Genomic DNA, 115343 nt, shown 5'->3' with positions numbered 1-115343 from the left:
GATGCTGTGAAAGTAAAGGCTTTTTGGCTCTTAGCCGGAAGCTTCTTTATATGTGGTCTCTCGACAAGTGGATTGATAGGCACACACTTCATTTCGTATTGTATGAGCTTTGGTATTTCTGTCGTGACGTCAGCAGCTCTACTCTCATTCATGGGCGTATTCGATTTGATCGGTACAACGTTGTCTGGGTGGTTGTCAGACCGATTTGATAATAGATGGCTCTTATTCTGGTATTATTCGCTTAGAGGCGTGTCACTATTAATCTTGCCATCCGCCCTGATCGAGGGCTCAGTCACACTGCTCGTCATTTTCTCCGTTTTCTACGGATTAGATTGGATTGCAACTGTCCCACCGACGATTAACATTTCGAGGCAAATCTTCGGAATAGAAAAGAGCGGGATGATCTATGGATGGATTTTTGCGTCTCATCAAGCTGGGGCTGCAGTTGCTGCATACGGAGGAGGCCTAATCTATAACGTATTCTTTTCCTATACGTGGGCGTTTTTGTATGCCGGAATGTTCTGTTTGCTTGCGAGCTTATTTGTCATCGTGATAAAGAAAGACCACGCCATAACGAGTATAGACCGATTGAATGAATCTATTTGAAAGAGTAATAGAAAAGGAGACGGGATTTCCCGTCTCCTTTTCTATATTGATATGACCTGTCAGCCTGTATTTTGAAGGAGATCTTTAATTCGAGCAAAGGCTCTCGTTCTTTTAACAGGTGGTCGATTAATAAGAGTGACAAGTTGGATTAACAACAACGGAACAAATGACTTTTTGTGTCCAATATATTTAGGTTCAAAAGAATCTGTGAACTTTCCTTTGAATTCCCTTAGTCCTTTGAAATTATAGAGATGGTTTCCATGATGGTAGGCCTGGCGCATGATGCGCTCACACATCTGTGAATCTTTGTGATTTCCAACGTTTGAGAGTGGTGCCATCCCAAGGCTGCACGTTTCATATTGCTGTTCTTTCAACCACTTAAATATATTGATGAACAATACATCCATCGTTCCATGTGGACTAGTTGCCGTCTTTCTCATCAAGTCGATACATGTACTTTTGGAACTAGAAATGGCGATGGTAGCAAAAGCAATTATCCTACTTTCAGAATCCTTCAACAGTGCGATCGGGAAGGATGAAACATAGTCTTCGCTGAACGAGACGACAGAAAAGCCCTTTTCCTTTTGAGAACCAAGCCACGATTTGGAGACCTCTGCTACTTCTCCGAGAAGTCGAGTAGAGTAAGGAGGCTGCAGGACGGTAAAGGTGAATCCATTTCGATTAAATTTATTGCATCTCGTACGGAGCTTCGCCCATTGCTTGCCAGCAAAGGTAAGATCCTGCAAGTTCACGATCGCTTCTTCACCGACCTTCGTAAATCGGTATCCATGTTCATGGTAATGGTGCATGTAGTGTGATGAAACCTGGTAAAAGATTGGTGTCAATCCGAGTTCTTCACCGTAGTTACAAAATTCATCGATAGCATCCTTTAGTCTTGATTCCTCACCAATTGGATCCCCAAGTACCATTAATTTATTTCCTGTTCGTCGATAAGCGATTAGGACTTTGTTTTCTTGAGCCCAGAAAACCTGCTTATCTTGTAATAAAATCAGGTGTGATAAGTGATGGCCGCCATATTCCTTTAGAAACGAGACAACCTGATCCATATCAACATCGAGTTCATTATCAAACATGTACGCTCTTCCTCCTGCGTGTTTTGCATCTATATAAAGATAACATATGTTGATCGATGACGTTGCAGTTATTTTTTGAACGGTTAACGAAATTTTCGTAACGGTTTCTATAAAAGTGAGGTTGTAGCTCATGAGTTTGTATACGTTCACCCTCAAATCCAATCAATAAAACAATATTTGATATAAACATTTTATTCGAGTTGGTGGTTCACTTATTACGCAGTAATGGTAAAAGAGACACATAATCGTTTGAGATGAGCCAAAAGGCACAGTAAAGGTCTCAATCCTAGTGTAAGACAGATAATGGTCGTATACATTACGAAATTGCAAAAGGGTGATTAGAATAGGTCAAAAGATACCGCCCATAATCAGGATGAATGGTATATACAAATTTAGGAATAAAAATACTAAAATTAGGAGTGTTGCTAGTAAACTGAATAGGGAGGTACCGCATGAAACATCACATTATTACAGGAATCACAGCGCTTGGGTTATTAGCTGCACCGATGGCTGGTTCAGCAAACACGCATAAGAGTCACCAGGTTCACTCGAATGAAACCTATCAAGAGGAAGATGGTAGTCTTTTTAATAGTGAAAACTATGATTTTGTTAAGTATTCTAAGATCGGGGATAAGCTTCAAGAAATTGAACAACGTAGTAATCGCATGAAGGTAGAGACAACTTCTAAATCTGTAGATGGTCGTGATCTCTACGTGGTAACCATTTCTGACCCCGATACGAATGGAAAGTACGGGCATCAGAAAGCGTTAAGAAAGAAAATGTTCAAAAACCCTGAGAAAGCGCAGAAGTTTATTGAAAAGCACCCTGATTTTAAGGTCCCCGTCATGATTAATGGATCTATTCATGGGACAGAATTTGTTGGAACGGATGCCTCTCTTCAGTTGATCGAACGATTCGCAACTGCAGATGATGCGAAAACGAAAGAGTTACTTGAAAATCATATCCTTATTTTCAACGTTGTTCAGAATCCTGATGGACGAATCGATGCGACGCGCTTTAACGGAAATGGCTTCGATTTAAATCGTGACTTCATCACACAATCACAGCCTGAAACAAAACATACGGTCGATTTGATCAAAGAATGGCATCCAATGATGTTTCTTGATCTTCACGGCTATGTGAAATCGTTTGGTGGACCGGATCATCCCGGCTTGATCGAACCGTGTACGCCACCACATAATCCAAACTATGAATATGATCTTTATTCAAAGTGGGCATTGGATCAAGCTGAAGCGATGGAAGGTAGTATAGTAGATAATCGTGAAGAGTACGAGAACGCAAACATCGAGAAATCAAATGTTGATTATCAATCGATGACAGGTACATATATTCCACAGCGCGATGATGAAGCAGGTTGGGATGATTATCCTCCTATCTTCACCCCGATGTATGCCATGTATCACGGTGCATATGGCTATACGCTTGAAGCGCCAACAAATGATTGGGACGGCGTAAAATGGCACTATGATGCAGTAATGGGGGCGCTTGAATTCTCAAACGAGAATAAAGAAAGCATGATCAAAGACCAAATCGAAGTGTTCAAGAGAGGTATTCAATTTGATCATCCCTACCATAACGAAGGATTCTTCCCGAAAGCATATATACTACCTGTAGACGAGAAGGACCCTACCGCTACTGAAAAGGCAGTAAAGCATCTTGAATTTAACGATATCACCGTATCAGAGGCGAAGAAGGACTTTGAATACGATGGACAAAGCTATCCAGCAGGTACGTATGTTGTTGACATGAGTCAGGCGAAAGCAGGACTTGCGAACACGATGCTGTGGGATGGAGAAGATATTACTGACATAACACCTGCCATGTATGATATTTCAGCATGGAACCTCCCTGAACTTTGGGGCTTTGAAGCGATTGAGGTGGAAGCTGAGAGTGAGTTTGATGTGAAGTTAAAAGACACCAAGAAGATTGATACCACTGGCGACCTCATTGGAGACGGACCTTATGTGATTCCAAACTCATCAGTAAAAGCTGTTAATCTAGCAAACACTCTAATACAAGCTGGGTATGATGTGAAGAGAGGGAAGGATGGCGAATATTCTATCCAATCTGAGGCAACTCCAGAGCTGAAGAAACTTGTAAAAGAATCAGGCATTGGAGTTGTTAGTAGTGAAGAAATCCAGGGAGATAAACTGACTACTCAGAATGTAACTATTTTAAAAGATGGTGGGATAAGTAAAGCACAATCTCATGCTGGAACGCTAACAGCGCTCGAACGATTAGGATTTAACGTAGACGAAATCACACCTAAACAGCTTGCTGAAGAAGGATTGAGCGAAGGAACAGATGTATTTATCTATAGTGGTACATCTAGACTGTTGTCTTATGATCTTTCAAAAGCGAATGCAGAATTCGGACTTGAGAATGAGGGGCAGTTTGAGGCTTTTAAAGCGAACATCAATGAGTTTGTTGATACAGGTGGAAAATACATTGCGGTTGGTGCCGGGGCATCACAATCTACGAAAAAGCTAGGTCTAACGGATGTAACCGTAAATACAGGGGGATACAACAGCAATGGTATTGTCCGTGTTGACTATAGCTCTTCTCCATTAACAGCAGGCTATGATGCTACTGACTACGGTTTTGTTTATCAACCAGTCTGGTACACAGACGTTGATAGCGTAGAAATTCATGCTTCATTCGATAACAACAAGGAGTTCTTTGTTGCGGGTCACTGGGAAGACCGTGAGCCTGCCGAGGGCAAACCGGTACTTATTAAAGAGAAGGATGAAGATGTGACGTTGATTGGAATTGAAGCAGGTTTCCGAGATCATACGGATTATCTATACCGATTGCTTTCGAATGCGATTTATAGTGAATAAGTAATAAGAAGAAGCTGACCTATTTTGGTCAGCTTTTTTCTGAGAAAAAGTTCCTAGTAAAAGTGTTTGATAACGAACCATGAACATCGATAGTCCTAATGGGGAAATAAAAGCAGTAGGATAAAGTAATTATTTTCCACTAAAAACCTTTTAATGGAAATCAACCGTGATATTATTTAAAATGTCAAATAATTTTGAAAATGGAGGTTGTTCGATTGAATACTAGGTACATAGTTAATACGGCATTATCTGGTGTGCTAGCTTTTTCAATTATTCTTCCAGGCCAGGTACTTGCTCACGATGAGCTCGGTGATGTGAATATAGAGAAAGGTGAGGAAGCGAATTATCAGGACGTTGCGGTACCCGTAATGGAAGGAAGTAAAAATTTAAACCTTTTAAAAGAAGTTGCGGCACCTGAAATGGATATCGTTCGGGAAGATGGGAAGCAGAATTCTTTTGCTGATGTTTATGCGCACAAAGGATACGCCTATATGGGGACACATACAAAGAATGGTGGAAACGGTGGAGTTCGTGTTTTCGATATGAAAGACCCGGCAAATCCTGAAGAAGTAGCTGTGTTTGCAAATGACGATATTCCAGGAACATGGCAGGAGAAAGTAATCGTAAAAACAATTAACACGCCTGATTTTAAAGGTGATTTAGCGGTTGTTTCTGTTCAGCAGCTTGATAAAAAGAACCCTGATTCTAAAGGCGGTTTCTTGCTTTATGATGTTACTAACCCAGAGAACCCTAAAAAGCTAGGTTTCTGGGAAGTGACGAAGAAAACGCGCGGTACTCATGAATTATACTTAACTACACAGCAAAACCGTGCTGTGGTTGTAGCTGCAAACCCTTATGCGGATTATTTCAGTCATGGTGAAGAAAGGGATTTTCAAATCGTTGATGTAACCGACCCAACAAATCCTGAAACGCTCTGGCAGTTTGATCCAAGAACACTTCCTGATGTTGCAGAAGATTTCGATGGGTATTTTTGGAATTCTCCAGATGGAAAAACGCGCCCAGTTTTCAACCATAGTACAATGGTGGACGAAACTGGAAAGTATGCGTATGTGTCTATGTGGGATCTTGGAACGCTAATGTTTGATATCTCAAACCCTTCTGATCCTGAATATCTTGGCAGAACTGACTTCGCATCTGAGCAACAAGGGTCTGCTCACTCTGCTACACTTGCGAAAGGCGGTACGATCTTAATTGAAACACGCGAAGTGTATGATCCTGTAAAAGAAGGCTATGAAGAAGCATATGGTTATACACGAATTTTCGATATTAAAGATAAAACGAATCCAAAGCTTTTAAGTGAGTTCAAAACAGAATTAACGAATGATATTTCAGAAGAAAATAACGTAACGTTCGCAAAGACGGTTCATGATCCAAAAGTACGTGGCAATACCCTTTATCTTTCTTACTATGCAGGGGGAGTGATTTCGGTAGACATCACAAATCCATCTGAACCGAAAGAGATCGCTCGTTATACGCCAGAACAATCGTATGTCTGGGGAGTGTATGTAGATCGAAACTACGTTCTAGCATCAGACATGGGAAGCGGATTAAAAGTGCTACAGAAAAAAGGAAATGATAAAGAGGGTCAAGCAGTGCCACAATCTTAAATTGGTTTACAAAGAAGTAAGGGAACTTCCTTAATTTAAGGAAGTTCCCTTTTAATGCTCTTAGAATGGATTCGTCGCCCACTGTAGGGACTGCTTGATAAAAATACGAGGATGCAACTTTAACTGGCCAACCATGTACTCAGCAAGATCCTCTGGCTGCATGTACTTCTCTTTATCATTCTTTTCAGGATTATCTCCAAACGCAAGCTCAGTTGCTACAAGACTTGGATTTAATGTGAAAACGCGAATGTTGTTACGTCTTACTTCCTGCATGAGTGCTTCTGTCATGCCTTGAATGGCAAACTTCGATGCATTATATGCGCTAGCACCTGCCGTTCCCTTTAGACCACTACTAGATGAAATGTTGATGATGTCTCCTGCATCCTTTTCAATCATCTGTGGTAGGACTGCTCGGGTTACGTGGTAAGTTCCGTATACGTTCACCTCGATTGCGCGTTTCCATTCATCTGGTTCTAGTTCTAGGAATGAGCCGTACACACCTATTCCGGCATTGTTGATCAGGATGTCAGTAAAGCCTAATTCGTCATGTAATTTCTTTACTGCGTATTCAACTTCCTCAAGATTTGCGATATCAGCAGGTGAAACAACTGCTTTTACCCCAAATTCTTCAACTTCCTTAGCTACTTCGTTAAGCTTGCTTTCAGTTCGCGCGATCAATCCAACGTTAACGCCTTCTTTTGCGAGTTCAAGTGCAGTCGAACGACCGATTCCGCTTCCTGCACCGGTTACGATCGCCGTTTTACCTTTGATTTCTTGTCCCATTTCACATCATCCTCTCAAAGTTTTCCTATCTTTTAGTGTAGTGTTAGTCGAGGAGAGAAGCAAAGAAAAGGGTTTTACGGCTTGAAAAAACATCACCATGTTTGAACTTTGCTCTGAGCGGAAACAGTCATGGTGTAAACAGAAAAGCAAAAAACTGGAAATGTAACGTTCCAAATCTGATTGACTAAAGGAGTTTTTTACATCATGCGTAACCATCTAAAACATTACATTAACGGTGAATGGATTGAATCTACTGGTTCAGAAACACATGAGGTGATTAATCCTGCTACTGAAGAAGTCATCGGAAAGATTAGCTTAGGAACAAAAGAAGATTTAGATAAAGCGGTAGCTGCCGCACGAGCTGCATTTCCGTCATTCTCACAGACAAGTAGAGAAGAACGCGTAGAGATGCTAGAGAAAATCGCAGAAGAATATGCGAATCGTAAAGAAGAAATTATCGACGTAATCACAGAGGAGCTTGGCTCTCCACGTAAGATTTCAGAAAACGTTCACTACAACATGGGCTATAACCACTTTTCTGAAGCGGCGAAAGTCCTTAAAGACTTCACGTTCTCCGAAGATCGTGGCGATCACACTGTTGTAAAAGAACCTGTCGGTGTTAGCGGACTTATTACGCCGTGGAACTTCCCAACGAATCAAACGTCAACGAAAATCGCGAGTGCATTCGCTGCAGGAAGCCCGGTTGTACTGAAGCCAGCAGAATTAACGCCGTTTGCAGCGATCATCTTGACTGAAATTTTTGATAAAGTCGGTGTCCCGAAAGGCGTGTTCAACCTAGTAAATGGTACTGGTGAAACAATCGGGGATGGCATAAGTTCTCACCCTGATATCGACTTCGTATCCTTTACAGGTTCAGCAGCAGTAGGTGAAAAGGTAATGAAGAACGCATCTGAAACGATTAAGAACGTTGCGCTTGAACTTGGAGGAAAATCGCCACTTGTCGTTCTAGAAGATGCTGATGTAGAGAAAGCAGCAAAAGCAGCTGTCAGTCACATCGCGACGAATACCGGCCAGGTGTGTTCCGCAGCGACAAGAACGCTCATCCCAGCTTCAATGAAGGAAGAATTTGAAGAAGCGCTTAAAAATGTATTACCGAAGTTCCCGGTAGGTGATCCTCAAGGGAAGAATTACGTCGGACCACTCGTTTCAGAGAAACAGTGGAATACGGTTCAATCGTATATCCAAAAAGGAATCGATGAAGGTGCGACACTCCTCGCTGGTGGCACAGGTAAGCCAGAGGGTCTCGATAAAGGTTATTACGCGAAACCAACCATCTTCACTGATGTGAAGAATGATATGGTTATTGCACAGGAAGAAATCTTCGGTCCAGTGATGTGCGTCCTGACGTATGAAACGATCGATGAAGCGATCGAAATCGCTAACGACACTGTATATGGTTTAGCAGGCTATGTATTCGGTAATGACGGAGATACGCTACGTAAAGTGGCAACTAGTATCCGTGCAGGCCGAATCAAGGTGAACAATGCAGAACTCGACCCTGCGGCACCATTCGGAGGCTACAAACAGTCCGGAATCGGCCGTGAGTGGGGCGATTATGGTATAGAAGAATATCTAGAGAAAAAAGCTATTCTCGGGTACCCAGCTTAATAAAGAGATTGATAGTGAGGTCAGCTACTTTTAGTAGCTGATCTTTTTTATTAGGGAGAGAGGGGGTATAGGGGCTTATATCGGCGGAAATGGCGATTTATCAGCGGGATTTTGAGTATATCAGCGGAAAAAAGCGGTTTATCAGCGGGATTTTGAATATATCGGCGGAAATAGCGATTTATCAGCGCTATTCTGAGTATATCAGCGAAAAAGGCACGGTTATCAGCGAAATTTCATTTTTATCAGCGATACAGTAATAGAAGGTTAATCGCTTTCAAAAGGAATACACGGTTGCGATATGGAAGAGTATGACTATCATTATCTATGGTAGGTGATTTCATGAGCAATTCTTCAAAAGAGTTCCCATTTCCATTTACAAAAGATAGCTATGCTTATTCTAATAATTCCATACTGCTAGATCCAGCAAGATCAGTAGCTGTTTCAAGTCATTACATAGAAGAAGTGAAATTGAAACGGAATCTGCTAAACCAAAATCATGAACGTTGCTTTCGCGCGTTACCTCTTTCTCTTGAAGCGCAGTGGGAAGTTCTTTTGCTTGTATTCAAAGAGTTATCAACATGCGAACCACAGTATTTCACTCTCGAACAGCGAGGGAATGCATATCAATTTACGAACCATTTGCTTCGGGAAGTTGAATCGTTCTCCTTTAAAGATTCATCTTCGATAGAAGTAGAGCCTCTCGATCTAGCAGGTCGGCATGTTCAGGAAGATTTGATCATCATGGGAGATCGGCACGATGGACTGTTCTTAGAAGCGGGACAGCTATGCTTTCCTTCAAATTGGTCGTTAACGTTTGTCCTTGGTATGGAGTTTAAGGCGATTCATACGCCAGTTCCCGGGATAACGGACAATCGCTTTATTGAAAAAGTAGAGCGATTCATCACGAGGATTCGTCCAAACTCAGCTTGGGAACGAAAAAATTGGTCTGTTACCATAACAAATAAGCTGGATACCCCACTTGAGACTTATTCAGACTGGGGGAAGCTTCGGTATAACGTAACAGAAGCGAATGCTGGTGAATTGGTAAATTTACGCGTTGAAGTTCAGAGGTTATATCGATTGCCAGTGACGAACGACATTCTCTTTTCGATTCATACCTATTTGCTCCCACTTAACGAATTAATTTCAAATGATGAATGGCTCAAGAAGTTTTACACGAACGTAAAAACTCTGCCTAAAGAGATAGCTGACTATAAGGGAATTTCCTTGTATAAGCGTGAGTTGATGACTTTTCTTGAAAGAGCATTAACGCAAAGGAAGATTGAAAGATGAAGGAAGGCCTCGAGAAGTATCGTCACGTGCTGGTTATTACAGATAAAAAGCATGAAGAGAAAGCATTACGCATGCAACGTGAGTTACAAAATAGAGGGAAAAGTGTTCAGCTTGAGGTAATGGCTAGTCTTGATGTCCTGATTGGAAAAGAGTTGGTATCAAATCAACCTATAGGAAGGGGACTCATTATCTTCGGAGAAGGAACGCTTGGAATCGAACGTGTAGCCGTTTCGGCAGGGTACTCGAGAGATGATATTTTCATAGATTCCTCTCAAGAAAGTAGGGCTTTTTGCTCGCAGTGTCATCACATTACTATCATAGGGAGCGATGAGAGCTTCATTTGTGAAAACTGCCTTCAACAGCTAGAGCCTTCAGAGCATTATTCAACTTATCATAGAGCGAGTCTCGCTTATCCTGTATTCAAAGAAACTGATGGTAAAGGGTGAAAAAAATGAATGATCGATATGTAGTACGAGTAGAGAAGATGGAACAAGTGACACCTACGATTAAGGCATTCACACTCTCTTCTAACACAGCTACCCTCGAACAGTTTGGGGCTGGAGCGCATCTCACGCTTCATCTCCCTATGGGAAATCGACAGTACTCTCTTATCAATAATCCTCTCGATATGAAAAATGAATATAAGATTGCTGTGAAAAATCTAGGTTCTGAGCAGGGCGGTTCGCGTTATCTTCATGAACAGCTTGAGGTTGGTGACATCATTGAGGTTTCTGGTCCAGATAATTACTTTCCCGTTCATCTTGAAGCACAGCACTACCTCTTTTTCGCTGCTGGAATCGGAATCACCCCATTTTTGTCGATGATGTCTTACTTATCCACACTGGGGAAAACGTTTGAACTTCATTATGCCGCTCCACATGTGGAAAACTGTCCGTTTCATGAAGAAATTACGAATAAGTACTCGAAACAGGCGTACGTTTACCTTGGGTCTCGCGAAGAAAAGAGGAAGAAGCTAAAAGAAGCGTTACGGAATAGGAAGGTAGGTACACATGTGTATATGTGTGGCCCTAAGTCGTTTATGGAGATGTTAAACGATTCAACGAAGGAGCTGCATTTTCCTCAACGTGTCGTACATGAAGAGCGATTTAGACCAGCACTTGTAATTCGAGATCCGAAGCCTTTTTGTGTATCGGTTAATGGAAAAGACCTTGTATTTGTAAAAGAAAATGAAAGCTTATTAGAGAGGTTACGAAACGAAGGGTATTCCATTCCTTATGCCTGCAGAATGGGGATATGTGGATCATGCGAAGTCACTCTTTGCGAAGGTGAGGTGCTCCACAGCGATTCTTTTTTAACGGAACAAGAGAAGAAGAGTAAGATGCTTTCGTGTGTATCGAGAGGAGTCGGGGACATCGCGATTGATGTGGAACAGGATGGTAGCGAAAAGTAAAAGTATTCCATGTAAATTGTTTACATGTGAATGTTAGTTCGTTATAATAATGATTGATTAATCAATCAATTAAAAGTAATCACTAGAAATAAGGAGGGGGATCACATGGCTTTACCGAAGTCGGAAGAAAAGCGAGCACGTATACTAGAAGCTGCGATTCAGATGTTTTCTCAAAACGGTTACTCGAAGGCTACGATTAAAGACATCGCAAATGAAGCTGGTGTTAGTTTTGGAACGGTTTTTACGTATTTTGAGAATAAAGACGAGCTTTTCAAAGCTGCGGTGCTTGAACCGTTAGAAGAGATTAAACGAGTAATGCTGGCTTCACCAGAGCCAACAGAAGAGCCGGTGGCACAGCTAAGAGAGCTTATATCCGCTCATTTTCAATTCTTTGCTCAACAGGCGACATATTCGCGAATGATTCAGTACGTAATCGGACAGCCAGATCGGTTTCACGAACTGTTCATCGAATTAGATCAGTTTTCTTTACAGCTCAGAGATGCGCTTCGACCTCTTATTTTAAAAGGTCAAGAAGTGGGAGATCTCATTGAACTACATCCGGATGATGTTACAGACACATATCTTGCATTCATTAACGGTGTTCGGTTAACACGTATCGATAGCTATGAAGAGAGAAGCCGATGGGATATGTATATTCGACACGCGTTATTGTTATTTGGCCCAAAACAGTGAGGGGGTGAGGAAATTGGCTTTTAAAGATTTGCATTATAATATCAAAATTCGGATCATCACTCAGTTTTTCACCACGTTTGCTACGATGATGGTCATGCCGTTTTTGACCGTTTATTTTGCGCAAAAAGTAGGACAGACCGTGACAGGCTTCATGCTCGTAAGCCTCGTTTTTATCGGTGTTGCGGGTGGAATGATCGGGGGGTTTTTCTCGGATCGCATCGGTCGAAAACAATTGATGGTGGGCTCGGAACTTGGAACGGGAGTTGCGTTTTTTATCATCGCATTCTTAAACTCCCCGTGGCTTGATGCTCCTTATTTGACGTACGTTGTGTTCATTTTCTCAATGTTTTTCGGTGGTGTGCTCGGACCGGTATCACAAGCGATGGTCCTCGATGTGACGAATTCAGAAAATCGCCGGTATGTGTTTACACTATTATATTGGATAGGAAATATGTCTTCAGGTATCGCTGGTATTATCGGTGCGATCTTCTTCTATGAATACTTGTTTCAGCTATTCCTTGTGATTGCGACCGTTTCATTCCTCTCAGCAGTCATCACACAACTCTTCATCACAGAATCTTACATAATCGAACCATCTAAATCGGACAAAACGAAGAATGAAAAAGGTTCGATCTGGAACAACTATAAAGTTGTTTTCCGGGATCGTGTATTCATGATGTTTCTTTTCGCTGGTATTCTCATTCTATCTTTAGAAGAACAGCTTACGAATTTTCTCGCGATTCACTTTGCTGAAGAAATCACCTCTCAATCTCTTATTTCCTTTAGACAGTGGGAGATTGATGTGGATGGCGTCCTGATGCTCGGAATCTTGCGTTCAGAGAATACGTTCCTAGTGGTATTCGCAGCTGGTTTAATCACTTGGCTCGTGAAGCGATGGAGCAATAAAACAGTGCTATTGGTCGGGTTATCGATTTACACGATCGGTTATGCGCTCTTTACGATGTTTCAACTACCATGGGTGTTGATCGCTGTTATGGTGGTCGTCACAATTGGTGAACTCATGTACATCCCTGTTCGCCAGGCGATGTTAGGAGACTTAACGCCAGATCATGCGAGGAGTTCTTATCTTGCAATTCATCAAATGGTGTTCTACATCGCGATGCTGGTCGCAGCGATCGATATTATTATCGGTGGATTTGTGCCGGCCTGGGTGATGGGACTGAAATACGTTCTCTTTGGTGGTGTAGGCTTACTGTTGTTTTTGAAGGTGGATAAGCGGATACAGGAGAAGAAGGTGGAGGCAAAGAGGGTTGATGATGAAGAGAAAAGGAAGTATGTATTGAACTAGTCAGCCTCCAGAGTTGAAACGTTCAAGGCTTAACAAACGTACGTATACCGATGACCAAAGTTCTTGGAGGGCGATCATGTTAGGAATTAGGGTAAAAGAAACAAATGAGAATGTAATAATTAAATGGCTCTTTTCTACAGTGACCATTCCTAAATCAGAGCTCGTTGAAGTTTATTTTGAGGATACCTATGAGGAGGAGAGCGAGTATGGGTATAGAATCGGTTACCCTTTTGCTCTTCCTGAACGAATTATAGTGAAAACAAGAAAGGATACGTATATTTTGTATACGAACCAACGTGCTATTATAGAGAAGATAGAGGCAATGATCCGGAGTTAAACTTTAAAAATTGAATTAGCCAGATTACTAACTTAATAGCAAAAGGAGAAATGTTATGGCCAACTTTTTTATTGTGAACGTTGAAGCAGCCATATACCATGAAGGAAACTATCTCATTATCAGACGAAGTGAAAAGGAAGAACACGCTGGAGGATTATACTCCTTAGTCGGCGGTAAGGTTGATTTCGATGAAAGCTCCCTAAGTGTATTAGAGGAAAATATCAAAAGAGAAGTGTTAGAGGAGATCGGGATTGAGCTTAGTGGTGAATTGAAATATGTTCATAGTACAACATTTAGAGTGGAAGATGTCCAAGTGCTAGATATTGTTTTTCTCAGTACAGACTTTGTAGGTACCCCATACATAAAAAGCACAGAGGAAATATCAGAGATCAAGTGGATGAGCTTTGAGGAGATTCAGGCATCCGAAAAGATCCCACCTTGGACGAAGAAAAGTATTGAAATGACGGATAAGTTACTTGGAAAAGTGATGAGCTAAATAAAGTGATGCTGCTATTTTCCAGGCAGCATCTTTTTATTGGGGAGGAAATAGAAATTACATTAATTTACCACCGTGTATTCGATTACTGAAAAGGTGAGGTGTGATACCGTTTTAGATGGTGTGTTCTAGCACGAATACGTTACATAAAGGGGGAAAAACACTATGAAACCATCATTTCTAATCGGTGCTGGGATCTTCTTCTTTTTACTAGTACCACTCGGCATCTTTACGAATATCTTCCCGTTGTACGGTATCGGATTGTCTGGTGCGGGCTTATGTTTTGTTATTTTCAGTATTATCGTTAAGAAAGACTGGAAAGGGTTCAATCGATTTAAACGGGTTCCATATCTCAGTGCAATCGTAATAGGGATGTATCGCGTATTCTTACTTGGAATAGGGTTGCTTGCATTATACGGAGCGTCTGCATTCTGGCAGGATCTACCCGCATATATGTCTGAAGACTACCCAACCCTTGAAGGAGTTCCGGAGGATGTTATGAAAGAGGAAGGTTCTGATGGACTAATTATCCTCACAATGGACGGAAAGAAACTTCCTCTGCCACCAGAATCAGGAACGAGCGTTGAAGACTTCAAAGGAGAGCGTGTTGAAGTGAGTTATCTTGAGAATACGGAGTGGATTATGGATTATAAGGTGAAGTAGGGTGTTGATTTGCTGGTTAGGAGCCGGATATCAGCGGAAATTCACAGATATCGGCGAAAATGAGAATATATCAGCGAAATTTCGTACTTTATCAGCGAAAAAACAAATATATCGGCGAAATACGAGATATATCAGCGAAAACGGTATTTTGCACTATGATAAGGTCGCTCCTCATCAACAGAGCGACCCTTTTTATTACCATTTTTCCCACTCATCCAACGCTACCATTTCAAACTCCTCATCAACATCGATCCGGAGCGGTGCAATCAGCTCCAGCGAATTTCCATCTAGGTCGTTAAAATAGATCGCTGCATGCGCCTGCGGATTATTAGGAAGTACGAGCGGTTGGCGATCCGGAGTGAAGCCAAATGCTTCTCTCACCTGAATATCTCTGCTCTCAAGCCATGCCTTTGCATGGGTGAAATCTTCACGGTCGACATGAAATGCAACATGCCTTATAGATGGATGATAAGGAAGGTCGACTTGTTCTGAGTCCCATAACCCGAGCCAGCTTTCTCCCTTAACAATCCACATAAAAGACACGCGCTCTCCTTTGTGAGCTAGCTCCAACCCGAGCTTCTCATAAAACGTAATCGATTCTTCCATATCGCTCACAGGAAGATGAGCCTCGTATAATCCTTTTATCATAGAAATGCCTCCTTTTCTACATTGTAAGCAAGCTAGGAGGTCATGCCATCGTTATTCATACGGAGGCTACGCTACAACTTTAGACTGATAACGATGATGTTATTTCTTGTCTGCTTCATAGGAAAGGAAACTAAAGCTATACCGTTTCGCGTGTGATGAGGAACTCTGGCGCTTATTAATCAGCTCAATGATTTCTTCGTTTAATTCCTGCCACTCCTCAAGTGTTAAGGACGCGGTCGCTTGTCGATACGTTGCGCTCGAGTGATCAGGAGTTGGATCAGCTTCTAAATCTTTGCGTAACACCTCGACTCCTCGTTGGATGGAAGTCATGACTTGGGTGAGGAGGAACTCTTTGTTTTCTCTTGCGAATTCGCCTTCCATACTCATGTTCTGATCAACCAGGTGATTGGATGTGTAATACTTCTCAATTAAATTTCCAATCGTCTCTTCACGTTCTACTTTTAATAATTCTAATTTCATTAATTTCTGTATTGGATAATAGAGTCTCGATGGTTTCTCGTTTAGTTCTGCAGCCATTTCTTTCACCGTTTTGGACTCGGTCTCAACGCATTTTATCAAGCTATTTAGCTTAGGGTCGAAGAGTGCTTTGGCTACTTCTACGCTATTGATCATTATGATCACCTCTCTTACTAGTTTACCAAAAAAACATTTACCGTTCAAAAAAAATTTAATGGTGTGAACCCGTGGTATATAAGCATCTAGAACTTGGACAGGAATTCCAAACTCTTTACAAAAAAACCGCTTACGATTAAATTATTTATATCGATAAAAATAATTTTAATGGAGGCGTTTCTCTTGATCGGTTTACTAAAGAACCCTGCGTACTTGAAACTGTGGGTGGCGCAAGTAGTGTCAGAACTTGGAGATGGTATTACTCATATCGTCGTTATTTTTCTAGTTTCACAGCTTTCAGATAATGCGCTTGTGTTCAGCTTTGTGCTGATGGCGAGATACATACCGAGTCTGTTGTTTGGAGTTTTTGTTGGCCCAATTATTGATCGCTATTCGAAAAAGGTTATCATGGTGATCGCTGACCTTTATCGACTCATCATTTTACTCCTCATGATTCCTGCACATGATTCTTTAACTGGAATACTGGTTTTGATTTTTCTACAAGGAATCGGGACAGTATTCTTTGAGCCAGCGAAAACAGCAACCATTCCTCAAATTATCAAGAAGGAAAAAATTCCTGAGGCGGTAGGATTATCGCAGTCCACTTTTATGACGATGAATATTATTGCCCCTTCTATTGGGGGAGCTCTTCTACTAGTAAATAGTGTCTCGTTGATTTTTGTACTCGATGCTTCCACATTCCTCATCTCTGCTTTGCTTATCGGCATGATTGTGATAAAACGAGAAACGTCAGAGGAACATACTTCTGAAAAAGGATACATCGCGTCTATGAAAGAAGGACTATCCGCGATGAAGAACGACAGGTTTTTGAAGGGGTTTACTTGGTTATTAGTCGTTTCGGCCTTTGTGATGAGTGTGGTCGGAGCAAATATGTATCACATTATTTTAAATGTCTTTGAAATAAAAGAGTTTCAATTTGGATTATTAGAATCTACTGAAGGGGTGTTCGGAGTATTAGGAGCGTTGCTTATCCCGTTCATCATGAAGAGAGTCAGATCAAACAGGCTTATTTTAGTAACTCTCGGCTTTTCCGGATTAATATGTACAACCATTTTGCCTGTCAGCTTGTTGCTTGAAACATACCCGATTACGCCAATTTTCATTTGGATGAGCTTTCTAGGTCTATCAAATCCATTTATCAATGTGCCATTGAATAGCTTGTTCATGCAATCGGTAGATGAAACGATCCTTGGAAGAGTAGGTGGCATCATCAATGCGATCTTGCATGCAAGTTTACTTGGAGGATTGCTGATCGGAGGCTGGATTGGAACGGTAATGGGTGGTATCCCCACTGTTGTCGGTGGGGGAATACTACTCCTATTGGTCAGTCTGATTTTTCCACTTACAAAGCATTATAAGGACCTAGAAGTGAAGCAACCCCAAGAAGAGCGTGCGACCGCATAAGAGCGTATTCTACATGACCTAACGATTTATAGTAAACTAAATGAAGAAAGTTAAGCTGAACGGAGGTGAAGGACCCTGTATACCGTATTGATTGTCGACCGCGATAAGCAAGAACTCGATGGTCTAGAATGGCTGATTTCGAAATACTCGTTCCCCATTTCAAGCGTTGGACTTGTCGATCAACTCTCAGATATGTTGGGAAGCCTCGAGAATGAGTTACCAGATGTACTCTGCCTAGAGCTTGATATGATTCCCGATGAAAAATGGCTGATGGTGAAAAAGTTCATTGATCGGTATGTGGGGGAAGTGATCGCTGTTACGGCTGAACCGACGTTTGAAAAAGCAACACAGGCGATCGAAATGGGCGCAGTCGACCTGTGGGTAAAGCCGCTGTCACCTTCGAGAGTAAAGAACTCCCTTCAGCTAGCGTTCAGAAAGTTGACCGAAAAAGGGAGACAAGGTCATGAAGAAGAATCAAAACAGTCTGTGTGGTATGAGTCTCTTTTTATTGATGAGCACATTCCTTATCGTTATCCTGTCTACTTACTGAAAACGGAGGCCAGTAATGATTTAAGTGATTTACGAACGTTTATCGAGCAGTTCGACTTTTACCTTAAGCCCCTTGTTTTCTCTACGAGTGATCGAATTGCCCTTATCTTTGAAGAGCAATTTCCAGAACCGATTGCAAAAGCACAGCGATTTCTAGAAGAATGGGAACGAGCGACGGGTAAAGCTCTAGTCATCGCAGTTGATCGTGGAGGAGGGGAAGCGTCTCTACATGGCATGTACAAAAAGCTACGGAAAGTGATGGAGATAACTTTTTTTACAGGCTATCAACAGGTGCTCTGTTCAGACGATCAGAGCGAGTGGCGGGATATGGATCCCTTCTTAACGTTAACGGAACAGCGGGATTGGGTGGTCATGTTAGATGAAGGTCGATCGAACGACATCAAAACATGGCTGTACGACCAATTTTATAATATTGAATCTCCCTACCCTGATCCTGGATTATTACGAACAAGGTTAACGAGTATCCTCGCGCAAGTCCGTAGATTCATGATTCGAAAGGGCATGACTGATTACGAAGAAAAGTATAAAAGGATTTTCGATACAATTCTTTACAGTCCGGTTTTGTATCGGATTGTTCAGGATTTCATTCTCTTCATTAATGATTTGTTGCACTCGATTGAAGAAGCGAAACATGGAAAAGTCAATGTCGTCGAAGAAGCAATCGCTTATGTAGAAGAGCACTTCCATGAACCTGAGCTTTCTCTAAAACGTGTTGCTTCACATGTTAACAGGAACCCATCCTACTTGAGTCATACGTTATCAACGAAGTATGGTCAGTCGTTTCGAGAAGTTGTGAACGCCATCCGGATTCAAAAAGCGAAGGAGATGCTGACAGGGACAAAGGATACCATTCAAGCGATCGCTCATGCGACAGGATTTACGAATGCGAATTATTTTAGTCGAGTCTTTAAAGAAGTATCAGGTGAAACGCCAGGAGAATATCGAAAGCTTCATTGAGGGTACGTTTGTAACGTAGCCTTTTTGTTTTGTCTAATATTATTATAGAAAACAAAATTTATGCTATTAATTACTCAAACAATACATAACTAGGTTATCAGTATATAAAATAATTCCTGTATTTCGAAAGTGTGTTATCTATTTTCTGAACTTTTTGAATGCTAGCATAAAAGTATCAAAGAAGTTTAGAGGAGTGGATGAGATGTCAGAAACGAAAACAGGCAAGGTTGAGCAGTATAGAGGATCGACATTGAATACGAAGGGATGGATTCAAGAAGCGGCACTGCGTATGCTTAACAACAATTTGCATCCTGATGTAGCGGAAAATCCTGATGAGCTTGTGGTATACGGAGGAATTGGGAAAGCGGCGCGTAACTGGGAGTGCTATGAAGCGATTGTTGATTCACTGAAGAAGCTTGAAGAAGATGAAACGCTGATGATTCAGTCGGGTAAACCTGTCGCAGTGTTCAAGTCACATAAGGATGCGCCAAAAGTATTAATCGCGAATTCAAACCTTGTTCCTGCATGGGCAAACTGGGAGCATTTTCAGGAGCTCGATCGAAAAGGTCTCATGATGTATGGGCAGATGACAGCCGGAAGCTGGATCTACATCGGTAGTCAGGGAATCGTACAAGGAACGTATGAAACGTTTGGTGAGCTTGCGAAGCAGCATTATAACGGTAGCTTGAAAGGAACGATCACCCTAACTGCTGGACTTGGTGGAATGGGTGGTGCGCAGCCTCTAGCTGTGACGTTGAATGGTGGGGTTTGTATTGCGATCGAAATCGATCAGCATCGTATTCAGCGACGCTTAGATACGAAGTACCTTGATACTTCTACGGATAATCTTGATGAAGCGATCAAGCTTGCGGAAGAAGCACGTGATGAAGGAAAAGCACTTTCGATTGGACTTCTTGGAAATGCAGCGGAACTTTTACCAGAGATGATCAAGAGAGGGTTTAATCCAGATGTTCTGACAGATCAAACGTCAGCTCACGATCCGCTGAATGGGTATGTACCAATCGGAATGAATCTTGAAGAAGCTAACGCACTTCGTAAGGAGAACGCTGAAAACTACACGAAGCTTGCTAAGAAAGGAATCGCGGTTCATGTTCAGGCGATGCTTGATATGCAGAAAAAGGGAGCGATCACCTTTGATTATGGAAACAATATTCGCCAGGTTGCAAAGGATGAGGGAATTAAAAATGCCTTTGACTTTCCAGGATTCGTCCCTGCGTATATCCGTCCACAGTTCTGTGAAGGGAAAGGGCCTTTCCGCTGGGTAGCACTTTCTGGAGACCCTGAAGATATTTATAAAACGGATGAAGTCATTCTAAAAGAATTCAGCGACAATGAGCACTTATGCAATTGGATTCGCATGGCACGTGAAAAGATTAGCTTCCAGGGACTGCCTTCACGTATTTGCTGGCTCGGATATGGTGAGCGAGCTCGGTTCGGAAAAATCATCAACGATATGGTAGCGAGCGGTGAATTAAGTGCACCGATCGTGATTGGGCGAGACCACCTAGATTCTGGCTCTGTTGCTTCACCAAACCGAGAAACAGAGTCAATGAAAGATGGTAGTGACGCTGTTGCAGATTGGCCGATTCTCAATGCGATGATCAACAGTGTAGGCGGTGCTAGCTGGGTCAGCGTCCATCACGGGGGTGGCGTAGGAATGGGTTATTCCTTGCATGCTGGAATGGTGATCGTTGCCGACGGAACGAAAGATGCAGAAGCTCGGCTAGAGCGTGTCCTCACATCAGATCCTGGAATGGGCGTAGCTCGACACGTTGATGCAGGCTATGAAATTGCAGAAAAAACAGCTCAAGATAAAAATATCAACATTCCAATGTTGAAGAAGCAATAGGAGGGAGCGACTATGACACAAAAATTATTAATCACAGGTGCATCACAACTGATTACGATGGCAGGACATTCAGAGAAGCCAGCTGTAAAGGATGCGATGTCAGACCTTCAAATACTCGAAAACGGTGCGCTTTACATGGAAGATGGCAGAATTGTAGAAGTAGGATCAACCGAGGAACTACAAGGAAAGTACGATGTCAGTTCTGAAGAACATATCGATGCGACTGGTAAAGTGGTGGCGCCAGGATTAATCGATCCACACACGCATCTCGTTCATGCTGGTACACGCGAGAACGAATATGCGATGCGTCTAAAAGGCAGGACTTACATGGATATCATGGAAGCGGGCGGTGGTATTCATGCGACGACTCGTGCAACACAGGAAGCAAGTCATGAAGAGCTTTATGAGCAGTCGATCAAGCGTCTTAATAAATTTTTGCTTCACGGTGTCACAACAGTAGAAGCGAAGAGCGGATACGGTCTTACTCTTGAACATGAGTTAAAGCAGCTAGAAGTAGCTCAGAAGCTTGGAAACGATCATCCAATCGACCTTGTTTCTACCTTCATGGGTGCGCATGCAATTCCAATGCACGAAAAAGAAACGCCAGAGGTCTTTGTTGATCGTGTGATTAACGAGATGATTCCGGAAGTTGCGAAGCGCAACCTTGCTACGTTTAACGATGTGTTCTGTGAGCGAGGCGTATTTACACCAGACCAATCAAGACGCATTTTAGAAGCAGGAAAAGAGCATGGCTTGATTCCGAAAATCCATGCTGATGAAATTGAACCCTATGCTGGAGCTGAGTTAGCGGCATCCGTTGGCGCAATTTCAGCCGATCACCTGCTTCGCGCTTCTGAGCAGGGCATTAAGGATATGGCTGAAGCTGGCGTCGTTGGCGTGTTGCTTCCTGGAACAGCGTTCTTCCTCATGGCGGAATTCGCACAAGCTAGAAAAATGATCGATGCAGGGGTAGCCGTTGCACTATCGACGGATGCGAATCCTGGCTCTTCTCCGACGATCTCACTTCCGTTCATTATGAACTTGGGCTGTTTGAACATGGGGATGACGCCTGAAGAAGTACTAACTGCTACGACGATCAATGCTGCCCATGCAATTGGCTGTGCAGAAGAAGCAGGTAGTCTTGAAAAAGGTAAAAAAGCGGATGTCACGATATTCGATATCCCAAATTATCTTTTCCTATCGTATCAGTACGGCATGAATCACGTTGATACGGTTATAAAAGCAGGCATGCCACGCGTTGTCGGAGGACAGTTAGTATGACCTATCCGTATCCGATGTTAGACCGTCCGAGCATGGTGTGGACAAAACAAACGGAGAAAACGCGTGATTTAAAAGTACACGAGTGGATTGAAACGATCGGTGATACAGAACCGAATTGGGATAACGTTGATGTGACGATTCTTGGAGTTCCGCTCTCCAAGTCGTCGATCTCAACTTCAGCTGCAAGCGAAAATCCAGATGCGATGCGCGGGGTTTGGAAGTCGTTCGGTACGTATAACCTTGATGAAGATGTTGATCTTGCTTCGTTAAAAGCGATCGATTTAGGTAACGTGAAACAACACATAACGGATATCGCACAAACGCATCAAAACATCGAGGAGGCGATGGTGGCAATGAAACGTCACCATCCTCACACGATGCAAGTAACGATGGGTGGCGATCATTCTATCACAGCCATGCTTGTAAAAGGCTTAAAGCGTGCGAACCCCAGTGAGACGATCGGTATTTTACAGCTCGATACGCATTTCGACTTACGCGACCTCACGGAAATCGGACCTGCGAACGGGACACCGATTCGAAACTTACTTGAAAGTGGGACGATTGAGGGGAATCATGTTCATAACATCGGCCTTCACGGCTTTTTCAATGCGCTGGAACTGAAGGAGTATGCTGATGAGCATGGCGTGAACTATACAACGATGAAGCAGGCGAGAAAGAAGGGAATCGATTCTGTTATTGCTGAAGCACTAGAGGAGCTGAACAAGACGGTCGATACGATCTACTTAACTGTCGATATGGATGTGCTCGATATCACGCACAATCCAGCTGCCCCTGCAGCGACACCTGGTGGAATGTACACTGAAGAACTGTTCGATGCTGTTCAGCTTGCGGGTGAGCATCCGAAGGTAAAGGCGATGGATATCGTGTGTCTTGATCCTCGAAAAGATGTAGGTGGAATGGCTGTGAAGAGTGCTGTTCATGTCATGCTGTCATTTTTGACTGGCTATTGTAAACGGTAGAGGGAGTAAGATCCCTCTTCACTTTAAAATGTCAGACTATTCGTTTAATTGGAGGGTTTAGATGGAAACAGCGAAACAACAGACGAACGTACAACCTTCAACACCGTCTTTTTTACAATTACTAAAGTTTTTCGGGTTTAGTTTGATCGGAATCTTCACGTTTTTTGTTCCAATCACGGTTAATGGCAAATCATCTATTCCGCTCGATCATATCGTGACCTATTTCTTAACCACGTTTACAACGTTTGTTCCTTACTATGCACTCCTTGTGATTATCATTGGGGCTGTTTATCCGTTTATTAACAAAACGTGGAATGTGAATGCTGTTAACGTAGGCTTATCACTTTTTAAAGTGCTGGGTGTACTTGTTGGTTTGATGCTGATCTTCGAATTCGGACCGGCTTGGTTATTTAGTCCTGGAATGGGTCCGTTTCTATTTGAAAAGCTCGTGATTCCTGTTGGGTTACTCGTTCCGATCGGTTCGGTTTTTCTTGCGCTACTCGTTGGCTATGGGTTACTAGAGTTCATTGGCGTGATCCTTCAACCTGTCATGAGACCGATCTGGAAAACGCCTGGTCGTTCTGCAATCGATGCGGTCGCTTCGTTCGTTGGGAGCTATTCGATCGGATTGTTGATTACAAACCGTGTGTTTAAAGAAGGAAAATACACGATTAAGGAAGCGACGATCATCGCGACTGGATTCTCTACGGTCTCTGCTACGTTCATGATCGTTGTGGCAAAAACGCTCGGACTGATGGAAGTGTGGAACATTTACTTCTGGCTCACGCTCTTTACTACATTTCTTGTAACCGCTATCACAGTGCGCATATGGCCGTTGAACAAAATAAGTAATCAGTATTACGACGGTGAAGGTAGTCCAGAAGAAGTCATCAAGGAAAATCGAGTGAAAGCAGCATGGGGACAGGCGATGGCTGCTGCAGCAAAGTCTCCATCACTCAGTAAGAATGTATGGATGAACTTGAAGGACGGGTTCATCATGACAGCTGCTATCCTTCCATCGATTTTGTCGGTAGGCTTACTTGGTCTTGTGCTAGCAGAGTTCACGCCAGTATTTGATATTCTAGGATATATTTTTTATCCATTTACTTGGATCATGCAAGTTCCTGAGCCACTTCTCGCTGCAAAAGCGTCAGCGATGGAAATCGCAGAAATGTTCTTGCCAGCACTACTCGTTGTGGATGCTCCATTGATCACGAAGTTTGTGATCGGTACGGTATCAGTTTCAGCGATTTTGTTCTTCTCAGCTCTCATTCCGTGTATCTTATCAACTGATATCCCGGTTAGTATCCCGAAGCTACTCGTGATTTGGGTAGAGCGTACAATTTTGACGATTATTATTGTTACACCGCTAGCGTATTTGTTGTTGTAATCATGGAGTTGTAAAAGATCTTTCATTAACTTCTAACACCAGAGCCTGGATTTTCAGGTTCTTTTTTTGTTTTATGAAGATCTCGGCAGCTTCCAAGTGCCTTGTTTAGTAAGAATTGAATGGAAAACCCTTTCAGCTTGCGTTATGTTTTTTGCATTTCCGGGTAATGAAATTTTGAGAGAAATTAGGATGTAGATAGAGAGGGATAGTATGAGTTCGGATAAGTTAATCGATTACAAAATTTTTGTTCCATCTGTACTGATCATGATTGCAATCAGTATACCTTTTGCGATGTATGAATCAGAGTCTTTAAATCTACTTAACTCCATTTTTGATTACATAGTCGATGTCTTTAGTTGGGGATACCTATGGTACGGAATTCTACTCGTAGTAGCAGGTTTGTACTTCGCTTTCTCAAGGTACGGGCAAGTCGTCTTAGGAGATCCTAAGGAAAAGCCCCGTTTCACCTTATTTGAGTATGCTTCAATTTTGATCGCGATGGGTGTTGGTTCTACAATCATGCGGACTGGGATGCTGCAGTGGACGTCAGTCGCGAACGACCCTCCAGCAGTTGTAAGTGTAGGATCAGCAGAAGCTCTTCTATGGGGAAATGCATATAGTATGTTCTTATGGGGATTTCAAGTCTTCGCTATTTTCGTCATGAGTGCTCCAGCTATGGGCTATATCCTGCATGTGAAAAAGCGCCCATTGATGAGAATCTCAGAAGCTTGCCGGGTACTGTTTGGAGATAGATTTACGGATGGTTGGGGAGGAAGAGCTCTCGATATCTTATTCCTTATCAGTATATTAGCAGGTGCTTCTGTCACACTAGGTCTCGGAGCTCCCATCATCACTCATAATTTATCAAACTTACTAAACATGGAAGTGACGTTTAGTATGACGATCCTCGTTACGATCGTTTGGGTGTTTTTATTTTCATTGAGCGCTTACTTAGGAATCGAAAAAGGAATCAAACGCTTAAGTACGATGAATATGTATTTAGCAGGACTATTTGCCATATTCGTCCTTATCGCTGGACCAGGAGTGTTCATATTAAACTACTTCTCTGATAGCGTTGCGTTCTTATTATCAAACTACCTTGATTTTTCATTAAACACAGAGTCCGTCTATGAAGGCAAGGCTTCTCATATTCAAAGTAACACAGTATTCTGGTTTGCATACAGCGCAACTTGGGCGATGCTTCATAGTGTGTTCGCTGCAAAGATTTCAAGAGGGCGGAACGATCAAAGAAATGATCCTTACTTACCTCCTTGCGCCAACGATGATCTCATGGATCGCGACAGGCGTATTGGGTGGACTTGGTGTGCATCGCTATCTTGATGGAGATCTTTCAGTATTAAAACTCGTTAAGGAAAATGAACGGATGGCGGCTATACCTGAAATCTTACAAACGCTTCCTCTAGGTGAAGTATCGGTCGTGATCTTTATAATTGTGGCTCTGATCTTCTTAACGACTACGCTTGATTCAACGACATATACTGTCGCTGCTTACACGAGTACAAGAGATATGAGTAAGAATGAACCGCCGCGAACACTTCGCATCATCATTGCGATGATCATCACTAGTTTCGCACTCATTCTGATGCGTATTGGAGGATTACCGCCACTATCAGTTGTCTCAGGACTGATGGGTCTACCGATCATCGTCATCCAGTTCATTTTAATCTATGCGGCCAAAAGGATGATGGATATCGACTTAGCATGGAATACGAATATACGAAAATCTTAATCGAGTAGCGCAACAAGGGAGCATCCACTTCGAATTGGGTGCTCTCTTTATTGGAAACTTTTCTTTGAGAGAATTTTTATGAAATGTTAGTAGTCGTAGGGGTTAGCTGTTAATGGGGATCATGTTGTTCCTGAATTCTGTAAAATAAAAAAGGAAGGTGCCCCACTTAGGGCACCCTCCGTGCTGTCTTAGCTCTTACTTCTTATTTACAGAAGCATCATAAATCGTATCTACAGCGTCTTGCAATGCTGCGTTAAACTCTTCATCAGTTTGATTAGCGTTTAAGTCAGCTGCTAGCGCTCTTGAAAAGCTCGCGATTAGACCGTCGTTCTCTTTCAAGATCTTGTTTGCTTCATCTCTAGAATAACCGCCAGATAGAGCAACAACGCGAACGACGCGTGGATGTTCGATCAACTCTTTATATGCATTCGCATTTGTAGGAATGGAAAGCTTCAGCATGACATTTTCATTTTCAGGAAGGTCATTCAAGTGCTTCATGATTTCATCACGTAAAATCTCTTCAGATTGTGCTTTGTCTTCACTGTTAATGTTCACTTCTGGCTCGATGATCGGAACGAGGTTAGAGTTAATAATTCGTTTACCGACTTCGAACTGCTGGTCAACGACGGCTTTGATGCCGCTTGTATTTGCTTCATGAATAACGGAACGCATCTTCGTACCGAAGATCTTTCTTTCGTTAGCGCGTCTTAGCGTCTCATCTAGATCATGAATCGGCTTCATAAGCTGTACGCCGTTTTCTTTTTCTGCAAGCCCTTTATCGACCTTTAGGAAAGGCACGACGCCTTTGTCTGCAAGGTAGTCAGCCGTGAACTTACCTTCGATTTCACGATCCATTGTTTGTTCAAAAAGGATAGCACCTAGAATTTTATCACCGTTAAATGCAGGGGACGTGATGATTCTAGTACGCATTTGGTGTACACGATCAAACATTTCATCTTCGTTGGAATAAGCATCTTCAGGTACGCCGTACTCTGCTAGTGCCTTCGGTGTACTACCACCACTTTGGTCTAGCGCTGCGATAAATCCTTTTCCGTTCTTGATTTTTTCGAATTGACTGTTGTTCATGTTATCCACTCCTTCATGTTCTAGTTTTCAGTATAACCACATATACTGTTTCCCTAATTTCATCATACTTAACACAAAACCGTTTTTCAAAAATAATGGGTGATGGATTGTGAAAAGAGCCTGGAATCTCCAGGCTCTTAGTTACATTACATTGCAGTTTTTTTCTTTTCCTTATTTTCCTCATCTTCATCTTCCCAAGCTTCAGTACCTTCGATTCCAAGTTTGGTAGGGTTGAACGTTGGGTTTTTGCCTGCTTTACGTTGTGTCTCATAGTCTTTCAATACTTTGGCCGCTACTTTACCTAGCATTGCAATCGCGATTAAGTTGATGATCGTCATGAGGGCCATGAAGAGGTCTGCCATTTTCCATACAAGACTTAGGCTTGAGACAGAGCCGATCAATACGAACGCCATCGTTGCGATACGGAAAATAAATAGCGCTGTCTTACTTTCTTTAATAAATTCAATGTTCGTTTCTCCATAGTAATAAGATCCAATGATCGAACTGAAAGCAAAGAGTAGGATCGAAATAGAGATGAAGATACCAGCCCAACCACCGATATGCGCGTTAAGTGAATTCTGAAGTAATTCAATTCCTGAAACGTCACCTGATTGAAATACAGGCGCTAGCAAGATGATGAATGCTGTAGCTGAACAAACTAGAATCGTATCAACGAAAACCCCAAGTGACTGAATAAGACCTTGTTTTGCGGGGTGAGATGTCGTTGATGTTGCTGCTGCGTTCGGGGCACTACCCATACCGGCTTCGTTAGAGAACAATCCACGTTTTACACCGTTCATGATTGCGGCACCAATCGCACCACCGAATGCCTGCTCAAGTCCAAAAGCATGTCCGACGATAAGAGAAATAACAGCTGGAAGTTCTCCAATGTTGATAATCAATACGATAAAGGCAATCACGATATATAGAATTGCCATCACCGGTACAATAACACTCGATAGGTTTGCGATTCGGTGTACACCACCAAAAATGACTAAACCAGTAAGCGCCGTAATAATTAAGCCCATCGCTAAACGGTTCATTCCGAAAGCGTTTTCAAACGCTAATGCAATGGTATTACTTTGAACCGAATTGAATATAAGTCCGAATGTGATTGTGATGATGACGGCAAAAAGAACGCCTAACCATCTTTTCTTTAGTCCTTTTTCGATATAGTAAGCAGGTCCGCCGCGGTAGGCTTTTGTATCTTTTATCTTGTAGACCTGAGCTAACGTACTTTCAATAAATGCAGTTGCACCTCCAAGGAGTGCTACAATCCACATCCAGAATACGGCTCCTGGCCCACCTAGCGTAATCGCCACAGCTACACCTGCAAGGTTACCGGTACCGATTCGGGTTGCAGCTCCTACACAAAACGATTTGAAGGGTGAAATGTTTTTCTTTCCATCTTTGAAATCAGGTTTTTCTCCAAGTACACGGATCATTTCTCCAAAAAAACGAAATTGTACAAAACGGGAGGTAATTGTGAAATAGATACCCAGCCCGAGTAATCCTGCAATCAGAACATATCCCCAGAGGATATTGTTTGAAGCATCAATGATGCTCGATAAAAAACTTTCCATGTGAGACGCTCCTCTTTTGGTTTATTTAAATATTTCTGACAATTTATTCACAACTTTTATTATACAAGTAACTGTATATATTTCAACACTATTCGACAAATTACAAATTTTATCAAGTTACTGGTAAAGGTTTACAACGACTACAAAAAAGACCTAAAACCCCTTTACTACGCTAGTAAACTAGCATGATAATAGGGTAAAATTTACCTAGATTCTATTGACATATGATTCTGAAAACACATACAATTTAATAAGATAATAGTGATTAGTAGTCGGATACTGGATAGGTGACGTAGATGGCACAGAAAATCAAGATTGGAAAGTTAGCGATGTTGGTAGCAACATTGGCACCAGAGGAATTAGAGCCTTTTGCAGGACAGTTAAAAGACGTAGAGTACTGTCAGGGTAAAGCGGGTTCGATGAATATGGAAAAAGTGATCTCAGCAGTTGAAACAGCTGCGAAACGAAATAGCATCATTTCTGAAGAGCTGTATCGAGAAACGCACGCACTCTACCACGCTATTTTAGAAGCGTTAGAAGGTGTGATGCGAGGGCAAATTGGCGCAGGAAACATGATGCGCACAGTAGGATTACGGTTCGCAATCGTGCGAGGCACGCCTTATGAACATTTTGACGAGGGAGAATGGATCGCGGTTGCCTTTTATGGAACGATTGGCGCACCAGTAAAGGGTCTCGAACATGAAACGTTCGGACTCGGAATTAATCATATAGGATGAAAAACTGTCTATAGTGATGAGATATCAGGAGACGGTGATGGTACGTGATGTGCCATTGTCGTCTCCTTTTTGTATGGATTTATCAACGAAAGGGGAAATGGACGATGATACTACTAACGGGATCTGATTTAACGTTAAAAGATATGAAGAACATACTATATGGTGATGAGGATGTTTCGATTCATCCATCGAGTATGGAGAAGGTAAAAAAGAGTCGAAAAGCGGTTGAGAAGATCGTAGCAACAGGAAAGACTGTATATGGAATCAATACAGGTTTCGGGAAGTTTAGTGACGTGCTTATTCCAGATAAGAATGTCGATGAGCTCCAGCTTCATCTGATTCGTTCGCATGCATGCGGCGTTGGAGAGAACTTTCCGGTTGAGGTGAGCAAAGCGATGGTCGTTCTCAGACTAAATGCGTTGATCAAAGGATTTTCTGGTGTGCGACCATGCGTGGTCGAGCGACTTCGTGACCTTGCGAATGAAGGAATGATTCCGGTAATCCCGAGTCAAGGTTCGCTCGGTGCTTCTGGCGATCTTGCACCACTATCACACCTTGCTCTCGTGTTAGTTGGAGAAGGAGAGGTTCACTACAAAGGGAAGATTCGACCAACGAGTGAGGTTTATGATGAACTTGGCTACAAACCTTTGACTTTGAAAGCGAAGGAAGGTCTTGCCCTCATCAATGGAACACAGGCGATGACAGCGATGGGTGTCATTAATTATATCGAAGCGGAACGCCTTTTCGATCAAAGTGATTGGATCGCTACGATGACGCTCGAAGCGCTTGAAGGAATCATCGACGCATTCCATCCAGCTATTCATGAAGCGAGGGGATACCGCGAGCAAATAGACGTGGCGAAACGAATTCGTACGTTAACGAACGACAGTAAACTCATCACTCATCAGGGTGAGAAGCGTGTGCAAGATGCGTATTCGCTCCGTTGCATCCCACAGGTTCATGGCGCATCAAGACAAAGTCTTTCATATGTAAAAGATAAGCTTGAGATCGAGATGAATGCTGCGACAGATAATCCGTTGATTTTCGATGATGGCGAGACGATCGTCTCAGGAGGGAATTTCCACGGTCAGCCGATTGCTCTAGCAATGGACTTTTTGAAAATTGCAGTTGCTGAAATGGCAAACATCTCAGAGCGACGCATCGAGAGGTTAGTGAACCCGCAGCTGAATGATCTCCCTGGATTCTTAAGTCCGAATCCTGGTCTTCAATCAGGTGCGATGATCATGCAATACGCTGCGGCATCTCTCGTATCCGAAAACAAAACGCTCGCACATCCAGCAAGTGTCGATAGCATTCCTTCGTCAGCGAATCAGGAAGATCATGTGAGCATGGGTACGATCGGTGCTCGTCATGCGTATCAAATCGTTCTGAACGCTCAAAAGGTCGTTGCTATCGAACTTATTTGTGCCATGCAGGCGCTTGAATACCGAGAGCTTAAGAATGCTTCGTCCTCGATTCAGAAGCTTCATTCAGAAGGACGAGAAATCGTTCCACCTATTAAAGAAGATCGCGTTTTCTCAAAAGATATCGAAGCGCTTTGGCAGTGGTTGAAGAGCGATGAATTCGATTGGTCAGTGCAAGAGGAAACAACAGCGGTCTAACTTCAAGCAGTGGCATAGTGCTGCTGCTTTTACTTATGGTACAGTAGAAGAGGTAGTCGAAACGAATATGAGAAGTGGCGGTGAATGGTAATGGAACGAATTTATATGCTACATGGTTTTATGGGAACAGGAGACCTTCATTTTCAAACGCAAAAGGAATTTTTCTCAAAGCATTACGAAGTGGTTTGTCCGGATCTACCAGGACACGGTGTTTCATCGATCGAAGCGAACAAAGAGTATGTTGAGACAGCTGTTGAGTGGTTAGTGGAAGACCTAGAAGCGAATGGCCCGGCATATTTACTTGGTCTTTCTTTAGGAGCGACCTTATCGATACATACTGCGCTCAAACGTCCTGATTTAGTAAAAGGAATGGTGTTAACAGGTTATACGCCATTTGTTCCGGATCACTTGAAAGGGAAGTTAGATGAGCAGCATAAGCATTTCTCTAATTTAGAGGAAACGGATCCTGACACAGCAGACTACTTCAAAGACATTCACGGAACGAAGTGGTACGATACGTTAACGAAGGTGAACGATCTGATGACGTTTGACTATCCTGCTATTGATGAAGAAACACTTGCATCACTCAAAACGCCTACATTGTTATTAAACGGCGGGAACGAGCTATATGAAGTAGAAGCAGCGGCCTATGTAAAAAGTAAGAATGACAGCATAAACATCGGTCTTCTTCCTGGAGCAGGTCACATTGCAAACATCGAGAATCCTCATCTCTATAATGAGATGGTGTTGGACTTCCTTAGAAGCCAGATGGTAGAGAAATAGAAGAAAGCGACCCTTGTGGTCGCTTTCTTAGTTTAATGGTAGCCACTTAACAACAGCTGCTTGAAACAGCTTCCTCAGTTTCCTCGCTATCTTGCTTTGTGAAGAAATACTCCCACTCGTTGCCATCGGGATCTGTTACCCAGAATTTATCTTGAAGGGCATAGCAGCAGTTCGTATCCATTTCCTCGCGTGCGAAAAACCCTAGTTTCTCAAGTCTTTCTTTATGACGCATGACTTCATCATGGCTTTCGACCTGTAGGCCAAAGTGTCCCACTTGGTTGCCTTTTACGTCATCTTTCAGGTTGAGAGTAAAGTTAACAGAAGGTTCTTCAGGTAAAAACTTCGCATAATCGTCTTTTACTTTTACTGGTTTACTATTAAACACCTTCGTGTAAAAATCGATTGAAGCCTTAATGTCTGTCACGTTTAGTCCGATATGTGTTCTCATTCTGAATCCTCTCCTTGATCAATTTTTTTTGATGTATTGGGTAAACATTAACATCCGTCATTTGTGCGGAATAGACAACAAAGTTCTTCTGATAATAAATGATTCACTTCTTTTTTGTTCAATTTATAGTAACTCCATGTACCACGGAGTTCTTTCGTAATCAACTCTGCATCAACGAGTATCTTAAGGTGATAGGAAAGCTTTGATTGTGGAAGGTATAACTTGTCAGTTAGATCGCATACGCACAGCACACCAGCCTGGGTAAGTTCATACATAATGTGAAGTCTCTTCTGATCTGAAAGTGCTTTAAATTTCTTTTCGTACAAAGAAAACGTCGTGTTGAGCTGTTCATTATGGATAGGAAAATCTAGTGCCATTGTGGTCACCTCTATTCATCAAATTTTTTTGATTAAGTATAGTGTAAGCGATAACATTTCAGATTGCAACATATTAATCAATTTTTTTTGATTAAAAGAAATTAGGTGTACTATGACTCAAGTCTCTTGAAGGAAGTTGGATGCAATGTGGAATAGAGACTAAAGAACGCCTAGGTAAAAAAGTGGTATAGGAAGATGGATGCAATTCCCATCTGTAAGGTTTAACACCTTCTTGTGTGTGTAAAGATGGTTATAACATGTTCTTAGGAGGGAGAAGTTCGTATGAAAAAGTGGTATTACTTAATGATGATGCTAGCTTTAGCTCTTGTACTTACTGCATGTGGAGGAAATTCTTCGAACCAGGAGGAGTCTGGCTCAGAAAATAATTCTACGATGGAAAACACTGAAGAGGACGCAACAAACGAAGGTACAGCAGATGAAGGTACAAAAGAAGAGGAAGCTGCTGAAATGGCAATGGTGACGTTGAAGGATGCAGAAGGCAATGAAGTTGGGACAGCTGAAATTACGGAGGAAAACAAAGGTGTAACGATTAATCTTCAAACTTCTGATCTTCCAGAAGGTACACACGGCTTCCATATTCATGAGACCGGTAAGTGTGAAGCTCCTGACTTCAAGTCTGCCGGAGGACACTTCAACCCAGCTGATGTAAGCCACGGAACTGAAACAGAAGATGGCCCACACGCTGGTGATATGGAGAACCTTGAAGTAAGTGCAGATGGCACGGTTGATAAAGAAATCATGAACGAAAAAGTAACGCTAGCTGAAGGAGAAGATAACTCTCTTCTTAAAGAAGGCGGCACAGCACTTGTCATTCATGCTGGAGCAGACGACATGGAGTCACAACCTTCAGGCGATGCTGGTGATCGAATCGCTTGTGGTGTGATTGAGAAATAAAAAGTGAAAAGACGTAGCTTTGGCTACCTTAGCGTTTTAAAAAGCACTGCTTGTTTGCAGTGCTTTTTGTATACAATCCACCATTAGTGACGCTTTCGCTTAAATAGGTAAATCACTTACCTTTATGACGGCGGTGATTTAATGGTTTTGTTTTTTTCCTGAACCTCTTTGTTAAGTTCTAGCTTTCTCTTTTCTAGGTCTATTCTTTTCTCTTCTAGCTCTAATTCCTTTCTCTTTAAATCATACTTAATGACAAAATATAAAAAAATAAAAGACATACCAACGATTACTGTAATAAAGATAAACAGGTCCAACCTAATCCCCCCTAGTTAAAAGAATCAAACGTGTACCTACGTTAGGCTTTACACCTATTGTATCTCTTTAGTTTATTATGCGTATAAATTTTCCATGAATAATAAATTCACAAATCAGAAAAAAGTACAGCGTATATTAAAAACGACTACAAATTGGATTGCAATTGTAGTCGTTTTTAATGTTTGCGGGATAGGAGGGAGGGGACTTAATCAATCGTAGCCCACATCTCTTCCGGGTTTAGTTCATAAATATTGTTTTCGCGGTACATAAAATGATTGATGATAAATTCTCTACGTATTGTCGCGAAATCAGGATGGAACTTTTTAATATACTCATTAATCTCTTTCTCAGGGTACTTTTTGCCTCGTTCTAACCCTTTAATCAAGTGCTTGAGAATAATGATTTTCTTCTTACGCTGAGAGGGGAGGTGCGTTAACGTCCCGTCTTTTGCGATAAAGTTATTGACCACAGCTTGTGTTTTCATTGAATCGTCCTCCTTATCGTGCTCAGGTTGGTAAAGCATGTTGGATAAAGCTTCAGAATAAGAGCGGAATTTCTTTTCGTCTATGTAATAGTAGATCGTGTTTTTATCTCTTCGTTGATAGACGATGCCAGTATCTCGCAATTTCGTCATATGATGCGTGATGGTAGGTGCTTTTAATCCAAGCTTGCCAGCGATCGCTTGGCCGTGAAGTGGCCCCGTCGCGAGTAACGTAAGTATCCGTATTCGAGTGGGATCACCGAGGGTTTTATGAAAATTAACGAGTCTATTTAACTGCAATTTTTATCCTCCTTTCTTATTAGTTAGATCACTATCTAATTAGATGATAGTCTAATTGATTTGGGTAGTCAATAGAATAGGAATAATAAGGGTGTGTAGGAAGGCTGTATGATAAGCTACTAATAAATGATTAATTGGTAAGAGGTGGATACAAGTGAGTAGAAATATTGAGAGAGCGATTGAATATCGACAAGAAGGAAAACACCAAGAGGCGAATGAGATGTTCGTTAAGCTTGTAATAGAAAATCCGTATGATGCATCGGTCCATTACCAGTGTGCTTGGAGCTTTGACGTTTTAGGAAAAGAGTCTGAAGCTGTTCCACTTTATGAAAAGGCAATAGAGCTAGGACTCCCTTCCTCTGAGCTTGAGGGAGCATTGCTCGGGTTAGGCAGTACATACAGAACACTAGGAAAATATGAGAAATCGAAAGGTGTCTTTTTAAAAGGATTGGAGCAATTTCCGAACAACCGAGCGATTCAGGTGTTCTATGCGATGACGTTGTATAACCTCGGAGAGAACGGTAAGGCGATGGAATATCTACTTACTAATTTAGTAGAAACGACGAGTGATGAATCGATCTTGAGTTATAGGAAAGCGATCGAATTCTATAGTGACAAGTTGGATGAGGTTTGGGAGTAGATGAATTGGTATACAGTTGGGGAAATCCTCATTATCGTTGTGGTGATTCTATTCGTGATAAGGATGATCCGTCGATCGATCACAAAACGTAATCGATTACCAAGCTCAGCAGGGTATACGCCTCATGATGAAATTTATGGAGGCTCTTCTGGTGGGGGCGGGAAGGGTCCTGAATCGATGGAGAGGTATGAAATAGTAGAAGAATCTCGGAAAAAGAGAAGTGGAAGTGACTGAAAGAGTGGTTTTCTGAGGTGCTGTTGGGTCTTCGGGTGCTGTTATTGTCCAAAAATCCATTTTATTAGCTAAAAAGTAGATTAATTGTCTAACTAGAGTAATCCTAATCTAGTAAAAAGAGAAAAACGCCAGCGGTGCAGGGCATCGCTGGCGTTTTGCATAGTTGGGATAGTGGGACGGGAGCTGGATATCGGCGATAAATTAAATATATCGGCGAAAACAAGATTTTATCAGCGATATTCTCATTATATCAGCGAAAATAGAGATATATCAGCGATAAACCAAATATATCAGCGAAAACGAGATTATATCAGCGAAACGCTCCAACCTACCCCAACGAGCCGCCCCCACGGCCTACAACGACTCCAAATACTCGACGACCGTCTCGATTCCCTTCGTGAAGTTCTCCAAGTGAAAGTGCTCGTTCGGTGCGTGTAGGTTTTCAGATGGAAGGCCGAAGCCCATGAGAACGACGGGTGCGTCGAGCACCCGTGCGAAGACTTCGACGATCGGGATCGATCCGCCTTCTTTCGGGAAGAGTGCGCGCGTGCCGTACACGCTTTCGTAAGCGTCGGCTGCTTTTTGGATCATTGGATTACGTGAATCAAGAGCAACAGGTTTTGCCTGGATGAACTGTTTTACAGAGAGCGTAGTGCCTACTGGGCAGTGAGCCTCTAAGTGTTTTTCAATCAATTCATAAATGTGCTGCGGGTCTTGATCGCCGACTAGGCGACAGCTAATTTTTCCACTTGCTTCGGATGGGACGATCGTTTTGATGCCGTCTCCTTGATAGCCACCTGTGATGCCGTTGATTTCAAGCGTTGGTCGGATGCCAGTACGCTCTTTGAATGAGAAGCCTTCTTCGCCAAACAGCGCAGATAATCCAAGCTCTTTCTTCATCGCTTCCTCATCGGACGGAATCTCTGCGACTTCTTTTCGAAGCGCATCAGTTAGTTCTGGAACTCCATCATAGAAACCTTCGACCGAAATGGTACCAGCTTCATCGTGAAGCGAATCGAGAAGGCGAACGAGCGAGTGAACCGCATTCGGGACACCGCCACCGTACACGCCTGAGTGAAGATCTGTGTTTGCTGTTTTGACGTTCACTTCCATTGCAAGAGCGCCACGAAGCGAAGTGCAGATCGCTGGTACACCTTTTTCGATAAATGACGTATCTGAAATAAGTACGGCGTCACAGCTAAGCCTTTCTGCTTGTTCATTAATGAAAGGGTCAAGATTCGGACTCGCAATTTCCTCTTCCCCTTCGATACAGAACTTCACATTAACAGGAAGCTTGCCATGTTCTTTCATCAAAAGCTCCATCGCTTTGATATGGATGAAGAGCTGCCCTTTATCATCAGTTGCGCCGCGAGCGAATATTTTTTCATCACGAATCACTGGTTCGAATGGAGGAGTTTCCCACAGTTCAAGAGGGTCTGCCGGTTGAACGTCGTAATGACCATAGACGAGAACAGTTGGTTTACCTTCTGCATGAAGCCAGTCAGCGTATACGACCGGATGCCCTTCAGTCTCGATGACATCGACGTTTTCCATGCCTGCTTTTGTGAGTGCATCTGCCACGAAATGAGCACCTTTTTGAACGTCTTGCTTGTGGGAGGGATCAGCAGAGATGCTTGGGATCTTTAGAAATTCCTGTAGTTCCTCAAGAAATGTTTCTTTATGTAGTGCGATGGTTTGTTTCATTAGTAGAACCTCCTTAGGGCTGTCAGTGCTTCTATTATAATAGCTGCGTATGGGTTATACAAAGATGGTGGGTGCTAGATTCGTAGGGAGCGAAATATGGCGTATATCTGTGAAAATAAAACTAAGGGCTAGATATTCTGGATAAATCAATGAAATTAAAAGAATATCGCGAAAAATAAATGATAAAGACGAAAACTATTTTACAGAAAAAGGTTTCTATTCATCAAGAAGAGGGAACAAAATGCTATCTTAAACTAATTGGGGGATGTGCGAGTATGAAGACTTCATATTCAAATCATGATCAAGAACAGTTTGCGAGAAGTTTGCAAACGTTGTCAGGCGGTTCAAATCAGGCGCTAGTAGATGAGACTCTTAGAAATGCGGCGGTTTTGATCGACAAGGAAATGTTTGATGAGCTGTATGAGCTAGTGGAGGATTACGAGCGGGCGGGTATTTTTCAAGATGGTCCGTGGGAGAATCCACGTAAGCTTCAGCCGAAGCTCGTAGCTGGTTCATTTAAAATAGAAGGCAATTATTCTGTGTTCGAAGTATTGAGTGAGCTGAGGTTGCTCGCGATTGCGAAGGGCGACTATCAGCATGACACGATCAAGGCTCTAGAAGCAAAAGATCTGTTGACAACGATCATGGCGTTGAACTTAGAGATGATTTTTCCACCAGAAACAGAGGAAGCTCGAATTAGTCAAACTCAGGAACAGAAGCGTGGCATCCTATTGTTTCAATATCTTGCAAACAAACTGTCGTTAGCATCACTTGCCCCCACATTCGTAAATGAAATCGATCGCCTAACGTCTCAGCGTCCTATCATGGTGAACCGTATCGTTGAAATGATCGGTTACGCGAGAAACTTGCTCACAGATAGCGACCTTTCTCCAGAAGGAAGAGCGAGTATTGAGCGCTATATCGATAGCATGAGTGGACCTACGGCGTTAAGTAAAAGATACATCAAAACAGAAGACTACTTAACTCAGTTTCAAGCATTGTCTCAAGCTGAGAAAGTTTTAGAAGCGGATGAGTTTGCAAACATCATGCGTGATACTGGTATCGTCTCCCCGATTCATGCGGAGCTCGTTAGGGATTTAGCGAATAAAGAAGAGACTGAGCTACTAACGATTGCACTTGATTTAACGGAAAAAGGCGAAGCGAATTTAAATGAGCATTTCCCAATCGTGAAAGAGATTATTACGCTTGCGATCCACCCTTCTACATGTCAGTCGCTGTATGGACTTGCGCGTATGCTTGAGCGAGGAGTTCTATCCTCACCACCTGTCATTCCAGGGCTTGAAAGGATTACAGAACTGGAGCTTCTTCCGGAAGTGGAGTCAGATCTATTAGCATCGCGTAAGGATTCGAATGATGTTACAGCAATAGGACTTTTACTGTCTGGCATCATTAGCGTACTCGGTCAGCCACTTGGAATCGGACAGGGATTGAATCCAACGTGTCAGTCAGCGCGAGGGATCAGCCTTTGGTCGCAGCATGACCCGGGTTATTTACTAGAGCTTCTTGCGAGAGCGTGTCGTGATGGTGAAGTGGATATGATGTTTGAAGGAATCGAGATCAACTCGTCGCTTCTTTCAGGAGGACTTGCCCCAGATCTTCATACTGAGCTCGACCCTGTTTCACTCGTGTTGGTGCCACATTTAGATCGTATTTATGATGATATGATGAAGCGCTGTGCTCTTCGAGGGGAAGATGGTCACAAGTGGGTGAACCCTTCATTCTATGGCCAGTGGATTTCAAAAGAGTTTTCATCTTGTATCCAGCCAGTTACTGGAGCGGTGGGAGATTATGAGGAGTTTGCAAAGCTATTCTATGCGACACATCATCCTGATTATAACGGTGGGCATCAGCTTATCTATCCGAACCCTGTCGGAATCTTTGTTACAACAGCGAATGCGGATTTACTTGGGCTGCATGCGATTTCGATTCAGCGTATCGCTGCTGATCCGTCTGGCGAGATGAGGGTGTACTTTTATAATCCGAACAACGATAGCGGCCAAAACTGGGGCCAGGGGATTCGGTCGACGGTACGTAACAATGGAGAGGAAGAGGGAGAAGCATCTCTTCCGTTCGATCAATTCCTTTCTCGTGTCTATGCGTTTCACTACAATCCGAACGAAATGGGTAGTTTGGGTGAAGTTGATGGGAGCCTTGTTGAGCGGGTCACTGATCTTGCCAAGAACAGCTGGGGACAAACGTATCAATGGGTTGATTTAAAGAATCCATTTCTACTATAGAAAAGTGGGTACATTCCAGAAGTGGAGTGTACCCATTTTTATTTTGAAGAAATATACTGCAATAATGATTAGTCGAAAGGATTTTGTTCTCTTATACCGAAATGTTGTTACGTACTGTTTGTTTTCTGAAAATTATTATAATTAATTCGTTTCGTCTGATAGAGCTACAAAACAAACAAAAGTTAAGGAATAGGAGGCTAACCATGCAAGGAATTATCGCATATGAAGTATACCTTCCACATCATCGCATTTCGAAAAAAGAAGTTGCTGGTTTTCATGGCGGCTATGCTGGTAAAGGCACAAAGTCCGTCGCTCATTATGATGAAGACAGTCTTACGATGGCAGTGAATGCATCGAATTCATTAGGGGATGCTTTGGAAAAATACCAGCCAGGTGCGGTTTATTTTGCATCTACAACGTCTCCTTATCAAGAGAAGTTAGGTAGCGTGACGCTCGCAAAGGCGCTTCACCTTCCTGCTAATACAGGAACAATTGATTACGGCAATAGTCTCCGAGCTGCATCAAACGCGATTAGGGCTGGTATGAATGCAGTCGAGTCAGGAAAGGGCTCTGTTCTTGTAAGTCTCTCAGATCGAAGACTCGCAAGACCGAAGAGTCCCCTTGAGGCAGAGATGGGTGCGGGAGCCGTTTCCTTTCTCCTAGGAGAGGGGGACGATGTGTTGGCTGAGTTAATCGGGTCTTCAAACGTTGCTGGAGAACAGGTAAGCCAGTGGCGAACAGCGCAGGATCAGTTTTTGCGACAGTGGGAAGATCGGTTCATCGCTCATTCCGTTTCAGAGGCAGTGCTTCAATGTGTGCATGATCTTCTGACCAAAACGAACAGGTCTCTCGAAAATATCGACACCGTAATCCTGGCAGGACCTACCGAGAAGCTATCCCTCACACTCGCAAGGTTAATCGGTGCGAACGAAGAGCAAGTTACATCGATGAGGGATGGAAGCATCGGCCATCTCGGTACGGCGAATGGACCCTACATGTTTACGAAAGCTCTTTCAGAAAGTATTCCAGGGCAAACGATCCTTTGGCTTCAGGCAGGAGATGGATGTGAAGCCATGTTATTTCAGACGACAGAGGCCATTTCTTCTTACAAACAAAAGAAACCGCTTTCACATTTTGAAGAGAATTCTAATGAGAATGTAACTTACAGCGATTATTTACGATGGTATGAGTTGTTAGAGGTTGACGAGGGGAGGCGACCAGGAGCTTCTACGCCTTCCGCACCAGCATTGAAGCGGAACTCCGATCAAATCCTAGGTCTATTCGGGTCAGAGTGTATGAGCTGCGGACAGAGCTATTATCCTAAGCAGCGTGTGTGTGTGAAATGTCACGTGAAAGATGAGATGAAACCTTTCTCGCTTCAAGGTAAAAAGGCGAAGGTAGCGACATATACGGTTGATTACCTTGCGACTTCCGTTTCACCTCCGACCATTTTTGCAGTGGTGGATATCGAAGGAGGAAGCAGAATGCTTGCACAGGCAACAGATTGCACTCCTGATGAAATTTCGATCGGAACCGAAGTGGAATTCAGTTTCCGCAAGCTTTATGAAGCAGGCGGGGTTCATAATTACTTTTGGAAAGTTGTTCCAAAGAGGGGTGTTCAGCATGAGTCGTAAAGGGATACACGATAAGGTGTCGGTTGTCGGGATGGGATGCACGAAGTTTTCGGAGCACTGGGATAAAAGCACGGACGATTTAATCATTGAAGCAGCGCATGAAGCACTGAATGATGCTGGAATCGAACTGAAGGATGTTGAAGCTGCGTGGATTGGAACGATGGACTCCGGCTACGCTGGAATGACGCTTTCAGGTCCGCTGAAAAGTGATTATATTCCTGTGACGAGGGTTGAAAATATGTGTGCAACAGGTTCTGAAGCGTTTCGAAATGCGTGCTATGCGGTAGCGGCTGGAGCTTATGATATTGCACTCGTTGTTGGTGTTGAGAAGCTAAAGGACTCCGGTTACAGCGGGCTCGTCATGAATTCGTCTCCTGGAGATGGGACGTCACCGAATATTACAGCCCCAGCTTCGTTTTCCTTACTCGCACCTGCTTACTTTAATCGATACGGGCTTGATCCAAAGCAAGGAAAAGAAGTGCTCGCTCGTATCGCATGGAAAAACCATGCGAATGGAGCGTTGAACAAGAAAGCTCAGTACCAAAAAGAAATACCGATGGACCGGATCATCAATTCGCCGATGATCGCTGCACCACTAGGTGTGTTGGATTGTTCTGGAGTCGCAGACGGAGCGGCTGCTGCTGTTATTGTTCGAACAGAAGATAGCAAGAAATATCGAAATGATCCTATGCTCGTGAAAGCGTTAAGCATCGCGGCAGGTCCTGGGGAGGGGATGCTGACTCAGGATTTTGATTTTACGAGCATACAAGAAAACGTGCGTGCTGCTGAAGACGCGTATAAGCAGGCGGGGATCAAGAATCCAAGGAAAGAAATCGATATGGCTGAAGTGCACGATTGCTTTACACCGACTGAACTCGTTATTTACGAAGATCTAGGCTTTAGTGAGAGAGGAGAAGGATGGAAGGATGTTCAGAACGGGCGTTTCGATTTAAAAGGAGATCTTCCAGTCAACCCAGATGGTGGGCTGAAATCGTTCGGTCATCCAATCGGTGCGAGTGGACTTCGGATGTTATATGAAATGTATCTCCAGTTCCAAGGGAAAGCGGATAAGCGGCAGCTTGATGATCCAAAGATCGGCTTAACGCACAACCTTGGGGGCTATCCGTGGCAATGTGTATCGTTCATTTCAATCGTCGGGAAAAACCTGTCTTAAGAAGGAGCTGTAAGCATGAAACATCCATATTTAACGAAAGAGCACGATACGTTTCGAAAGTCACTACGAAAATTTCTCGCTAAGGAAGCAGCGCCGTTTTACGAAAAGTGGGAAGAAGACCGTCTGATCCCGCGAAGCTTCTGGGAAAAGCTAGCGGCACAAGGATATCTGTGTCCAACGCTCCCTGAAGAATATGGCGGATTCGAAGCGGATTGGGGATATGCGGTGATCATCAATGAAGAGCTAGAGCGTATCGGTTCTGGGCTCGTTGGGGTTGGGCTTCATAATGACATCGTGATTCCATACATCGAGGCTTACGGAACGGAAGAGCAGAAGAAAAGGTGGCTGCCAAAGTGCGTGTCGAGTGAAATCATTACTGCGATTGCCATGACAGAGCCTGGCGCAGGGTCTGATCTTGCAAACATCAAAACGACCGCTGTGTTAGAAGGTGATCACTATGTCGTGAATGGGTCAAAGACGTTCATCACCAACGGCATTCACAGTGATCTTGTCATCGTAGCTGTGAAAACAGACCCTAACGCAAAGCCTGCTTATAAAGGCGTGAGCTTGATTGCAGTTGAGCGCCATCACCCTGGGTTTTCTAGGGGGCGAAAGCTTAATAAAGTAGGGCTTCATTGTCAGGATACCGCAGAGTTGTTTTTTGAAGACTGCCGTGTTCCGAAAGAAAATCTCATAGGTGATGAAGGCAAAGGGTTTCTCTACCTGATGGAAAAGCTTCAGCAAGAACGCTTGCTAGTCGCAATTGCAGCTCAGGTGGCAGCAGAAGATATGTTCGAAATGACGATGGATTATATTCAAGAGCGCAAGGCGTTCGGTCAAAGCATTTCAAAGTTTCAACATATCCAGTTTGAGATGGTTGAGATGAAAACGGAGATCGAGATCGGCAGGACATTTTTGGATTCGTTGATCGCTGAACATATGGAGGGAGAAGATATCGTCACGAAGGTGTCGATGTCGAAATACTGGCACACCGATATGGCAAAAAGCGTTTCACAGCGCTGCCTTCAGTTACACGGTGGCTATGGCTACATGGAAGAATACAAGATTGCGAGAAGGTTCAGAGACATTCCAGTTTCGGCGATCTATGCGGGCACAAACGAGATTATGAAAACCATCATTGCGAAAAATATAGGCTTGTAGAAAAGAGGGATGAGATGGGTGCGATTCAGAACAAAGTTGGCATCGAAACGAAGCCTTTTACATTCACGGTCGAAAGAGGCAAGGTGAGGGAGTTTGCGAACGCGATAGGGGATGATAACCCAATCTACCACGATGTCGCGTTCGCTAAGAAAAATGGCTACGGTGATCTTCCGGTGCCTCCGACTTTTGCGACAGTAATCGATATGTGGGGTGGGGCGAGCTTCGAAGATCTTATCGAGCTGTTAGAGGTCGATCCACTCAAAGTGTTACACGGCGAACAAAGCTATGAGTATATGAAACCGATCTATGCTGGCGACACGATCACGGCGTTGATGAAGGTTGTGGATCAAAAAGAAAAAGGCAGTCTCACACTCTTTACACTCGAAACGCTCTACCGAAATGAGCGGAACGAAAACGTTCTGCTTGCGAGATCCGTTGTAATCGAACGATAGGAGGGATAATGTGTCAGCACTAAAACCGTTAACGAAGAAGCCAATCACCCATTCTCAGCTCGTGAAATATGCGGGAGCTTCTGGTGACTTTAATCCAATTCATACCGTTGTCCCTGTTGCAAAGGAAGCAGGATTACCTGATGTGATCGCACATGGCATGCTCGTCATGGGCATGGCGGGTCAAGCGTTAACAACGTGGTTTAGACCTGAGCAGCTAAAGTCATTTCATGTGAGGTTTAAAAAAATGACCCTTCCAGGTGAGTCGCTGACCGTGAAGGGCTTTATAACAGAGGAAACAGATGAGAACGTCTTGATCGGTGAGGTCGTTGTTGTGAATGAAAAAGATGAAAAAAAGCTATCGGGTACTTTTCACATACAGATGTAGGAGGAAATGTTTATGCTAAAGGATCAAATTGCAATCATTACAGGCTCAGGCCGAGGTGTTGGTCGCGCCGTTGCGTTAAAGATGGCAGAAGCAGGGGCGAAAGTTGTGGTGTCAGATAAGGACGAAGCTCCAACAATGGATGTTGTAAATGAAATAAAAGAACTCGGCGGGACAGCGATGGGCTTTGCGGGCGATGTAACAGAAGGAGAGTTTGCTACTTCAATCATGGAGAAAGCCGCATCGGAGTTTGGTGGCGTTGATATTCTCGTCAATAACGCCGGATATACGTGGGATGGCTTTATCCACAAGATGACCGATGAGCAGTTTCAGGCGATGCTTGACATTCACCTTATCGCACCTTTCAAGCTGACGCGGGCAGCGGCACCCTATATGCGAGAAGCAGCGAAGAAAGAAATGGAAACGGGTGAAGCGAAGTATCGGAAGATCGTGAACGTGTCGTCAGTAGCAGGCGTGATGGGGAATGTTGGGCAGGCGAATTATTCATCGGCAAAAGCAGGCATGATCGGATTGACGAAAACCGTCGCTCGTGAATGGGGAGCTTTTAACATCAACTGTAATGCTGTGGCGTTCGGGCTCATCGATACGCGCTTAACGCAGTCAAAGGAAAAAGGTGAAACGGTGAACGGGGTGCCGGTCGGGATTCCAGATAAGGTGAAGAAAATGTTCGAACAGTCGATTCCACAGCAGCGAGCAGGAACGGCGGAAGAGGCAGCGGAGGGAATCTTCTATTTGGCTTCCCCTCTATCAAACTATACGAACGGACAAGTTCTTCACATTAATGGCGGCTGGTATACGTGATGCTAGAAGGTGTGCGAGTACTGGATTTCACTCAGTACTTACCTGGTCCTTTTGCAACGCAGCGTTTAGCTGACCTAGGAGCAGAGGTGATCAAGGTTGAGCCCCCCAATGGAGATCTTGCAAGACATATGGCAGATGGGCTTGTCTATGAAGCTAACAATCGATCGAAAGAAAGCATCGCGATTAATTTGAAAGATGCCACGAAAGGTAACGCTTTGTGCGAGCTTATGAAGACGGTAGATGTTGTCATCGAAAGCTTTCGTCCGGGTGTGATGAAGCGAATCGGCCTTCATTACGAAAAGGTTAAGGAGCTGAAGAGTGATATCATCTACTGCTCTCTTACAGGCTTTGGGCAAGCAGGCACACATGCTCATCTAGGTAGCCATGATTTGAATTATCAAGGACTAGGAGGGCTGCTTTCTCAGTACAGCGATGAGAACGGAAAACCAGTTCAGCCTACGTTTACGACTGTTGATTATGGCGGTGGGGTCGTCGCATCCGAAAGAATTTCGGCTGCTCTTTTTCAAAAAGAGCGAACGGGAAAAGGCTGTTACATCGACCTAGCATTGAACGATGTGATGCTAAGCATGCTAGGGACTCATGCTGCCTATCAAGCGAAGAAGGGGAAACACAATGGTCCTGACTTTATTGATGGAAGTGTCGTCTGCTATGGACTCTATGAAACGAAGGATGATCGATTCGTAACACTCGCTGCACTAGAGCCTCATTTCTGGAAGAACTTTTGTCAGGGAGTTGGAAAGCTAGATTGGTTGCCACACGCTTTTTCGAAAAAGGGTGATGATACTCATAAAGGAATTACAGCACTGTTCAAGGAGCGTTCATTGGCAGAGTGGACTTCTTTTGGAGAACAGCATGATTGCTGTTTGTTTCCTGTGTTACATATTGAGGAGGTAATCAATCACTCGTATGGGAGTTCTCGAGGTCTTGTTATGAAGAAAGATGGACAGGTACATATGTTGACGAGTCCATATGGTTCTTTGAAGGCTTCACCACTTCTCGGAGCTCATAATGACCGGTTAGGCACAATTAAGTAGGAGCGTGATTAAAAGTCTTGAACGAATAAAGATAGGTCCTTTGTTCCGTTTTAGGGCGTGAACATCTTAATAAGTACGGTTAGTAAAGTCTGATTCCACTACATAATCAGACTTTTTCCTATTATAACTGGTACAAAAGGCCAGTTTATATATTGTTAGAACATTGCTAAAATTTAAATAATACATAGAAACGCAACGAAAACTGTCTGTTCTAATCGACTCCACAAACTCAAAGTGGAGCGGTTCGTTAGAACGATACCAGTTTTATGCTAAGTGACAGGTATGTTCAAAATACTAGTCGGGTGCATAGGACTGGTTTTTTTAATGAAAGGAGGTCGTGTATTAGATGAAAAACGGAGAAAAACGGAGCAGTAAATGACGGAAAAATTGTGTACATAGAAGATGCAGAGAATCATGCTTCTTTCTCAAATCGAATTTGAACAACTGCTAGAAATTGAGTTTGAGTTTTTGAAGGTAGGATGATTTATAGCAAGAAGACGCAGAAGGAAGGTGAACCTATTGTTTAGTAGCCAGGAAGAAACGATTTTGATTACGATTATTGCCGTATATTTTGTGTTTCTATTTGGCCTTTCATTATTTGTGAACAGGAATGTCAAAACGTATGAAGATTACAATGTAGCAGGTCGCTCAACGAAATTGATGCCACTTGTTCTTACGTTTGTTGGGACAGCGATCGGGGGCTCGATCCTACTTGGTTATATGACGAAAGGATATCTTTTTGGAATGGGTCAGCAGTGGCTCGCGATCGGATTTACGTTAACATCGATCGTAATAGCAGCGTTTATGTTGAAACGCATCCGTTTTCTAGGTAAGAAATATAATATGGTTACGATGGGAGATTTCACAGCACTACGTTTTGGGGAAGGGGCGAGAATCCCAACCGTGCTCAGCGTGCTTTGCGCGTATGCTGCTATCACTGGCATGCAGTTCGTTGCGATCGCTACCATTTTGAAGTTAACGATTGGACTTAGCATGACAACTGGTATCATCATTAGTTGGGTACTATTGACGTTGAAAACGTACTTTGGCGGTCTCAAGTCCGTTATGATTCAGGATGCGATACATGGAACAATTCAAACAGCGGGTATTTTCTTCTTACTGATCGTCATCATGTTTCTTGTTGGTGACTGGGGAGCACTTGCTGATCAAGCAAGAAATGCGGAAGGCGGGAATGCGTTAAGCATCTTTAATATTAGTCCTTCTGAATTCTTTGTCTATATGCTCACGATCGGCGCATATCAGTTCGTTAGACAAGATTTGTGGCAACGGTTCTGGGCAGCGAATGACGACAAGACAGCTAGTACGGGATTCTGGTCCGCGATTGTGCTAGGATTTTTGACAGCTGCTGTTACGATATTCATAGGGTTTCTCGGTAAGTTCGGTCTCAATATGACGAATATCGATCCTTCTTTGATCTATTATGAAATTATTGGACAAGTACTACCATTTTCATTAGTGGTCGTCATGTTGATCGCATTACTTGCGACTGTTATTTCCTGTGCCGATTCTTTTTTCCTTGCAGCGGCATCTTCGATCGTTAATGATGTTGTCAAACCAAGGATAGGCAATGTTGGGGATAAAAAAATGCTGACGTACAGCAGGATGTCAGTCGTTCTCGTTTCTGTTATTTCTTTATTGCTAGCACTTTATATCCCGCAGCTGGTCACGCTTTGGATCACCGGAACGGCGATGCTTGTATCTGGACTTCTAGCACCGGTTTTATTCGGAATATTTTGGAGTCGCACAACTAAATTTGCAGGGCTCACTGCTATGTGGGCAGGACTAATCGTTGCGGTACTTTGGCAGATCGCAGGCCATCCTTTTGGACTCCACCCTGTTTTTATCGGGTTGCCTCTTTCCGTGATCACATTGGTGACGTTATCGTTAGGCTCAAAAGCGGAAAAGGAAGATACCGTGTTTTCGGATTTGAAAAAGATCGGTTGATTCTTACGTGGAAAGATGAATACTCCTGGGCTTCTAGCCTGGGGGTTTTTCTATGTCTAGTCATTGAAATGAACTTCTTCTTCTGAAGGTAAAATGAAAGCTATCGCAAGGTAACATAGTATAGTAGCTTCGGGTTTTGAAACGGTAAGGATGAAGAAAACAAATCGCATCGGTCCTGACGGAATGTTCAGGGCAGCACTTAATCCACCAATTACACCTAAAGCTAATTTATCGGATGTTGATTTATATAATTTCTTCATCGTTCTCCTCCTCTAATACTTTGTTATCTTCTTATACGTATCCTTGATGAAGAAGTTTCAATAAAAAGGAATTTACATCCATCTGTAGAAGGTAAGGGGAGGGACGGGAAAGGGGCAGTCATTATGAAAAAAGTACATAATCTCAGTATGATTGAAGACATTGAGGGTTTCTCATCAGAAGTTTCGAGGCTCGTGTCGATGATGAATTACACAAGACATACGACTGAGGAAGCGATCCGAGGTCTTACGACCGAGCAGCTCGACTTTCACATAGACAACGAGAGTAACTCCATAGCGATGTTGTTACAACACATCGTGTCTCTTGAAAAAGCATTTCAAATCATGACGTTTGAACAGCGCGAGCTGACGGATGCTGAATGGGAGAAGCTTGGAGTCGCAATCGAGTTAGGGGAGCGCGCAAAAGATAAGATACGTGGTCGTGACCTTGACTACTACTGGAGTGAAATGAGTCTTGTGCGTGAAAACACGCTTCAAGAATTACAGAAGAAAGACGATGATTGGCTTGACGTAATCACACCATATGGGTGGGATGAGAAAGCGAACCATTACTTTAAGTGGTTTCATGTGATGGAAGATGAGTTGAGTCATCGTGGGCAGATTCGGATGATTCGAAAGAGGATTGATGCCTAAGCGATGATGGACAGCTGTAAAACTGAACGTATTACTAAAGAATATACAAGCGAGAGAGGAACAGACACCATGTTTACATACGAAGTGAATGAAGACCTTTATTTAAGAATGTACACAGTAGATGATGCAGAAGAGCTTTACAATCTGATCGAAGAGTCGAAGGATTATTTACGAGAGTGGCTCGCATGGGTAGATTACAATACGGATGTCGAAGGATCCAAAGCGTTTATTGAAGGAACGATAAAAAGCCTCGTAGATACGGGGGGCTTCCCAAAGACGCTAGCTATGATCTATAAAGGGGAATTAGCTGGTACGATCGGATTCAATGAAATCAATCGTACTCATGACTATGCGACGATCGGGTACTGGCTTAGCGAAAAGCATCAGAAGAAAGGAATCGTGACGGAGGCATGTAGGGCGATTCTCGACTATGGATTTGATACGATCCGTCTTAACCGGATCGAGATCCGAGCGGCTTCTCGGAATAAGAAAAGTCAAGGTGTTCCTGAACGACTTGGTTTCACTAAGGAAGGCATAATCCGACAGGTGGAGAAGGTGAACGGAGAGTACGTTGACCATGTCGTGTATGGCATGCTGAAAAATGAATGGAAGAATGGGAGATCATAATGGAAATAAGAAGAATGAGAGCAGATGAAGCAAAAGACTATTGGGAGCTACGACTTGAAGCGCTACAGAACAATCCTGAAGCGTTCGCGTCGAGTTATGAAGAAGCGGTTGAAAGAAAAAATCCACTCGAAGGTGTTGCGGCAAACTTAGAAAGAGCCGTGACGTTAGGAGCTTACGAGGAAGATAAATTGATCGGAGTCATTACGTTCGTTCGTGGAAGTGGATTGAAAACGAAGCACAAAGGTGACTTTTTTGCAGTTTATGTGACGCCATCAGCTAGAGGAAAAGGTGCTGGAAAAGCACTGTTGGAAGAAGCGATCGACCTTGTCAAAGATGTTGAGGGACTTGTTAAGATCAACATTTCAGTGGCCTCTGTTAACAAGACTGCAAAGCACCTGTACCACAGTATGGGGTTCAAAACATACGCTTATGAAGAAAAATCTCTTTTTGTGAACGGCGAGTTTTTTGATGAAGATCACATGGTCTTGTTCTTATAAAAAAAGACATCCGCTAGGACGTCTGGTTTACGTTGAATTCATCATTGTATAGTGCAACACGATATGGAAATAGCTCTGCTGTCATGATACCTTCACGTACAGCAGGGTCTTTTTTCATGATTGCTGTTGCTTCTTCTTCAGAGTTTGTCTGGATCACGACGATTCCGAACGCTGATTCATCACCGTTCATCGTTCTCCCAGCCATGATCAGCGTGTTTTCTTTTAAAAGTTGTTGGAGAGCGTTGAAATGCTCAGAAACGATGTTGTTTTCTTTTTTAGTCCAGTTTTTTTCATCTAAGAGTTCAGGAATGAGTTTAAGCTTATATAAAAAGTGATTCATAAGAAACCTCCATTTATCGTTGTATGTTATCATTTCGCTTCAATCGATGTAGATTCCTTTTTAGCAGAACGAAGATCATATAGTTCCTTTTTTAGACGAAGTCGCAAAACAGCGGCTCTTTTTTATTGAGATTTTAAGAATTGTACGTCCATATCATTGATTATAATAGAAAGGTCGATAGTCCCTGTTTTCATACAATAAACCCCATTAAAAGAGCTCGAATACTAAAACGATAGTAACATTGTCAAAAAGGAAGTTGACATTGAGAATCAATATCAATTAATCTAAGTAAGTGATAACTGATAATGATTTTCAATAAACCATGTAGTATGTAACAGGAGGAATGATTTTTGAAGTCCACACTGAGTGAGAACGATATAGAGAATAACTATGAAATCCAAGTGTTTCAACATATGAAAAATAATTACGAATCTCTCATAGGAAAGTTCAGTGAGAACCTCGCTGTTGCACGGAAAACAATTCTTCATCAATTGATTCAGGGGATCTTACGTGAAATGATCCTCCCAATCGATTGGAGTAAGGATCTTGAGTCAAATGGTATAACAGCTTGTATTCACTTATCGAAAAAGGAACAGGTTTACGTAAATGTAAACAAGCAATACACACTAGGTCAAATTGATATTGATGGAGACATTTTGCATCGTGATAAGAACGGGCAGAACCATATAATCAAGAACGCCGATCACTTGCTTTCGATTCTAACGAACAGTGGTGCTGAGATCGTTAGCGATAACCTGGAACAGTTTTGTGATGAGATCACGAATAGTGCGTTAAACTATGGTTTAGCACTTACTGCTGCTGAACAGCGAAAGCACTTTGTGCAAGAAGAAGCTGATCAAATGAAAACCAAAGATTCGTTTTCATATGCAGATCGTAAGAAGGTAGATTCAATCTTCAGTCCACTCACATTCTTTGAGCAGTGGGTTATTCAAGGTCATACGATTCATCCTTGCTCGCGAACACGACTAGGGCTTTCACCAATGGATGTATCCCTTTATGCCCCAGAGTGGGGAGGACAACCGGATGTGATACCGGTTGCCATTCATAAGAAGTACTGTCGACTGACGAATATGGGAAGTAGTGCGACACAGATTTTGATGGAAGAGTACCCAGAGCTTGTGGACGATTTACATTCAATTGCGGGAGAAAAAGGAGTCGAACCAACGGATTATGAGCTGATCCCAGTTCACCCATGGCAATTCGAGCACACGATCACAAAACACTACAAGGACCTGATCGAAGATGATGTCATTTTTCCATTGAATAGCAAGATTAAGACTGCGGCACTCGTCTCGTTTCGTTCCCTAGCTCCGGTGGATCGGACGAAGCATCACATTAAAACAGCGATCAATGTGCAGATGACAAGTGCGGTTCGCACTGTCTCTGCCGCTTCCACACATAACGGACCGGTGATCTCTTCGGTGCTTAAGACCATTGAAGCACGTGATCCGTTTATTTCAAAAACGCTACGTTTTATGGGAGAAGATGCTGGAATTCATTTTGAACCTTCGAACGCAAAAGGTGATGAACGACATTTTCTTCAAAAGAATTTGGCTGCGATTATTCGTGAAAATCCTGAGTCAGCTCTCGGTAAGGATGAAATTGCGATACCGGCAGCTGCGCTTATCGCAGAATCACCTGTATCAGGAAAGTTGATTCTTGAAGAACTCGTAGAGAATTACAAAGAAAAGATGAAGATCGAGTCTGTCCAAGTTGCTGCTGAAGGATTCATGAAGCGTTACAATGAAGTGCTACTTCCTGGAATCATGAGCCTGATTGTTAAATACGGCATCAGTCTTGAAGCGCATCTTCAGAACAGTGTGGTCGTGATTAAGCATGGGTTACCTGAGCGCGTGATTCTTCGTGATAATGGAGGAATTCGCATTATTACAGAACGTCTCACAAAGTTTGTAGAATTAGATGATCTTGATAACAGCACGAACTTACTCACGACAAAGCCTGAAGAGCTACACGATATCTTTTTCCATGCGATCATCCATAACCATCTCGGCGAAATGAACATCGCACTTTCGCGTAGACTTGAACTTGATGAAGGGCGTCTTTGGAACCCTGTGCGGGAAGTCGTTCGGAATGTCTACGAGGATTTGCGAAAAGACTCTAACGTGTTAGAACACGATCAAGCACTACTGAAAACAAAGTTGTCGAGTATGAAAGCACTCGTGAAAATGCGACTTACAGACAAGTACACAGAGAATATGTATGTAGGTATCGTTAATCCTTTACACAATGAGGTGTTTGAGAAATGACAATACAAATGATCAAGAGACCAAATCATGATGTTAGTAAAGGATTCATGCTTGAAGCTGAAGTAGATTGCATGCGATTTATTATGAAACAAATGCCGTCGTACCTTAATTATTTTATAGCAAATCTAGAAAAGGGTCGAAAAGGAATCCTTCATAAATTGGCTTCGTCGATCTTAAGGGAGAATATTAACGATCTTTATAAGGAAGCGATCGACTTAAAGAAAGTCGGCTCCGTCTTTGTGGTGAAAAGTGAAAAGAAAAACGAGTTATCAAAAGCATTTTATTCTCATCTTCAAAAGACATTGATCCGAGAAGAGCTGACGTATAAAGTTGTTCAGGTGAAAAAGGGCGTACTGATTTTTCCGATTAAGCATCAATATGCGTTTCAGCGAATTGAAACGACGGATAATATTCTTTTCATCGATGATAACGGGGTTTCTGAAATCAAGGTAGCCTCTGAACTTATTCAACTCTTGTTTGAACCAGGAGAGCAGGTTGAATTGTTCATCACTGAACTCGATAACGGGACGGCGAATCTCGCATTAGCTTATATGTTCGATAATCTTTGGAGGAAAGAAATTCAGGATGATGCGAAGGAACTTCAAGCGACTTCAACACTTGATTACCTTGACAAAATGAGTGGAAACGTTTCTTCTTCATTATTCTTTGAACAGCTCATCATAGAAGGACATCATTTGCACCCAGGAGCAAAGACGAAGATCGGTTTATCACAGAGTGATGTGTTTCGCTTCTCTCCAGAGTTTCACCAATCATTTGGCGTTCGCTTTGTAGCCGTTGACCGTGAGCATGTTGTCACGACTGCTAAAGTGAAAAGGATGCTTGAAGAACATTATCAAGAGGAATGGGAGCTTTGTTGTGCAGAGCTTGAGCAAAAAGGATTAGATCCTAACAAGTATGATGTTATTCCTGTTCATGAGTGGCAATACGAACATGCGATTCCTGTTGTGTACGAAAAAGAACTTAGCGAAGGGACTGTCATCTTAATCGAGGGTGTAACGCTTGAGGCACAGGCTACTTCCTCTTTCAGAACCGTCTATGCGAAGAACAAAATGGCACCTTCATTAAAACTTGCGGTCAACAGTCAAATGACTTCTACCGTTCGTTCGATTTCAACACAGACTGCGATGAATTCAACGCTTTTCACGAACATGATGACTAAAATTATGAAACAAGAACAGCAGCTTAAGGACTTTGTCCCTTTGAATGAAATAGCGGGGATGGCGTTTAAATCAGACGAAGAATTAAAAAGTCGTAACTTAACGATGCTGCTGCGAGAAAGTATCGACGGAAAGCTTACAGAAGGCGAAGTGGCTATTGCAGGGCCAGCTCTATATTCTCGTTCGCCACTAAGTGATCAGACGATTCTTGCTGAACTTGTAAATCAATTCGCGAAGGCCAATAACTTAACGAAGAGTCATGCCGCTTTTCCATTCTTCGATGAGTATATTGGGAAGGTCCTTCCAGGATACCTGACGCTTATGGTGAAGTATGGCATCGCACTTGAAGGTCACCTGCAAAATAGCATTCCTGTTTTTAAGAATGGCAGGCTTTCACGCTTCTTTTTCAGAGACTGGGGAGGATCACGTATTTACCAAGCACGTCTTGACCAACAAGGGATTGCGGTATCATTCACCCCTGGATCGGTTTCGGTAACAGACAATGTGTCAGATATGCATAACAAATTGTATTACACGGTGTTCCAAAACCATCTCGGTGAAGTAATCAAGCAGCTTGTTCAATATTCCGGAATAAGTGAAGAAGCATTCTGGAAGCGTGTGAAGAAAGTATGTGATCATACATTCGACGTATTGTCAGCTGACAGCGAAGAGAACGTATCGTTAGACAGAAGCTTTATGTACCAATCAACGGTTATGCATAAATCCCTCACGAAAATGAGACTATCGAGTAAAAAAGGTGATTCGTACTGTGAGGTTTCAAACCCACTAGCTCATCTGGTTGAGGATAATGGGTAAGCTAAAAAGAGGGTTCAACGAGCAATCTGCACTAACGTCACGTTCATTTAGAAAATTTCTATATAGCAGCTTTGTTGTTCGAACGTCAGATTGGATGGATTTGACGGTATTAAACTGGCTTGTGTATGAATTGACTGGATCACCGATGGCACTAGGGATTTTGAATGCTTGCAGATTACTGCCGATCCTCTTTTTCAGTCTTCATGCAGGGGTGCTTGCTGATCGTTATGATCGTAAGAAAGTTCTAGCTTGGAGCTATTCGGGGATGTTAATCGGTACAATCGTGCTCGCTTACCTCGTGTTTCAAAATTACGCCGTGTATTGGATTTATGTAGCCGTATTTATACGATCGCTCTTTATGACGATTGAAGTGCCGGTAAGAAATGCGTTTCTATCATCCATTGTGGTTAACATGCGCTTACCTAGTGCGATTTCAATTCAAACGATGGTCATCAATCTGGCAAGGATGGTTGGTCCCGCACTTGCAGGTGTATTGCTTCTCAAAGTGAGTCCTGCGATGCTCTTTCTTATCATGGCAGCGGGAACTTCTGCAATGCTGTTTATCTTACCGAGCATTCAGCTTACGTCTGAAAAGAACGATTTCGATCAGATGAAAGGGAATAATAAAGAAGATTTGAAAGAAACGTTTCAGTATATAAAAGAGAACCATATGATTGTATCGATCTTACTGATCGCGATTGCACCGATGATTTTTGGGTTTCCGTATACGACGATGTTACCCTTGTTTGCAGAAGATTTGATGGGAATGGGTCCAGATGGATTTGGGCTCTTGCTATCGGTATCTTCCATCGGGGCAATCCTTGCTACACTCGTATTGTCGATGAAGCAGCCACGACAGCAAGGAAAAGTGCTCGTCCTATCTGCGCTCGGTTTTGGACTGTTTCTTGGATTCTTTATTCTGTTTAACGGTAATTATCTCGTATCGCTCTTACTTATGTTGAGCGTTGGTTTCACAAGTCAATTGTATCGAACAACAAGCAGAATCACCCTGCAAATGCAAGTGACACATGCATTACGTGGAAGAGTGTTAGGCATTGCGCTTATGGATCGTGCATACATTCCGTTAGGGGCATTACTGATTGGCGCAATAGCTGCCCAATTTGGGGCGCTTGCTGCAGGGTTGTTCATGGGTTTCGGCTGTTTCTTTACGACGCTTCTTATTGTCTGGAAACGTCCGGATCTATGGCATACATAAGTTGGAGGGAATACCATGATTACAATCAATAAAAGCGCAGTAGAAACATACCTTGAGCAGAATAACGAAAGTGAGCCAGTTTGTGCGTACGTGTATGACCTTGATCACTTAAAGCAGCATGCGCAAACGATAAAAAATAGCCTGCCGGATTTTTGTGAATTGTACTATGCAGTAAAAGCAAATCCTGCTGAACAAATACTCCAAACGTTAGAACCGATCGTGGATGGGTTTGAAGTGGCATCGATCGGTGAGATCAATAAAGTCGACGAGTTATCAGAAAAGCCAATGCTGTTTGGGGGACCTGGTAAAAAAGATCATGAGATCATTGAAGCGATGGAGCGAAATGTTGATTATCTTAACGTTGAAAGCGTGCATGAATTGAACCGAATGGCTTATTTAGCCGAGCAGGCACAGGTGAAAATCCCCGTCCTTCTTCGCGTAAACTTGAGTACGAACGTGTCTGATAGTCACATTCGTATGTCAGGGGTGCCAACTCAGTTTGGAATCGATGAGCGGGATATCCCTGACGTAATCGTGAAAGCTCTCACGTACGAGCAAATCGAGATAAAAGGATTCCATTTTCATGCGATGTCGAATAACTTAGATGCTGACGCTCACCTTCGTTTTGTTGAGATGGTGATTGAAAAGGCACTAGCATGGCGAGAGCACTATGATCTCGAAGCTCCGATTATCGATATTGGTGGTGGAATCGGGATTAACTATTGGGATACGAGTAACCCATTCGATTGGGATATGCTCGCTAAAGGACTATCAACGTTTCAAGCTAAATACAACAATAAAAATCTCACACTGTTTTTAGAAATCGGACGATACATGACGGCAGGATGTGGCTCGTACGTTTCTGAAGTTCTCGATGTTAAATCGAATCACGGTGAACACTTTGCGGTCCTTCGCGGCGGCTCGCATCACTTGCGCTTACCAGCAGCATGGAAGATGAGCCATCCGTTCAGAATCCATTCAGTTGAAGAATGGCGTTACCCGTTTGAACGTCCAGGGATTCTTAACACAGAAGTGACGGTAGCGGGTGAACTCTGTACACCAAACGATGTTCTTGTTCGGAAGGAATACGTTGATAGGCTCAGAGCTGGTGACATCATGGTGTTCGAATATGCCGGTGCGTATGGATGGACGATCTCACATCATGACTTCCTCAGTCATCCACATCCTGAGCATGTATTTGTGATGAATAACGAAATCAATAAAGTGTAAAGAAAGGCGCTACAATGAGTAGTGCCTTTTTCTTTGTTCTATTGTTTGCATAAACGAAACATGCAAAGCAAGAAGCCAATTCCGAGTGAACTTTTCTAGCATGAGTTGATAGAGGAAACAAGCGTCTATACAGTATGTAAAAATCTATCATATATTGATATAAATGCTAAAAAGGAGAGGTGGGAATGAATCACCCATTCCATAATAAAGGCTCATGTATTTGTGATGTTTTTAAATGTATTGAGACAGGCACCCCTGTAAATGTAATCGTAAAAGGGGCATCAGATCCGATCGGATTCTTTTTTATCAGTTACGATGAGAAGACGAAGTGTGTTAAAGGTAGGAGAGTAGATGAGAGTATCATTATTTTATCATGTGACTCTATTTATGCTGTAAACAATGGTACGTTAACCATTCAGAAGGTTTTGGCTTATATTACTAACACGAATACAGGTCAAGTAGAAGTATTCGATACAGAAACGAACACTGTGACTGCGTCAATACCTGTTCAATCAACACCTCAAGGAGTTGCGCTTTCTCCTGATGGAAGACGAGCGTACGTTACGAATACAGGAAGCGGTACTGTATCGGTTATCAATACGTTCTCCAATTCCCTGATTACTAATATCCCAGTTGGGCCAGGTCCATTTGGAGTTACGGTTTCACCAAATGGGAAGCGCGTGTATGTTTCCAACAACCAAAGTAATACCGTTTCTATAATTAGAACAGATACAAACACTGTTATTGATACCATTACTGTTCAGAGTGGACCGCTTGGACTAGCTGTTACGCCAGATGGACAAAAATTATACGTTGCGAATAATAATAGCAGTACAGTAAGTGTTATCAATACGAATACGAATACAGTTACCACGACTTTTGGAGTAGGAGGAAGACCGGTAGACATTGCCATTAGACCTGATGGACAAAGAGCTTTTGTCTCACGATTTAATGTGAGTTCACTTGTGGTAATCAATACTTCGACCAATGCAATTGTAGGAACGATCAATTCAGGGAACGGTTCTCAAGGTGTCGCGTTAACTCCAGATGGGACAAGGGGATATGTTGTTAATACATTTAATAACAATGCTAGAGCTTTTGATCCAATCAACGAGACTGCTCTAGGAACGGTTGGAGTTGGCTCAAATCCTACTTTCGTTGCGATTACACCTAACGGGGAAAAATCCTACGTTACAAACTTTAGCACTGATAATGTCACAATTATTGATGTTGCCACAAACACATCTGATGGTAATGTTTCTGTTGGAGATGGTCCTCAAGGAATTGCGATTGGGAAAGTATCGGTACCGTTCAACTCATAGAAAAAAGTAAGCCACACTAAGAAGCTTAGTGTGGCTCAATTTATGTGTCCATATAGTAGGTGATAAAAAGCCATCACCCCAGGCTTATGCTTTTCTCTGCCTTCGTTGACGCCACAGCATGAGTTCAAGTGCCATGATACAGATCAGTAGCCAGGCTAACCCGAGCGTGAGACCTGCCAATATGTCAGTGAGGTAATGAACACCGATGAAGATTCGGCTGAGTGCGACCGTTAAGGTTAGCATGCCGAGAATGGTATTGATTATGATCTTCCATCTTTTATTAAGATTACTAATCACAATCAAGTAAAAGAGGAAGCCATAAAAGGTGATCGCACCTGTCGAGTGACCGCTCGGGAAGCTGAATCCGGTACCGTCAAACTGCTCGAGTACGTCTGGTCTTTGTCGTTCGAATAATAGTTTCAACCCTTTTGTAAGTCCGCTGATGCCAAGCATATTGACGAGGAGGAAAAATGAAAACCATTTGCTTTTATCTGACATAAAGAATAAGTAAACGAGGACTAAAACGGTTCCGGTCGCAATCCATGGGACGGATCCCGCTTCCGTTATTTTCCCCATGATCCCGCTTAATGTTGGGTTATCGATCGAACTGATTAGACGCGTTGCCATTTTATCGATCATGAACTGTTCATTCTCAACAACATCTTCTGCTAATGAGAAGAAAAAGAAGAACGCTGTTCCGATCGTGATAAACCCACCTAGTATAAGAGCGATCGATACTTTTGAGTAGTTTGATGGATGAATGTTCTTAAAAATCACGATGATTGCTCCTTTAATTAAAGTGTTGGTACGTATCATTACCCTACTCTTAGAACCATTCAAACAGTTAAAGTGTGGATAAAAGCCTCAATGATATAAAAACATATTGTGCTTGTAAGATGCGTTTGAAATAATTGGTAAGGGAAAACAGGGAGGTTAGGAGGGATGAGTTTGAAAAGAATCGTTATTATCGGCTCAGGTGGATCGGGTAAATCAACGCTCGCAAGACAGTTAGGTGAACGCCTAAACATCGGAGTCTATCATCTTGATGCGTTGTTTTGGAAGCCTAACTGGGTAGGTGTGCCAAAAGAAGAACAAATAGCGATCCAAAAGCGACTCGTTTTAGAAGACGAGTGGATTTGCGATGGTAATTACGGCGGGACGATGGATATACGACTGCATGCTGCTGATACGATCATCTTTCTTAACTTACCAAGAACCCTTTGTATGTATCGTGTCTTAAAACGGGCGGTTCAATACCGTAATCGTACAAGGCCAGATATGGGAGAAGGGTGTGAGGAAAGGGTTTCGTTTCAGTTCTTAAAGTGGGTTTGGGAGTATCCGAAAAAGAAGCGACCAGGCATTTTGAGAAAGCTAGATCACCTCTCTCTGGATAAGAAGATTTATCACTTATCTTCTAAGAAAGAGATCGACACTTTCTTGTCTAACATAGGAGGAGACGAACGTGTTCAATAAGACATTTGGAATCGAGAAGCCTGATGGGGCTACAATGAACGATCGCGAAGCCGTTCGAGCGGTTATTATAAGAGGTAATCGTATCCTTCTCGTTCATTCTAATTTAGGAGATTATAAGTTTCCTGGGGGCGGGGTTGAAGAGAGTGAGACTCATGTTGATGCACTATTGCGTGAGATTGCCGAGGAAACTGGATATGTAAATGGCGTGATAGGAGAAAAAGTAGGTATAGTCGTTGAAAGAAGCATCGACATTTATGATGAAGGTGCTATTTTCGAAATGAATTCACACTACTATTTCTGCGAAGTAACAGATGAAACGGCCTCGCAGCAATTGGATGATTATGAATTAGAACAAGAATTCACACCAAAATGGGTTACCTTAGGTGAAGCGATCGATCAGAATCATGTTGCGTTGGAGAGAAACAGTCGTAACAGCTGGATACATAGAGAGAATGCTGTACTAGTAGAATTAAAGAGGATGAACAACATAACGTCGTAAGGAGCTGCCGAATCGGTAGTTCTTTTTTGAGGCTTTTTTCTCAAAGATTCTTGCTTTAGAAAGAATTTTTTGTATAAAGAACCACACTTAGCATCCTGGAGCGGAAATCACCCCCACTCTTATAGCAACAATGTTTATGAAAAGATCCTATTTATGAAAAGATGAACTCCCAACCCTCATGAAGCACATACTGTTGGATATTCATGGGAAAATAAGGAGGTCATGGTTCATGTTCGTGATTTTGTATATAATGAAGCCTGGACTTGGTTGGCGGTTCATTGTGAAAGGAAAGGAGGGTTTTGATGGATGAGCTCCTGTATTTAGGTGTATTTCTCATTTATACGATCGCGATCTTAATTCTTGGGAAACATGGATTTGATAAAACGGATGAGCTACGAGGTTACTTTCTTGCCGGGAGAAACCTTTCATTATTTCCAAGTGTCGCATCCTTTTGTGCGACTTGGTTTAGTGCAGCGTCACTTCTAGGATTACCAGGATTGATCTATGAAGGCGGCGTATCTGTTATTTGGACGACAGCGGTTGCGTGGTTGCTCGGAATCATTGGGCTATTATTTATTTCATCAAAACTTTATACATATAACGTTGTGACGGTGCCGGAGTTTTTCCTCGTTCGGTATGATTCGAAGCTTCTACAAGTTTGGGTCGGACTCATCTTGAGCGTGAGCTATTTATTGTACGTTGTGATCCAGATTCGAGGGTTCGGGATCGTCGTTAGTGAAATGCTTGAAATCCCCTACATTGTGAGCGTGTTTCTTATCTATCTGTTTGTGCTCTATACCACGTTTGGTGGATTACATTCTGTTGCTCGGACGGATATCTTTCACTTTTCTTTAATCATTATCGGAACGATACTAGGCTCGCTTTTTGTGGTGAACGAGATCGGTGGGTTTGAGGTTTTTACGAACGATTTAGTAGTGAGGGTAAATAGAGGAGATTCTTATTTAGCGCTGTTTCCTGAAGAAGGGTTACCGTTTTGGACGCTTCTTAGTGCATTTTTTGCATTAGGGATAGGCGTTGCGGCGAATCCACAGTATGCCGTTCGTATATTATCAGCTCGTTCGAAAGCAATAGCGTGGAAAATGATTGCTACGAGTACGATTTTTCTCGTCATCATCTATTTCGCAATCTTTGTGATCGGTATTGGATCAAGGATGATCGACCCTCAAGTGATCTTTGATAGTACAGATGAAATCTATCCATACGTGATTACATACTTGCTTCAAACACCGTGGAAGGGGATATTGTTGATCAGCGTTGTGGCAGCAGCAATTTCAACTGCTAACTCTCAGCTACTAATTATGGCGAGTAGCTTTGTTTATGATATCACGCTCCCCTTACGGAAGAAGAAGAGTGTGGATCAACAAGTCATTTCATGGACGCGTTGGGTGATCTTCATGTTCGCTACGTTTTCATTATTGATTGCGTTTCAACCGCCTGAAGGAATCGTACCCTTTAGTGGACACGTCTGGGGAATCATAGCAGTCTCCATGTTCTTTCCGTTGTACGGAGGTCTTTATACGGCTAGATCAAAAAAGAATGCTGTTCTCTCAACGTTTGGTGGAATCCTTACGTATATAATCGCATTTTTCCTTATTCCATATGATGCACATACCGTTTATCATCCTGTCTTACCATCTATCGTGATCGCTGGCATCCTTTATTTTTGGAAGGGAGGTAGGCGTGATGAGAAACTCGATTGAACGAAAGATCCTTATTCCTTTTCTGATTATCGTACTACTTCCTAGTTTCATTATCGGTGCAGTATCGATGTGGGCAAGTTATCAGTCAGAGAAACAGCTGAAGCAGGCAACAGTTAGTGAAACCTTAACGAGCATCGATCGTTACGCTTTCATCTTTGATGAACGAGTAGAGAATGGTGAAATGAGTGAACGTGATGCAAAGTCATTGATAATGGATATGATCAATGAAAAAGTTGGTTTGTATGTGGAAGATGAAGATGGCGTCTTTTATTCAGGTGGAAGGGAGTTTCAAGCTGAGAAACTAGAGTGGTTAAATGGGGACGCGAACCGATCAAGCTTCGTTATAGAAAAAACGGTGATAACAGAAGAGCTAGAACGATGGGGATGGAAGCTTTATTACCCAATCGAGTTCTCATTTTATTCTGGTTCCCTTCCTGATATCCAAAAATATACGCTGCTCATCATTATCTTCATGGGTGTGATTGCAGTGCAGTTTACAATCATCTTTTCGTATCATCTCTCAAAGCCTATTAAAAACCTGGCAGCTTATTGTAAGCGCATTGCAATGGGGGACAGAGGGAAAGAGCCAGATATTAAAACAAATCGAAAAGATGAAATTGGTGTTCTCTCTCATTCACTAAAAGACATGGTCCAAACACTTGATAAACGAAACGGACAGATTGAGAAGATAAAAAAGCTGAATGAAACGATATTGAATAGTGTTCATGTGGGAATGGTTCTTCTTGTTGAAGGATCAGATTCAGTTTATAACGAGGCGGCACAGCGGATGATGGACGAGGATCCTTCATTGGAAGAGCGGTTAAGACGTTTGACTGTTCATGAGACGACGAAAAGAAAAGAAGAAATATGGAATCATAAATATAATGAAGAAAAGGTGTTTTATGCGGTAAACTATAGAGTGATAAAAGGAACTGAGCGAAATCGCTCGATCATCACGTTTGAAGATATTACGCACCGTAGAAAGCTCGAGCAGCGGGTAGAGCGGATGTCTCGGTTGGCTTCTTTGGGTGAGATGGCATCCGGAATCGCACATGAGATTCGGAATCCACTAGCAGGGATCAGGACAACGACGCAGCTTCTCATCCGTAGGTTGGATCTTGGCAAAGATGAGCTGGCACTAACAGAAAACATGCTGACAGACATTGACCGCGTGAACAAGATCATAACGAATATTCTTCAGTTTTCTAAACCACTCGATTCGAAACCATCCGTCATAAAGGTAGATGAAACGATGCGCTCACTCGTGTTGTTGATGGAGGGAATCGCAAGTGAGAAAAACGTAACACTGCACCATTTCGAAAACGGTTATGACATTCTTGTTGATCGTGATCACCTTCGTCAAATCCTTCTGAACTTAATCATCAACGGAATTAATGCGATGCCACAAGGAGGAGAATTAACACTTTCTAGTAGAAAAACTGGAGATAAGCGGACGATTTACGTTTCAGATACTGGAGTTGGCATGGAGGATAGCTTGTTGGATAAGATTTTTGATCCATTTTATACAACTCGTTCTGAAGGAACTGGACTAGGGTTATCCATCGTACACCAGCTTGTTGTACAAAACAATGGCGAAATAGATGTAAGAAGTACACCAGGGAAAGGGACAACATTTTCTATTACATTTCCTACAAGGAAGGAGGAAGAGTAAATGGCTGTGAAAATTGGAATCGTAGATGACGAAACAACGCTGAGGTTGACGCTCCAAATGTTTCTTGAAGATGAAGGATATGAAGTCAGATCAGCATCCTCACTTGAAGAAGGCTGGAACCTGATGGAAGCGTTCAACCCGCAGGTGCTGCTGTTAGATATTCGCTTGCCTGATGGAAACGGACTGGACGCCCTGAATGAATTTAAAGAGCGGTATCCTCTTATGGCTGTCATGATGCTCACTGCATACGGTGATGCCAAAACGGCGGTAAGAGCGATAAAAGAAGGCGCGTTCGATTACTTAACGAAGCCGTTTGAGTTAGAAGAATTAAAGATCACGCTAGAAAAGTGGAGTAAACAGCAGCATCTCCAAAAAGAAGTCGAGCGATATCGCGAAGAAGAACGGCGTACTAAGCTCGTTCAAATGATCGGTGAGAGCGATCAGATGAATGAGCTGAAAGGGAAGATCTCGTTAATTTCAGAGAGCAACGATACGACTGTTTTAATAAGAGGTGAGACGGGAACGGGAAAAGAACTCGTCGCCCGGAGTATCCATCAGCAAAGTAAACGCAACGATGGTCCTTTCGTCGCGGTGAACTGTGCGAGTATTCCTGCAGACCTTATCGAGATCGAGCTTTTTGGTCGTGAAGAAAACACTGTAAGAGACCAATCGAATGGAAAGGTCGGATTAGTAGAATGGGCTGACGGCGGCACGCTATTTCTTGATGAAATCGGTGACTTATCGCTTGATATACAAGTGAAGCTTCTACGTTTTCTTGAAGATAAACGAATTAAGCGGGTCGGTAGTGTGCATGACCTTGAGGTAGACGTGCGCATTATTGCAGCTACGAATCGTTCTCTCGAAGATATGATTCAAGAGAAGGCGTTTCGTTCGGATCTTTATTATCGGTTAAACGTGGTACCGATCAAGTTATCTCCACTTCGTGAGCGAAATGAGGATATTATCATGCTAACAGAGCATTTCCTGGATGAGTTCTGTCAGCAGATGAGAAAAGATACTCCTACGTTACGTGCAGATGCAAAAAAAAGGTTGTTAAACTACGATTGGCCTGGTAATGTGAGAGAGCTTAAGAATACAATCGAACGGATTGCGATTTTACACCAGGAGAAAGAGCTTGCTGCAACACACTTCGATTTCCTAAACCCTGTTGAAGGTCACGTTGAAGGATCGAAATCGATCGATAATGTTGTGTTTGAAGACTCCTTTTCACTTGAGGAACATATCGAGAGCATCGAAAAGAAATATATCGAAAAAGCAATTCAGGATTCAAAATGGAACATCACGCAAGCAGCGAAACTCCTTGGAATTAGCCGTTATGCACTTCAACGGCGTATTGAAAAATATGATATCACATGAGCGAAACCGCCCACATTGGGCGGTTTTTTTGTGCGGAATCTTATAAAAATATCAGAAAATTACGTGATAAGGTAGAGATAAGAGAACGAAAGTAGCGATTCACCATATAAATGATTCGTTATTTTTTTAGGAGGTTATTCGATGGGAATTAAAAAGGAAAAGCCACTTGAAACAGTTGACTTAGAACAAAATCGTCCAACGAAAAGTAAGTGGGGAGTCATCCTAGGAGCCGCATTCCTGATGGGTTCATCTGCAATCGGCCCAGGATTTCTAACTCAGACAGCTGTTTTTACTGAACAGCTACTCGCAAGCTTTGGTTTCGTTATTTTGATGTCGATTATCCTTGATATCGGTGTACAGGCAAACATCTGGAGAATCATTGCCGTTTCAAAGAAAAAAGGACAGGACATCGCGAACATGGTCTTCCCTGGACTCGGGTACTTTCTAGCATTCGCAGTCGCGCTAGGTGGACTAGCTTTTAATATCGGTAACGTTGGTGGGGCAGGACTCGGAATGAACGTCTTGTTCGGAATCGACCCTCGTATCGGTGCAGCTATAACAGGTGTCATCACGATCGGAATCTTCTTATCGAAAGAAGCAGGTATCGCGATGGATAAGATTGCACGCCTCCTTGGTGGGGTTATGATTTTGCTTACGCTATATGTTGCATTCCAAAGTAATCCACCAGTTGGGGACGCAGTCGTTCATACGTTTGCTCCGTCGACGATCGACATCTTTGCGATCATTACACTAGTAGGTGGAACGGTTGGTGGTTATATCACGTTCGCTGGTGGTCATAGACTACTCGATGCAGGAATCTCAGGTAAAGAAAACCTTCACCAAGTAACGAAAAGCTCGGTGTCTGGAATTTTGATCGCATCGATCATGCGTGTCTTTCTATTCCTCGCTGTGCTTGGTGTTGTAACGACAGGATTTACACTTGATCCAGCGAACCCACCTGCTTCTGTCTTCCAACAGGCAGCGGGTGCAATCGGATATAAGATGTTTGGAATCGTCCTTTGGGCAGCAGGTATCACATCAGTCGTCGGTGCAGCCTACACGTCTGTTTCATTCTTAAGAACACTTTCGAAAAAAGTTGATAAGCACCATTCTGGTGTAACGATCGGATTTATCGCCGTTTCAACAATCGTCTTCGCATTCATCGGTAAACCAGTCCTACTGCTTATTCTTGCAGGTGCGTTCAACGGATTGATTTTACCTGTAGCACTAGGAACGTTGCTTATCGCAGCATATAAGAAGTCAATCGTCGGTGACTACAAGCATCCACTATGGTTAACGATCTTTGGAGGTTTTGTCTTCTTGATTACAGCGTATTTAGCCATTGTGACGCTCATTAATAAAGTACCTCAGTTGTTTGCTTAATTGTTAGGAGGAACATGCGTGAAACTTGACTATCATGCTTTAGGAGATACAGGAATTCAGCTTGTATTCGGAACTGAAATTACAGAAGAAACGAATCAGAAGATAAGAATGTTTGCGGATTATCTAAACGATCATCCGATCGATGGTGTTGTCGAATGGGTACCAGCTTACACGACATTAACAATATATTATCTTCCTAGAAAACTATCCTTCGTATCATTACGAAAGAAGCTTGAAGAGGTTAACGAAAAACAACAAGGAAGAGAAGCAGCGTCTGCTTCTCTTGTTTATATCATCCCAACCTATTACGGAGATGATGCTGGGTCAGATCTACCTTTTGTCGCAGAGCATAATGGATTGACAAAGGAAGAGGTGATCGCTACTCATTCTGAAAAGGACTATCTCATTTACATGATGGGGTTTGTACCGGGCTTTCCATATTTAGGAGGCATGCCAGAAGAAATCGCAACGCCAAGAAGAGAAAACCCTCGTGCTGAAATTGCGCCAGGTTCCGTTGGAATTGCTGGAGCGCAGACAGGTGTTTATCCGCTTGAATCACCAGGAGGTTGGCAGATCATTGGACGAACCCCTGTAAAACTATATGATCCTGATAGTGATTATCCGATTTTACTAGAATCTGGTCATTATTTGCGATTTGTTTCTGTTAGTAAAGAGGAATACGAGAAAATTGAAGACGCAGTAAAGTGTGGAGAATATGTGGTAGAAACAGAGGAGAAAAAGGTGGGATTACGTCATGAAGTCGGTTGATTTAAATAGTGATATCGGAGAAAGCTTTGGTGCTTATACCATTGGAAACGATGAAAATGTATTGAAGTTTATCTCTTCAGCGAACATCGCATGTGGGTATCACGCTGGGGATCATAACGTTATGATGAGAACCGTTGAATTAGCTCATATCCTTGAGGTAGGAATCGGCGCACACCCTGGCTTCCCTGACCTTGGTGGTTTTGGTCGTCGCGACATGAACATGTCTCCTGATGAGGTGTTCAACCTTGTCGCTTACCAGGTAGGTGCCATTCAAGGTATAGCGAATGTACATGGTGCACGTGTTCAGCACGTAAAACCACACGGTGCCCTCTATAATAAAGCGGGCAAAGACACTTCCATCGCCAAAGCGATTGCAAACGCTGTCAAGTCTGTGAACCCAGAGCTCGTTCTATTTGGATTAGCAGGCAGCGAGCTTGCTAGCGCAGGAAAAGAAGCTGGATTGACGGTTGCACAAGAGGTGTTCGCTGATCGCACATATCAGCCTGATGGCTCGTTAACACCACGATCAGAACCGAACGCTATGATTCACGATGCAGATCTAGCTGTTAAGCGTGTGATTCGCATGGTGAAGGAACAAAAAGTAGAGGCTGTTAACGGCGAAGACATTTCGATTGAGGCAGATACGATCTGTGTACATGGTGATGAGCCAGAAGCGCTTCGTTTTGTCCAGAAGTTGAGAGAACGATTAGAAAGCGAAGGGATTACGATACAACCCGTTGGAGTGAGTGTTGATGTCTAATGACTTGTTTAAAGTGAAAAAGCCAGGCCTTTTAACGACAATTCAAGATCATGGTCGTGTAGGTTACCAGCAGTACGGTATCGTAGTAGCTGGCGCGATGGATTCATTTTCGATGAATATCTCTAATTTTCTCGTTGGAAACAAGGGTGATGAAGCTGTCCTAGAAGTGACGGTTATGGGACCGAAACTAGAAGTGCTTGGAGACGCCATAATCGCTATTTGCGGTGGAAACCTTTCACCAACCGTAAACGGTAAGAATGTACCGATGTGGAAGAGCTTTGAAGTGAATGCAGGAGACAGACTTGAGTTTGGACAGCCTGTAGAAGGTGCGCGGTCGTATATTAGCGTTGCAGGTGGATTTGATATTCCGATCGTGATGGGAAGTAAATCTACTTACCTAAAAGCAGGTATCGGTGGATTTGAAGGACGAGCGCTTGAGAGAGGAGACGTTCTTAAAAGTGCTAGAAACGCCAAGGGAAAAAGAGGGCGTGCACTGCATTACGATGAAGTTCCAACTTATGAAAAAGAAATAACGATTCGAGTCGTGATGGGACCACATCTTCATGCGTTTACGGACGAGGCAGTCGAAACCTTTCTGTCCTCAACGTATGAGGTCACTCCGAAGTCAGACAGAATGGGTTACCGTGTGACGGGGCCGACACTCGAGCATGAAACGTCTGCTGACATCATCTCAGAGGCGATTCCTCTAGGCGGTATTCAAGTACCTGCGAACGGCGAACCGATCATACTCATGTCTGACCGTCAGACGACAGGAGGATATACGAGAATTGCGACCGTTATTTCGAACGATATTTCGTCCCTCGCTCAGGCGATGCCAGGGTGTAAGATTCGTTTTCAGGAAGTGTCGGTTGAGGAAGCTCAAGAAATCTATGAACGTAACGACAGGTTTATTCGAACATTAGAAAAGGTGTCAGGATAGCGCATCGATCGAAAAGGAGAATGCTAGATGTTACAGTCAAAAGAAATTATCGATATCATCAAGAACATGGACGGGACAACAGTCGATGAAGTGCACTATGAGCAAGATGGTCTCGTTGTGAAAGTGAAGAATCAAAATCCTAATGGAACACAGGACAACGCGGTGAACGATAAGGTCGGAGAGCGTGAAGTACAGACGAGTAAATCAGAAGGTTCTTCAGAATCTCAGAAAGAGAAAGAAGAACAACCAACACCAAGTAAGTCAGATAGCGACGTGCAAACGGTGAAGGCTCCTATGGTCGGAATGTTCTATACGTCTCCTTCTCCAGAAGAAGAGGTATTTGTACAAGTAGGAGATGCAGTGGAAGAAGATACAGTTGTGTGCGTGTTAGAAGCGATGAAGATGTTCAACGATGTGCATGCTGATGTTAATGGAGAAATCGTTGAGCTTCTTGCTAACAATGGTGATCTAGTGGAATTCGGACAACCACTATTCAAAGTGAAACCAGAATAGGAGAGGGTCATATGGGGATTAAAAAAGTGTTAGTCGCAAATCGTGGAGAAATTGCCGTTCGCATTATCAGAGCATGTCACGAACTTGACCTAAAAGCAGTTGCGGTTTATTCAGAAGCTGATCGTGACGCTCTTCATGTGGAATTAGCAGATGAAAGCTATTGTATAGGACCAACGTATTCGAAAGATAGCTATTTGAATATGACCAACATCATGACAGCTGCAGTCAATGGTGGTGTGGACGCTATTCATCCTGGTTACGGATTTCTATCAGAGAATGCGGAGTTCGCTGAAATCTGTGAGGACTGTAACATCACGTTTATCGGACCTAGTAGTACAGCTATTAACAGGATGGGAACGAAAGATGTAGCGCGAGAAACGATGAAAGAAGCCGGTGTTCCTGTCGTACCAGGCTCAAATGGCATTATCGAATACAACCAGCATGCCGTTGAACTTGCAGCTGAGATGGGCTATCCGGTCATTATAAAAGCAACAGCTGGTGGTGGCGGTAAGGGAATTCGTGTAGTAAAAGAAGAACAGGAATTAATCAAAGCCATCAATGTTACCCAACAGGAAGCAGCAAAGGCGTTTGGAAATCCAGGTGTCTACATAGAAAAGTTCATAGAAAACTTCCGTCATATTGAAATTCAAGTTCTTGCAGATAACTACGGGAATGTCGTTCATCTAGGTGAGCGTGATTGTTCAATCCAAAGGCGTATGCAGAAGCTAGTGGAAGAGACACCTTCACCAGCGCTTGACGAATCCATTCGAAATGAAATGGGTGAAGCGGCAGTTCGCGCTGCAAAGGCAGTGAACTATTCAGGTGCAGGTACCGTTGAATTCATCTATGATGAAGACGGTCATTATTACTTTATGGAAATGAATACACGTATTCAGGTTGAGCATCCTGTAACGGAAATGGTGACGGGAGTGGATTTGATCAAAGAAATGATCAAGGTTGCGAACGGTGAGGAGTTACCCATTACGCAGGATGACATTGCGCTTAAAGGCTGGTCGATGGAGTGTCGGATCAATGCGGAAGACCCTGATCAAAACTTCATGCCTTCTGCAGGAAAAGTGGAGACCTATTTGCCACCGGGAGGTTTTGGAGTCCGAGTTGACTCAGCTATGTATCCTGGCTATGTGATACCACCTTTTTATGATTCGATGGTAGCCAAACTCATCACTTATGGTGCGACACGTGAAGAAGCGATGCAACGGATGAAGCGTGCACTAAGTGAGTTCAAGATCAAAGGAATCAAGACAACGATTCCATTTCATCAAAAGCTTGTAAAGCACGAAAAGTTTGCGGAAGGTGACTTTAATACAAAGTTTCTTGAGATTTATGAGCTTTAAAAGGAGGCGAGTGTGATGTTGCAACCTAGCGAGCAGCGTCTACGATTCAGAGATCAAACCGACAAGGGAACGACTTCAGGCATGTGTGATGGGTATCTGCAGGCAAACATGATTACACTTCCAAAAGAGTACGCAGCGGATTTCCTTTTGTTTTGTGAACGGAATCCAAAACCATGTCCATTAGTAGATGTCATTGAAGCGGGTGAGGTAAAACCGAATGTGGCAGATGCAGATATTCGAACAGACCTCCCTAAATATCGGATTTATCAGCATGGTATCTTAAAAGAAGAGACGCACGATTTGAAAGGCTACTGGCGTGATGATTTCGTAACCTTTTTACTCGGGTGTAGCTTCACCTTTGAGAAGGCGCTCGCAGACGCCGGCATCAGTCTTCTGCATCAAGAAATGAACAGAGTTGTCCCCATGTATCAAACATCGATCGCATGTGATGATGCAGGCCGTTTTTCAGGAGAAATGGTCGTAAGTATGAGAGCGATCAAGAAAGAAGAGCTCGACGAGGCCGTCCGGATTACGGCAGATTTTCCTAACGCACACGGCGCTCCTGTTCATATTGGTGATCCTTCAGAAATCGGTATACATGATCTAGAGCAACCCGACTACGGAGAGTACACGCCGTTTGATTCAGAAGAGCGTATTCCTGTTTTCTGGGCTTGTGGTGTCACGCCGCAGTTTGTTGGATTGAACGCAAAGCCTGAGATCATGATCACGCATGCCCCGGGGCATATGCTGATCACAGATGAAAAAGGATGAGCAGTTTGGCGTTTTATAAAAATTTTATGCAAAAACGGGACTCTATCTTAAGTAGTCCCGTTTTTTGTCTTTAATTATCTAGATGAGCTGATAAAAGGGAAACCTTCCAAATAGAGTAAGAAATTTGTCTTATGATTTTGAAGGCAGTTTACCAGCGCTGGGGTGGCTCAGCGCAATAAATTTATTATTATAGTTTTAAATTAAATGTTTAACTTTTCACGTTAACTGGTAATAGTACTTATGAAAATGATTTAAAAAGGATTGTATTAGGATGGTCGTTTTTTTCCTTCTTCAATCCGTTTGACAAAATACCCTGTGGGGTATACCATAACACTGTAGTTAACAAAACAAATCACATTTTTTTATTCGCCCTTATACCCACGCGGGTACTTATGGAATGGAGCAATTAGGGGAATAAGTAATACTCAAGGAGGTAATGAACATGAAGGAAATTAAACCAGAAGAAGTAGCAAAGAAAGTAAAGAATAATGAAGATGTAAGTATTATTGATGTGCGTGAGGACGAAGAGGTAGCAGAGGGTAAGATTTCAGGTGCAACGCATATTCCTTTAGGAGAATTGCCAGAGAGATTAGATGAAATCGATCAATCAAGAGAACACATCATGGTATGCCGTTCAGGTGGGCGAAGTGGAAAAGCTTATCAATTGTTAGATGAAAAAGGCTACAACGTACGTAATATGACAGGCGGCATGCTTGAATGGAAAGATGATGTAGAGAAATAAATGTTAAGTGATGGGAGTCAGTTGCAATATGACTCCCTATAAATGAAGGCCTTAACAAAGACAAACACAAACAAACTCTTTAGTAAGCGGAGGAATTATTAATGGCAGATACAAAGGTAGCAATTATCGCAGCAAACGGAAGTCTTTTTGATGCGTATAAAGTATTGAACGTAGCGACAGCTGCAGCTGCTTCTGATGCAGAAGTGGGTATCTTCTTTACATTTGAAGGTCTCAATTTAATTCATAAAGAAGGTCACAAGAACCTACCGATTCCTGAAGGGAAAGAGCACTTCCAGGAAGGTTTTGAAAAAACAAACGTACCATCTGTTGAAGAATTGATCGAGGTGGCGCAGGATTTAGGTATTAAATTAATCGCTTGTCAGATGACAATGGACGTTATGAATCTTGAAAAGGAAGACTTCGTGGATGGGATCGAAGTAGGCGGTGCAGCCACTTATATCGATTATGCGAAGGATGCTAACATTACGCTATCATTCTAAAATTAAGGAGGATTCTATCATGGAATCAACTAAAGTATTAGACGCAAAAGGTCTGGCATGCCCTATGCCAATCGTGAAGACGAAGAAATCTATTCAAGATTTGAACTCAGGCGAAGTACTTGAAGTACACGCAACTGATAAAGGTGCAAAAAGTGACATCGCAGCTTGGGTAAAATCTGGTGGTCACGAACTTCTTCAAGATACAGAAGAAGATGGGGTACTAAAATTCTGGATAAAAAAAGCATAAATAAAAAATAAGGGCCCACGGGGTCCTTATTTAAATGACAAGAAGGTGAAAACATGGAAATGGATTATAGTATTTATTTCTTAGCCGTCATCTTTCTCATCGGGTTCGTTGGTTCCTTCGTATCAGGTATGGTCGGAATTGGTGGATCGATTATCAAATACCCAATGCTTCTTTATATCCCAGCACTTTTAGGGCTTTCAGCTTTCACTGCCCATGAAGTGGCAGGTATTAGTGCAGTGCAAGTCCTATTCGCTACGATCGGTGGTGTATGGGCATATCGAAAAGGCGGTTATTTAAACAAAAAACTAATACTCTATATGGGTATTAGCATTTTGATCGGTAGCTTTATCGGTGGATTTGGCTCCAAATTTATGACTGATGGTGGCGTGAATCTCGTATACGGGATACTTGCGACAATAGCTGCAATCATGATGTTTATTCCGAAAAAAAATATTGATGATGTACCGATGGATCAAGTAACCTTTAACAAATGGTTAGCAGCTTCCTTTGCTTTCCTAGTAGGAATTGGAGCAGGAATCGTTGGTGCAGCAGGTGCATTTATCCTTGTACCAATCATGCTGTTAGTATTGAAAATCCCAACACGTATGACGATTGCGTCATCCCTTGCGATTACATTTATTTCTTCCATAGGTTCGACAGCAGGTAAGGTATTTACTGGACAGGTATTGTTCATCCCTGCAGTTGTGATGATCGTCGCTAGCTTAATCGCATCACCTCTTGGCGCGAACTTTGGAAAGAAAGTAAATACGAAGATTCTCCAAATTATTTTAGCGCTATTGATACTAGGTACAGCTATTAAAATTTGGATAGAGCTTTTAGGATAATATTTAACAAAATACTCAAACCGCTACCCTTTCTTTTTAAAAAAGGTAGCGGTTTTTAGTAACAATTGCGCTTGGAATAAATTGTTTTTTTCTCTTTTTACGAAAATGCATGAAATCTGCAAAAAGTACGGGGATAGTCTTATTAATAAGTTGCAGAGGTGAGTTGATATGAGTGATTACAAAGAAAATAGTCTTTCCTTAATTGGAGCAATTGGCTTAGGTACTGGTGTGATGATCAGTGCTGGTATATTTGCGTTACTTGGTCAAGTTGCTGAACTTGCTGGTATGTGGTTTCCACTAATCTTTATCGCAGGAGGAATTGTGACAGGGTTCAGCGCTTATTCTTATGTAAAGATGAGTAACGAGTACCCTTCTGCAGGTGGAATCGGAATGTTTCTCGTTAAAGCCTACGGAAAAGGAACGTTAACTGCATCAGCTGCTATGCTGATGGCTGTTTCTATGGTTATCAATCAAAGCCTTGTGGCACGTACATTTGGTACGTATACGCTGCAAATTTTTAACGTTGAACAATCAAGTTATCTTGTTCCATTGTTAGGTGTCGGTTTATTGCTTTTCGCTTTCCTTGTGAACATTTCAGGGAATAGCTTTATTCAAACATTTACCTCGATCGTTTCTCTACTTAAGATAATTGGTTTAGTTATCTTTGCTATGGGAGGCCTGTGGGTCGCAGGATTTTCCATTACTCCAGCGGAGGGTGGAGCTAGCACACCTGAGTCTACAATCGCTAGCAACATCGCTGCCGTTGCATTAACGATTCTATCTTTTAAGGGATTTACAACCATTACTAATAGTGGGTCTGAAATCGTAAAGCCAAAGAAAAACGTGGGACGAGCGATCATCGCTTCCATTTTAATCAGTTTACTAGTGTATCTTCTCATTGCATGGGCGGTATCGAGTAACCTTCCGTTAAGTGAAATTATTAAAGCGAAAGATTATTCCTTAGCAGAAGCAGCAAGACCAGCATTCGGGGAGTATGGTGTTTGGTTTACTGTAGCGATCGCCATTATTGCAACGATTTCTGGTATTATCGCAAGCGTTTTTGCAGTTTCTCGAATGCTTGCGATGTTAACAGACATGAAGCTTATTCCACATAAGCATTTCGGAATGCCAGGGCGTATTCAAAAACATACCCTTGTCTACACCGTCGTACTTGCAATGGTGTTAGCAGTTGTATTTGATCTTAGTAGAATTGCTTCAGTCGGAGCCATTCTTTACCTCGTGATGGATATGATTGTGCACTGGGGAGTCTTTAAGCACCTCCGTGAAAAGGTAAATGCGAAATCAGGGATCGTATTGACTGCCCTGACACTAGATGCCATTGTATTGCTCGCTTTCATGTGGGTTAAAGCAACAACAGACTGGGTGATTGTAGCCGTATCGGTTATTTTTATTGTCTTTATTTTTGTTGGAGAACATTTTTTCTTGAAGTACAAACAAGAAGAGTAATTGTGCAATACAAACATTAAAGGAGTGAATAATCATGATGAACGGTGGCGGAATGGGAGGAATGGGAGGGGGGTTCTTTGGTTTCGGATTCCTCTTTATTCTTATCATCATAGCAATTATCATTGTTGTTTTCTGGATGAGGAAACCGAACAGTCATAAATCAAGTAAAGGTTCGACGGAAATCTTAAAGGAACGCTTAGCAAAAGGTGAAATTACAGAAGAAGAGTACGAGCAGTTAAAAAAGAAACTGAATAGTTAATTTGTAGAATGAGTTTGGTGGAGTTCATTCAGTAACGAGTGAGCTCCATATTTTACGCTTTTCTTTATTGTTGTGATCAAGAAAGATAACTGAATAAGAGGTGAATCTGAATGAAACGAAAAGTAATTGGTTCAATCGCAATTGTAATTCTATTACTTATTGGGGGAGTCGTTTTCTTAAATTCTCCCTTTAATAGTAGTGGTGACAAAACTTTACCAGAAGGTGTGAAACAGGGTGATTTGAGTATTCTTGAAGTGAATGCGCAGGAACCAAAAGAGCGTCCTGTAAAGACATTTAATTTAACTGCCGAAGAGTCTGAATGGGAGATTAGTGAGGGGAAGAAAGTAAATGCTTGGACGTATAATGGCACGGTCCCAGGAGAACCACTGCGTGTTACAGAAGGGGATTACATAAAAATAAATTTAAAAAATGAATTAGATGTGCCAGTCACTATCCATTGGCATGGAATGCTGCTTCCAAATAAAATGGATGGCGTTCCAGGGCTTACTCAGAATGCTGTGCAGCCTGGAAAATCATTCACATATGAATTCATTGCGAATGATGCGGGAACGTACTGGTATCATTCCCATCAACATAGCTCTAAGCAAGTAGATAAAGGGCTATACGGCTCACTTGTTATTGAAGAGAAGGAAAAAGAATATAAAAAAGAGCAATCTTTCATCCTTGATGAATGGGCGGTCTATCAAGAAAAGAGAGATATCACCAATATGGGTGGCATGATGAAGGGTGCAATGAATGGGAACGGAGAAGCTGATACAGAACAAATGTATGATACGTTCACAGTGAATGGTAAATCGGGAGATGCGGTCGAACCATTTATTATAAAAGAAGGCGAAACAGCAAGATTGAGATTTGTTAACGCTGGTTACCAGCAACACTTATTGGCCTTTCCAAAGGATGCAATGAGAGTGATCGAAATTGATGGTGAAAAGGTTAAGAATCCGGATGGTACATCGAATGTACTTGAGATTGCTCCAGGAGAACGAATTGATGTCGCATACACTAGACAAAGTGGTGAACCTACGGTAATCAGAGAAACCGGTGGAGAAAATGCAGATGGTGCTTTGATACCAGTTGTATCTAGTGAAGGTGAAAATCCTGTAGAAAGCAAGCAATCGACGTCATCAACTAGCTCTGATGTTGCAACAGGAACGTCATTTGGAAGTGAAGAAGTAATCTTTAACGAAGAACCTGAACCCGATGTAACCTACGATATGGAACTGAATATGGGCATGGATATGGGAGAAGGAGTAGCCTTCCAAATTAATGACCAGGTTTTCCCTAATACCCCTCCTATCGATGTGAAAGAGGGAGACATCGTTAAGGTGAATATTACAAATTCAGGAAACATGAACCACCCGATGCATTTGCATGGCCATCGTTTTCAGGTAGCCTCAATAAATGGGAAGAAATATGATTCGCCAATCGTTAAGGATTTAATACACGTTAAGCCAGGAGAAGCATACACGATCTACTTCAAAGCTGACAACAAAGGTGAATGGTTGTTTCACTGTCATGATAATAACCATGCTGATCGAGGAATGGTAACAATCATTGATTACAAAGGTGTCTACTCACCATTTTCACTAGGTGGAGAGTACAATAATCAGCCAAATTAATGAGGACTGTAATAGAAGACGCCGGTTCAAATCCGGCGTCTTCTTCTCTTTTTTATAAAAGTCCTATTTGTTTCGTAGAACAGTTATAAAACCATTCAATATATCATGGCTGATCATAAAGCCTTTTCGTTGATAGAATTCTAGCGCGTTGTCATTCCCATTTGAGACGAAGATAAAATAATCCTCAACAACTTTAAATGTCTTCAACCACTCCATAGACATGTTGAAAAGCTTAGAGCCAATTCCATACTGTCGATAGCCATGGCTTATATAAAATTGAGATAAACATCCTACATCATCTCCATGAACAGTAGATAAATCGAAGAAAGTAGCAAATTCATTAGAATAGGCACCTTTAGGAGAAATATTCGAATACACGTAAGCAATGACGTCATCTCCATCTTTTACAACTACGGTATTGTTGTGCGTTGCTTTGCGTACGGAAGGAAGCAGCCGTGTTTCAAAGTTCATGTCATCGAAAAGCTCGGGAGTAATAGTTGCTTTGGCCTTTTGGTAAGTCATAAGTTCATTGCATATTTCTCTGCAGCATTCAATCTGATCTGATCATCAGGTACAACTTCATATGTAAGGTTCATTTCTATTTTCTCCAATCGATATCTAGTATTCTTTCATTTTACTATTGTTAGCCTTAAATGAAACGATAATGAACGAGTTTCGTAGAATACAGTTAAGAGTCTACGAAAGTGTGGTAGGAAACTGAATGAGTAAGGAATGATACTATGAAAAGATCTCAAGCAATTATTGGCATACCATCAAGTCTCCTCTTGTTGATATCGATGCTGGTAAGCTATGAACCAGGATTGATTTTCGGTTTGAGTGGTTGCTTTGTCGCACTCGTTTTACGTCAAATCCGTTTACATAGATATTCTTATCGTTTAGGCCATCCTGACCGCCATAGTGATGAGTATGGATACGGGGTTTCGGATGACCTATTGGATGAAGCCGAAATGTATGAACGAGATGAAAAAAGAGGTAGATGACTAAGGTGACTTGAAGTAAATGTAGGGTGTACCTAATAAGGGGGGAAACGAATGATAGCTCCAAAACCGATTATCGACGTATGGAGAAGGTTTGATGATTTTCCGATGGAGACGCTTACGAAAGCTTGGTATTTTAATAAAGCAGAAGGTAATAAACAAAGGCATGTTCCGCTGATGAAAGAACACCATGAGCAATTTGGAATCACAGGCAATTGCTTTGATCTTGCTCTTTGGTTGCTTGATGTGTTCAAAAGAGAAGGAATTGAAGCATATCCAATCGGTCACGACTTACATACAGAAGATGCTCATGTAGCAGTGGTTGTTAAGGATGAAAGCGGCAAGCGGTATCTTTGTGATCTTGGGGATCAATGGCTGAATCCGGTTTTAATCGATTCAGAATGTGAGGATTATTCAAATGAGTTGCTAGATGGCTATTTTCCTGCTGCCCGTGTTCAGGTACTTCCTCAGCATCATTATTTGAAAGTCATTTACCATCGGCCAAATGAGAAATGGTCAGAGCAGGTATATGACACCCGAGCGGTTGTGATGGAGGAGTTCCTGTCAGCTGCTGAACATTCGCAGAACGTGATGAATAAAGCACCGTTACTAGAGTGCAGAATCCCTTATAAAAAGGAGATCGCTCATTGGGAATTTTACAATTGGGAGAGCGTTGTGAGCACGACTGAAGGATTACACCTTCAATCCAAAGTCGATGGAGTCGAGGAATGGGCTACTAAAATTCATGAAGTTTCTGGGTATGATAGAGAATTTTTAATAGAAGCGCTTGAAATCTACAAGAAACGAGGGTTAGTTGAAAGGGGATGATGGTGTGGGAATGGGGCTTTCTAGTATCGTTCTAATCGGCTTACTACCTGTATTAGGACTCGCGGTGCTTTGTATTCTATTACTAAGATACGTTAAGAAACAGAGGTGACTTCCTAATGTAAGGGAGTCATTTTTTTATGATGAAAATGAAACAATCTCTTCGTGAGATTCGTCAAATACCCGGATACATACTTCATCGATAGAGAGGAGTTAAAATGGAAGACTCACAAAAGGACTTAATGCTAGAGAATGCTATGGTTCAATACGGTGAAGAGCTTACGAGATTAGCTTATACATACGTGAAAGATACATACACTGCAAAAGACATCGTGCAAAATTCGTTTATCAAATACTATGAAAAAATCCATACGTTTCGAGAAGAGGCTACATTAAAGACATGGCTTTATCGCATCACCATCAATGAATGTAAAGATTACTTGAAGAGCTGGAGTCACCGGAAGCTACAAGTTTTCAGCTTCATTCAAGAAACAGCAAGAGGCACTGAGACATCGGTTGAAAATAGTGTCATTCAGCAATCAACGAATGAAGAGATTAAAGAGATTGTATTGAATCTCCCGACAAAATATAAGGAAGTTATTTTTCTGTATTTCTATCATTCATTGAAGATTGAAGAAATTGCAGAAGTTACGTCACTTACATCCAACACAGTCAAAACCAGGTTGAGGAGAGGAAAGCAGAAATTGAAAACATTGATGGAGGAGGCAGAGATGTATGGATGATAAGCAGTTGAGAGAAGCCCTCCAGGAAATAGAAAATGATGTGGCGTTTACAGAGCACGATCGAAGAAAGGTCTTCAGAAAAATTTCTAATCATGAAGCTAGAAATCAAAATCAAAAGAGGAAAGGGAGTAAGAAGCACCTGTTACCAGTTTTAGCGTCTGCTGTAGTTCTAACGTTGTTATTTATAGTTTTCCTCCCGTCACTGACGACCAATCAAAACGATTTTCTTTCCTCAGATAAGGTTGGAACTAATGAAGACATTACTTCAATCGTCGTGATGGTAAGAAACTCGAATGGTCGAACGGATGCTAACTTATTGGCTACTTTTGATAAGGAGACAGGCAAAATAAATGTTATCTCCATTCCACGAAGCTTGAAAGTCCCAATTCTAATGCCTAACGGGGAGAAGTTAATGGAAGATAAATTCACCCATGCTTACGCATATGGCGATGGTGCAAAGTCTGCAAGCAAGACAATAGGCGAACTTTTTGATACTGAAGTCGATTACTATGTAGCCATCGACCGAAACGATATTAAGAAACTACTAGAACCAAGTGACGCTATTACTGCTGATGGAGTTGAAGAAGCATTTACAATACCTTCTCATGATGGAGGAGAACTTAAATTATTGGAAAGTATGAATCGGTTTACTCCTGATGAAATTATTACGCTGTTAGGCTCAGATGAACGGAATGAAGTAATAAGCGATATAATTGATGAAATCGTGAAAAAGTTCGTCTATGGATTGACCGAAGATAATCTTGAATACCTTTCAAAGGAAGCGACCTCGAACATTCAATCAGTTGATTTCTCAAGCGTAAAAGATGCTTCTTATCAGTATGATGTGAAAACCATTCCAGTTGCGGAAGGAATGATATCAAATAGGGTAGATGGAATTTTTTATATTGAGTTTGATAATGGGTTTCTTAATGATTTAAAAAGGGAGTTGTACGATTTTAAAAAATAGTGAACAGCGGTAATCACCTATTTGGGTGGTTGCCGCTTTTTTGCGTAAATTTGTTTGTTCACCGGCATAGAGTGAGTTTTTTACTATACAACTTAATGGTTTCCTTCTGAGAGAGGTTGTGTCATATCAAACGTTAGCGTATTCTTGAAAAGGTTAATAGTTTGTATCGGAGGGTTATGATGGGATTGTTTCAAAAGAAAGAGAAAGACGTGAAGTTTAACGATCTTGATGAAGAAACTCGTGAAGAAGTTCTCGAATTCGCAGGGAAAAGGGCTCATGTTTATGAAAAGAAGTGGAGCAAGTTATCAAACAAGAAATCACCACTTTCATGGAACTGGGCAACATTTTTCATAAACTTATTTTGGTTCGCATTTCGTAAAATGAATGGTTACGCCTATTCCATACTTGGGGCTATCGCAGTAATTGATGTGGTTGCCATCATCACGCTAAAACAAGCCCTTCCAACGTCTAGTGTTGGCCCGGCGTTTATCGTGTTAACCTTACTATCCAACAAAATCTATTTCGATTTTGCCCTGAAAAAGGTAACGAAATTACAAGAACAATATCCGGATCGTGAAGAGAGATTAGCCGTTATTAGAAAGCGTGGAGGCGTTAGTTGGTGGCGCGCCATTCTATTGATCGTTGTGTTTTTCATATATTCATTCTCGATTTTGTTCTTAGAAGAAAAAGTATATTACTCATATATGACGCCTAAATTCGTTGAAGCAGTTGAACTACAAGAAGATGGACAACTTGATGAAGCGCTAGAGATATACAAAAAGATTGAAAATGATAATATTCCAGTTTCATCTATACACCTAAATAAAATGTATATTTATGTGCAAAAAGACGAAGATGAGAAAGCATTGGACGAAGTTAATGCATACTTAGAAATTGAGCCAGAAGACCAAGATATGATCGAAATTAAAGAGAGCATTCTAAATAAAATAGAAGAGGAAAAGTAGACCTGTCTGTCTATCATTTCCAAATAAACGAACATTAATTAATTATTATAATTTAATGTTCGTTTTTATGTTGATTAATTTTCACCGCTTTGATATATTGTCACTGTAAATAATTTAATAACATAACTCGTATATCCTCAGTAATACGGTCTGAGTGTCTCTACCTGGTTCCCATCGAAAGAACTAGACTACGAGTTGAAGTATATAGCTGTTCGGCAATTGCTGTCTCTTTTTACTATGATTTTGCATGATAGTAGTCTTTGCTTAATTGTAAATACTTTGACTCCGTAGGTCTAGAAGGTAGATATTATTCTACATTTCTAGACCTTTTTCTGTTGGATCTTGCGTGTATTAATCATCTTAGAGGGGAGCAGAGTAGATAGTAGCGGTGCATCATATTTTTACTTACAAAGGGGAAATTCAAATGACAACTAGAATGTTCGAAAAGTTTACGACGTTAACACTAATTTCTGTACTAGTAGTATCTGTATTTGCTGGTTGTAGTTCTTCAACAGAAAGTGGAGCTGAAGCAGCAAAAGAAAAAAAACAACAACCGATCATCGTTCAAGGACCTATGCCGATCGAAGCTGAAGAATTTGCTGGTAAGCTAGATGATGTAAAAGAAGAAAAATCAGGCTCATTTGTATTTTACAAAGGGACATTAGACGGATATCCAGTAATCGTCACTAAGACTGGTAAGGGAATGGAAAACACAGCGGCTGCGACAGCTGTCGCGATTGAGAAGTATGATCCGATCGCGATTATTAATCAAGGAACATCAGGCGGACATGATCCAGAGCTTCACGTATTTGATATCGTTTTAGGGGAACGAACAGTTAACCTTGGCTCGTTAAAAACACCGAATAAAGAAAAAGGTGAAGGAATTCATCCAACAGAGTGGATCCCGATGGATTTGATGGCTTCTGAAGGAAGTGCAGGAGAAGATCCTGATGCCGAGAACATTCGTTATTTCGAGGGTGATAAGGATTTACTAGCTGCCGCACATGCAGTGAAAGATACGTACACGAAAGGTAAGATTGTAAATGGAACAATAGGATCTGCTGACGTTTGGAACAATGAAGTGGATCGCATCAATTGGTTCCATAAGAACTTCGGATCTTCTGTTGAGGAAATGGAAGGAGCTGCAGGCGCACAAATCGCGAAGGCTTATGATGTACCGTTCCTTGGCATTCGCGTTCTATCTAACAATAAAGTAAACGATGGGGAGTACAATCCTGACACAGCTGAAGCAAACCAGGAATACGTATACGAAGTCGTGAAGCAATATATCTCAATGACAACAGAAAAATAGTGAATGAGCGTGGGCGAGGTCCACGCTCTTTTTTTATTCTCGGCAGTAAGAAAAGAGTGGGAGGAAACATGATCTAGTTATCGAAAGAGTTGAGTACACAAATTTTCGGTAGTGAGGAAGATGCATCATGATACGATATCCAATTCTAAATGAAGGCACTAAGATTGGAGTAACAGCTCCTTCTTCTGGCATTCCAGAAAGCCTACATAGCATGTTTCGTGAAGCGTGTGACCGTGTCGAAGCGAAAGGATATGAGCTAATTTGCGGGAACACCGTATGGACACAGGAAAAGGCAAAATCAGCTTCTGCTAAAACACGTGCAGAAGAGTTGAAAAGGTTTTTGCAAGATGAGGAGATCGACCTCGTTATCCCACCATGGGGAGGGGAGCTATTGATCGAAATCCTCGAACATCTTGATTTTGAAAGCATCAAACCAAAGTGGATTCTCGGTTATTCCGATGTGAGTGCATTATTGTTTTCAATTACAGTAAAGACGGGGATTGCCACAGCTCACGGGACGAATTTAGTGGATTTACGAGGAGAGTATCAAGATGCGACAACTGCAATGTGGGAGTCGGTGTTAAAGACTCGTAAAGGTGATTCAGTTTTACAAATTTCTTCTGAGTACTACCAGAAGGAATGGCATCATGATAATCCTTCACCCTGTGTATTTCATTTGACCGAACGTACCGAATGGAAAACTACAGCTCAAGGTGACGTTTCTATAGAAGGTCGTTTACTCGGTGGTTGCCTCGACATCCTCACCCATTTAGTTGGCACTCCGTTTGGAGAAGTGGCTTCGTATAGGAAGAACGTTCTCTCAGATGAACCGATTCTCTGGTATTTCGAAAACTGTGAAATGAGCGTAACAAGCGTGAGACGAGCGTTAGTACAGATGAAACTAGCAGGATGGTTCGATCAGTGTTCTGGTGTTTTGTTTGGAAGAAGTAAAGCCAATCGACCAGTAGATGAGTATGTGATTGAGGACGTGTATCAACAGCTGTCGGAAGAGCTTGGTGTGCCAGTGGTATTCGATATTGATTGTGGTCATGTACCGCCTCAAATAACGTTCATTAATGGAGCACATGCGAAAGTCACCACAAAGCATGGAAAAGGCCAGGTGGTTCAAACATTTATCTGAGTTCTGTTTTCATAATTCTGGTAAATTAGAGGAGTTTCGTAAAAAAAGAGTGAGTTTCTTGTAGAAAAAAAGGATTTTAACGACTGAAGAAGAAAGAGTTTGGTATACATTTTGAGCATTGAGGTAGGGGAAGCATTGTAGGAAGCCAAAACCAAAGCAGACTGTAGCCATTGTCGTTCGTGACATCTTTTAGGAGAAGGGGAATGATGGAACAACAACCTGCTATTGGAAATTTAACAGGTAATGAGAAGGCACACGTCTTTAAGCAAAGCCTTGAGTACTCGAACGAAGCGATTGTGATTCATTCTAACCATGAAATCCTTTTTATTAATCAATCTGGTGCAGACTTTCTTGATGGCACAAAAGATCACATTATTGGTTTAGATGTTCTTGATTTATTTAAAAGTGACCAAAGAGATTATGTTAAGGCACGCATTGAGAAAATGATGACAGAGAGGCAGATCGGTAAAATTTTTGAAACAGAGATGTTTAATTTAGATGGTTCGCTGATCGAGGTGGAATGGTACTGCCATGCGGTTGTGTTCGGTAATGTCCCTGCAATCCAATCGATCATTCGAGATATTACCTCACGAAAAAATAGTGATCGAAAGCTTAAAGAAGTGTTGGACGAAATTGGTTTACCTATCGTGCCTGTGTTCGATGGAATTGCCGTTTTCCCACTGATTGGTATGCTAGATGATGAGCGAATCGAACACGTGTTAGACAACATACCGAGAAAGGTTCATGAGAAGAAGTTGCAGCACTTGATTGTCGATGTATCAGGAATTTATACAATTAACGACGGGGTGGCTCTGTTTCTTTTCAAGATGAAGGCAGTGCTAGAGTTGCTAGGAGTATCGACAATATATACTGGATTTCGACCAGAGCTTGTTCAAAAAGCTGTTCAGGCAGGATTAGATATAGGTAGCCTAAGGACAGTGGCAAGTGTTCAGCACGCTCTAAAAGGTTTGAATAGTACGTGAGGCGAACCGTTGTACACATCAGATTGAAGAGATGTGTGCTTTTTTGTTCTATCTAATACCCGTCTATGTTACGTTTAAACCATAAATTATAAAAAATAGAAAAATATTCTACTTGAGTTAGAGGTGAAAGAATTGGAGTATGCCATATCCGTAACCGACACATCGAAGGTTAATGACATTGAGAAACATGGATTGAAAGTGATTGAGGTGTTAGAGGATTATACGAACTCACTAAAAAAACTCACATCATTTGAAGCGCCTAGAGGTATTGTTTTTCACGACTTGAAATCTGCAACAGAGCTATATTCTGACATTCCTATACCAGCCTATACGTCACGCGATCTCATCCATATGAGTCCAGATCCTTCAGTTTGGAAGGAGTTATTCTTGTCTACTGTAGATGGGGAGATGGAAAGGGTTAAGACGTATTATGCCTCAACTGATATTCTTGATGTTGCTGCTATTGCGGCACATGAACTAACGCATCATGCTGACTTTTTTCATGATGATTTTGAAGGTGACGATGTGAATATGTGGTTTGAAGAAGGGCTTTGTGAATACATCCCACGGAAGCTATTGTTTTCTGAGGAAAAGTTTAACGATACGGTTGAAGTTGAGAAAATGTTAATACAGCATTATAAAGACCAATTCGGCGAGTACTGTTTAAGCGAATTTGGTAAAGCAGGGTATCGGTATGGTGAAGAAAATGGTTTGTCAGGGGCTTTTTATGACTATTGGAGAAGCAAAAAAATTGTAAAAGTGTTAGTAGAAGATTACTTCGATGATCAACTTTCAAGCTTGATCGCATGCTATAAGCAGTGGGATCAATCGATGCCATTACATAAGTATTTTACCGAAGTACTCGCGTTATCTACAGATGAAGCAAAAAAGCTATGGTTAACATAAAAACCCGAGCTCACATCTCCAGTGAGAGCCCGGGATTGCTGAACCATCCTTAGATGGTAACACTCTATTCTTACTGTAACGTGCTAGACGTTACGTCATCAACTTACTTGTTTGTTTCGTCAGTTAGCTTAACGAGTACATGAGCGATGTGCTTACGTTCTTCTTCGTTAGCCACATTCCATAGCTCGTTTAATACTTTTTGTTCACGGTTGCGTGGATCTTCATGTTTTGCTAAGTAGTCGCCTACGCGCTTAGCACCTTTTGTTAATCCTTCTTCACCAAGTCCGAGTTTCTCACCTTTATGAACTTGGTCGCCTAGATAATCTTTGAATTGCTGAAAGTTCTCTAGAATATCATCTTTCTTATCTTGATTCATTTCTGCTGCTGCGCTTTTTGGATCTTTACTCATTATATAACCTCTCCTTTAACGTGTCTTCATGTTCTATGTTCCACGTATGGAAGGTATAGAAACATGAGAATGTTTTCCGATGTGCTGATGAAATCATTATGAAATCTTAACTACACAAGGTATATAACCGAATGTAATCATACGTAAACTTAGATGTTGAGAAAGGGTATGATTTTACTACGGTATGAACTTGTGTAACAAAAAAAGGAGATCGATAATGGAAGCCTACTATAAAGATCAAATCAATACTGTTTACCCGGAATTGAACATAACGAGTATCAAGCAAAATACGATCGGACAAAACAACGATGTAGTCATTGTAAACGAATCGCTCGTATTCAGATTTCCAAAGTATGAAGAAGGAATCGAAGCGTTACGAAAAGAAACGGACGTCCTGAATCACGTTAGAAAGCATGTTTCGCTCCCAATCCCTTCTCCTACTTATCAATCATTTGACCCATATGAGGCTGGTAAGGTTTTCGCTGGGTATGAAATGATAGAAGGGGAGCCTTTGTGGAGAGAGAACTTCCATAGGTTTACAAAGGAAGAAGACAAAGAGCGAATCGCGAGACAGCTCGTCACATTTCTCACCGAGCTACATGCTACTTCATCAGGTGATCAAAGCAGCGAGGATATCCATCGTGAAGTTGAGGATCTGTATGTAAGGATTCAGAAGAAGTTATTTTCTTATATGAGGCAAGATGCTAAGTGGGAAGTTTCTAATCTGTTCGAATCATTCTTAAGGAATGAGAAACATGCCGGTGTTAATAAGAAACGAATTCATGGTGATTTCGGAGCATCCAATATTTTGTGGGACCCTGAAAGATATGAAATAACTGGGATAATTGATTTTGGAGAAACCGAGATTGGTGATTCAGCCTATGATTTCGCAGGGCTATTCGCAAGCTATGGAGAGAATTTCATACGTCGGTGTCTCTCGTTATACCCTGACGGACAAGACATACTAGAACGCGTCATGTTTTACAAAGAAACGTTCGCGTTGCAAGAAGCTCTTCATGGAATTGAACATAACGATGCTAGGGCATTTGAAAATGGAATCAGAGAATATCGATAATAAGGTGTATGGTTATGTTCGTTTAGTCACCTCAAAGTAAATAACCAAGATTGATTGAAAGAACAAGTAGATAGGCACAGACCAATACATCGAGTAGCCTTTATTGAAATGATATAGGCCTATTTTTGTTCCAATCCATTCCATTAAAAGGGAAGCAGCAGTCCAAATCACGATGTAGAGGATCGTATAGGGGCCTTTAATGTTCAATCTTACATAGAAGTAAACAAAGAAATAGCTGTATGGACAATACATAAGGTAGCTTAAGAAATCCGTTACCTGATAGGCTGCCGTGTCATTCACATCATAGAAATCCCAAGGAGCTATGCTAAGTGTCTGATCGCTAAACATCCCGATGAATAAGCCGAACAAACAGTACCCGATCGTTTCTAGTAATGAGAAGAGCTTTGGCAATACAAAAAGCAAAGTGAATAAGACAAAGATACTTATAATAACGAACCACTCATTTTGATTGAACGATTGATCATAGACCTCCATAGTTCTGAGTCTCCTTCGTTTTGAGAAACACTACGAAATGGAGAGTAACAACGCCAATAGTTAGCACGATGAAATCCATCATCGATGCAAGGAGTAAGTTCCATTCTTTATAATTCTCAACATCGAAATAAACAGATCCAAAATTGAAGAGATACATGATGAGCAAGGTACTTGCCAGTAACCCCACCTTCACAAGGACGCCTTTCTGTTTTCGAAATGTATTGGCGAAAAGGACTATGAGAAGTGGTGTGATAAGATTTCGATGAAGGAGAAACGAAACGAACAAAGAATCATCAGTTGATACCGCAATGAATTCCTTGTTCCACGCAATGATTGTTAAGTAATTCATAATGAAGATGGATACGACAAAAAAAACGATTGAGTTATCAAGAAATGAGTGCTTGCTGTGTTGAAAAATAGAGAGGTGTAAAAGGATTATTGAAATGGTAATCGCTATAGATAGGGCCATTGTTCTCCTCCTTAGCTATCTCCACTCGCTTACAGGAACATTGTAAACGATGAGCAGGATGATAATGATTGGAACAGAGATTACATAAGCAAGAAGCGGTCTTTTGAAATGCAAATAGAGCATCGAGAACATGATGTAGTCAAAGACAAAAGAGCTAAACAGTGTCCAACCGTTGTGATAGTGGAATAGATCAATAAGTGAGAACAGCCACTCACAAAAAACATAGAATCCTACCCAAGCCGAAATATAGAGAAACTTGGAGAATGGTTTTCTGAGCTTTTCTAAATAAGGGAGATAAATCAATATCGTACAAGGATAGATAATAAACATAACCATTAAATTTATTGTAGTGTGGTTAGGTAGAAAATTACTTTCAGTATACTCCCATAGTGGATAATGGGAAGTTATGAAGTTATAGAGAAGATCAGATACTATAAAATAAAGTATGGTATGGTGATACTTCTCCCAATGGCGCCAGTCTCCGAATAGTCTAGCCGCAATCACCCAACATAGAGTTCCTACTATGTACATAGTTCATTGCCCCTTTTTATCTGCACATCTTATAGCTTTTTCAAAGAGGGAAGGAATATTCGTTTGTTTTGCTGTTAATTATGTTGAGAAGTAATATTGTTTCGTGGAAGGGAGCTTGACTCGGTTGAAACGATCTTTAAGATCGCTTTAACCTAAGCCATAGTGAGGCCAAATATTTGAATGATTCAAATACAAGCTTCTACAAAACAACCTTAACGAAACTTAATTGGGAATTACATGTACACGCCACTGAGCATCAACGAAAAGTCCAATAACTTCCACTGGTAGACACCACGACTTAACGGTTTGGACAGAATTATTAATATCATCTAAATGCTGAAAATCACTTACTGGGTTGGCGGCACAATCATAGTGACCTACGACTGCGATGACGTGAGAGTTATGAGCATCAATTGAAACGATTGCATTTCTTCTGATCTTGTCAATTTCATGCCAAGACCCATGTGATAAGACGCGGTCCATTCCAGGTTCGGTAATTAAGTCCACAAAGTCCACCCCAACATGGTTGATTATCCATTCTGTGACAGGGATTTGAGTCCTACCATCGATACAGTTTAGTGCCGTTGCATACCTGTATTTCATTTTTACACCTTCGATTCGTTTTTGTTACTCTATGAGAGGTATACGGTTTGTGTAAGATGTCCTAACTTTTAATCAAGTCAGCTAAAATAACTGAATAAATAGAAATCGATATTTAAAAAGGTATTGATCCTCGATAACTAGAAGTTGATGTGAAGGTTAGGGAACTATAATTTATATATTTAAGGATGATACATAATGAAAATAATCAGCGGAAATCGGAGCTTCGATCTTGATGAATTTATGAAGAAGCCATTATTTGCACATCTCTCGACGATGGCAGATGAGGGTCCGAGGGAGTCTCCCGTTTGGTTTTATTGGGAAGATCAGTGCATATGGATTATAGGTACACCACCTTCAGATACATTTCCGAAAAGAATAGAGGAAAATTCGAAATGCGCGATTGGAATCGTAGATTTTGATCGTCGCACTGGTAAAGTATTGCATGCAGGATTTAGAGGATCAGCTACCGTAGAGAAGTTTGATAAAGGAATAGCGACGCGACTTCTGACAAGGTATTTGGGACCGAATGAAGAAGAATGGTCACCTAATTTTCAGGGATTAGGAGACAGTAATGTTTTAATTAAATTTGTACCAGAAACCGTAGTCGTACGAGACCAGTCATATGCTCCGAGTGGAGAGTAATGATGAATTATTGGAGGAACGCATGAAAGAGTTGACATATACACAATTACTGAATAAAACGATCGAAAGATATGAGAACGATGGAAGCTTAGAAGCTTTTCGCTATATTGAGCAGCATGCTGACGAGGTCGATGGAAATCGAACACAGATCTACAATTTTCAATATGCGCTTGCTGCAGCTTCAGATTTGAAAGAAGAAGCATTAGGATTGATGAGGGAAGCTGTTATCGATCACGGTTACTGGTATTCGTATGACTACTTGATGGCAGATGAAGACCTTGATTCGATCAAAGATACAAGCGAGTTCCAAGAACTAGCACAGATTTGTAAGAAGAGAGAAGAAAAAGCGAAAGCGGCGGCAAAGCCTGAATTAAAGATTATTTCGGATTCTGAAGACGGTGTGGAAAAACGATTGCTTATCGCATTGCACGGCGATCAGGAGAACATCGCGTTAACGGAAGAGTATTGGAAGTCCGTCGTGTCAGACGGAATCACACTCGCACTTCCACAGTCTTCTCAAATTCAGTTCTCTGATGCTTACGAATGGGACGATCTCGAAAAAGGATCCGATGAGCTTGTAACTCATATCCAACAATGGCGTGAGGGGTATGATGACATTACAATCGGAGGCTTTTCTGCTGGGTGTCGCGTTGCACTTCATGCTATGGTGAAGAAGGAATTACCAGTTAAAGGGTTTATCTTTGTTGCTCCGTGGTTACCAGAAGTAGAAGAGTGGGAAGAATTGCTCGATAACCTTGATAAGGATATGAAGGGCTACATCATCTGCGGTGAGCAAGATGAGGATTGCTTTGAAGGTGCAAACAGGTTTGGAGAGCTTTTAGTGAAGCGAAACATTCAGCATAAGGTTAAGATTGTATCAGATTTAGATCATGAGTATCCAGTAAACTTTCAAGATATGTTGAAGGAAGCGCTGGATTACATCGGCTAAGGAGGAAACAAAATGATCTCTACTAATTTCATGTGTGTCCCGTGGTTTGCTTAAGTAAACCTGGGCAGTGAGACGAATGATCATCATTTGCGTACAGGTTTACTTTTTGAGGGTAGATATTTATAAGTAAAACACTGCAAATGAGGAGATTAGCTTATGATTACATTGAGAGAAATGACTCAGAAAGACTTTGAAGATTATCTTGCATTTATGATTCCTGATTATTCAAGGGATATTTCAACTAACTTTAATGTTCCACCCAAAAAAGCGTTAGAAGAGTCTCAAACGTTCTTTGAAGAAACCTTTCCAGATGGTGTTGCGACGAAAGGTCACTACTTGTATCTTGTTCATGATGCTATTACTGAATCAAGGGTAGGATTGTTGTGGTTCAATGTGAATGAGGAAACAAGGCATGCGTACCTTTATCATATTTACATCGATGAACAATTTAGAGGTAAAGGATATGGCTCGAAGACGTTAATGAAGTGTGAAGAAGTCGTGAGGGAGATGGGGATCTCTTCTCTCGGTTTAAGTGTTTTTGGGAATAATGATCGAGCGATCCAGCTTTATCAGAAGAATGGCTATCAACCTTCTTCGATTTCGATGAAGAAGAATTTATGAAGAATAAGATGAAGCTGCTTGAGCAGCTTCATTTTCCTTTAATCTTGAACATCTAAAGGGGTGAAGCGATGAACACGCCAAATGCTTGGACGGAATATATTCATCTTGTTCCAGCTCTGAAGAATGCCGTTGTTTGGAAGTCTTTGCGACAGTGGTCACTATCAGAAGTTTGGAGAGTAACGATGCCAGGTGGAAACACGATGATTGCGAAGAAAGGAATGGGAGAAAATTCGCGTGAGGCATCCGTTTACGAACATCTACTTCGTCCGTTAAAAGTCGACTCACCTATCATTTACAACGCGATTTCAGAAGGTTCTGTAGGAATCTTATTGATGGAAGATGTAAAAGGGAAAAGTGTTGAGGAGCATCCTGAAGAGCTTTATTTTATTGAAGCAGCCAGAAAGTTAGCTGCTATGAGATCCGAGGTTCGATCAAGACTTGCGAATAAGGGTTCTACGATCAAAGATGTCTTTTATTTGAAAAAGGATAAATTGATCAACGATTTATTCTATATCAAGAAGCAACATCATGTATTAGAAATTAACCAGGACGTCATTCTTCAACATGCCTTAGACATTCTTCCAAAGCAGTTGGAAGAGCTGTATAAACGCTTCCCAGTCACGATTACTCACAATGATTTCTATCCAAAAAACATGGTGAGAGTCAATAAGCAGGTAACGATCATCGACTGGGCGAATGCGAACCTGAGTCCACACCTTGGAGATTTGTATTGTCTCATTTCTTCTGCTGAAGACTATGGTGTGAGCGCGAAAAAGCTGACAGATGCGTATCGAAATGAGGTTGAAGAAGAGCTCTCGGTTGATTTAGAATGGCAAATTACGATGGGCGGAATTTGCTGGACGATCTACATGGTTCGGTGGCTAATCGATCATGGTGCAGAAGCTATTCCGGAATCGAAAGAATGGATTCCAGGTATGGTAACTGAACTGGATCGTTTGCTGCATTCATTATAGTGACGGCTTGGAGGTACTTATGAAATTATACGGAGACTTTGAAAAAGCGGATTGGTTGGAAGCGATGAACATCAAGGCGGAAGATGTGCCATATGCCTTTATCCTTCACGGCGAATGGGAACATGAATGGAATCTATCAAGTTGGAAAGAGCTTCTTCAACAAGAGCAGTGGCTACCAGACTGGAATTCAATCGTTGGCACATACCGTGATTGGCGGATAGGATTCGCAAATGTGTTTGGAGGACCTATTGCGGCTTCAGTTGCACATCGATTTGCTGTTTTAGGAACACACTCATTCATCCAAACGGGTTACTTTGGTGGGTTGTCTCACAATGTCAGCTACGGCGATATCTTTATTGCAACGTCAGCCGTGATGGAAGATGGGGTTTCACACTGGTATTTGCCTAATCAGCAAACGGTCGAAGCGGATGAAGGTCTCGTACAAGAAGCGATTCGGTACTGTGAAGAAAAGAACTACTCTTATGTAACAGGAAGCATCTTTACTACGGGAGCGATCCACGCGGAAACAAGCGAGCTTGTAGAGGAGTGGTCTGACGAAGGTCACATCGGTGTGGATATGGAAACTGCAACAACGTTTGCGGTCGCGAAGAAATTCAACCGGAAAGCGATCAGTCTCCTTAATCTATCGGATCATATTATCAAGGGAGATACATTTTATACAGATAACGAAGAGAGAGATAAGTTAGAAGAGCAAACGGATGAAAGAATCAAAGAAGTAGCTCTGCACCTATCAAAATTCTAGAGTAGACTTTTCAATTGGAGAAAATTGAAAAGTCTTTTTTTTTGAAAATACGTTTAATGACTTTTTTTACGAGGAAGAAAAAATAGTGGTTGTTAGTACGAGAAATATTTTCGAAACAGCTAGAATCTTGATGTAACGAGGTGGTTCATTTTGAGTCCGGAGCAAATAGGGTTTGCGCTATTATATATAGGTGTCTTTCTTCTAATCGGAAAACTCATACGTGTTAAAGTGAAAATTTTGCAAGATCTCTTTTTACCAGCATCCATTATCGGTGGCTTTATCGCTCTACTATTAGGGCCACAGGTGCTTGGTAAGTTAGTTGGTCCATTCGTTTCTGAAGGACACTTCTTAAACAATGGCATCATGACAGATACGATTATTGAAGTGTGGGCTGCACTTCCTGGTCTGATGATCAACGTCGTGTTCGCTTCTTTATTCCTTGGCGCTGCAATGCCAAAGCTTAAAGATGTGTGGACATACGGTGGACCTCAGTTAGCTTTCGGTTGGGCGATCGGCTGGGGACAATATGTGATCGGTTTATTAGTCGTTTTACTCATTCTCACTCCATTCTTCGATATTCCAGCGATGGCTGGTGCGCTCATCGAAGTTGCCTTCGAGGGAGGCCACGGAACAGCGGCCGGAATGGCTAGCACGTTCGAAGAGCTTGGTTTTTCTGAAGCGTTCGATCTTGCGATTGGACTCGCAACAGTCGGTGTGTTATCAGGTGTTATCTTCGGAATTATCCTGATTAACTGGGCAGTAAGAAATAACAAAACAGAAGTGATTAAAGATGTGGATGGTTTCTCTGATCTTCGTAAAAGTGGGATTATGGAATATCAAAACAGAGAACCAGCTGGAAAAATGACGCTACGTCCGGAGTCGATCGAGCCGTTATCGTTCCATCTAGCGATTATCATGTTAGCGATCTTAATAGGTTGGGGGATTCTACAAGGATTGATTGGACTTGAAGCGATTACGATTTCTCAGTGGACTGGTTCAAGCTTCATGAAGTATATCCCACTATTCCCAATCGCAATGTTCGGCGGAATTATTCTGCAGATCTTCTTTAATAAAAACGATAGGTACAATCTGGTTGATCGCCGCATGATCAATCGTATTCAGGGGCTTGCGTTAGACCTCTTGATTATTTCAGCGATCGCAACAGTTTCTCTTGAAGTAATCGGTGACTATCTCGTACCATTCTTGATTCTAGCTGTAGCGGGAATCTCCTGGAACTTGTTTGGGTTCCTATTCCTTGCACCGAAGATCATTCCAAACTATTGGTTTGAACGAGGAATCGGTGACTTTGGTCAATCGATGGGTGTAACTGCAACGGGTCTTCTCTTGATGCGAATCGTTGACCCAGATAACGAATCACCTGCGTTTGAAGCGTTCGGTTACAAACAGCTCGTTTATGAACCGTTCCTTGGTGGTGGTCTCGTCACGGCACTCTCCGTTCCATTCATAGCTGGAGTTGGACCGTGGGCAGGACTTATCCTCGCGCTGTGTATGACTCTGCTCGGTATCTTTTCAGGAATCTTTTATTTCGGGAGAGGAAAGCATAAAGAAGGATGATCGAAGTAGTAAAGGAAGCTGTCTCAGCATGAGGCAGCTTTCTTTTTACATACGGAGCCATTTAGAGGAAGGTTAATTCTATTAGAAAACCTATAAATTGATAAGTAGCCTTATTAAAAGCTAGAATGCTTATAAAGTGTTTAAGAGGTGATACTAGGTCAATAAGGAGCGAGGAGTGATTCATGTGATCAGTGCACTACTATTATTCATCCTTGCAGGCATTGCTGAAATTGGCGGAGGCTATTTGATCTGGCTGTGGTTAAGGGAAGGACAGCCTTCGTACTTTGGGTTACTCGGTGGAATTGCTTTGGCCCTGTATGGTGTTATTGCTACGTTTCAAACGTTTCCGTCATTCGGACGAGTCTATGCAGCGTATGGCGGAGTGTTCATCATTCTCTCCGTACTATGGGGGTGGGGCGTGGATCAGAAGACGCCTGATGTTTATGATTGGCTTGGTGCAGGTATTTGTTTAATAGGGGTATCTGTGATGTTGTTTGGTCCGAGAGGATAATAGGGTAGAGAATGAAGAATCTGCTAGCACAGGTTCTTTTTGTTTTACAAGCCTAACCCATTGACTTTCAATAAAATGTAAGGTATCTTTATTCCCTAGTAAATTCATAGGACTAATGATAGATTGGTTGCAAGGGGAGAAAGGGAATGAAAAAATTACTTCGAGGCTATCTTGATGCCTCATTAATACTAAAGATTACAATTGCACTTATATTAGGGATTATCGTTGGATTCGTTTTTGGTGAGGACGCTTCTTTTCTTGCTCCGTTCGGAGATTTATTACTTAATCTTCTGAAGTTCCTCATCATCCCACTCGTTCTCTTCACCTTAATCGTGGGTGTAAACCAAACGAAACTCGGTGATTTAGGTCGTAAAGGTGGAAAGGTGTTTAGCTACTATGTGATCTCTAGTGCGGTTGCCATGATCGTCGGAATTACAATCGCGAGCCTCTTTAATCCAGGCGAAGGGTTAAGCCTTAATCCGAACGAAAGTGTTGAGGTGCCAGAGAATCCTGGCGTTGTGAGCGTTCTACTCAACATCGTGCCGACGAATATCGTGAATGCGTTCAGTGAAATGAATCTGCTTGGCATCATCTTCACCGCACTTGTATTCGGAATTGCGATAGCTGCACTTAGAAGCAGTGAAGAAACAGCTGAGTTAGGTGAGCACGTATATAAGCTTGTCGAAGGATTAAATGAAGCGACTTTTAAGATTATGAATGTTGTACTTCAGTACGTCCCGATCGGGATCTTCGCCATTATTGCTAAGACGATTGGAAATCAAGGGCTCGATACGATTCTGTCGCTTGGAAACATGATAGTAGTCTTATACATTGCACTCGGTGTTCAGGTCGGAATTTATCTTATTGCGCTCCTATTCTTCAAAGTGAAGCCTGGTGAGTTCTTCTCGAAAGCTCGTACCCCAATGATTACAGCTTTTGTTACGCAGAGTAGTTCGGGAACGCTACCTGTCACGCTAAATGCGGCAAGAGGACTCCGCCTTTCAAAGAGTTTGTATAGCTTCAGCCTACCGCTAGGTGCCACGATCAACATGGATGGAGCGGCAATACGAATTGCGGTATCCGCCGTGTTTGCTGCTAATGTTGTCGGTACACCGCTTAGCTTTCCAGATATGCTAGCGATCGTTCTCGTTGGAACACTCGCTTCAATTGGAACGGCCGGTGTCCCTGGTGCAGGGATCATCATGATCGCAACCGTCTTCTCTCAAGTTGGATTGCCGATGGAAACAGTGGCGTTACTAACGGCTGTCGATGCGCTTGTTGGAATGGGAGCAACAGCCCTTAACGTTACAGGAGACCTTGTTGGTTCTACCGTGATTGATCGTACAGAAAAGAAGAATGAAGTAGAAAGTGCTTGATCAAAAGAAAGACCAGGGAAATCTTCGGATAATCCTGGTCTTTTTAATGATTGCAGACATTTGAGTGGATTGTTACACGATACCTATAATAGGAGCTATCAAGTTATTTTAGAGGGTTTTTATTATAGACTATCGAATTTTTTAAGTGGAGGGGGATGCTGATGTACAAAAAAGATTGTCCATTTTGCAATCCATATAGCGATGTAAATCAAACGATCGTGTATGAAACAGAAACATGTTATTTTCTTCAGCATGATCAAGAGCAAAAAGTGTTGAAGGGTTCTGGTGTGATTGTCCCTAAAAAGCATAGAAGTGACCCTTTTGATTTAACAGAAGAGGAATGGCTTGATACATATGCGCTCTTAAACAGAGCGAAAGCCTACCTCGATGAGCGTTTTTCACCTGATGGCTATTCTGTTGGCTGGAATGTTGGCGAGGTGTCAGGTCAATTTATTCCACATAGTCACCTACATGTAATCCCAAGGCACATGGATGAGCCACTTGCCGGGAAAGGGATTCGTTATTGGTTGAAGCAAGATGAGAATAAACGGAAGAGAAAATAAATACGCGCCCCGCACCCTTTAGTTTAGGGTGCGGGTGACGAGCATGGGGGAATGTTGTGAACATAAAAGAAATAAAAAGTCCTTTTATCGATGAAACCAATGTCCAAAATGTTAAGTTACTCGATACACCAATAATTCATAGCGTAGATGAAGGGATTGAAGTTCATTTTATATATATCGGGGATGACAACACAACATCAGTGCACGTATTAGGTAGTTTTCCAGGTTGGGAGTTACAGAAAGGTGAAATGGAGAGAGTGAAAGATAGTGAGATCTGGGTGAAATCTTTTCTTATAGATAGCCCTTTTGCAAGCACGTATTATTTTTCGATAAATGATGAATATGGAGACGACTGGGGAGAAAGGTTTAAACACTTGAAGAGTGACCCGTTAAACCGTAAGAAAATGGTGTTTTCTGAATCACGCGGTGGTAGACCTACAGAGACATCTTATGTAGAGGCCGATGAGCGCCTTTCCTCAATGGAATTACCTACTAAGAATCCCAACCTATACAAAGAAGTGTTCAAAAGTGAGTTATTACATAATGAAAGAGATCTCTGGATCTATGATCCGGTTGAATCGAATGATACCAAGAAGAATGTATTGGTTTTGTTCGACGGTTTTCAATATACCGAGGCTATCCCAGTTCCTACTATGATCGATCGTTTGTATGAAGAAGGCAAAATCCCTCCAACGGTCATGATCGGAGTGGATAGTCCTGATCGTTTTACTGAATATAATGGGAATGAGCGGTTCACTCAGTTTCTATCAGATGAGTTATTACCTTGGATACATAGCCGGTTCAAAGTGAGTCAAAGTCCAAACGATATCGTGTTATGCGGAGCGAGTTTAGGTGGATTGGTGGCATTTTATAGTGCGTTAACGCGTTCAGATCTTTTTAGTAATGTCATATCTCAATCAGGTTCATTCAATCACAAGAAGATAATTGATGAGTATTGGTCTGTACAATACATAGATACGGAGCCGAAGCATCCTGTACGAATCTATATGAATGCAGGACGGTTAGAAATGGAAGCATTACAAGCAGCCAATAAGCAAACCCATCACACACTTGTGAAAAATGGCTATGACGTTACGTATGAAGTGTTTAATGGAGGACATGATGTGCTTTGGTGGCGTGAAACGTTTCTTAGGGGACTCGAATCAATATTCAGCGATAAATGAGAGGTAAGGAAAGGCTTATTCCATATGGAATGAGCTTTTTTTTATGTTAAAAAAGTTTGAGGTTTAAGTGGTTTCGAATACATTAACAATAAATACATACTATTAAATAATAATTATTTATTGAAAAACGATAAATAGTGAGTTATATTCACATTAACAAACAAGCGAGGTGTATCGAATGAAACTGGGTTCAACAAATTTTTTGAGGGTAGTTGTTTATTTTATAGGAGTCGCTGTACTAGCACTTTGTATTTTTGCGCTTCCATCGATCGCTACTGAAGCAAAACGAAGTCAAACAGATATGGTTTCTTTTCTCTACCCATTATTCATAGGGATGTATGTGGCTGCTATTCCATTCTTTATCGCACTGTATCAGGCTCTAAAACTTTTAAGCTATATCGATAAAGATGATGCTTTCTCTCATTCTTCAGTAAAAGCATTAAGAATGATTAAGTTTTGCGCAGCTACAATCAGTGTGGTGTATATATTCGTTATGCCATTCTTTTATTTTGTAGGACAGATGGAGGATGCGCCTGGTGTCATCGTAATCGGGATGATCATCGTCTTTGCTTCTCTTGTAATCGCGGTTTTTGCGGCAGTTCTACAGAAGTTATTAAAGAGTGCGATTGAAATCAAATCAGAAAATGATTTAACGGTATGAGGTGAATAACATGGCGATTATCATCAACATAGATGTGATGTTAGCGAAAAGGAAAATGAGTGTAACCGAACTTTCAGAAAAGGTTGGGATTACGATGGCTAACCTTTCGATCTTGAAGAATGGAAAAGCGAAAGCAGTTCGATTTTCTACACTTGAGGCGATTTGTGAAGCATTAGAATGCCAACCTGGTGATATTTTGGAATATAAAAATGAGAAAGACGCTTAGGAGATGAGGAGAACACTTAAACAACTTGTTCGTTTCGGGTGGGAGCAAGCTCTATCCTGTTTGTTCCCAGTTGTGATCTTTGCCTCCTTAGCGATAACGAAATTCGTGCCTCTTCCACTCTTACCAAGGTATGACTGGCTCCTTCTCATCTGTCTCCTAATGCAGTGGTGGATGATTCGCTCAGGACTTGAAACACGAGATGAATTGAAAGTCATCTCGTTGTTTCACCTCATCGGTCTTGCGTTAGAACTCTTCAAAGTGCACATGGGATCATGGTCTTATCCAGCGGAAGGCTATTCCAAAATCTTTGGAGTGCCTTTGTATAGCGGGTTTATGTATGCAAGTGTGGCGAGTTATCTTTGCCAGGCGTGGAGAAGACTTAGGGTAGAACTAGTCAAGTGGCCATCATTTTGGGTAGTCGTTCCGCTTTCGGCAGCAATCTATTTGAATTTCTTCACTCATCACTTTTGGATTGATGTACGTTGGTGGTTATCAGCGCTTGTCATCATTGTCTTTTTTCAATCATGGGTCAGATACGAAGTTGGAGGGAAGAAATATCGAATGCCGATCGCTCTTTCTTTCGTACTTATCGGCTACTTTATTTGGATCGCCGAAAACATCGCTACTTTTTTTAATGCATGGGAATATCCCAATCAAAGAGATGCCTGGAGTCTCGTACATCTAGGAAAAGTCAGTTCATGGCTGTTATTAGTAATCGTGAGCTTTATGATCGTGGCGACGTTGAAGCAGGTGAAGGGGAGAGATTCCACTCAGCCAACAGTCGCTCACGCTACGGCCCATGTTCATTCCTCAGTGGCAAAAAATCGTGGATAACTTAATTTTCTTTAAGGGGGACCATGAAATAGAGTGACGTGTGTTCGTCCTCATGATTAAAAGATTCAGGATAATATTCCAAGCAATACGAAAGGTCTGCATTAATTTCTGAATGCGATTCGTTTCGTACAAAATCATAAACAGACCGAATATCACGATCTTTGTGACGAAAACTGATTTCAAACGATAAGTATGGTCCTTTTGGAATGACGATTTTCTCAAAACCGCTCGTTTCACCGAATTCTGTTACTTCACATGCTGCGGTGTACTCATAATTGGAATTGAGTGTACGCTTCATATAGCCGATTGCTTCTTCCTTCTGAACAAGGTGACTCACATGACGATTCATGAACTGTTCTGAGAATGTTATCCAGAAGGAGGGTAGATCGACTTCATCTAAACGTTGAGAGGATAATAAACTGGGGTATTTAAGCCCCACAAAATATCGGTCTGTATTAAATTCAATTTGTTTGTATTTCATTATTTAGCCTCCTGAAAAATAGAGTATTCTTCTCCATCTTATCAAAACGGTCGTTGGCATTGGCTTTAATGATGTTTGATAAGAAAAACGCCCTGCAATCCGCAGGGCATTCTTGTTCTATCTTCGTATTTTCTGAAGAAGTCTCAGAATCTCGATATAAAGCCACACTAGAGTGACCATAAGACCAAATGCACCGTACCATTCGAGGTATTTAGGTGCGCGTGCATCGACGCCTCTTTCGATAAAGTCAAAGTCTAATACAAGGTTGAGCGCCGCGATCGCAACGATGAATACAGAGATACCGATTCCGATCACGCCGTTTGAATGCAAGTATGGCACTGTCATGGTTGTAAACATATTCAGAACAAAATCAAGTAAATAAACAACAAAGATCGCGAGTGTCGCAGAGACGACCATCAATCGGAAGTTCTTCGTTACTTTAATAATCCTTGCTGCATAGAGGAACAACAGGACACCCATGACAGAAAACGTTAGCGCTGCAGCCTGGATAACGATACCAGGAAACTGGCTTTCAAGGATCGCTGATATCCCACCTATTGCGAATCCTTCTAGTGCTGCGTAGATGGGAGCGGTAATCGGTGCCGCTTTCTTTACAAAGACCGTTATGAGAGCCACCACGAGCGCTCCGATTCCTCCGATCATCATCATTGCTATGATGTCTTCACCTTGAGAAAAGCGATACCAGGTGTAGACGGCAGTTCCAAGTAGAAAGAGAAAGAGTACAAACGTCTTTCCAACAGTTCCACCGAGCGTCATCGTATCTCCTTGTTCACCTGTGTTCTGAAAGATGTCGTTCTTTAATACAGGATTTCCGCTTCTCATTCTAGCCTTCCTTTCTTTAGACGAGCTTTTATTGTATTACGTAATTAGTAGTTAAAATGTTTCAGATAGTGCTTTTTTCATAAGGATATGGGGGATGCCGTCCTCCATAAACACGTCAGAAACCGTCTTGTACCCAAGCTTATGATAAAACGTTTCAGCTTGAACTTGACCATGAAGCTTAACGTTTGTAATCCCTTGCTTTGCGGCAAGGTCTTCAAGTTTGTGAACGATCTTATTCCCAATGCCTTGCTTACGGTGGGAGGGAAGGATGCAAATACGCTCAAGTTTCCCATAGCCATCATGAATGCGCCACCTGCCTGTTCCGACTGCACGTTCTCCGTCTAAGATAAGGATATGCTCGGCCTCAGCATGTAGACTGTCGAATGCGTCGTATTCTTCATCTTCGGGAGTCCCCTGTTCGTCGATAAATACGGTCTTTCTTATCTCAAAAGCCTGCTTTAACTGCTCTTCTGATTGTATTCGAATTGCTTTCATTCATTTGTCCCCTCTCCTCTTCCTATCAAAAGTATAATGAAAATCTACACAAGAAGAAAATAAAATGGATGGGCATGGAAGGTTTTGGATGATGAGTAGTAGAAGATGAAGGAATAGGTCGAAGATTGAACGTTTCGAGAGGTGTGAAGTAATATGAGAAGATTGATGTTGATGATTGGGTTATTTTTCGTTTTCCTAATAGGATGTACGTCTAATGAAGAAGTCGTGACAATCCCAGATGGTGCTCCGGAATATGTACAGGAAGAAGATATTAATGAAATTGAGTGGGAAAATAAAGCCGAGCCGTTTGGTGATGGAAACATGGTCGGCAATGAAGGGAAGTCTGGGGTAATTGGGATGGACCAACCTAGTTTAGAAGGTCAAAAATGGATGTGGCACCTATGGGGAGTGGAGGAAGCTGAGTTAACCGTTGTCGGCTACCACCGTGAGAGCGGTACTGTCCACCAGATTCTAAATGAAGCGTGGACAATTCCTGTAATGGGAGAGAACAATGGTGCGGATTCGCATGCACCGTCATCTGTTAAAGTCCCGAAAAAGGGCGAGTGGGCAATGCTGTTATACACGGATGATACGTTGTTCGATACACTTGTTTACGAGATTGACGAATAGTAGGGAAAGCGGCTTTTTAAAAGCCGCTTTTTCGTTGTTATAGTTTCTGTTTTCCTTTTTATGGTTGATATAGTACAGTTGAATTATTAGAATAGTATGTAAACGCTTTAAATTCTCATAAGGGAGAGTGGATGTGTTGAACGTACCGTTAGTGTTAACTGACTTTCTTGATCGAGCTGTCGACTTGTATGGAGAAAAGCCCGCGATTATTGATGATGAGCGGGTATTAACGTATAAACAGTTGAACAGCCGAGTGAACCAGCTCTCACGTGGACTCCAAGCACTTGGGATTGAGAAGGGTGATAAGGTAGCATACCTTGCACCAAACACGACTGAAATGCTAGAAGGGTTTTATGGTGTGTTTCAAGTCGGAGCGATCATGACACCATTGAACACACGTCTCAAACCGACTGATTATCAATTCATTCTAGAACATAGTGAAAGTAAAGTTCTCTTTGTAGATGAAGAGCTGTTTCCCCTTGTTGAAAATGTGCTACCACTTCTTACAAACCTTAAACATGTGTTTGTTCATGGAAATGAGCAGGATGGTGGGCGGGCCTATGAGCCTTGGCTCAAGACGTTTTCAGATGAAGGTTTCGAACGGACCCAACTAGAGGAAGATGATATCGCATCGTTGTTATACACGAGCGGGACAACGGGGGATCCGAAGGGAGTCTTGTTGAGTCATCGTTCGAATTATTTGCATGCACTCTCCACCATGCATCATCTCCGTGTTAGTGATCAAGATACGCTTCTTCACGTACTACCGATGTTTCATGTGAATGGCTGGGGTTCACCTTTTTACTATACGGCAAACGGCGCAACACAGGTGATGTTAAGGAAAACAGAGCCTTCTCTCATTTTAGATAAAATCAAGAAGCATGGTGTTTCGATACTACATATGGCTCCAACTGTGTTAAATATGGTGATCGAAGCGTTTGAGGAAGAAAAGCCTGAAATCGATCAAGACGTCCGAGTGGTCATCGCAGGATCAGCACCACCTCCAGCCTTTGTGAGAAAAGTAGAAGAAGGTCTCGGCTGGAAGTTCACCCAGGTGTACGGCATGACTGAAATTTCGCCGCTCATTACTACGTCCGAATTGCGTTCGATGGATATCAATCGACCGGCAGAAGAACGGTACCGTCTACAAGCAAAAGCGGGATACGCTATGATCGGAAGCAAAGTAAAAGTCTTTGATGAACTTGGCGATGAAGTGCCACATGATGGAAAATCAATCGGTGAGATTGTTACGCGTACGAACGGTGTCATGGAAGGCTATTATAAAAATCCAGAAGCAACGAATGCGACAATCCGTGATGGGTGGCTTTATACAGGAGACATGGCGGTCGTGGATGAAGGTGGGAATATCGAGATCGTCGATCGGAAAAAAGACGTGATCATTAGCGGTGGTGAAAACATTTCTTCTATTGAAGTAGAAGCAACGCTGTATGAACATCCTTCTATACTAGAAGCAGCTGTTGTATCAAAACCAGATGAAAAATGGGGAGAGAGTCCGCATGCGGTTGTCGTTCTCCGTGAAGGTGAAACATTGACGGAAGATGAGCTCATCGCATTTTGCCGTGAAAAGCTCGCTCATTTCAAAGCACCGAAAAGTGTGTCGTTCATCGACGAACTTCCAAAAACAGCATCAGGAAAGATCCAAAAGGTCGTAATTCGAAAATCGTTCTGGAAGGATAAGAATCGACTAGTAAACTAAGTAGCAAGGCATTTCCTATTGGGGAATGTCTTTTTTTGTACCAAAAAAAGGAATTTAGATGTTTGAATCGAAAGCATGTAGTGGCATCTTAGAAAGAAAGGGGTAAGCATTATGAAACGAGTCTCTATATTAGGGAAGGTAAACTTATTTCTTGGACTAGTATTTCTTTTGACAGGTCTTACGTTAGTTTACTTAGATCGTGCAACAACGTCGATTATTATTGCATTCGTAGCACTTGGGATCGCTCTGATTCTATCATCGGCGTTTTTGAGAAAAGGAGTAGGCAATGAGAGGGTACGATGAAGATTCAGAGTAAAGTTCCTAAGGGCGATGATCATGTTCATAACGAATTAGTAACGTCAGGATGGACTCCGTTAAAAGAACCGCGGAATACTACTCAAGCGATTCTGTTCTCGATTCCCATCATGATCATGACGGCATTGTTGAGTGCGCTTGTCATCATGGCCGTTTCTTCGCTCTCGTTACGAGAGTTCGGGATCACTTTAAGCTCCATCACTTTTACTATTCACACAGGTTTTCTAATCGGTATCGTGCTACTTTTGATCATTCATGAGCTCCTTCATTTAGTGTTCATCCCAAACTTTATGAAATCAGATAAAACCATTGTTGGGGTAACAGCGTTTGGAGGATTTGTTGTAAGTGAAGAACGTATATCAAAAGGCCGGTACATCCTGATTACAGTGGCACCTTTTATCATTCTATCCATTCTCCTGCCACTTGTCCTTAGTGGGCTAGGCTTGTTGACGACAACGCTTAAAGTCTTGATTCTACTGAATGCTGCCGCATCTTCAGTGGATATATTAAGCTTCATACTCCTTGTGAAACAAGTCCCAAACCAATCGACTATCGTAAATAACGGAATGAGAACATATTGGCTAAGAGCGTGAGGAATGAAATTGAAAAGAGTGGAGAGGGTTTTTAGTGGGATTTTTGTTAGTTATACATATTATAGCTGGATCGATTTGTTTGATCAGCGGTGTGTTTGCGATGGCGTTCAAGAAACGAAAGGGTAAGCACACGAATGTTGGTCAACTCTATCATGCGTCATACGTGGCTGTGTTTATTACAGCTGTACTCATGGCGATCATTCACTGGAAAGAAAGTCAGTATCTTTTTTATATCGCATTGTTTTCATATGGGCTTGCTTTGCTAGGGTTCCTATCTGTGAAAAAGAAAAAGTCAAAGAAATGGTTAACGCTTCACATTGGCGGAATGCTAGGATCCTATATTGGTATCATAACGGCGACTTTAGTCGTAAATGTGTCTAAGATCCCAGTTCTGAACGAGCTTCCGACCATCTACTACTGGTTTCTCCCAACCATCATCGGTACGCCTATCATCCGAGTAGTTGGGCAGAAATATAAAATAAAGAAACCTTCAAAGAAAGTTGTGAAGGCAGGGTAGTGGCCCGGGTAATGACCCATTTTGTATGAACATACTTATGAACATCACGACTAATTGTTAAGGAATCTCGAATCTATCGAATAAAACCATTCTACTTAGGGTATTGGGAATAAAAGAATGATAGCTTAAGTGGAGGTTGAAAAGATGCAGAAAATGAATCGAGGAATTTTAACAGCGGTATCCTCAATTGCGATTGCACAAGGATTGAAGATCCTTACGTACAAACGGTTAACGGGCGAGTGGGATGTGAAACAAGTTGCAACGACTGGTGGAATGCCAAGCTCTCACTCAGCAGGGGTGTCGGCGCTCGCGACGTATATCGCTTCGAACAAAGGGTCGCGTCATACAGAAACAGCCCTAGCAGCCATTTTTGGTGTGATCGTCATGTATGATGCTCAAGGAATTCGCCGTCATACGGGTGAGATTGCTCAGCTTGTTAATGATCTCGAAGATAACATTGCTGAAATATCAAGTTCAGGTCAATTTGCTAGTTTTGAATTTGTTGAAAGGGAGAAGGAATTGAAAGAGCTTCTAGGACATCAACCTGTTGAGGTTCTTGGCGGTGCCATCCTTGGTGCAGCGTTAGGTTTCTTTTCTGCAAAGTTAGAGAATAAATAGGTGAGAAAGACGCTTACCGAGGGTAGGCGTCCCTGTTTTCCCATCGACACAAGGAGGATGAATGATATGATCAGTCCGATCGCAAACAAAGTACATACGATTTTTGTTCATGTCACTGATTTAGAAAGCTCTGTGTTGTGGTATACGAAGCTACTCAGTCAAGAGGTCGATTTAGAAGAAGTAAGAAAGCCTGTCTATAACCTAAAGATCAATCATCATACTGGAGTTGTACTCGATGCTGGACCTGAAGGAGAAACGAAACAGGTCGATCCTTCGAAGCATCCTATCTTTAATTTCCATACTGATGATATTCAACAGGCGTATTCATTCGTAAAAGAACTCGGGTATAAAATTGATTCTGAGCCTATTCATTTCGATGATTTTTCCTTTTTCACAGTTGAAGATCCTGATGGAAACGTTGTGATGATTTGTACGGGATAAAGGATCAAATAGTTGAATAAGACAAGGGAACTTCAGCCTCATGGAGTTCCCTTTTTAGTTCACTATTGCATTTCTCTTCTTACAAACATGATTTTAATCGAACGAGGCATAGTATAAAGAAAGACTTTTCCTCTCAAAAGGAAGTGAAGACATGAAGAAAATCATTCTTACAACAGATCGACTCGTTCTGAGAGAAATGTACCGTGATGATGTCGAATCTCTCTTGGAAATGTTTCAGGATCCTGACGTGATGAGGTATTATAAAGGATTGAAAAATCGTGAAGAAACCATAAAGTGGATTGAATGGACACGAGAGAATTATGGTAAGTATGGTGTTGGGCTTTGGATCGTTGAAGAAAAGGGTACCGGTGATTGCCTAGGACAATGTGGTCTTGTACTACAAAAAGTTGAAGGAAACATGGAAGTTGAAATCGGTTATCTATTTATGAAAAGGTATTGGGGAAAAGGCTATGCTATAGAAGCTGCACAAGCTTGTAAAACTTACTGGTTTCAGAACATGAAAGGCGATCGGCTTATCTCTCTGATCGATCCACTCAACGATCGTTCTGTGAAAGTTGCAAGGGGTCTCGGGATGAATCATGAAAAACGAGTGATGAAATGGGAGAAGAAATTGGATGTTTACGCCTGTTATCGAAAATATGCTTAAATTGGTTTAAATGGTAAGTGCTGTATGAAAGGGGATTCTTTTGCACTAAAGATGAAAAGGGGACTATTATACTCTTTTAAAAACTTTTATAAACGTTGTATTAGTAAAAGAGGAATGGGACTTTTGGGGCAGAATCTATAAGTAGTGGAAACCTAATAAATCTAATTGTGTGGTGAAACCATTGCTATTAACGGCTAAGAGCGTGCTATTAAATCTATTGGTGGTTTTTGCCCCGTTGAGCATTATACAGATATTCTATCTCCTGCAGCATACAAACTTTTTGAAGCGATCTTCGAAATGGATCCTCACAATATTTCCTGGCATATCGATCATCTTTTGTATGATGTATCCTATTACTTTCAATGATGAATTTATTTTAGACTTAAGAAGGATCCCCTTTATCTTGGGAGGGTTGTATGGTGGGCATTGGGTTGCGTTTGGATATTTGGTGGTTACACTAGGGTTTCGCTATTCAATGGGTGGATCTGGTTTTATTCCGACACTTATCTTTTTCGGTGGCCTCGCAATCATCATTTCTTTCTTATCTCCTAAATTTAAGAAACTTAGCTTAAAACATAAACTTCTATTAGCTGTTTTGATAGATAGTGTAGTGGGATGGACATCAACTGGATTTTCACTGGCATTCTTTGATACTGGAATATCTACTGAGGTATGGCTTATTTTCAACTTTGCTACTTCTCTTGGGATCATCATAGCCATTCTAGTCTATGAAGTGTTCATCAAGCAGTTCAACTTAATGAATTCTGTCATGGAAGGACAGAAGTTAAAAGTCGCGAGTCATCTTGCTGCGAGTATTTCTCATGAGGTGAGAAATCCATTGACCGTAAGCAGAGGGTTTCTCCAACTGATTGATAGTGATGTGAAAGATAAGAAAACAAAAGGCTATATGGATCTCGCTATTAAAGAAATCGACCGGGCGACAGATATAATAAACGATTACCTGACCTTTGCCAAACCCTATCCAGAAAAGTTCGATGTGATCGAGATCGAAAGAGAGTTAGATTCAAGTCTTAACGTTATTCAACCACTTGCAACAATGAATGATGTAGCGATTCAAAAGCATATTGAGCTCCCTTCAACGATTATCGAATATGAGAAAAAGAAGTTCCAGCAATGTATTATGAATATCTTGAAAAACTCGATCGAGGCGATGCCAGGCGGTGGCACGTTAACGGTCATTGCGAGTAAAAAAGGACGTGAAGTGGTCATTTCTATTTCTGATACAGGTATAGGGATGACAAAAGAACAGCTCTCACGTATCGGCGAACCATTTTTTACAACCAAAGAAAAGGGGACAGGCCTCGGCATGATGGTTACCCATAGTATCATCAGTGCAATGGAAGGTCATCTCAGGTTCGAAAGTAAAGTAGGAAAAGGCACAACAGTCACGATATCCTTTCATGTTAAAGAAGCTTCTTCAGTTCATTTGGTTCGTGAGGAGGAAACGAAGGCAGATATCTCGTAGACATTATGAAACCTTTTCCTAATGGGAAACGTAAAGAGAGACAAGTACCTAAAAGAAAGGTGGATGTTCGTATGAAGAAGAAGTTATATAAGTCGACACAAGATCGGAAACTATCAGGTGTGTTAGGTGGACTAAGTGAGGTTTGGAACATCGATGCGAGTTTGTTACGAATCATTTTTATCGTACTGACTCTTCTCATGGTAGGTCTCCCCATGATTATTGTTTATGTGGCTGCAGCACTCATCTTGCCAGATGATAAAGATGTTTGGGAGTAAGGTGAAGACAGTGGTCTTCACTTATTTTTTTTGTGGAAAGGAGGAAAGACATGATCAAGACAATTCTATTCGATTTAGATGGGACACTGCTGAATCGTGATGCATCAGTAAAGGCATTTATTGACGATCAGTACGACAGATTATCACACGTAGTGAGTCACATTCCAAGGCAGGTGTATATTGATAGGTTTATAGCCCTTGATCAAAGAGGCTACGTTTGGAAGGATAAGGTTTATCAACAAATGGTATCAGAATTAGAGTTAAAAGGTGTGACATGGGAAGACTTGCTTCACGATTACATAACTGAGTTTCAACATCACTGTGTAGCCTTTCCTAAACTCATCCCTATGTTAGAGGAATTGAAGGACCGTCATATCTCACTTGGCATGATTACGAATGGATTCGGACAGTTTCAGATGAACAATATAGAAGCATTAGGCATTAAAGCGTACTTCGAAGCTATTTTTATTTCAGAATGGGAAGGGTTGAGAAAGCCTGATCCGAAACTGTTTCATCGAGCGTTAACAAAGCTTAAAGCATCTAAAGAAGAAAGCATGTTTATCGGTGATCATCCTGACAACGATGTTCGTGCAGCTAGAAATCTAGGAATGAAGGCAGTTTGGAAGAGGGATGACCACTTTGAAAGGGTAGATGCAGTTGGAATTGTCGATGACTTGATGGATTTGCCTACTCTACTTGATCACTTGAATAACAAGCAATCTATTAAATGAAGAGTTAGGGAGCGACGACGATAATGAAGCCAGTCATACCAAAAGAACCATCGATGCCAGAACTATCTATTGAAGAAATGACGTATATTTCTACACTTGTATTCGGAAATAAACAAGAGCCGGAGCTTTGTGACGTGCTTTTCATATATAGCGGGACACATCCTGGACATTGGGAAAAAGCAATTGAAGCTTATCAGAATGGTTATGCGAAGTCTATCATCGTAACAGGCGGAAAAAGCCTTACAGGAGTTCCACATCCAGATTGGGACAAAGAGGTTGAATCTGAAGCGGATGTTATCCTTACTTATTTATTAGAAGCTGGTGTACCACAGGACATCATTACATATGAAAAGAAATCAACGAATACGTTGGAAAACGTGCTTTATGCGAAAGAGGTTTATGATTTTAGTAGCACGAAATCAATTCTGTTTGTTTGTAAAAGTCATGTTGCAGGTCGACAGTATCGAACGCTAGCAAAGCATCTCTCTGAAGAGATCCGATATATTCCCTATACGTTCGATTGCTACTATAACGACGTGCGGGTCGGACGCGACAACTGGATGGAATCTGAAGAAGGAAGAAAGCGGGTTTGGGGAGAATACCTTAGAATTCAGCATTATGGAGAGCTGGGACATATTTTGCCGGTGAAATAAATAAGCGTGGAAAAGAGGATTTGATGGAACCAGTACAGACTCGACTTATGAAACATATGAACATGTTGTCCAGTGACATTGGTTGTCGACCAGTTGGTAGTGAAGCAAACCTTGCTGCATCCGATTACATAGAGCGTACATTTAGGCACCTCGGCTTAAAAGTTGAAACGCAGGAATTTGAGGTACCGAATTGGAAAGTTACTGAGTCTTTTATTCACTTTAACGATAAACGCGTTGAAGCAAGGTGCAACAATTTTTCCGAGCCGTGTGACGTTACAGGAGAGGTTCTATCCTTTTGTACGGTGGAAGAGCTTGAAACTTCACAGGATTTAACTGGGAAAATAGCATTTCTCTACGGAGAGCTATCGAAAGAAAACTATGTTCCAAAAGGGTTTACGATATATAATCCGGAACATCATCGGAAAGTAGTTTCCTTACTTGAAGAGAAACAGCCATCTGCCATCATTATGGTTCAAATGCAAAAAGGAAATGATTTACCGATTTTTAATGATTGGGATTTCCCTATTCCTTCGGTGACTGTTACGCCAGAGGTGGGGTTGCTCCTTAGAAACAATATGGAACTACGCGTGAGATGCGTTATAAATAGTGAAAGAAGTCCAGGGAAAACAAAAAACGTTATAGGTAGAGTCAATGGAGAACGGCCTGAAAAAATCATCTTGGTTGCGCATTACGATACCGTTTTTGAGACTAATGGTGCATTTGACAATGCCTCCGGGGTTTCCGTTATGCTCGCACTTGCTGAGGAGATCGTAAAACGTAAAGAGTTAACAACAGGTTTTGAATGTATTGCTTTTAGCTCAGAGGAGTACCTTGGTCTTGGAGATGAAGTTTATTTGAAGAACCATAAAGAGAACCTCCAACATGCATTAGTAGCTATGAACTTTGACGGAGTTGGTCAAGCACTTGGAACAAACAACATCACACTCATGTCTGGATCAACAGAGCTAGAAAGTGAGTTACAATCACTTAAACGTGCTTACCCTGGTGTTCATTGGACGAGTCCATGGTATGAGAGCAATCATTACACGTTTTTCTCAAATAATGTACCGAGTATTCCATTCAGCTGTTGTGGGGTGGCTGACTTATTACACACAGATGATGATAAAGTAGAGTGGATTTGTCCAGAAAAGCTTGCTGAAGTTCACTCTATTGCATTAGATGTGATAACAAATTTGCAGGATAAATCGAGTGAGTGGTTAAGAGAGTCGAAGCAAGAAGTATCTACAAATTGATAGATAGAAGAAGAGCGCCTGGAGAGTTCAACCAGGCGCTCTTTTATATTCTATTACTACCATTTCAGTGACTTTAAGATGCTATGGCTTTTTTCCGCAATAGTGACAGGTAACTTGTCCAATAATGCATGTAGTCTGTTGCTTTTTGACCCTTGGTCATATGATTGATCTGTTAGTTCATAAGCTGCAACGGTACCAGAAACTTCGTGCGCCACAAGAAGCGTTGCTTTACCAGTCGGACTCTCTTCAGCAGGCACAAACTTTATACCCTCAGGTGCACTGTCGCCTTTAATGGTGCCGTCAGATGCTGAGAAGTCACGACTTGTGAAATAGGTTACGAACTGTGGTTTTTTGGGTTGATCGATGTTATAGACCATCCCACCACCCTGACGCTCAAGGCCAATAAACGCATATTTCTTTCCGTTAATTTCACCAACTTCAGCGGATTCAGGCTCAGGTCCTTTGTCATCACTTCGGTCTTTTTTCTCATTTGAATCATTACTTGCATTAAAGTGATCCGTTAATGCCGTTGCGGTAACTTTTTCGAATTCATTTCCACTATCATATAGCTGCTTGAAATTATCAGTTTCATATACAGAGAAAGAGCGTGCGCCGTAGCTGTACAATGCTTCATAGTTACCTTCTACATTTTTACCGTTGGCAGTTGTTACTTTCAGGCGACCTAGCTGATCGTCGTTAAATAAACCGTTTTGAACCATTTTATCTAGTTCACGTTGTGTGAAGCCCTCATAGTTCTTCGCATCAAGCTTAATGTCAGCATCTGGATCTTCAACAATATCTTTTACACGAACTTCTTCAGAGAAACCAGCATAGTCTCTTGCGTCACCTTCATTTGGAGTTAGGATATAATTCTTTCCTTCTACCGAGTAGAGTGCAATAGCATCAGGCTGGTGCATGCCGAGCACCGGCATTGGTTTAATGTTGATCTCCTCTGAAGTATTCGACGCATCAATTCCATTGTTCTCGATTGAGTGATCTTTAAAGCCGAGGCTATGTACACGAGTAAACTCTTCTTCTGAAAGATCTAACTCGGCGATCGCGTTATTTTCTTGAAGAGAAACATAAGCTTTTTTGCTATCGGGAGTAACCTGGATATATTCTGGTTCAAAGTCTTGAGCAGGTGTAGATCCAGGAATGAAACTCCGAACATCTTCGTCAATTTGAGAGTCTTTCATCTTATTGAATCCTACGGTTTTGACTGTTGGGTTTTCAGGTCCATGTGTCACATCGATTAGGGAGACGCTCCCTTCGGGGTCAACGGTAACCTCATCGTTCGGCTCGCCTTCATTTGCGACGAGAAGCTGCTTTCCGTCTGGCGTGAACGTGACCATGTCAGGCAGTGCGCCAACTTCAGCCTTACCGATAAAATCTCCGTTCGCTTTAAAAAATGCTACCAACCCATCTTCTGTTTTCACCTTGTTAGGAATCGCAACCGCTACAAATTCATTTGAAGGATGAACGGCAACACTCGTTAAGTCACCAGGTTCAAATGAGCCAAGATTTAGATCAGAGAGAGAGACTTTTTTATACAGTTTTAAATTAGCTGAAACATCGAGAATATCAAGAGACTGATCTGCTCCATTTACAACGTAAGCCATGCCGTTCTTCTTAGCGTAATCGATGATTTCTGCTCCACCTGCGTCGATTGCAGCTCCACTATCATAGTGTCCATGCATGGTTACGTTCAACTCGGAATCAGAAGGAAACGTTTTGATGTTTCCGGTTTCTGCAGATGAAGGGGCCGGGAATGAAGCGATTCCCATGGATAACATAGCTGCTAGAGCTATTGGTTTTTTGTTCATATCTCAATTCCTCCCAGAGTAAGTATGTCCAGTGATAATAGTGAAGGAAGTTTGTTTAGGAACGTTTCGGTTTTTGTTAAAATCTAGTAAAGTTTGCGAATAGTTGTGATTATTGTTGAATGCGCTTTCTAAGGTTTGCTATAGTATTGGTGGAGATGTGATCGGGAGGAGTAGCAAACTATGTGGAAGAACCTGTAGTAGGTTATGAACTTGATAGAACCTTTCCCTTTATGAAACGGGATAGGTCTGTCTATTTTCTACCATACAGGGGACGCCAGTTGTGTGAAAGAGTGGCAGACACCTTGAGAGGGTGTCTGCTTTTTTATTTGCATCTCCATGGCGCTGACGTTCCAACATTAAAAGGAGGAGCTATAGTATGAACAAAAGAATAGCAATCGTAACAGGTGCCAGTCGACCGAAAGGAATAGGAGCTGCGATATGTCGTGCGTTAGCCGAGAAGGGTGTGAACATCTTTTTTACACATCTAGCAAGCTATGATTATTCCACGGGTTATGATGATGCGAATGAAAATTGGGCGGAAGAGTTTAGGGAAGAGTTGAAGACGTACGATGTTGAGGTTGCTTGTATGGTGGTTGATTTGAAGAATAAGAATGCACCGAAAACTATATTAACTGAAGTCGAAAGGACACTAGGTAAGCCTACGATTCTTGTGAATAACGCAACACATTGTGTTGAGGTGGGGTATAAGGAA

General features: G+C 42.0%; 122 protein-coding genes, 1 pseudogene and 1 riboswitch (2 of these 124 cut by a window edge). Of the genes and pseudogenes, 99 read left to right on the top strand and 24 right to left on the bottom strand.

The features are described 5' to 3' along the window. On the top strand, window positions 1-606 hold the 3' portion of the coding sequence (locus LCM09_RS14950; protein WP_224883500.1) for an MFS transporter. Its footprint begins 669 nt before the window's first position; the window shows 606 of its 1275 coding nt (coding positions 670-1275); its start codon lies off the left edge, out of view; the stop codon is at window positions 604-606. 59 nt (window positions 607-665) lie between these two features. Here the strand turns inward: LCM09_RS14950 and LCM09_RS14945 are convergent, their stop codons facing one another. Next, window positions 666-1700 carry a phosphatidylglycerol lysyltransferase domain-containing protein gene (locus tag LCM09_RS14945; RefSeq protein WP_224883499.1) on the bottom strand — a complete coding sequence of 345 codons (1035 nt, stop codon included), beginning with the start codon at window positions 1698-1700 and terminating at the stop codon, window positions 666-668. 452 nt (window positions 1701-2152) lie between these two features. Between LCM09_RS14945 and LCM09_RS14940 the strand changes: the two genes are divergently transcribed. Both LCM09_RS14940 and LCM09_RS14935 read left to right on the top strand, forming a co-directional pair. Then, window positions 2153-4561 carry a M14 family zinc carboxypeptidase gene (locus LCM09_RS14940; protein ID WP_224883490.1) on the top strand — a complete coding sequence of 803 codons (2409 nt, stop codon included), beginning with the start codon at window positions 2153-2155 and terminating at the stop codon, window positions 4559-4561. Window positions 4562-4776: 215 nt separating this feature from the next. Further along, entirely contained in the window at window positions 4777-6189 is a 1413-nt protein-coding gene (locus tag LCM09_RS14935; RefSeq protein WP_224883482.1) for an LVIVD repeat-containing protein, read from the top strand. Window positions 6190-6249: 60 nt separating this feature from the next. On the opposite strand, the gene LCM09_RS14930 is transcribed toward LCM09_RS14935, so the two are convergent. Continuing rightward, window positions 6250-6972, bottom strand: coding sequence for a 3-ketoacyl-ACP reductase (locus tag LCM09_RS14930; RefSeq protein WP_224883480.1), 723 nt, complete (start codon window positions 6970-6972; stop codon window positions 6250-6252). Window positions 6973-7176: 204 nt separating this feature from the next. On the opposite strand from LCM09_RS14930, the gene LCM09_RS14925 reads away from it, so the two are divergent. The 10 genes from LCM09_RS14925 to LCM09_RS14880 all read left to right on the top strand — a co-directional run bounded on the left by LCM09_RS14925 (window position 7177) and on the right by LCM09_RS14880 (window position 14803). Beyond that, on the top strand, window positions 7177-8601 hold the full coding sequence (locus LCM09_RS14925; protein ID WP_224883478.1) for an aldehyde dehydrogenase family protein: 1425 nt from the start codon (window positions 7177-7179) through the stop codon (window positions 8599-8601). Between the two features lie 89 nt (window positions 8602-8690). After that, window positions 8691-8858 (top strand): hypothetical protein, encoded by a 168-nt coding sequence (locus LCM09_RS14920; protein WP_224883476.1) that lies wholly within the window; start codon window positions 8691-8693, stop codon window positions 8856-8858. 82 nt (window positions 8859-8940) lie between these two features. After that, window positions 8941-9894 (top strand): heme-dependent oxidative N-demethylase family protein, encoded by a 954-nt coding sequence (locus LCM09_RS14915; protein WP_224883475.1) that lies wholly within the window; start codon window positions 8941-8943, stop codon window positions 9892-9894. Further along, window positions 9891-10340 (top strand): hypothetical protein, encoded by a 450-nt coding sequence (locus LCM09_RS14910; protein WP_224883473.1) that lies wholly within the window; start codon window positions 9891-9893, stop codon window positions 10338-10340. The genes LCM09_RS14915 and LCM09_RS14910 overlap by 4 nt, the downstream gene beginning before the upstream one ends. A 5-nt stretch (window positions 10341-10345) precedes the next feature. Continuing rightward, complete coding sequence (locus LCM09_RS14905) at window positions 10346-11305, top strand: PDR/VanB family oxidoreductase (protein WP_224883471.1); 960 nt, start codon at window positions 10346-10348, stop codon at window positions 11303-11305. A 105-nt stretch (window positions 11306-11410) separates the two neighbouring features. After that, window positions 11411-11998, top strand: coding sequence for a TetR/AcrR family transcriptional regulator (locus LCM09_RS14900; RefSeq protein WP_224883468.1), 588 nt, complete (start codon window positions 11411-11413; stop codon window positions 11996-11998). A 13-nt stretch (window positions 11999-12011) separates the two neighbouring features. Beyond that, window positions 12012-13307 carry an MDR family MFS transporter gene (locus tag LCM09_RS14895; RefSeq protein ID WP_224883466.1) on the top strand — a complete coding sequence of 432 codons (1296 nt, stop codon included), beginning with the start codon at window positions 12012-12014 and terminating at the stop codon, window positions 13305-13307. 76 nt (window positions 13308-13383) lie between these two features. After that, on the top strand, window positions 13384-13644 hold the full coding sequence (locus tag LCM09_RS14890) for a SunI/YnzG family protein (RefSeq protein ID WP_224883464.1): 261 nt from the start codon (window positions 13384-13386) through the stop codon (window positions 13642-13644). 55 nt (window positions 13645-13699) lie between these two features. Continuing rightward, a complete protein-coding gene (locus tag LCM09_RS14885) occupies window positions 13700-14140 on the top strand; it encodes an NUDIX hydrolase (protein ID WP_224883462.1) in 441 nt (146 codons plus the stop codon). A gap of 165 nt (window positions 14141-14305) precedes the next feature. Beyond that, window positions 14306-14803: a hypothetical protein gene (locus tag LCM09_RS14880; RefSeq protein ID WP_224883460.1), complete on the top strand. Its 498-nt coding sequence runs from the start codon at window positions 14306-14308 to the stop codon at window positions 14801-14803. Window positions 14804-14998: 195 nt separating this feature from the next. Here the strand turns inward: LCM09_RS14880 and LCM09_RS14875 are convergent, their stop codons facing one another. Together LCM09_RS14875 and LCM09_RS14870 are read right to left on the bottom strand one after the other, a co-directional pair. Then, window positions 14999-15451 (bottom strand): VOC family protein, encoded by a 453-nt coding sequence (locus LCM09_RS14875; RefSeq protein ID WP_224883459.1) that lies wholly within the window; start codon window positions 15449-15451, stop codon window positions 14999-15001. A 99-nt stretch (window positions 15452-15550) separates the two neighbouring features. Continuing rightward, the gene (locus LCM09_RS14870; protein WP_224883457.1) at window positions 15551-16084 is read right to left on the bottom strand and encodes a helix-turn-helix domain-containing protein; all 534 of its coding nucleotides are present in this window, start codon (window positions 16082-16084) and stop codon (window positions 15551-15553) included. Window positions 16085-16267: 183 nt separating this feature from the next. On the opposite strand from LCM09_RS14870, the gene LCM09_RS14865 reads away from it, so the two are divergent. The 7 genes and pseudogenes from LCM09_RS14865 (at window position 16268) to LCM09_RS14835 (ending at window position 26307) form a co-directional block, all read left to right on the top strand. Continuing rightward, on the top strand, window positions 16268-17509 hold the full coding sequence (locus tag LCM09_RS14865; RefSeq protein ID WP_224883455.1) for an MFS transporter: 1242 nt from the start codon (window positions 16268-16270) through the stop codon (window positions 17507-17509). An 87-nt stretch (window positions 17510-17596) separates the two neighbouring features. Beyond that, window positions 17597-19036 (top strand): helix-turn-helix domain-containing protein, encoded by a 1440-nt coding sequence (locus tag LCM09_RS14860; protein ID WP_224883454.1) that lies wholly within the window; start codon window positions 17597-17599, stop codon window positions 19034-19036. Between the two features lie 202 nt (window positions 19037-19238). Then, on the top strand, window positions 19239-20906 hold the full coding sequence (gene hutU / locus LCM09_RS14855) for a urocanate hydratase (RefSeq protein WP_224883452.1): 1668 nt from the start codon (window positions 19239-19241) through the stop codon (window positions 20904-20906). 12 nt (window positions 20907-20918) lie between these two features. Then, on the top strand, window positions 20919-22187 hold the full coding sequence (hutI, locus tag LCM09_RS14850) for an imidazolonepropionase (RefSeq protein ID WP_224883450.1): 1269 nt from the start codon (window positions 20919-20921) through the stop codon (window positions 22185-22187). Continuing rightward, the gene (locus LCM09_RS14845) at window positions 22184-23167 is read left to right on the top strand and encodes an agmatinase family protein (RefSeq protein ID WP_224883448.1); all 984 of its coding nucleotides are present in this window, start codon (window positions 22184-22186) and stop codon (window positions 23165-23167) included. Before hutI ends, LCM09_RS14845 begins: the two co-directional genes overlap by 4 nt. 61 nt (window positions 23168-23228) lie before the next feature. Continuing rightward, on the top strand, window positions 23229-24557 hold the full coding sequence (locus LCM09_RS14840) for a YjiH family protein (protein ID WP_224883446.1): 1329 nt from the start codon (window positions 23229-23231) through the stop codon (window positions 24555-24557). A gap of 210 nt (window positions 24558-24767) precedes the next feature. Next, window positions 24768-26307, top strand: a pseudogene (locus tag LCM09_RS14835) (BCCT family transporter). Between the two features lie 195 nt (window positions 26308-26502). On the opposite strand, the gene LCM09_RS14830 reads toward LCM09_RS14835, so the two are convergent. Then, complete coding sequence (locus LCM09_RS14830) at window positions 26503-27393, bottom strand: fructose bisphosphate aldolase (protein WP_224883444.1); 891 nt, start codon at window positions 27391-27393, stop codon at window positions 26503-26505. A gap of 146 nt (window positions 27394-27539) precedes the next feature. Beyond that, window positions 27540-28976, bottom strand: coding sequence for an alanine/glycine:cation symporter family protein (locus LCM09_RS14825; protein WP_224883443.1), 1437 nt, complete (start codon window positions 28974-28976; stop codon window positions 27540-27542). Between the two features lie 296 nt (window positions 28977-29272). On the opposite strand from LCM09_RS14825, the gene hutP reads away from it, so the two are divergent. From hutP to LCM09_RS14810, 3 genes are all read left to right on the top strand, one after another. Beyond that, the gene (hutP, locus tag LCM09_RS14820; RefSeq protein WP_224883441.1) at window positions 29273-29713 is read left to right on the top strand and encodes a histidine utilization transcription antiterminator HutP; all 441 of its coding nucleotides are present in this window, start codon (window positions 29273-29275) and stop codon (window positions 29711-29713) included. Between the two features lie 104 nt (window positions 29714-29817). After that, window positions 29818-31335 carry a histidine ammonia-lyase gene (gene hutH, locus LCM09_RS14815; RefSeq protein WP_224883431.1) on the top strand — a complete coding sequence of 506 codons (1518 nt, stop codon included), beginning with the start codon at window positions 29818-29820 and terminating at the stop codon, window positions 31333-31335. Between the two features lie 90 nt (window positions 31336-31425). After that, window positions 31426-32118 carry an alpha/beta fold hydrolase gene (locus LCM09_RS14810; RefSeq protein ID WP_224883429.1) on the top strand — a complete coding sequence of 231 codons (693 nt, stop codon included), beginning with the start codon at window positions 31426-31428 and terminating at the stop codon, window positions 32116-32118. A gap of 46 nt (window positions 32119-32164) precedes the next feature. Here the strand turns inward: LCM09_RS14810 and LCM09_RS14805 are convergent, their stop codons facing one another. After that, window positions 32165-32566 (bottom strand): ArsI/CadI family heavy metal resistance metalloenzyme, encoded by a 402-nt coding sequence (locus LCM09_RS14805; RefSeq protein ID WP_224883428.1) that lies wholly within the window; start codon window positions 32564-32566, stop codon window positions 32165-32167. 47 nt (window positions 32567-32613) lie between these two features. After that, a complete protein-coding gene (locus LCM09_RS14800; RefSeq protein ID WP_224883426.1) occupies window positions 32614-32943 on the bottom strand; it encodes an ArsR/SmtB family transcription factor in 330 nt (109 codons plus the stop codon). Between the two features lie 282 nt (window positions 32944-33225). Between LCM09_RS14800 and LCM09_RS14795 the strand changes: the two genes are divergently transcribed. Beyond that, complete coding sequence (locus tag LCM09_RS14795; protein ID WP_224883417.1) at window positions 33226-33858, top strand: superoxide dismutase family protein; 633 nt, start codon at window positions 33226-33228, stop codon at window positions 33856-33858. 122 nt (window positions 33859-33980) lie between these two features. On the opposite strand, the gene LCM09_RS14790 is transcribed toward LCM09_RS14795, so the two are convergent. Both LCM09_RS14790 and LCM09_RS14785 read right to left on the bottom strand, forming a co-directional pair. Further along, entirely contained in the window at window positions 33981-34172 is a 192-nt protein-coding gene (locus tag LCM09_RS14790) for a hypothetical protein (protein WP_224883415.1), read from the bottom strand. A 206-nt stretch (window positions 34173-34378) separates the two neighbouring features. Further along, window positions 34379-34954: a DUF2087 domain-containing protein gene (locus LCM09_RS14785; RefSeq protein WP_224883413.1), complete on the bottom strand. Its 576-nt coding sequence runs from the start codon at window positions 34952-34954 to the stop codon at window positions 34379-34381. 154 nt (window positions 34955-35108) lie between these two features. Between LCM09_RS14785 and LCM09_RS14780 the strand changes: the two genes are divergently transcribed. Next, complete coding sequence (locus LCM09_RS14780; protein WP_224883404.1) at window positions 35109-35594, top strand: tetratricopeptide repeat protein; 486 nt, start codon at window positions 35109-35111, stop codon at window positions 35592-35594. Further along, on the top strand, window positions 35595-35828 hold the full coding sequence (locus LCM09_RS14775; protein WP_224883402.1) for a hypothetical protein: 234 nt from the start codon (window positions 35595-35597) through the stop codon (window positions 35826-35828). Between the two features lie 354 nt (window positions 35829-36182). Here LCM09_RS14775 and LCM09_RS14770 read toward each other — a convergent pair whose 3' ends face one another. Then, window positions 36183-37532: a dipeptidase gene (locus LCM09_RS14770; RefSeq protein ID WP_224883400.1), complete on the bottom strand. Its 1350-nt coding sequence runs from the start codon at window positions 37530-37532 to the stop codon at window positions 36183-36185. 275 nt (window positions 37533-37807) lie between these two features. On the opposite strand from LCM09_RS14770, the gene LCM09_RS14765 reads away from it, so the two are divergent. From LCM09_RS14765 to LCM09_RS14725, 9 genes are all read left to right on the top strand, one after another. Beyond that, window positions 37808-39790: a hypothetical protein gene (locus LCM09_RS14765; RefSeq protein WP_224883398.1), complete on the top strand. Its 1983-nt coding sequence runs from the start codon at window positions 37808-37810 to the stop codon at window positions 39788-39790. Window positions 39791-39993: 203 nt separating this feature from the next. Beyond that, window positions 39994-41424, top strand: a complete 1431-nt coding sequence (locus LCM09_RS14760) for an OB-fold domain-containing protein (protein ID WP_224883396.1) — start codon at window positions 39994-39996, stop codon at window positions 41422-41424. After that, on the top strand, window positions 41414-42598 hold the full coding sequence (locus tag LCM09_RS14755) for an acetyl-CoA acetyltransferase (RefSeq protein WP_224883386.1): 1185 nt from the start codon (window positions 41414-41416) through the stop codon (window positions 42596-42598). Before LCM09_RS14760 ends, LCM09_RS14755 begins: the two co-directional genes overlap by 11 nt. 15 nt (window positions 42599-42613) lie before the next feature. Then, entirely contained in the window at window positions 42614-43759 is a 1146-nt protein-coding gene (locus LCM09_RS14750; RefSeq protein WP_224883384.1) for an acyl-CoA dehydrogenase family protein, read from the top strand. 14 nt (window positions 43760-43773) lie between these two features. After that, window positions 43774-44211 carry a MaoC family dehydratase N-terminal domain-containing protein gene (locus LCM09_RS14745; protein WP_224883382.1) on the top strand — a complete coding sequence of 146 codons (438 nt, stop codon included), beginning with the start codon at window positions 43774-43776 and terminating at the stop codon, window positions 44209-44211. Between the two features lie 10 nt (window positions 44212-44221). Continuing rightward, window positions 44222-44596, top strand: a complete 375-nt coding sequence (locus LCM09_RS14740; protein ID WP_224883381.1) for a MaoC/PaaZ C-terminal domain-containing protein — start codon at window positions 44222-44224, stop codon at window positions 44594-44596. A 12-nt stretch (window positions 44597-44608) separates the two neighbouring features. Next, complete coding sequence (locus tag LCM09_RS14735) at window positions 44609-45415, top strand: SDR family NAD(P)-dependent oxidoreductase (protein ID WP_224883379.1); 807 nt, start codon at window positions 44609-44611, stop codon at window positions 45413-45415. After that, window positions 45415-46470: a CaiB/BaiF CoA transferase family protein gene (locus LCM09_RS14730; protein WP_224883897.1), complete on the top strand. Its 1056-nt coding sequence runs from the start codon at window positions 45415-45417 to the stop codon at window positions 46468-46470. The genes LCM09_RS14735 and LCM09_RS14730 overlap by 1 nt, the downstream gene beginning before the upstream one ends. Window positions 46471-46980: 510 nt before the next feature. Then, the gene (locus LCM09_RS14725) at window positions 46981-48435 is read left to right on the top strand and encodes a sodium:solute symporter family protein (RefSeq protein ID WP_224883377.1); all 1455 of its coding nucleotides are present in this window, start codon (window positions 46981-46983) and stop codon (window positions 48433-48435) included. 56 nt (window positions 48436-48491) lie between these two features. Here the strand turns inward: LCM09_RS14725 and LCM09_RS14720 are convergent, their stop codons facing one another. Then, a complete protein-coding gene (locus LCM09_RS14720) occupies window positions 48492-48695 on the bottom strand; it encodes a PspC domain-containing protein (RefSeq protein WP_224883375.1) in 204 nt (67 codons plus the stop codon). Between the two features lie 123 nt (window positions 48696-48818). On the opposite strand from LCM09_RS14720, the gene LCM09_RS14715 reads away from it, so the two are divergent. From LCM09_RS14715 to LCM09_RS14705, 3 genes are all read left to right on the top strand, one after another. Further along, complete coding sequence (locus LCM09_RS14715; protein ID WP_224883373.1) at window positions 48819-49346, top strand: DinB family protein; 528 nt, start codon at window positions 48819-48821, stop codon at window positions 49344-49346. 69 nt (window positions 49347-49415) lie between these two features. Next, on the top strand, window positions 49416-49973 hold the full coding sequence (locus tag LCM09_RS14710) for a GNAT family N-acetyltransferase (RefSeq protein ID WP_224883371.1): 558 nt from the start codon (window positions 49416-49418) through the stop codon (window positions 49971-49973). Then, entirely contained in the window at window positions 49973-50470 is a 498-nt protein-coding gene (locus tag LCM09_RS14705) for a GNAT family N-acetyltransferase (RefSeq protein ID WP_224883369.1), read from the top strand. The genes LCM09_RS14710 and LCM09_RS14705 overlap by 1 nt, the downstream gene beginning before the upstream one ends. A 13-nt stretch (window positions 50471-50483) precedes the next feature. Here the strand turns inward: LCM09_RS14705 and LCM09_RS14700 are convergent, their stop codons facing one another. Then, the gene (locus LCM09_RS14700; RefSeq protein ID WP_224883367.1) at window positions 50484-50810 is read right to left on the bottom strand and encodes a YciI family protein; all 327 of its coding nucleotides are present in this window, start codon (window positions 50808-50810) and stop codon (window positions 50484-50486) included. A 350-nt stretch (window positions 50811-51160) separates the two neighbouring features. Between LCM09_RS14700 and LCM09_RS14695 the strand changes: the two genes are divergently transcribed. The 5 genes from LCM09_RS14695 (at window position 51161) to LCM09_RS14675 (ending at window position 58860) form a co-directional block, all read left to right on the top strand. Beyond that, the gene (locus LCM09_RS14695; protein WP_224883365.1) at window positions 51161-53098 is read left to right on the top strand and encodes an IucA/IucC family protein; all 1938 of its coding nucleotides are present in this window, start codon (window positions 51161-51163) and stop codon (window positions 53096-53098) included. Then, entirely contained in the window at window positions 53095-55092 is a 1998-nt protein-coding gene (locus LCM09_RS14690) for an IucA/IucC family protein (protein WP_224883363.1), read from the top strand. The genes LCM09_RS14695 and LCM09_RS14690 overlap by 4 nt, the downstream gene beginning before the upstream one ends. Beyond that, window positions 55085-56308, top strand: a complete 1224-nt coding sequence (locus tag LCM09_RS14685) for an MFS transporter (protein WP_224883361.1) — start codon at window positions 55085-55087, stop codon at window positions 56306-56308. Before LCM09_RS14690 ends, LCM09_RS14685 begins: the two co-directional genes overlap by 8 nt. Before the next feature lie 15 nt (window positions 56309-56323). Then, window positions 56324-57538 (top strand): type III PLP-dependent enzyme, encoded by a 1215-nt coding sequence (locus LCM09_RS14680; RefSeq protein WP_224883359.1) that lies wholly within the window; start codon window positions 56324-56326, stop codon window positions 57536-57538. A 185-nt stretch (window positions 57539-57723) separates the two neighbouring features. Beyond that, window positions 57724-58860, top strand: a complete 1137-nt coding sequence (locus LCM09_RS14675) for a beta-propeller fold lactonase family protein (protein ID WP_224883357.1) — start codon at window positions 57724-57726, stop codon at window positions 58858-58860. 84 nt (window positions 58861-58944) lie between these two features. Here LCM09_RS14675 and LCM09_RS20930 read toward each other — a convergent pair whose 3' ends face one another. After that, the gene (locus tag LCM09_RS20930) at window positions 58945-59637 is read right to left on the bottom strand and encodes a phosphatase PAP2 family protein (RefSeq protein WP_224883355.1); all 693 of its coding nucleotides are present in this window, start codon (window positions 59635-59637) and stop codon (window positions 58945-58947) included. Window positions 59638-59808: 171 nt separating this feature from the next. On the opposite strand from LCM09_RS20930, the gene LCM09_RS14665 reads away from it, so the two are divergent. The 19 genes from LCM09_RS14665 (at window position 59809) to LCM09_RS14575 (ending at window position 77792) form a co-directional block, all read left to right on the top strand. Then, window positions 59809-60333: a DNA topology modulation protein gene (locus LCM09_RS14665; protein ID WP_224883353.1), complete on the top strand. Its 525-nt coding sequence runs from the start codon at window positions 59809-59811 to the stop codon at window positions 60331-60333. Further along, window positions 60323-60832 carry an NUDIX domain-containing protein gene (locus LCM09_RS14660; RefSeq protein WP_224883352.1) on the top strand — a complete coding sequence of 170 codons (510 nt, stop codon included), beginning with the start codon at window positions 60323-60325 and terminating at the stop codon, window positions 60830-60832. The genes LCM09_RS14665 and LCM09_RS14660 overlap by 11 nt, the downstream gene beginning before the upstream one ends. A gap of 302 nt (window positions 60833-61134) precedes the next feature. Continuing rightward, window positions 61135-62553 (top strand): sodium:solute symporter family protein, encoded by a 1419-nt coding sequence (locus LCM09_RS14655; protein WP_224883350.1) that lies wholly within the window; start codon window positions 61135-61137, stop codon window positions 62551-62553. After that, window positions 62537-64225: a sensor histidine kinase gene (locus LCM09_RS14650; RefSeq protein WP_224883348.1), complete on the top strand. Its 1689-nt coding sequence runs from the start codon at window positions 62537-62539 to the stop codon at window positions 64223-64225. Before LCM09_RS14655 ends, LCM09_RS14650 begins: the two co-directional genes overlap by 17 nt. Further along, the gene (locus tag LCM09_RS14645) at window positions 64226-65602 is read left to right on the top strand and encodes a sigma-54-dependent transcriptional regulator (RefSeq protein ID WP_224883346.1); all 1377 of its coding nucleotides are present in this window, start codon (window positions 64226-64228) and stop codon (window positions 65600-65602) included. It abuts the gene before it with no gap. A gap of 141 nt (window positions 65603-65743) precedes the next feature. Next, window positions 65744-66985 carry an NRAMP family divalent metal transporter gene (locus tag LCM09_RS14640; protein ID WP_404800838.1) on the top strand — a complete coding sequence of 414 codons (1242 nt, stop codon included), beginning with the start codon at window positions 65744-65746 and terminating at the stop codon, window positions 66983-66985. Window positions 66986-67003: 18 nt separating this feature from the next. Further along, a complete protein-coding gene (gene pxpB / locus LCM09_RS14635; protein WP_224883344.1) occupies window positions 67004-67753 on the top strand; it encodes a 5-oxoprolinase subunit PxpB in 750 nt (249 codons plus the stop codon). Beyond that, window positions 67740-68513, top strand: coding sequence for a LamB/YcsF family protein (locus tag LCM09_RS14630; protein ID WP_224883334.1), 774 nt, complete (start codon window positions 67740-67742; stop codon window positions 68511-68513). The genes pxpB and LCM09_RS14630 overlap by 14 nt, the downstream gene beginning before the upstream one ends. Continuing rightward, window positions 68506-69453, top strand: a complete 948-nt coding sequence (locus LCM09_RS14625; RefSeq protein ID WP_224883332.1) for a 5-oxoprolinase subunit C family protein — start codon at window positions 68506-68508, stop codon at window positions 69451-69453. Before LCM09_RS14630 ends, LCM09_RS14625 begins: the two co-directional genes overlap by 8 nt. 27 nt (window positions 69454-69480) lie before the next feature. Then, the gene (gene accB, locus LCM09_RS14620) at window positions 69481-69966 is read left to right on the top strand and encodes an acetyl-CoA carboxylase biotin carboxyl carrier protein (RefSeq protein ID WP_224883330.1); all 486 of its coding nucleotides are present in this window, start codon (window positions 69481-69483) and stop codon (window positions 69964-69966) included. A gap of 11 nt (window positions 69967-69977) precedes the next feature. Continuing rightward, window positions 69978-71321, top strand: a complete 1344-nt coding sequence (gene accC, locus LCM09_RS14615; RefSeq protein ID WP_224883328.1) for an acetyl-CoA carboxylase biotin carboxylase subunit — start codon at window positions 69978-69980, stop codon at window positions 71319-71321. 15 nt (window positions 71322-71336) lie between these two features. Then, complete coding sequence (locus LCM09_RS14610; RefSeq protein ID WP_224883326.1) at window positions 71337-72092, top strand: putative hydro-lyase; 756 nt, start codon at window positions 71337-71339, stop codon at window positions 72090-72092. A 442-nt stretch (window positions 72093-72534) separates the two neighbouring features. Continuing rightward, window positions 72535-72834, top strand: a complete 300-nt coding sequence (locus LCM09_RS14605; RefSeq protein ID WP_224883324.1) for a rhodanese-like domain-containing protein — start codon at window positions 72535-72537, stop codon at window positions 72832-72834. A 101-nt stretch (window positions 72835-72935) separates the two neighbouring features. After that, window positions 72936-73334, top strand: coding sequence for a DsrE/DsrF/DrsH-like family protein (locus LCM09_RS14600; protein WP_224883314.1), 399 nt, complete (start codon window positions 72936-72938; stop codon window positions 73332-73334). Between the two features lie 19 nt (window positions 73335-73353). Continuing rightward, the gene (locus LCM09_RS14595; RefSeq protein ID WP_224883312.1) at window positions 73354-73581 is read left to right on the top strand and encodes a sulfurtransferase TusA family protein; all 228 of its coding nucleotides are present in this window, start codon (window positions 73354-73356) and stop codon (window positions 73579-73581) included. A gap of 59 nt (window positions 73582-73640) precedes the next feature. Continuing rightward, on the top strand, window positions 73641-74426 hold the full coding sequence (locus LCM09_RS14590) for a sulfite exporter TauE/SafE family protein (protein ID WP_224883893.1): 786 nt from the start codon (window positions 73641-73643) through the stop codon (window positions 74424-74426). Window positions 74427-74594: 168 nt separating this feature from the next. After that, complete coding sequence (locus LCM09_RS14585) at window positions 74595-75893, top strand: APC family permease (protein WP_224883311.1); 1299 nt, start codon at window positions 74595-74597, stop codon at window positions 75891-75893. A 34-nt stretch (window positions 75894-75927) separates the two neighbouring features. After that, a complete protein-coding gene (locus LCM09_RS14580) occupies window positions 75928-76152 on the top strand; it encodes an SHOCT domain-containing protein (RefSeq protein WP_224883309.1) in 225 nt (74 codons plus the stop codon). A 110-nt stretch (window positions 76153-76262) separates the two neighbouring features. Next, complete coding sequence (locus LCM09_RS14575; protein ID WP_224883307.1) at window positions 76263-77792, top strand: multicopper oxidase family protein; 1530 nt, start codon at window positions 76263-76265, stop codon at window positions 77790-77792. 63 nt (window positions 77793-77855) lie between these two features. Here the strand turns inward: LCM09_RS14575 and LCM09_RS14570 are convergent, their stop codons facing one another. Beyond that, entirely contained in the window at window positions 77856-78314 is a 459-nt protein-coding gene (locus LCM09_RS14570; protein WP_224883305.1) for a GNAT family N-acetyltransferase, read from the bottom strand. A gap of 218 nt (window positions 78315-78532) precedes the next feature. Between LCM09_RS14570 and LCM09_RS14565 the strand changes: the two genes are divergently transcribed. From LCM09_RS14565 to LCM09_RS14525, 9 genes are all read left to right on the top strand, one after another. Continuing rightward, window positions 78533-78793: a hypothetical protein gene (locus LCM09_RS14565; protein WP_224883304.1), complete on the top strand. Its 261-nt coding sequence runs from the start codon at window positions 78533-78535 to the stop codon at window positions 78791-78793. Window positions 78794-78844: 51 nt separating this feature from the next. Beyond that, window positions 78845-79618, top strand: a complete 774-nt coding sequence (locus tag LCM09_RS14560; protein ID WP_224883302.1) for a hypothetical protein — start codon at window positions 78845-78847, stop codon at window positions 79616-79618. A 215-nt stretch (window positions 79619-79833) separates the two neighbouring features. Beyond that, on the top strand, window positions 79834-80358 hold the full coding sequence (locus LCM09_RS14555; RefSeq protein WP_224883300.1) for a sigma-70 family RNA polymerase sigma factor: 525 nt from the start codon (window positions 79834-79836) through the stop codon (window positions 80356-80358). Further along, window positions 80351-81325, top strand: a complete 975-nt coding sequence (locus LCM09_RS14550) for an LCP family protein (protein WP_224883298.1) — start codon at window positions 80351-80353, stop codon at window positions 81323-81325. The genes LCM09_RS14555 and LCM09_RS14550 overlap by 8 nt, the downstream gene beginning before the upstream one ends. Before the next feature lie 176 nt (window positions 81326-81501). After that, entirely contained in the window at window positions 81502-82290 is a 789-nt protein-coding gene (locus tag LCM09_RS14545; RefSeq protein ID WP_224883296.1) for a tetratricopeptide repeat protein, read from the top strand. A gap of 107 nt (window positions 82291-82397) precedes the next feature. Continuing rightward, window positions 82398-82501: riboswitch (purine riboswitch) on the top strand. 213 nt (window positions 82502-82714) lie between these two features. Next, window positions 82715-83602, top strand: a complete 888-nt coding sequence (locus LCM09_RS14540) for a 5'-methylthioadenosine/S-adenosylhomocysteine nucleosidase (RefSeq protein WP_224883295.1) — start codon at window positions 82715-82717, stop codon at window positions 83600-83602. A 127-nt stretch (window positions 83603-83729) separates the two neighbouring features. Next, complete coding sequence (locus tag LCM09_RS14535; protein ID WP_224883294.1) at window positions 83730-84743, top strand: S66 family peptidase; 1014 nt, start codon at window positions 83730-83732, stop codon at window positions 84741-84743. Between the two features lie 203 nt (window positions 84744-84946). Next, a complete protein-coding gene (locus LCM09_RS14530; RefSeq protein WP_224883292.1) occupies window positions 84947-85726 on the top strand; it encodes a PAS domain S-box protein in 780 nt (259 codons plus the stop codon). A gap of 132 nt (window positions 85727-85858) precedes the next feature. Continuing rightward, window positions 85859-86632 (top strand): hypothetical protein, encoded by a 774-nt coding sequence (locus LCM09_RS14525; protein WP_224883290.1) that lies wholly within the window; start codon window positions 85859-85861, stop codon window positions 86630-86632. 103 nt (window positions 86633-86735) lie between these two features. On the opposite strand, the gene LCM09_RS14520 is transcribed toward LCM09_RS14525, so the two are convergent. After that, entirely contained in the window at window positions 86736-87041 is a 306-nt protein-coding gene (locus LCM09_RS14520; protein WP_224883288.1) for a DUF3243 domain-containing protein, read from the bottom strand. Between the two features lie 217 nt (window positions 87042-87258). On the opposite strand from LCM09_RS14520, the gene LCM09_RS14515 reads away from it, so the two are divergent. Further along, window positions 87259-88116 carry a phosphotransferase family protein gene (locus LCM09_RS14515; RefSeq protein ID WP_224883286.1) on the top strand — a complete coding sequence of 286 codons (858 nt, stop codon included), beginning with the start codon at window positions 87259-87261 and terminating at the stop codon, window positions 88114-88116. 12 nt (window positions 88117-88128) lie between these two features. Here LCM09_RS14515 and LCM09_RS14510 read toward each other — a convergent pair whose 3' ends face one another. The 4 genes from LCM09_RS14510 to LCM09_RS14495 all read right to left on the bottom strand — a co-directional run bounded on the left by LCM09_RS14510 (window position 88129) and on the right by LCM09_RS14495 (window position 90214). Beyond that, window positions 88129-88611, bottom strand: coding sequence for a hypothetical protein (locus LCM09_RS14510; protein WP_224883284.1), 483 nt, complete (start codon window positions 88609-88611; stop codon window positions 88129-88131). Further along, window positions 88598-89080, bottom strand: coding sequence for a hypothetical protein (locus LCM09_RS14505; RefSeq protein WP_224883283.1), 483 nt, complete (start codon window positions 89078-89080; stop codon window positions 88598-88600). The genes LCM09_RS14510 and LCM09_RS14505 overlap by 14 nt, the downstream gene beginning before the upstream one ends. Window positions 89081-89095: 15 nt before the next feature. Further along, window positions 89096-89611 carry a CBO0543 family protein gene (locus LCM09_RS14500; protein ID WP_224883281.1) on the bottom strand — a complete coding sequence of 172 codons (516 nt, stop codon included), beginning with the start codon at window positions 89609-89611 and terminating at the stop codon, window positions 89096-89098. A gap of 222 nt (window positions 89612-89833) precedes the next feature. After that, complete coding sequence (locus LCM09_RS14495; protein WP_224883279.1) at window positions 89834-90214, bottom strand: carbonic anhydrase; 381 nt, start codon at window positions 90212-90214, stop codon at window positions 89834-89836. A gap of 195 nt (window positions 90215-90409) precedes the next feature. Here LCM09_RS14495 and LCM09_RS14490 point away from each other — a divergent pair, with 195 nt between their 5' ends. From LCM09_RS14490 to LCM09_RS14430, 13 genes are all read left to right on the top strand, one after another. Next, window positions 90410-90856, top strand: a complete 447-nt coding sequence (locus tag LCM09_RS14490) for a pyridoxamine 5'-phosphate oxidase family protein (RefSeq protein WP_224883277.1) — start codon at window positions 90410-90412, stop codon at window positions 90854-90856. Window positions 90857-90878: 22 nt separating this feature from the next. Continuing rightward, complete coding sequence (locus tag LCM09_RS14485) at window positions 90879-91805, top strand: alpha/beta hydrolase (RefSeq protein ID WP_224883275.1); 927 nt, start codon at window positions 90879-90881, stop codon at window positions 91803-91805. A 156-nt stretch (window positions 91806-91961) separates the two neighbouring features. Continuing rightward, complete coding sequence (locus LCM09_RS14480; protein ID WP_224883273.1) at window positions 91962-92426, top strand: GNAT family N-acetyltransferase; 465 nt, start codon at window positions 91962-91964, stop codon at window positions 92424-92426. A gap of 68 nt (window positions 92427-92494) precedes the next feature. Beyond that, a complete protein-coding gene (locus LCM09_RS14475; RefSeq protein ID WP_224883271.1) occupies window positions 92495-93400 on the top strand; it encodes a phosphotransferase in 906 nt (301 codons plus the stop codon). A 19-nt stretch (window positions 93401-93419) separates the two neighbouring features. Further along, window positions 93420-94163: a nucleoside phosphorylase gene (locus tag LCM09_RS14470; protein ID WP_224883264.1), complete on the top strand. Its 744-nt coding sequence runs from the start codon at window positions 93420-93422 to the stop codon at window positions 94161-94163. Between the two features lie 150 nt (window positions 94164-94313). Further along, on the top strand, window positions 94314-95738 hold the full coding sequence (locus LCM09_RS14465) for a sodium/glutamate symporter (protein WP_224883262.1): 1425 nt from the start codon (window positions 94314-94316) through the stop codon (window positions 95736-95738). Window positions 95739-95925: 187 nt separating this feature from the next. Continuing rightward, on the top strand, window positions 95926-96249 hold the full coding sequence (locus LCM09_RS14460; RefSeq protein WP_404800849.1) for a YnfA family protein: 324 nt from the start codon (window positions 95926-95928) through the stop codon (window positions 96247-96249). Window positions 96250-96395: 146 nt separating this feature from the next. Beyond that, complete coding sequence (locus LCM09_RS14455) at window positions 96396-97625, top strand: dicarboxylate/amino acid:cation symporter (protein ID WP_224883258.1); 1230 nt, start codon at window positions 96396-96398, stop codon at window positions 97623-97625. Between the two features lie 161 nt (window positions 97626-97786). Then, window positions 97787-98188 (top strand): HIT family protein, encoded by a 402-nt coding sequence (locus tag LCM09_RS14450; RefSeq protein ID WP_404800837.1) that lies wholly within the window; start codon window positions 97787-97789, stop codon window positions 98186-98188. A gap of 56 nt (window positions 98189-98244) precedes the next feature. Continuing rightward, the gene (locus tag LCM09_RS20925; RefSeq protein WP_224883256.1) at window positions 98245-99372 is read left to right on the top strand and encodes an alpha/beta hydrolase-fold protein; all 1128 of its coding nucleotides are present in this window, start codon (window positions 98245-98247) and stop codon (window positions 99370-99372) included. A gap of 178 nt (window positions 99373-99550) precedes the next feature. Further along, window positions 99551-100033 (top strand): DUF2975 domain-containing protein, encoded by a 483-nt coding sequence (locus tag LCM09_RS14440; RefSeq protein ID WP_224883254.1) that lies wholly within the window; start codon window positions 99551-99553, stop codon window positions 100031-100033. Between the two features lie 10 nt (window positions 100034-100043). After that, window positions 100044-100259 carry a helix-turn-helix domain-containing protein gene (locus tag LCM09_RS14435; RefSeq protein ID WP_224883252.1) on the top strand — a complete coding sequence of 72 codons (216 nt, stop codon included), beginning with the start codon at window positions 100044-100046 and terminating at the stop codon, window positions 100257-100259. A gap of 3 nt (window positions 100260-100262) precedes the next feature. Beyond that, window positions 100263-101093, top strand: coding sequence for a DUF817 domain-containing protein (locus tag LCM09_RS14430; RefSeq protein ID WP_224883250.1), 831 nt, complete (start codon window positions 100263-100265; stop codon window positions 101091-101093). 1 nt (window position 101094) lies between these two features. On the opposite strand, the gene LCM09_RS14425 is transcribed toward LCM09_RS14430, so the two are convergent. From LCM09_RS14425 to LCM09_RS14415, 3 genes are all read right to left on the bottom strand, one after another. Further along, complete coding sequence (locus LCM09_RS14425) at window positions 101095-101574, bottom strand: GyrI-like domain-containing protein (RefSeq protein WP_224883249.1); 480 nt, start codon at window positions 101572-101574, stop codon at window positions 101095-101097. A 117-nt stretch (window positions 101575-101691) separates the two neighbouring features. After that, window positions 101692-102417 carry a Bax inhibitor-1/YccA family protein gene (locus tag LCM09_RS14420; protein ID WP_224883247.1) on the bottom strand — a complete coding sequence of 242 codons (726 nt, stop codon included), beginning with the start codon at window positions 102415-102417 and terminating at the stop codon, window positions 101692-101694. A 51-nt stretch (window positions 102418-102468) separates the two neighbouring features. Continuing rightward, the gene (locus tag LCM09_RS14415; protein ID WP_224883245.1) at window positions 102469-102912 is read right to left on the bottom strand and encodes a GNAT family N-acetyltransferase; all 444 of its coding nucleotides are present in this window, start codon (window positions 102910-102912) and stop codon (window positions 102469-102471) included. 153 nt (window positions 102913-103065) lie between these two features. On the opposite strand from LCM09_RS14415, the gene LCM09_RS14410 reads away from it, so the two are divergent. The 13 genes from LCM09_RS14410 (at window position 103066) to LCM09_RS14350 (ending at window position 112808) form a co-directional block, all read left to right on the top strand. After that, a complete protein-coding gene (locus LCM09_RS14410; RefSeq protein WP_224883237.1) occupies window positions 103066-103542 on the top strand; it encodes a DUF4871 domain-containing protein in 477 nt (158 codons plus the stop codon). A 136-nt stretch (window positions 103543-103678) separates the two neighbouring features. Beyond that, a complete protein-coding gene (locus LCM09_RS14405; RefSeq protein WP_224883236.1) occupies window positions 103679-105259 on the top strand; it encodes a long-chain-fatty-acid--CoA ligase in 1581 nt (526 codons plus the stop codon). Between the two features lie 111 nt (window positions 105260-105370). Beyond that, window positions 105371-105562, top strand: coding sequence for a hypothetical protein (locus LCM09_RS14400; protein WP_224883234.1), 192 nt, complete (start codon window positions 105371-105373; stop codon window positions 105560-105562). Then, window positions 105559-106167: a DUF3267 domain-containing protein gene (locus tag LCM09_RS14395; RefSeq protein ID WP_224883232.1), complete on the top strand. Its 609-nt coding sequence runs from the start codon at window positions 105559-105561 to the stop codon at window positions 106165-106167. Before LCM09_RS14400 ends, LCM09_RS14395 begins: the two co-directional genes overlap by 4 nt. A gap of 100 nt (window positions 106168-106267) precedes the next feature. After that, window positions 106268-106684: a DUF2306 domain-containing protein gene (locus tag LCM09_RS14390; RefSeq protein ID WP_224883889.1), complete on the top strand. Its 417-nt coding sequence runs from the start codon at window positions 106268-106270 to the stop codon at window positions 106682-106684. 144 nt (window positions 106685-106828) lie between these two features. Continuing rightward, window positions 106829-107302 carry a divergent PAP2 family protein gene (locus LCM09_RS14385; protein WP_224883230.1) on the top strand — a complete coding sequence of 158 codons (474 nt, stop codon included), beginning with the start codon at window positions 106829-106831 and terminating at the stop codon, window positions 107300-107302. Window positions 107303-107359: 57 nt separating this feature from the next. After that, complete coding sequence (locus LCM09_RS14380; RefSeq protein WP_224883229.1) at window positions 107360-107743, top strand: VOC family protein; 384 nt, start codon at window positions 107360-107362, stop codon at window positions 107741-107743. A 151-nt stretch (window positions 107744-107894) separates the two neighbouring features. Continuing rightward, window positions 107895-108410 carry a GNAT family N-acetyltransferase gene (locus LCM09_RS14375; RefSeq protein ID WP_224883227.1) on the top strand — a complete coding sequence of 172 codons (516 nt, stop codon included), beginning with the start codon at window positions 107895-107897 and terminating at the stop codon, window positions 108408-108410. Between the two features lie 169 nt (window positions 108411-108579). Continuing rightward, complete coding sequence (locus tag LCM09_RS14370) at window positions 108580-109896, top strand: ATP-binding protein (RefSeq protein ID WP_318246525.1); 1317 nt, start codon at window positions 108580-108582, stop codon at window positions 109894-109896. 71 nt (window positions 109897-109967) lie between these two features. Next, on the top strand, window positions 109968-110171 hold the full coding sequence (locus LCM09_RS14365; RefSeq protein ID WP_224883225.1) for a PspC domain-containing protein: 204 nt from the start codon (window positions 109968-109970) through the stop codon (window positions 110169-110171). 50 nt (window positions 110172-110221) lie between these two features. Next, on the top strand, window positions 110222-110902 hold the full coding sequence (locus tag LCM09_RS14360; protein ID WP_224883224.1) for an HAD family hydrolase: 681 nt from the start codon (window positions 110222-110224) through the stop codon (window positions 110900-110902). Between the two features lie 23 nt (window positions 110903-110925). Beyond that, window positions 110926-111555 (top strand): YdcF family protein, encoded by a 630-nt coding sequence (locus tag LCM09_RS14355; RefSeq protein WP_224883223.1) that lies wholly within the window; start codon window positions 110926-110928, stop codon window positions 111553-111555. Between the two features lie 23 nt (window positions 111556-111578). Further along, window positions 111579-112808 carry a M28 family metallopeptidase gene (locus tag LCM09_RS14350; RefSeq protein WP_224883222.1) on the top strand — a complete coding sequence of 410 codons (1230 nt, stop codon included), beginning with the start codon at window positions 111579-111581 and terminating at the stop codon, window positions 112806-112808. Between the two features lie 56 nt (window positions 112809-112864). Here the strand turns inward: LCM09_RS14350 and LCM09_RS14345 are convergent, their stop codons facing one another. Beyond that, window positions 112865-114631: a choice-of-anchor I family protein gene (locus LCM09_RS14345; protein ID WP_224883221.1), complete on the bottom strand. Its 1767-nt coding sequence runs from the start codon at window positions 114629-114631 to the stop codon at window positions 112865-112867. A gap of 376 nt (window positions 114632-115007) precedes the next feature. Here LCM09_RS14345 and LCM09_RS14340 point away from each other — a divergent pair, with 376 nt between their 5' ends. Then, window positions 115008-115343, top strand: partial view of an SDR family oxidoreductase gene (locus tag LCM09_RS14340; protein ID WP_224883219.1) — the start only. The gene runs 429 nt beyond the window's last position; 336 of the gene's 765 nt are visible here — the first part of the coding sequence; its start codon is at window positions 115008-115010; its stop codon lies beyond the right edge, outside the window.

Origin of the sequence: Guptibacillus algicola, from assembly GCF_020171805.1 — a bacterium.
Lineage (GTDB): Bacteria > Bacillota > Bacilli > Bacillales > Guptibacillaceae > Guptibacillus > Guptibacillus algicola.
This window is presented reverse-complemented; position numbering and strand designations above follow the sequence as displayed.

Coding starts and splice junctions, on each gene's coding strand:
- LCM09_RS14945 (WP_224883499.1), bottom strand. CDS start 1,700: ATGTTTGATAATGAACTCGATGTTGATATGGATCAGGTTGTCTCGTTT.
- LCM09_RS14940 (WP_224883490.1), top strand. CDS start 2,153: ATGAAACATCACATTATTACAGGAATCACAGCGCTTGGGTTATTAGCT.
- LCM09_RS14930 (WP_224883480.1), bottom strand. CDS start 6,972: ATGGGACAAGAAATCAAAGGTAAAACGGCGATCGTAACCGGTGCAGGA.
- LCM09_RS14925 (WP_224883478.1), top strand. CDS start 7,177: ATGCGTAACCATCTAAAACATTACATTAACGGTGAATGGATTGAATCT.
- LCM09_RS14920 (WP_224883476.1), top strand. CDS start 8,691: ATGGCGATTTATCAGCGGGATTTTGAGTATATCAGCGGAAAAAAGCGG.
- LCM09_RS14915 (WP_224883475.1), top strand. CDS start 8,941: ATGAGCAATTCTTCAAAAGAGTTCCCATTTCCATTTACAAAAGATAGC.
- LCM09_RS14910 (WP_224883473.1), top strand. CDS start 9,891: ATGAAGGAAGGCCTCGAGAAGTATCGTCACGTGCTGGTTATTACAGAT.
- LCM09_RS14905 (WP_224883471.1), top strand. CDS start 10,346: ATGAATGATCGATATGTAGTACGAGTAGAGAAGATGGAACAAGTGACA.
- LCM09_RS14900 (WP_224883468.1), top strand. CDS start 11,411: ATGGCTTTACCGAAGTCGGAAGAAAAGCGAGCACGTATACTAGAAGCT.
- LCM09_RS14890 (WP_224883464.1), top strand. CDS start 13,384: ATGTTAGGAATTAGGGTAAAAGAAACAAATGAGAATGTAATAATTAAA.
- LCM09_RS14885 (WP_224883462.1), top strand. CDS start 13,700: ATGGCCAACTTTTTTATTGTGAACGTTGAAGCAGCCATATACCATGAA.
- LCM09_RS14880 (WP_224883460.1), top strand. CDS start 14,306: ATGAAACCATCATTTCTAATCGGTGCTGGGATCTTCTTCTTTTTACTA.
- LCM09_RS14875 (WP_224883459.1), bottom strand. CDS start 15,451: ATGATAAAAGGATTATACGAGGCTCATCTTCCTGTGAGCGATATGGAA.
- LCM09_RS14870 (WP_224883457.1), bottom strand. CDS start 16,084: ATGATCAATAGCGTAGAAGTAGCCAAAGCACTCTTCGACCCTAAGCTA.
- hutU (WP_224883452.1), top strand. CDS start 19,239: ATGTCAGAAACGAAAACAGGCAAGGTTGAGCAGTATAGAGGATCGACA.
- hutI (WP_224883450.1), top strand. CDS start 20,919: ATGACACAAAAATTATTAATCACAGGTGCATCACAACTGATTACGATG.
- LCM09_RS14845 (WP_224883448.1), top strand. CDS start 22,184: ATGACCTATCCGTATCCGATGTTAGACCGTCCGAGCATGGTGTGGACA.
- LCM09_RS14840 (WP_224883446.1), top strand. CDS start 23,229: ATGGAAACAGCGAAACAACAGACGAACGTACAACCTTCAACACCGTCT.
- LCM09_RS14830 (WP_224883444.1), bottom strand. CDS start 27,393: ATGAACAACAGTCAATTCGAAAAAATCAAGAACGGAAAAGGATTTATC.
- LCM09_RS14825 (WP_224883443.1), bottom strand. CDS start 28,976: ATGGAAAGTTTTTTATCGAGCATCATTGATGCTTCAAACAATATCCTC.
- hutP (WP_224883441.1), top strand. CDS start 29,273: ATGGCACAGAAAATCAAGATTGGAAAGTTAGCGATGTTGGTAGCAACA.
- hutH (WP_224883431.1), top strand. CDS start 29,818: ATGATACTACTAACGGGATCTGATTTAACGTTAAAAGATATGAAGAAC.
- LCM09_RS14810 (WP_224883429.1), top strand. CDS start 31,426: ATGGAACGAATTTATATGCTACATGGTTTTATGGGAACAGGAGACCTT.
- LCM09_RS14805 (WP_224883428.1), bottom strand. CDS start 32,566: ATGAGAACACATATCGGACTAAACGTGACAGACATTAAGGCTTCAATC.
- LCM09_RS14800 (WP_224883426.1), bottom strand. CDS start 32,943: ATGGCACTAGATTTTCCTATCCATAATGAACAGCTCAACACGACGTTT.
- LCM09_RS14795 (WP_224883417.1), top strand. CDS start 33,226: ATGAAAAAGTGGTATTACTTAATGATGATGCTAGCTTTAGCTCTTGTA.
- LCM09_RS14775 (WP_224883402.1), top strand. CDS start 35,595: ATGAATTGGTATACAGTTGGGGAAATCCTCATTATCGTTGTGGTGATT.
- LCM09_RS14770 (WP_224883400.1), bottom strand. CDS start 37,532: ATGAAACAAACCATCGCACTACATAAAGAAACATTTCTTGAGGAACTA.
- LCM09_RS14765 (WP_224883398.1), top strand. CDS start 37,808: ATGAAGACTTCATATTCAAATCATGATCAAGAACAGTTTGCGAGAAGT.
- LCM09_RS14760 (WP_224883396.1), top strand. CDS start 39,994: ATGCAAGGAATTATCGCATATGAAGTATACCTTCCACATCATCGCATT.
- LCM09_RS14755 (WP_224883386.1), top strand. CDS start 41,414: ATGAGTCGTAAAGGGATACACGATAAGGTGTCGGTTGTCGGGATGGGA.
- LCM09_RS14750 (WP_224883384.1), top strand. CDS start 42,614: ATGAAACATCCATATTTAACGAAAGAGCACGATACGTTTCGAAAGTCA.
- LCM09_RS14745 (WP_224883382.1), top strand. CDS start 43,774: ATGGGTGCGATTCAGAACAAAGTTGGCATCGAAACGAAGCCTTTTACA.
- LCM09_RS14735 (WP_224883379.1), top strand. CDS start 44,609: ATGCTAAAGGATCAAATTGCAATCATTACAGGCTCAGGCCGAGGTGTT.
- LCM09_RS14730 (WP_224883897.1), top strand. CDS start 45,415: ATGCTAGAAGGTGTGCGAGTACTGGATTTCACTCAGTACTTACCTGGT.
- LCM09_RS14720 (WP_224883375.1), bottom strand. CDS start 48,695: ATGAAGAAATTATATAAATCAACATCCGATAAATTAGCTTTAGGTGTA.
- LCM09_RS14715 (WP_224883373.1), top strand. CDS start 48,819: ATGAAAAAAGTACATAATCTCAGTATGATTGAAGACATTGAGGGTTTC.
- LCM09_RS14710 (WP_224883371.1), top strand. CDS start 49,416: ATGTTTACATACGAAGTGAATGAAGACCTTTATTTAAGAATGTACACA.
- LCM09_RS14705 (WP_224883369.1), top strand. CDS start 49,973: ATGGAAATAAGAAGAATGAGAGCAGATGAAGCAAAAGACTATTGGGAG.
- LCM09_RS14700 (WP_224883367.1), bottom strand. CDS start 50,810: ATGAATCACTTTTTATATAAGCTTAAACTCATTCCTGAACTCTTAGAT.
- LCM09_RS14690 (WP_224883363.1), top strand. CDS start 53,095: ATGACAATACAAATGATCAAGAGACCAAATCATGATGTTAGTAAAGGA.
- LCM09_RS14685 (WP_224883361.1), top strand. CDS start 55,085: ATGGGTAAGCTAAAAAGAGGGTTCAACGAGCAATCTGCACTAACGTCA.
- LCM09_RS14680 (WP_224883359.1), top strand. CDS start 56,324: ATGATTACAATCAATAAAAGCGCAGTAGAAACATACCTTGAGCAGAAT.
- LCM09_RS14675 (WP_224883357.1), top strand. CDS start 57,724: ATGAATCACCCATTCCATAATAAAGGCTCATGTATTTGTGATGTTTTT.
- LCM09_RS14655 (WP_224883350.1), top strand. CDS start 61,135: ATGGATGAGCTCCTGTATTTAGGTGTATTTCTCATTTATACGATCGCG.
- LCM09_RS14650 (WP_224883348.1), top strand. CDS start 62,537: ATGAGAAACTCGATTGAACGAAAGATCCTTATTCCTTTTCTGATTATC.
- LCM09_RS14645 (WP_224883346.1), top strand. CDS start 64,226: ATGGCTGTGAAAATTGGAATCGTAGATGACGAAACAACGCTGAGGTTG.
- LCM09_RS14640 (WP_404800838.1), top strand. CDS start 65,744: ATGGGAATTAAAAAGGAAAAGCCACTTGAAACAGTTGACTTAGAACAA.
- LCM09_RS14630 (WP_224883334.1), top strand. CDS start 67,740: ATGAAGTCGGTTGATTTAAATAGTGATATCGGAGAAAGCTTTGGTGCT.
- LCM09_RS14625 (WP_224883332.1), top strand. CDS start 68,506: ATGTCTAATGACTTGTTTAAAGTGAAAAAGCCAGGCCTTTTAACGACA.
- accB (WP_224883330.1), top strand. CDS start 69,481: ATGTTACAGTCAAAAGAAATTATCGATATCATCAAGAACATGGACGGG.
- accC (WP_224883328.1), top strand. CDS start 69,978: ATGGGGATTAAAAAAGTGTTAGTCGCAAATCGTGGAGAAATTGCCGTT.
- LCM09_RS14610 (WP_224883326.1), top strand. CDS start 71,337: ATGTTGCAACCTAGCGAGCAGCGTCTACGATTCAGAGATCAAACCGAC.
- LCM09_RS14605 (WP_224883324.1), top strand. CDS start 72,535: ATGAAGGAAATTAAACCAGAAGAAGTAGCAAAGAAAGTAAAGAATAAT.
- LCM09_RS14600 (WP_224883314.1), top strand. CDS start 72,936: ATGGCAGATACAAAGGTAGCAATTATCGCAGCAAACGGAAGTCTTTTT.
- LCM09_RS14595 (WP_224883312.1), top strand. CDS start 73,354: ATGGAATCAACTAAAGTATTAGACGCAAAAGGTCTGGCATGCCCTATG.
- LCM09_RS14590 (WP_224883893.1), top strand. CDS start 73,641: ATGGATTATAGTATTTATTTCTTAGCCGTCATCTTTCTCATCGGGTTC.
- LCM09_RS14585 (WP_224883311.1), top strand. CDS start 74,595: ATGAGTGATTACAAAGAAAATAGTCTTTCCTTAATTGGAGCAATTGGC.
- LCM09_RS14580 (WP_224883309.1), top strand. CDS start 75,928: ATGATGAACGGTGGCGGAATGGGAGGAATGGGAGGGGGGTTCTTTGGT.
- LCM09_RS14575 (WP_224883307.1), top strand. CDS start 76,263: ATGAAACGAAAAGTAATTGGTTCAATCGCAATTGTAATTCTATTACTT.
- LCM09_RS14570 (WP_224883305.1), bottom strand. CDS start 78,314: ATGACTTACCAAAAGGCCAAAGCAACTATTACTCCCGAGCTTTTCGAT.
- LCM09_RS14565 (WP_224883304.1), top strand. CDS start 78,533: ATGAAAAGATCTCAAGCAATTATTGGCATACCATCAAGTCTCCTCTTG.
- LCM09_RS14560 (WP_224883302.1), top strand. CDS start 78,845: ATGATAGCTCCAAAACCGATTATCGACGTATGGAGAAGGTTTGATGAT.
- LCM09_RS14555 (WP_224883300.1), top strand. CDS start 79,834: ATGGAAGACTCACAAAAGGACTTAATGCTAGAGAATGCTATGGTTCAA.
- LCM09_RS14550 (WP_224883298.1), top strand. CDS start 80,351: ATGGATGATAAGCAGTTGAGAGAAGCCCTCCAGGAAATAGAAAATGAT.
- LCM09_RS14545 (WP_224883296.1), top strand. CDS start 81,502: ATGATGGGATTGTTTCAAAAGAAAGAGAAAGACGTGAAGTTTAACGAT.
- LCM09_RS14540 (WP_224883295.1), top strand. CDS start 82,715: ATGACAACTAGAATGTTCGAAAAGTTTACGACGTTAACACTAATTTCT.
- LCM09_RS14535 (WP_224883294.1), top strand. CDS start 83,730: ATGATACGATATCCAATTCTAAATGAAGGCACTAAGATTGGAGTAACA.
- LCM09_RS14530 (WP_224883292.1), top strand. CDS start 84,947: ATGATGGAACAACAACCTGCTATTGGAAATTTAACAGGTAATGAGAAG.
- LCM09_RS14520 (WP_224883288.1), bottom strand. CDS start 87,041: ATGAGTAAAGATCCAAAAAGCGCAGCAGCAGAAATGAATCAAGATAAG.
- LCM09_RS14515 (WP_224883286.1), top strand. CDS start 87,259: ATGGAAGCCTACTATAAAGATCAAATCAATACTGTTTACCCGGAATTG.
- LCM09_RS14510 (WP_224883284.1), bottom strand. CDS start 88,611: ATGGAGGTCTATGATCAATCGTTCAATCAAAATGAGTGGTTCGTTATT.
- LCM09_RS14505 (WP_224883283.1), bottom strand. CDS start 89,080: ATGGCCCTATCTATAGCGATTACCATTTCAATAATCCTTTTACACCTC.
- LCM09_RS14500 (WP_224883281.1), bottom strand. CDS start 89,611: ATGTACATAGTAGGAACTCTATGTTGGGTGATTGCGGCTAGACTATTC.
- LCM09_RS14495 (WP_224883279.1), bottom strand. CDS start 90,214: ATGAAATACAGGTATGCAACGGCACTAAACTGTATCGATGGTAGGACT.
- LCM09_RS14490 (WP_224883277.1), top strand. CDS start 90,410: ATGAAAATAATCAGCGGAAATCGGAGCTTCGATCTTGATGAATTTATG.
- LCM09_RS14485 (WP_224883275.1), top strand. CDS start 90,879: ATGAAAGAGTTGACATATACACAATTACTGAATAAAACGATCGAAAGA.
- LCM09_RS14480 (WP_224883273.1), top strand. CDS start 91,962: ATGATTACATTGAGAGAAATGACTCAGAAAGACTTTGAAGATTATCTT.
- LCM09_RS14475 (WP_224883271.1), top strand. CDS start 92,495: ATGAACACGCCAAATGCTTGGACGGAATATATTCATCTTGTTCCAGCT.
- LCM09_RS14470 (WP_224883264.1), top strand. CDS start 93,420: ATGAAATTATACGGAGACTTTGAAAAAGCGGATTGGTTGGAAGCGATG.
- LCM09_RS14455 (WP_224883258.1), top strand. CDS start 96,396: ATGAAAAAATTACTTCGAGGCTATCTTGATGCCTCATTAATACTAAAG.
- LCM09_RS14450 (WP_404800837.1), top strand. CDS start 97,787: ATGTACAAAAAAGATTGTCCATTTTGCAATCCATATAGCGATGTAAAT.
- LCM09_RS14440 (WP_224883254.1), top strand. CDS start 99,551: ATGAAACTGGGTTCAACAAATTTTTTGAGGGTAGTTGTTTATTTTATA.
- LCM09_RS14435 (WP_224883252.1), top strand. CDS start 100,044: ATGGCGATTATCATCAACATAGATGTGATGTTAGCGAAAAGGAAAATG.
- LCM09_RS14430 (WP_224883250.1), top strand. CDS start 100,263: ATGAGGAGAACACTTAAACAACTTGTTCGTTTCGGGTGGGAGCAAGCT.
- LCM09_RS14425 (WP_224883249.1), bottom strand. CDS start 101,574: ATGAAATACAAACAAATTGAATTTAATACAGACCGATATTTTGTGGGG.
- LCM09_RS14420 (WP_224883247.1), bottom strand. CDS start 102,417: ATGAGAAGCGGAAATCCTGTATTAAAGAACGACATCTTTCAGAACACA.
- LCM09_RS14415 (WP_224883245.1), bottom strand. CDS start 102,912: ATGAAAGCAATTCGAATACAATCAGAAGAGCAGTTAAAGCAGGCTTTT.
- LCM09_RS14410 (WP_224883237.1), top strand. CDS start 103,066: ATGAGAAGATTGATGTTGATGATTGGGTTATTTTTCGTTTTCCTAATA.
- LCM09_RS14400 (WP_224883234.1), top strand. CDS start 105,371: ATGAAACGAGTCTCTATATTAGGGAAGGTAAACTTATTTCTTGGACTA.
- LCM09_RS14395 (WP_224883232.1), top strand. CDS start 105,559: ATGAAGATTCAGAGTAAAGTTCCTAAGGGCGATGATCATGTTCATAAC.
- LCM09_RS14390 (WP_224883889.1), top strand. CDS start 106,268: ATGGCGTTCAAGAAACGAAAGGGTAAGCACACGAATGTTGGTCAACTC.
- LCM09_RS14385 (WP_224883230.1), top strand. CDS start 106,829: ATGCAGAAAATGAATCGAGGAATTTTAACAGCGGTATCCTCAATTGCG.
- LCM09_RS14380 (WP_224883229.1), top strand. CDS start 107,360: ATGAATGATATGATCAGTCCGATCGCAAACAAAGTACATACGATTTTT.
- LCM09_RS14375 (WP_224883227.1), top strand. CDS start 107,895: ATGAAGAAAATCATTCTTACAACAGATCGACTCGTTCTGAGAGAAATG.
- LCM09_RS14365 (WP_224883225.1), top strand. CDS start 109,968: ATGAAGAAGAAGTTATATAAGTCGACACAAGATCGGAAACTATCAGGT.
- LCM09_RS14360 (WP_224883224.1), top strand. CDS start 110,222: ATGATCAAGACAATTCTATTCGATTTAGATGGGACACTGCTGAATCGT.
- LCM09_RS14355 (WP_224883223.1), top strand. CDS start 110,926: ATGAAGCCAGTCATACCAAAAGAACCATCGATGCCAGAACTATCTATT.
- LCM09_RS14350 (WP_224883222.1), top strand. CDS start 111,579: ATGGAACCAGTACAGACTCGACTTATGAAACATATGAACATGTTGTCC.
- LCM09_RS14345 (WP_224883221.1), bottom strand. CDS start 114,631: ATGAACAAAAAACCAATAGCTCTAGCAGCTATGTTATCCATGGGAATC.